The sequence below is a fragment of the Mesorhizobium sp. B2-3-2 genome (genome assembly GCF_006442295.1).
GTDB lineage: Bacteria > Pseudomonadota > Alphaproteobacteria > Rhizobiales > Rhizobiaceae > Mesorhizobium.
In genome coordinates this window covers 52,856-167,554 of the sequence record NZ_VFWA01000010.1, presented here as the reverse complement: position 1 = coordinate 167,554, position 114,699 = coordinate 52,856, and the positions used below count along the sequence as shown (strand labels likewise).

The 114,699-nt window shown below is 64.8% G+C and carries 103 protein-coding genes and 1 pseudogene (2 of these 104 only partly in view); 68 read left to right on the top strand and 36 right to left on the bottom strand.

The window, feature by feature from the left end; genetic code table 11:
- Positions 1–325: the end of a carbohydrate ABC transporter permease gene (locus FJ964_RS21890; protein ID WP_140552328.1), read on the top strand. 497 nt of this gene lie to the left of the window's left edge; only the last 325 of its 822 coding nucleotides appear in the window; its start codon lies off the left edge, out of view; it ends in the stop codon at positions 323–325.
- 34 nt (positions 326–359) lie between these two features.
- Complete coding sequence (gene ugpC / locus FJ964_RS21885; protein WP_140552327.1) at positions 360–1,424, top strand: sn-glycerol-3-phosphate ABC transporter ATP-binding protein UgpC; 1,065 nt, start codon at positions 360–362, stop codon at positions 1,422–1,424.
- 63 nt (positions 1,425–1,487) lie between these two features.
- Here the strand turns inward: ugpC and FJ964_RS21880 are convergent, their stop codons facing one another.
- From FJ964_RS21880 to FJ964_RS21865, 4 genes are all read right to left on the bottom strand, one after another.
- Complete coding sequence (locus tag FJ964_RS21880) at positions 1,488–1,793, bottom strand: hypothetical protein (protein WP_140552326.1); 306 nt, start codon at positions 1,791–1,793, stop codon at positions 1,488–1,490.
- Positions 1,794–2,021: 228 nt separating this feature from the next.
- Entirely contained in the window at positions 2,022–2,687 is a 666-nt protein-coding gene (locus tag FJ964_RS21875) for a GntR family transcriptional regulator (protein ID WP_140552325.1), read from the bottom strand.
- Between the two features lie 292 nt (positions 2,688–2,979).
- Positions 2,980–4,011, bottom strand: coding sequence for a hydroxyacid dehydrogenase (locus FJ964_RS21870; RefSeq protein WP_140552324.1), 1,032 nt, complete (start codon positions 4,009–4,011; stop codon positions 2,980–2,982).
- Positions 4,012–4,329: 318 nt separating this feature from the next.
- A complete protein-coding gene (locus FJ964_RS21865) occupies positions 4,330–5,832 on the bottom strand; it encodes a formyl transferase (RefSeq protein WP_140552323.1) in 1,503 nt (500 codons plus the stop codon).
- Between the two features lie 274 nt (positions 5,833–6,106).
- On the opposite strand from FJ964_RS21865, the gene FJ964_RS21860 reads away from it, so the two are divergent.
- Both FJ964_RS21860 and FJ964_RS21855 read left to right on the top strand, forming a co-directional pair.
- On the top strand, positions 6,107–8,239 hold the full coding sequence (locus FJ964_RS21860; RefSeq protein ID WP_140552322.1) for an exopolysaccharide transport family protein: 2,133 nt from the start codon (positions 6,107–6,109) through the stop codon (positions 8,237–8,239).
- Between the two features lies 1 nt (position 8,240).
- Positions 8,241–9,611: a VpsF family polysaccharide biosynthesis protein gene (locus tag FJ964_RS21855; protein WP_140552321.1), complete on the top strand. Its 1,371-nt coding sequence runs from the start codon at positions 8,241–8,243 to the stop codon at positions 9,609–9,611.
- A gap of 107 nt (positions 9,612–9,718) precedes the next feature.
- Here the strand turns inward: FJ964_RS21855 and FJ964_RS21850 are convergent, their stop codons facing one another.
- Positions 9,719–10,609, bottom strand: coding sequence for a LysR family transcriptional regulator (locus FJ964_RS21850; protein WP_140552320.1), 891 nt, complete (start codon positions 10,607–10,609; stop codon positions 9,719–9,721).
- A gap of 103 nt (positions 10,610–10,712) precedes the next feature.
- Here FJ964_RS21850 and FJ964_RS21845 point away from each other — a divergent pair, with 103 nt between their 5' ends.
- Positions 10,713–11,582 (top strand): NmrA/HSCARG family protein, encoded by an 870-nt coding sequence (locus FJ964_RS21845; protein ID WP_140552319.1) that lies wholly within the window; start codon positions 10,713–10,715, stop codon positions 11,580–11,582.
- A 21-nt stretch (positions 11,583–11,603) separates the two neighbouring features.
- Here the strand turns inward: FJ964_RS21845 and FJ964_RS21840 are convergent, their stop codons facing one another.
- Positions 11,604–12,863: a cellulase family glycosylhydrolase gene (locus tag FJ964_RS21840; protein ID WP_140552318.1), complete on the bottom strand. Its 1,260-nt coding sequence runs from the start codon at positions 12,861–12,863 to the stop codon at positions 11,604–11,606.
- Entirely contained in the window at positions 12,860–14,020 is a 1,161-nt protein-coding gene (locus FJ964_RS21835; protein ID WP_140552317.1) for a DUF1972 domain-containing protein, read from the bottom strand. The genes FJ964_RS21840 and FJ964_RS21835 overlap by 4 nt, the downstream gene beginning before the upstream one ends.
- A 294-nt stretch (positions 14,021–14,314) precedes the next feature.
- On the opposite strand from FJ964_RS21835, the gene FJ964_RS21830 reads away from it, so the two are divergent.
- The 4 genes from FJ964_RS21830 (at position 14,315) to FJ964_RS21815 (ending at position 19,316) form a co-directional block, all read left to right on the top strand.
- The gene (locus FJ964_RS21830; protein ID WP_140552316.1) at positions 14,315–15,484 is read left to right on the top strand and encodes a glycosyltransferase family 4 protein; all 1,170 of its coding nucleotides are present in this window, start codon (positions 14,315–14,317) and stop codon (positions 15,482–15,484) included.
- Complete coding sequence (locus FJ964_RS21825; RefSeq protein WP_181172566.1) at positions 15,481–16,782, top strand: hypothetical protein; 1,302 nt, start codon at positions 15,481–15,483, stop codon at positions 16,780–16,782. Before FJ964_RS21830 ends, FJ964_RS21825 begins: the two co-directional genes overlap by 4 nt.
- Positions 16,783–17,264: 482 nt before the next feature.
- Positions 17,265–18,476, top strand: coding sequence for a GNAT family N-acetyltransferase (locus FJ964_RS21820; RefSeq protein ID WP_140552315.1), 1,212 nt, complete (start codon positions 17,265–17,267; stop codon positions 18,474–18,476).
- A gap of 303 nt (positions 18,477–18,779) precedes the next feature.
- A complete protein-coding gene (locus FJ964_RS21815; protein WP_224713336.1) occupies positions 18,780–19,316 on the top strand; it encodes a class I SAM-dependent methyltransferase in 537 nt (178 codons plus the stop codon).
- Between the two features lie 12 nt (positions 19,317–19,328).
- On the opposite strand, the gene FJ964_RS31400 is transcribed toward FJ964_RS21815, so the two are convergent.
- Complete coding sequence (locus FJ964_RS31400) at positions 19,329–20,051, bottom strand: hypothetical protein (RefSeq protein WP_224713335.1); 723 nt, start codon at positions 20,049–20,051, stop codon at positions 19,329–19,331.
- A 573-nt stretch (positions 20,052–20,624) separates the two neighbouring features.
- On the bottom strand, positions 20,625–21,890 hold the full coding sequence (locus tag FJ964_RS21805; RefSeq protein WP_140552314.1) for an NAD(P)/FAD-dependent oxidoreductase: 1,266 nt from the start codon (positions 21,888–21,890) through the stop codon (positions 20,625–20,627).
- Between the two features lie 341 nt (positions 21,891–22,231).
- On the opposite strand from FJ964_RS21805, the gene FJ964_RS21800 reads away from it, so the two are divergent.
- The 11 genes from FJ964_RS21800 to FJ964_RS21745 all read left to right on the top strand — a co-directional run bounded on the left by FJ964_RS21800 (position 22,232) and on the right by FJ964_RS21745 (position 35,142).
- Positions 22,232–22,456: a hypothetical protein gene (locus tag FJ964_RS21800; RefSeq protein ID WP_140499061.1), complete on the top strand. Its 225-nt coding sequence runs from the start codon at positions 22,232–22,234 to the stop codon at positions 22,454–22,456.
- A gap of 241 nt (positions 22,457–22,697) precedes the next feature.
- Positions 22,698–25,190 (top strand): DNA ligase D, encoded by a 2,493-nt coding sequence (gene ligD / locus FJ964_RS21790; RefSeq protein WP_140552313.1) that lies wholly within the window; start codon positions 22,698–22,700, stop codon positions 25,188–25,190.
- Positions 25,191–25,457: 267 nt separating this feature from the next.
- Positions 25,458–26,366, top strand: coding sequence for a Ku protein (locus tag FJ964_RS21785; protein WP_140552312.1), 909 nt, complete (start codon positions 25,458–25,460; stop codon positions 26,364–26,366).
- Positions 26,363–27,469: a tetratricopeptide repeat protein gene (locus tag FJ964_RS21780; RefSeq protein ID WP_140552311.1), complete on the top strand. Its 1,107-nt coding sequence runs from the start codon at positions 26,363–26,365 to the stop codon at positions 27,467–27,469. Before FJ964_RS21785 ends, FJ964_RS21780 begins: the two co-directional genes overlap by 4 nt.
- Positions 27,470–27,658: 189 nt before the next feature.
- Positions 27,659–28,300, top strand: coding sequence for an alpha/beta family hydrolase (locus FJ964_RS21775; protein WP_140552310.1), 642 nt, complete (start codon positions 27,659–27,661; stop codon positions 28,298–28,300).
- A 7-nt stretch (positions 28,301–28,307) separates the two neighbouring features.
- Positions 28,308–29,078, top strand: a complete 771-nt coding sequence (locus tag FJ964_RS21770; RefSeq protein ID WP_140552309.1) for an exodeoxyribonuclease III — start codon at positions 28,308–28,310, stop codon at positions 29,076–29,078.
- A gap of 359 nt (positions 29,079–29,437) precedes the next feature.
- The gene (locus FJ964_RS21765; protein WP_140552308.1) at positions 29,438–30,634 is read left to right on the top strand and encodes an amidohydrolase family protein; all 1,197 of its coding nucleotides are present in this window, start codon (positions 29,438–29,440) and stop codon (positions 30,632–30,634) included.
- A 244-nt stretch (positions 30,635–30,878) separates the two neighbouring features.
- Complete coding sequence (locus FJ964_RS21760; RefSeq protein ID WP_140552307.1) at positions 30,879–32,300, top strand: hypothetical protein; 1,422 nt, start codon at positions 30,879–30,881, stop codon at positions 32,298–32,300.
- A 167-nt stretch (positions 32,301–32,467) separates the two neighbouring features.
- On the top strand, positions 32,468–33,118 hold the full coding sequence (locus FJ964_RS21755) for a hypothetical protein (RefSeq protein WP_140552306.1): 651 nt from the start codon (positions 32,468–32,470) through the stop codon (positions 33,116–33,118).
- Complete coding sequence (locus FJ964_RS21750) at positions 33,115–34,146, top strand: hypothetical protein (RefSeq protein ID WP_140552305.1); 1,032 nt, start codon at positions 33,115–33,117, stop codon at positions 34,144–34,146. Before FJ964_RS21755 ends, FJ964_RS21750 begins: the two co-directional genes overlap by 4 nt.
- A 33-nt stretch (positions 34,147–34,179) precedes the next feature.
- Positions 34,180–35,142, top strand: a complete 963-nt coding sequence (locus FJ964_RS21745) for an OmpA family protein (protein ID WP_181172565.1) — start codon at positions 34,180–34,182, stop codon at positions 35,140–35,142.
- 152 nt (positions 35,143–35,294) lie between these two features.
- On the opposite strand, the pseudogene FJ964_RS31790 reads toward FJ964_RS21745, so the two are convergent.
- A pseudogene (locus FJ964_RS31790) lies at positions 35,295–36,034 on the bottom strand (sulfotransferase family protein).
- A 385-nt stretch (positions 36,035–36,419) separates the two neighbouring features.
- A complete protein-coding gene (yghU, locus tag FJ964_RS21735) occupies positions 36,420–37,286 on the bottom strand; it encodes a glutathione-dependent disulfide-bond oxidoreductase (RefSeq protein ID WP_140552303.1) in 867 nt (288 codons plus the stop codon).
- A gap of 237 nt (positions 37,287–37,523) precedes the next feature.
- Here yghU and FJ964_RS21730 point away from each other — a divergent pair, with 237 nt between their 5' ends.
- Both FJ964_RS21730 and FJ964_RS21725 read left to right on the top strand, forming a co-directional pair.
- Positions 37,524–38,429 (top strand): S1C family serine protease, encoded by a 906-nt coding sequence (locus FJ964_RS21730; RefSeq protein WP_140552302.1) that lies wholly within the window; start codon positions 37,524–37,526, stop codon positions 38,427–38,429.
- Between the two features lie 13 nt (positions 38,430–38,442).
- Positions 38,443–39,384 (top strand): LysR family transcriptional regulator, encoded by a 942-nt coding sequence (locus FJ964_RS21725; protein WP_140552301.1) that lies wholly within the window; start codon positions 38,443–38,445, stop codon positions 39,382–39,384.
- On the opposite strand, the gene FJ964_RS21720 is transcribed toward FJ964_RS21725, so the two are convergent.
- On the bottom strand, positions 39,335–40,063 hold the full coding sequence (locus tag FJ964_RS21720; RefSeq protein ID WP_140552300.1) for an SDR family oxidoreductase: 729 nt from the start codon (positions 40,061–40,063) through the stop codon (positions 39,335–39,337). The genes FJ964_RS21725 and FJ964_RS21720 overlap by 50 nt on opposite strands.
- Before the next feature lie 56 nt (positions 40,064–40,119).
- Here FJ964_RS21720 and FJ964_RS21715 point away from each other — a divergent pair, with 56 nt between their 5' ends.
- Together FJ964_RS21715 and FJ964_RS21710 are read left to right on the top strand one after the other, a co-directional pair.
- Positions 40,120–40,323: a hypothetical protein gene (locus FJ964_RS21715; protein WP_140552299.1), complete on the top strand. Its 204-nt coding sequence runs from the start codon at positions 40,120–40,122 to the stop codon at positions 40,321–40,323.
- 290 nt (positions 40,324–40,613) lie between these two features.
- Positions 40,614–42,236, top strand: coding sequence for an ABC-F family ATP-binding cassette domain-containing protein (locus FJ964_RS21710; RefSeq protein ID WP_140552298.1), 1,623 nt, complete (start codon positions 40,614–40,616; stop codon positions 42,234–42,236).
- A gap of 8 nt (positions 42,237–42,244) precedes the next feature.
- Here FJ964_RS21710 and gcvA read toward each other — a convergent pair whose 3' ends face one another.
- The gene (gene gcvA, locus FJ964_RS21705; protein WP_140552297.1) at positions 42,245–43,156 is read right to left on the bottom strand and encodes a transcriptional regulator GcvA; all 912 of its coding nucleotides are present in this window, start codon (positions 43,154–43,156) and stop codon (positions 42,245–42,247) included.
- A 111-nt stretch (positions 43,157–43,267) separates the two neighbouring features.
- Between gcvA and FJ964_RS21700 the strand changes: the two genes are divergently transcribed.
- Positions 43,268–43,753 (top strand): VOC family protein, encoded by a 486-nt coding sequence (locus FJ964_RS21700; RefSeq protein WP_140552296.1) that lies wholly within the window; start codon positions 43,268–43,270, stop codon positions 43,751–43,753.
- A gap of 33 nt (positions 43,754–43,786) precedes the next feature.
- Complete coding sequence (locus FJ964_RS21695) at positions 43,787–44,518, top strand: SDR family oxidoreductase (RefSeq protein WP_140552295.1); 732 nt, start codon at positions 43,787–43,789, stop codon at positions 44,516–44,518.
- Between the two features lie 25 nt (positions 44,519–44,543).
- On the opposite strand, the gene FJ964_RS21690 is transcribed toward FJ964_RS21695, so the two are convergent.
- Positions 44,544–45,074 carry a DUF1629 domain-containing protein gene (locus FJ964_RS21690; protein ID WP_140552294.1) on the bottom strand — a complete coding sequence of 177 codons (531 nt, stop codon included), beginning with the start codon at positions 45,072–45,074 and terminating at the stop codon, positions 44,544–44,546.
- A gap of 173 nt (positions 45,075–45,247) precedes the next feature.
- On the opposite strand from FJ964_RS21690, the gene FJ964_RS21685 reads away from it, so the two are divergent.
- The 14 genes from FJ964_RS21685 (at position 45,248) to FJ964_RS21620 (ending at position 56,370) form a co-directional block, all read left to right on the top strand.
- Positions 45,248–46,375: a KamA family radical SAM protein gene (locus FJ964_RS21685; RefSeq protein ID WP_140552293.1), complete on the top strand. Its 1,128-nt coding sequence runs from the start codon at positions 45,248–45,250 to the stop codon at positions 46,373–46,375.
- 96 nt (positions 46,376–46,471) lie between these two features.
- Positions 46,472–47,539 (top strand): helix-turn-helix domain-containing protein, encoded by a 1,068-nt coding sequence (locus tag FJ964_RS21680; protein WP_140552292.1) that lies wholly within the window; start codon positions 46,472–46,474, stop codon positions 47,537–47,539.
- 241 nt (positions 47,540–47,780) lie between these two features.
- Positions 47,781–48,743: an AraC family transcriptional regulator gene (locus tag FJ964_RS21675; protein WP_140552291.1), complete on the top strand. Its 963-nt coding sequence runs from the start codon at positions 47,781–47,783 to the stop codon at positions 48,741–48,743.
- A 136-nt stretch (positions 48,744–48,879) separates the two neighbouring features.
- The gene (locus FJ964_RS21670; protein ID WP_140552290.1) at positions 48,880–49,251 is read left to right on the top strand and encodes a hypothetical protein; all 372 of its coding nucleotides are present in this window, start codon (positions 48,880–48,882) and stop codon (positions 49,249–49,251) included.
- Between the two features lie 287 nt (positions 49,252–49,538).
- Complete coding sequence (locus FJ964_RS21665) at positions 49,539–49,784, top strand: DUF680 domain-containing protein (protein WP_140552289.1); 246 nt, start codon at positions 49,539–49,541, stop codon at positions 49,782–49,784.
- A 105-nt stretch (positions 49,785–49,889) separates the two neighbouring features.
- Positions 49,890–50,861: an MBL fold metallo-hydrolase gene (locus tag FJ964_RS21660; RefSeq protein WP_140552288.1), complete on the top strand. Its 972-nt coding sequence runs from the start codon at positions 49,890–49,892 to the stop codon at positions 50,859–50,861.
- Between the two features lie 79 nt (positions 50,862–50,940).
- Positions 50,941–51,390, top strand: coding sequence for a tetratricopeptide repeat protein (locus tag FJ964_RS21655; protein ID WP_224658190.1), 450 nt, complete (start codon positions 50,941–50,943; stop codon positions 51,388–51,390).
- Positions 51,391–51,605: 215 nt separating this feature from the next.
- Positions 51,606–52,127: a DoxX family protein gene (locus FJ964_RS21650; RefSeq protein ID WP_140552286.1), complete on the top strand. Its 522-nt coding sequence runs from the start codon at positions 51,606–51,608 to the stop codon at positions 52,125–52,127.
- A 111-nt stretch (positions 52,128–52,238) separates the two neighbouring features.
- Positions 52,239–52,835: a BA14K family protein gene (locus tag FJ964_RS21645; protein ID WP_140552285.1), complete on the top strand. Its 597-nt coding sequence runs from the start codon at positions 52,239–52,241 to the stop codon at positions 52,833–52,835.
- Between the two features lie 278 nt (positions 52,836–53,113).
- Entirely contained in the window at positions 53,114–53,365 is a 252-nt protein-coding gene (locus FJ964_RS21640) for a hypothetical protein (RefSeq protein ID WP_140552284.1), read from the top strand.
- Positions 53,366–53,555: 190 nt separating this feature from the next.
- On the top strand, positions 53,556–53,888 hold the full coding sequence (locus tag FJ964_RS21635) for a DUF2934 domain-containing protein (protein WP_140552283.1): 333 nt from the start codon (positions 53,556–53,558) through the stop codon (positions 53,886–53,888).
- Complete coding sequence (locus FJ964_RS21630; RefSeq protein WP_023677295.1) at positions 53,885–54,034, top strand: hypothetical protein; 150 nt, start codon at positions 53,885–53,887, stop codon at positions 54,032–54,034. Before FJ964_RS21635 ends, FJ964_RS21630 begins: the two co-directional genes overlap by 4 nt.
- Before the next feature lie 360 nt (positions 54,035–54,394).
- Positions 54,395–55,552 (top strand): sulfite oxidase, encoded by a 1,158-nt coding sequence (locus tag FJ964_RS21625; RefSeq protein WP_140552282.1) that lies wholly within the window; start codon positions 54,395–54,397, stop codon positions 55,550–55,552.
- Between the two features lie 464 nt (positions 55,553–56,016).
- Positions 56,017–56,370, top strand: a complete 354-nt coding sequence (locus tag FJ964_RS21620) for a hypothetical protein (RefSeq protein ID WP_140552352.1) — start codon at positions 56,017–56,019, stop codon at positions 56,368–56,370.
- A gap of 184 nt (positions 56,371–56,554) precedes the next feature.
- Here the strand turns inward: FJ964_RS21620 and FJ964_RS21615 are convergent, their stop codons facing one another.
- Together FJ964_RS21615 and FJ964_RS21610 are read right to left on the bottom strand one after the other, a co-directional pair.
- Complete coding sequence (locus FJ964_RS21615; protein ID WP_140552281.1) at positions 56,555–58,612, bottom strand: TRAP transporter permease; 2,058 nt, start codon at positions 58,610–58,612, stop codon at positions 56,555–56,557.
- 86 nt (positions 58,613–58,698) lie between these two features.
- Positions 58,699–59,688 carry a TAXI family TRAP transporter solute-binding subunit gene (locus FJ964_RS21610; RefSeq protein ID WP_140552280.1) on the bottom strand — a complete coding sequence of 330 codons (990 nt, stop codon included), beginning with the start codon at positions 59,686–59,688 and terminating at the stop codon, positions 58,699–58,701.
- 339 nt (positions 59,689–60,027) lie between these two features.
- Here FJ964_RS21610 and minC point away from each other — a divergent pair, with 339 nt between their 5' ends.
- The 4 genes from minC to FJ964_RS21590 all read left to right on the top strand — a co-directional run bounded on the left by minC (position 60,028) and on the right by FJ964_RS21590 (position 63,939).
- Positions 60,028–60,873, top strand: a complete 846-nt coding sequence (gene minC, locus FJ964_RS21605) for a septum site-determining protein MinC (RefSeq protein ID WP_140552279.1) — start codon at positions 60,028–60,030, stop codon at positions 60,871–60,873.
- A gap of 176 nt (positions 60,874–61,049) precedes the next feature.
- The gene (gene minD, locus FJ964_RS21600; protein ID WP_140500139.1) at positions 61,050–61,865 is read left to right on the top strand and encodes a septum site-determining protein MinD; all 816 of its coding nucleotides are present in this window, start codon (positions 61,050–61,052) and stop codon (positions 61,863–61,865) included.
- Positions 61,862–62,134: a cell division topological specificity factor MinE gene (gene minE, locus FJ964_RS21595; protein WP_140500137.1), complete on the top strand. Its 273-nt coding sequence runs from the start codon at positions 61,862–61,864 to the stop codon at positions 62,132–62,134. The genes minD and minE overlap by 4 nt, the downstream gene beginning before the upstream one ends.
- Before the next feature lie 338 nt (positions 62,135–62,472).
- Positions 62,473–63,939 (top strand): hypothetical protein, encoded by a 1,467-nt coding sequence (locus FJ964_RS21590; protein WP_140552278.1) that lies wholly within the window; start codon positions 62,473–62,475, stop codon positions 63,937–63,939.
- Positions 63,940–64,211: 272 nt separating this feature from the next.
- Here the strand turns inward: FJ964_RS21590 and FJ964_RS21585 are convergent, their stop codons facing one another.
- The gene (locus FJ964_RS21585; RefSeq protein ID WP_140552277.1) at positions 64,212–64,748 is read right to left on the bottom strand and encodes a DUF6428 family protein; all 537 of its coding nucleotides are present in this window, start codon (positions 64,746–64,748) and stop codon (positions 64,212–64,214) included.
- 42 nt (positions 64,749–64,790) lie between these two features.
- On the opposite strand from FJ964_RS21585, the gene FJ964_RS21580 reads away from it, so the two are divergent.
- The 4 genes from FJ964_RS21580 to FJ964_RS21565 all read left to right on the top strand — a co-directional run bounded on the left by FJ964_RS21580 (position 64,791) and on the right by FJ964_RS21565 (position 67,907).
- Positions 64,791–65,144 carry a metalloregulator ArsR/SmtB family transcription factor gene (locus FJ964_RS21580; RefSeq protein WP_140552276.1) on the top strand — a complete coding sequence of 118 codons (354 nt, stop codon included), beginning with the start codon at positions 64,791–64,793 and terminating at the stop codon, positions 65,142–65,144.
- A 118-nt stretch (positions 65,145–65,262) separates the two neighbouring features.
- Complete coding sequence (arsC, locus tag FJ964_RS21575) at positions 65,263–65,676, top strand: arsenate reductase (glutaredoxin) (RefSeq protein WP_140552275.1); 414 nt, start codon at positions 65,263–65,265, stop codon at positions 65,674–65,676.
- Positions 65,657–66,895 (top strand): arsenite efflux MFS transporter ArsK, encoded by a 1,239-nt coding sequence (gene arsK / locus FJ964_RS21570; protein ID WP_140552274.1) that lies wholly within the window; start codon positions 65,657–65,659, stop codon positions 66,893–66,895. The genes arsC and arsK overlap by 20 nt, the downstream gene beginning before the upstream one ends.
- A gap of 130 nt (positions 66,896–67,025) precedes the next feature.
- On the top strand, positions 67,026–67,907 hold the full coding sequence (locus FJ964_RS21565; protein WP_140552273.1) for a DMT family transporter: 882 nt from the start codon (positions 67,026–67,028) through the stop codon (positions 67,905–67,907).
- Positions 67,908–67,959: 52 nt separating this feature from the next.
- On the opposite strand, the gene FJ964_RS21560 is transcribed toward FJ964_RS21565, so the two are convergent.
- Positions 67,960–72,522, bottom strand: coding sequence for an autotransporter domain-containing protein (locus tag FJ964_RS21560; protein WP_140552272.1), 4,563 nt, complete (start codon positions 72,520–72,522; stop codon positions 67,960–67,962).
- 221 nt (positions 72,523–72,743) lie between these two features.
- Entirely contained in the window at positions 72,744–73,598 is an 855-nt protein-coding gene (locus FJ964_RS21555) for a helix-turn-helix domain-containing protein (RefSeq protein ID WP_224624480.1), read from the bottom strand.
- A 391-nt stretch (positions 73,599–73,989) separates the two neighbouring features.
- Between FJ964_RS21555 and FJ964_RS21550 the strand changes: the two genes are divergently transcribed.
- Positions 73,990–75,039, top strand: a complete 1,050-nt coding sequence (locus FJ964_RS21550; protein ID WP_224624337.1) for a helix-turn-helix transcriptional regulator — start codon at positions 73,990–73,992, stop codon at positions 75,037–75,039.
- On the opposite strand, the gene FJ964_RS21545 is transcribed toward FJ964_RS21550, so the two are convergent.
- Entirely contained in the window at positions 75,036–75,410 is a 375-nt protein-coding gene (locus FJ964_RS21545; protein ID WP_140552269.1) for a hypothetical protein, read from the bottom strand. The genes FJ964_RS21550 and FJ964_RS21545 overlap by 4 nt on opposite strands.
- Before the next feature lie 63 nt (positions 75,411–75,473).
- On the opposite strand from FJ964_RS21545, the gene FJ964_RS21540 reads away from it, so the two are divergent.
- Positions 75,474–76,268 (top strand): membrane-anchored protein, encoded by a 795-nt coding sequence (locus FJ964_RS21540; protein WP_181172564.1) that lies wholly within the window; start codon positions 75,474–75,476, stop codon positions 76,266–76,268.
- Positions 76,269–76,688: 420 nt separating this feature from the next.
- Here the strand turns inward: FJ964_RS21540 and FJ964_RS21535 are convergent, their stop codons facing one another.
- Genes FJ964_RS21535 through FJ964_RS21525 form a run of 3 tightly spaced genes read right to left on the bottom strand, consistent with a single transcriptional unit; the run spans position 76,689 to position 80,442 of the window.
- Complete coding sequence (locus FJ964_RS21535) at positions 76,689–78,986, bottom strand: xanthine dehydrogenase family protein molybdopterin-binding subunit (protein ID WP_140552268.1); 2,298 nt, start codon at positions 78,984–78,986, stop codon at positions 76,689–76,691.
- A complete protein-coding gene (locus FJ964_RS21530) occupies positions 78,983–79,966 on the bottom strand; it encodes a xanthine dehydrogenase family protein subunit M (protein ID WP_140552267.1) in 984 nt (327 codons plus the stop codon). The genes FJ964_RS21535 and FJ964_RS21530 overlap by 4 nt, the downstream gene beginning before the upstream one ends.
- The gene (locus tag FJ964_RS21525; protein ID WP_140552266.1) at positions 79,963–80,442 is read right to left on the bottom strand and encodes a (2Fe-2S)-binding protein; all 480 of its coding nucleotides are present in this window, start codon (positions 80,440–80,442) and stop codon (positions 79,963–79,965) included. Before FJ964_RS21525 ends, FJ964_RS21530 begins: the two co-directional genes overlap by 4 nt.
- A 305-nt stretch (positions 80,443–80,747) precedes the next feature.
- Here FJ964_RS21525 and FJ964_RS21520 point away from each other — a divergent pair, with 305 nt between their 5' ends.
- Together FJ964_RS21520 and FJ964_RS21515 are read left to right on the top strand one after the other, a co-directional pair.
- Positions 80,748–81,362 carry a TetR/AcrR family transcriptional regulator gene (locus FJ964_RS21520; protein ID WP_140552265.1) on the top strand — a complete coding sequence of 205 codons (615 nt, stop codon included), beginning with the start codon at positions 80,748–80,750 and terminating at the stop codon, positions 81,360–81,362.
- 54 nt (positions 81,363–81,416) lie between these two features.
- Positions 81,417–82,415 (top strand): bestrophin family ion channel, encoded by a 999-nt coding sequence (locus FJ964_RS21515; RefSeq protein WP_140552264.1) that lies wholly within the window; start codon positions 81,417–81,419, stop codon positions 82,413–82,415.
- An 85-nt stretch (positions 82,416–82,500) separates the two neighbouring features.
- Here the strand turns inward: FJ964_RS21515 and FJ964_RS31705 are convergent, their stop codons facing one another.
- The 3 genes from FJ964_RS31705 to FJ964_RS21505 all read right to left on the bottom strand — a co-directional run bounded on the left by FJ964_RS31705 (position 82,501) and on the right by FJ964_RS21505 (position 83,855).
- Positions 82,501–82,629: a hypothetical protein gene (locus tag FJ964_RS31705; RefSeq protein WP_263493784.1), complete on the bottom strand. Its 129-nt coding sequence runs from the start codon at positions 82,627–82,629 to the stop codon at positions 82,501–82,503.
- Between the two features lie 32 nt (positions 82,630–82,661).
- Entirely contained in the window at positions 82,662–82,982 is a 321-nt protein-coding gene (locus FJ964_RS21510) for a hypothetical protein (RefSeq protein ID WP_140552263.1), read from the bottom strand.
- 120 nt (positions 82,983–83,102) lie between these two features.
- Positions 83,103–83,855 carry a DUF899 domain-containing protein gene (locus FJ964_RS21505; protein ID WP_140552262.1) on the bottom strand — a complete coding sequence of 251 codons (753 nt, stop codon included), beginning with the start codon at positions 83,853–83,855 and terminating at the stop codon, positions 83,103–83,105.
- Between the two features lie 107 nt (positions 83,856–83,962).
- Here FJ964_RS21505 and FJ964_RS21500 point away from each other — a divergent pair, with 107 nt between their 5' ends.
- The 3 genes from FJ964_RS21500 (at position 83,963) to FJ964_RS21490 (ending at position 86,843) form a co-directional block, all read left to right on the top strand.
- The gene (locus tag FJ964_RS21500; RefSeq protein ID WP_140552261.1) at positions 83,963–85,183 is read left to right on the top strand and encodes a helix-turn-helix domain-containing protein; all 1,221 of its coding nucleotides are present in this window, start codon (positions 83,963–83,965) and stop codon (positions 85,181–85,183) included.
- Between the two features lie 36 nt (positions 85,184–85,219).
- Positions 85,220–85,852 (top strand): PQQ-binding-like beta-propeller repeat protein, encoded by a 633-nt coding sequence (locus tag FJ964_RS21495; RefSeq protein ID WP_140552260.1) that lies wholly within the window; start codon positions 85,220–85,222, stop codon positions 85,850–85,852.
- A 160-nt stretch (positions 85,853–86,012) separates the two neighbouring features.
- Entirely contained in the window at positions 86,013–86,843 is an 831-nt protein-coding gene (locus FJ964_RS21490; protein WP_140552259.1) for an aldo/keto reductase, read from the top strand.
- A 180-nt stretch (positions 86,844–87,023) separates the two neighbouring features.
- On the opposite strand, the gene FJ964_RS21480 is transcribed toward FJ964_RS21490, so the two are convergent.
- Together FJ964_RS21480 and FJ964_RS21470 are read right to left on the bottom strand one after the other, a co-directional pair.
- The gene (locus FJ964_RS21480) at positions 87,024–87,395 is read right to left on the bottom strand and encodes a DUF559 domain-containing protein (protein ID WP_140552350.1); all 372 of its coding nucleotides are present in this window, start codon (positions 87,393–87,395) and stop codon (positions 87,024–87,026) included.
- Positions 87,396–87,646: 251 nt separating this feature from the next.
- Positions 87,647–87,952, bottom strand: a complete 306-nt coding sequence (locus FJ964_RS21470; protein ID WP_140500102.1) for a hypothetical protein — start codon at positions 87,950–87,952, stop codon at positions 87,647–87,649.
- Between the two features lie 222 nt (positions 87,953–88,174).
- On the opposite strand from FJ964_RS21470, the gene FJ964_RS21465 reads away from it, so the two are divergent.
- From FJ964_RS21465 to FJ964_RS21410, 12 genes are all read left to right on the top strand, one after another.
- Positions 88,175–88,816 (top strand): glutathione S-transferase family protein, encoded by a 642-nt coding sequence (locus tag FJ964_RS21465; protein ID WP_140552349.1) that lies wholly within the window; start codon positions 88,175–88,177, stop codon positions 88,814–88,816.
- Between the two features lie 254 nt (positions 88,817–89,070).
- Positions 89,071–90,594 (top strand): ATP-binding protein, encoded by a 1,524-nt coding sequence (locus FJ964_RS21460; RefSeq protein ID WP_140552258.1) that lies wholly within the window; start codon positions 89,071–89,073, stop codon positions 90,592–90,594.
- Between the two features lie 134 nt (positions 90,595–90,728).
- The gene (locus tag FJ964_RS21455) at positions 90,729–92,501 is read left to right on the top strand and encodes an N-6 DNA methylase (RefSeq protein WP_224713333.1); all 1,773 of its coding nucleotides are present in this window, start codon (positions 90,729–90,731) and stop codon (positions 92,499–92,501) included.
- Positions 92,498–93,583, top strand: coding sequence for a BsuBI/PstI family type II restriction endonuclease (locus FJ964_RS21450; RefSeq protein WP_140552256.1), 1,086 nt, complete (start codon positions 92,498–92,500; stop codon positions 93,581–93,583). The genes FJ964_RS21455 and FJ964_RS21450 overlap by 4 nt, the downstream gene beginning before the upstream one ends.
- Positions 93,584–93,775: 192 nt before the next feature.
- The gene (locus FJ964_RS21445; RefSeq protein ID WP_140552255.1) at positions 93,776–93,976 is read left to right on the top strand and encodes a hypothetical protein; all 201 of its coding nucleotides are present in this window, start codon (positions 93,776–93,778) and stop codon (positions 93,974–93,976) included.
- A 352-nt stretch (positions 93,977–94,328) separates the two neighbouring features.
- The gene (locus tag FJ964_RS21440) at positions 94,329–95,273 is read left to right on the top strand and encodes an AraC family transcriptional regulator (protein WP_140552254.1); all 945 of its coding nucleotides are present in this window, start codon (positions 94,329–94,331) and stop codon (positions 95,271–95,273) included.
- A 174-nt stretch (positions 95,274–95,447) separates the two neighbouring features.
- Complete coding sequence (locus FJ964_RS21435; RefSeq protein ID WP_140552253.1) at positions 95,448–95,966, top strand: AraC family transcriptional regulator; 519 nt, start codon at positions 95,448–95,450, stop codon at positions 95,964–95,966.
- Between the two features lie 194 nt (positions 95,967–96,160).
- Positions 96,161–101,011: a YadA-like family protein gene (locus FJ964_RS21430; RefSeq protein ID WP_140552252.1), complete on the top strand. Its 4,851-nt coding sequence runs from the start codon at positions 96,161–96,163 to the stop codon at positions 101,009–101,011.
- A gap of 7 nt (positions 101,012–101,018) precedes the next feature.
- Complete coding sequence (locus FJ964_RS21425; protein WP_140552251.1) at positions 101,019–101,606, top strand: invasion associated locus B family protein; 588 nt, start codon at positions 101,019–101,021, stop codon at positions 101,604–101,606.
- A gap of 13 nt (positions 101,607–101,619) precedes the next feature.
- Entirely contained in the window at positions 101,620–102,306 is a 687-nt protein-coding gene (locus FJ964_RS21420) for a hypothetical protein (protein WP_140552250.1), read from the top strand.
- Positions 102,307–102,355: 49 nt separating this feature from the next.
- Complete coding sequence (locus FJ964_RS21415; protein WP_140552249.1) at positions 102,356–102,823, top strand: DUF4189 domain-containing protein; 468 nt, start codon at positions 102,356–102,358, stop codon at positions 102,821–102,823.
- 201 nt (positions 102,824–103,024) lie between these two features.
- A complete protein-coding gene (locus FJ964_RS21410) occupies positions 103,025–103,516 on the top strand; it encodes an invasion associated locus B family protein (RefSeq protein WP_224713340.1) in 492 nt (163 codons plus the stop codon).
- Positions 103,517–103,534: 18 nt separating this feature from the next.
- On the opposite strand, the gene FJ964_RS21405 is transcribed toward FJ964_RS21410, so the two are convergent.
- A complete protein-coding gene (locus FJ964_RS21405) occupies positions 103,535–105,520 on the bottom strand; it encodes an ABC transporter ATP-binding protein/permease (RefSeq protein WP_140552247.1) in 1,986 nt (661 codons plus the stop codon).
- Between the two features lie 293 nt (positions 105,521–105,813).
- Here FJ964_RS21405 and FJ964_RS21400 point away from each other — a divergent pair, with 293 nt between their 5' ends.
- Positions 105,814–106,254: a hypothetical protein gene (locus tag FJ964_RS21400; protein WP_140552246.1), complete on the top strand. Its 441-nt coding sequence runs from the start codon at positions 105,814–105,816 to the stop codon at positions 106,252–106,254.
- Positions 106,255–106,302: 48 nt separating this feature from the next.
- Here FJ964_RS21400 and FJ964_RS21395 read toward each other — a convergent pair whose 3' ends face one another.
- The 7 genes from FJ964_RS21395 to FJ964_RS21360 form a co-directional block, all read right to left on the bottom strand.
- Positions 106,303–107,283: an ABC transporter permease gene (locus tag FJ964_RS21395; protein ID WP_140552245.1), complete on the bottom strand. Its 981-nt coding sequence runs from the start codon at positions 107,281–107,283 to the stop codon at positions 106,303–106,305.
- 244 nt (positions 107,284–107,527) lie between these two features.
- Complete coding sequence (locus FJ964_RS21385; RefSeq protein WP_140552244.1) at positions 107,528–108,502, bottom strand: ABC transporter permease; 975 nt, start codon at positions 108,500–108,502, stop codon at positions 107,528–107,530.
- Positions 108,499–110,049 carry a sugar ABC transporter ATP-binding protein gene (locus FJ964_RS21380; protein WP_140552243.1) on the bottom strand — a complete coding sequence of 517 codons (1,551 nt, stop codon included), beginning with the start codon at positions 110,047–110,049 and terminating at the stop codon, positions 108,499–108,501. The genes FJ964_RS21385 and FJ964_RS21380 overlap by 4 nt, the downstream gene beginning before the upstream one ends.
- Before the next feature lie 291 nt (positions 110,050–110,340).
- A complete protein-coding gene (locus tag FJ964_RS21375) occupies positions 110,341–111,390 on the bottom strand; it encodes an ABC transporter substrate-binding protein (RefSeq protein ID WP_140552242.1) in 1,050 nt (349 codons plus the stop codon).
- A gap of 110 nt (positions 111,391–111,500) precedes the next feature.
- Complete coding sequence (locus tag FJ964_RS21370; protein ID WP_140552241.1) at positions 111,501–112,415, bottom strand: sugar phosphate isomerase/epimerase; 915 nt, start codon at positions 112,413–112,415, stop codon at positions 111,501–111,503.
- Between the two features lie 38 nt (positions 112,416–112,453).
- On the bottom strand, positions 112,454–113,989 hold the full coding sequence (locus FJ964_RS21365; RefSeq protein WP_140552240.1) for a mannitol dehydrogenase family protein: 1,536 nt from the start codon (positions 113,987–113,989) through the stop codon (positions 112,454–112,456).
- Positions 113,986–114,699, bottom strand: partial view of an SDR family oxidoreductase gene (locus FJ964_RS21360; protein ID WP_140552239.1) — the 3' portion only. The gene runs 69 nt beyond the window's last position; the window shows 714 of its 783 coding nt (coding positions 70–783); its start codon lies beyond the right edge, outside the window; the stop codon is at positions 113,986–113,988. The genes FJ964_RS21365 and FJ964_RS21360 overlap by 4 nt, the downstream gene beginning before the upstream one ends.

The following is a 114,699-nucleotide window of genomic DNA, read 5'->3' as shown; positions in this document are numbered from 1 at the left end:
GGAGGCCGCCAGCATGGACGGCGCCTCCTCTTGGCAGGTATTCCGGCTGGTCGCGCTGCCCATCGCCAGGCCGGGCATCGTGGTGGCCTTCATCCTGTCCATCATCTTCTCCTGGAACAATTTCGTCTTCGGCGTGGTGCTGGCCAGCCGAGAGACGCGGACCCTGCCGGTCGCGGTCTACAACATGCTCTCCTACGAGCAGGTGAGTTGGGGGCCGCTGGCCGCCGCCGCACTGGTGGTGACGCTGCCGGTGCTGGTGCTGACCATGTTCGCGCAAAGGCAGATCGTCGCCGGGCTGACCGCCGGCGCGGTCAAGGGCGGCTGACGCCGACGACACTCTTTCCAGGTGAGGACATGAAATGGCAGCGGTGACGATCAACAATGTGCAGAAGGCATTCGGAGCGACCAGGATCATTCATGACGTCAGCGTCGACATCGCCGACGGCGAGTTCGTCATCCTGGTCGGGCCTTCGGGCTGCGGAAAGTCGACGCTGCTGCGCATGATCGCGGGGCTGGAGACGATTTCGAGTGGCAGGATCGCCATCGGCGAGCGGGTCGTCAACGATCTCAGGGCGCGCGATCGCAACATCGCCATGGTGTTCCAGAACTACGCGCTCTACCCGCATATGACGGTGGCCGACAATATGGGCTTCGCGCTCAAGATCAAGAAAGCCGATCCGGCCGATACCGCCGGCCGCGTCAACAGGGCGGCGAGTATCCTCGGCCTGGAAAAGCTGCTCGACCGCTTCCCGCGCCAGCTTTCGGGCGGCCAACGCCAGCGTGTCGCCATGGGGCGCGCCATCGTGCGCGACCCGCAGGTCTTCCTGTTCGACGAGCCGCTCTCCAACCTGGACGCCAAGCTGCGCGTGCAGATGCGCGGCGAGATCAAGGCGCTGCACCAACGGCTGGGCACCACCACCATCTATGTCACGCATGACCAGATCGAGGCGATGACCATGGCCGACAAGATCGTGGTGCTGCATGATGGCCTGGTCGAGCAGGTCGGCGCGCCGCTCGACCTCTACGACCGGCCGGCCAATCTCTTCGTCGCCGGCTTCATCGGGTCGCCCGCCATGAATTTCATTCGCGGCCGCATCGAGGAAGGCATCTTCCGCAGCGCAGGCGGGCTGACCCTGCCGCTGCCGGCGCCGCTTCACCCGGCGCAGATCCCGGGCGGGGAGTTGGTCTACGGCATCCGCCCCGAACACATCCGCGCCGGCAGCGACGGCATCCCTGGCAGCGTCACGTTGCTGGAAGCGACCGGCTCGGAGATATTCGCCAAGGTCGACTGCGGCGGCGAGGAGATAGACTGCCTTTTCCGCGAGCGGCTGGCGCTCAAGCAGGGGCAGCCGGTGCGCATCCAGGTCGACCGCGCCTGCGCGCATCTGTTCGACGCCGAAACCGGCCGGCGCATCGGCGCATGACAACAGCCCCGCAGGCCGGGGCTGTCTCAGGATACGGGCTATAAAAGCCTGCTCGCCGCCGGTCTATTTGCTGCCGCCATTCGCCTTGACGCTGCTGCAGAACTCCGGATGGCTGTTGGCGGCGTTGGCGTCCTTGGCCTCATCCTCGCAGGCCGTCATCATCATCTTCTGGTCTTCCGGAGTGAGCGCTTTCCACACCTTCGCGAACTCGTCACCACTGCGCATCTTCTTCATGCTGGAGTCGGTGTAGAACGGCTGCATCTTGGCCGGATCGTCGAGTGCCGACGTGCCCTTGTTCGCGGCGGCGAGGGCCGAGCCCGCGAGCATCGAAAGTGTCATCGCGCCGACGCAGATCATCTTGATGTTCATGATAGGATCCTTCCCTGTTGCTCTTCGACCGTCGAAGCAACGATCGTCAAAGAAACGGAAGGTTCGGAGGAAAGTTCCGGTTCGCCGTGCCCGCCCACGGCCGGTCTGAAGAAATATATTCTTCCACGCCCGCGAAACTTTCCGCTTTTTTCTTCGTTTGGCTGCATCGTTAGATTTGCAGCGACCGGACTCGCTCATCCGCTGCCGCTGCCTTCTGTCGGCCCGGTTTCAGCCGGCGTCGCCGCTCTCGATCTCCTGGAGATAGAACGCCTTGCTGGGCTGCAAATGGTCGACGCAGAGCTGCGCCAGCACCCAATTGTCCCGGCGCTTGAGCGCCTCGATCATCATTGCGTGGTGCTGGCGCGAGATGTCGAGCTTTTCCCTGTCGGCCAGCGAATTGGCCCGCACCGGCAGGCTGAGGCGCATGTAGTGCTCGATCGAGGCCACCAGATAGGCATTGCCGCAGGCCGAGAACATGGTGAGATGGAAACGGTCATTGGCCTCGTGGATGCCGCGCAGATAGCCGCTCTCGACATGGCCGTTATAGATGCGGAGGATCTGCGTCAGCTCTTCGATCAGCGCGTCGCTCGCGGGAAGGCGGATCATCAGCGCCGCCTGGCGCTGCAGCATCTCGCGCACCTCGTAGATCTGCCGCACCTCGTCGGGCGACAGCCGCCGCACCATGGCGCCCTTGTTGCGCTCGCGCGTGACGACGCCTAGCCTTTCGAGCTGATAGAGCGCCTGTCGGATGGTATGGCGCGACACCGGGAAGCGGGCGAGCAGCACGTCCTCGACAAGGCGCGCGCCGGGCGCCAGCCTGCCGAAGATGATGTCTTCCTCCAGCGCGTGGACGATATCGGCTTCCTTGCCGCCATAATCGATCGTGTTGAGCATCGCGCTCCGTCGCGTTTTCGACAGCCTCATGGCAAGGGCCGCTCTTGCCGCCTTGCCATGGCGAAAAAAGAAAACCGGACCGCTTGGCCGGCCGGACCGATTGGCCCTGGGCCCGCCGGCTGCGCCGTTACCGCCGACGCCCCCTGCCGTTTGCCGAGCCTCAGCTTTTCACAGGCGTTGCGCGTCGATTTCTCCCCGATGGGCCGGTCGAGGGTCGTCGCTGGCCATGCTTTTGTCAAGCGACGCGAAGGCGATGCGAAGGCCCGCCGATTTGCGCGGACCCAGCCACCCGTCAATTCCTGTCCACCGGCTTGGAGCGCATGCGCGAGACCGTTTCGCGCTCGGCGCGCTTGGAACGCAGCGGCGGCAGGCCGCGATCGATCAGGTCCATGTCCTCCAGCACCATGTCGCCCATGCGCTTGAAGGCGATATCGAGCGCGCCGGCGCGGTGAGCCGAGCGCAGGAAGCCGGGTAAGGCGCGCACCGGGTGATCCCGCGCCAGCGGTTCTTCGGGGAAGACGTCGCTGGCGGCGAGGATATGGCCGCTCTTCACCGCCGCCATCAAAGCGATGAAGTCGACCACGCCGGCGCGGCTGAGCAGGATGAAGGCCGCGCCTTTGCGCATCCTGGCAAAGGCGTCGGCGCCGAGGAAGCCCTGGTTCTCGCTGGTCACCGAGGCGACGACGAAGACGAAGTCGCTGGCGGACAGCACCTCGTCCATCGAGGACGGCTCGACGCCATTGTCGATCAGGATCGACGGCGGCAGCCAGGGATCGAAGACTTTTGTCCTGGTGCGGAAACCCGACAGCAGCCGGTTCAGCGCGCGGCCGAGATCGCCGAAGCCGATGATGCCGACATCGGCGCCTGACAACAGCCGCGCCGTCCGGTTGCCGTCGCCGCCCCACAATTCCTCGCCCTTGCGGAAGGCAAGGTCGGCATCGACGATGCCGCGGGCGAGGTTGAGCGCCATGGCAAGGCCGAGCTCGGCCACCGGCTCGGCGAAGACCAGGCCCGTTGTGACGACATGGATGCCGCGCGCGAACAGCGTCTCATAGGGCATATTGTCGATGAGGTTGCTCTCGACATTGAAGACGCAGCGCAGCGCCTTCATCTTCTCCAGCGTCTCGGCCGCGATCGGCGGCTGGCCGACGATGTAGCGGGCCTCGGCCAGCACATCGGCCGGCAGTTTCGCCACGCCGTCCGGCGTCGTCTCGACGATGCGATATTTCGCCTTGAAGCGCGCCAGCTGCGGCGGCGTGAAGATGAGGTCGAGCGTGCGCGGTTCGGGCGCGCTGATGACCAGCGGCAAGGCGCTGTCGGACATGGCGAATTCCTCCCGGCGCGATCGTTTTGGCGCCCTTCTGGATGCAATCTATCCCGGATTAAACGACTTACAACATGCATACAGAGGAGGAGATCTCGCGGCAAGAAAGGCGGGATTGCGGCTAGGGCGAGGGCGGTTCTTCCACAAGGGCCCAAAAAGGGGAAAGGGAATGCGCTTCTGGCGCCGCAACCAACCTTCGCGCCATACGTTGATCCATGCCGGACCGATTCCGGCTTACTCCAGAGCCTCACCCCGCCGGCCTTGACTGGCGGGGGCTTTTGCCGGAGGGGCCGTATCGAGCTTATGCGCAGGCCGTCGTCAGCGCCTGCCGTTCCTTTGCTTCCAGCGCGGTGCAATCGCGGAACCGTCGATGAATTCAAGGCCGCCCGCCTCGTTGAGCGTGTGCAGCTTGCGTCCGCTCCATAGCGCGCCGGGCGTCAAGATGGTCTCGACAACCTGGCTCATGCCGTCCAAATCGAGGTGAACAATGCGTGCGATGCCGAGCGCTGCGCCATAACTCCTGCGGCAGTCCTGCACGGGGCGCAGCAATTGGCCGTCGCGTTCGACCATGCGGCCCGCCGGCCGCGCCGAGGCGATGTCGATCAGCACGGGGTTCTTGGGGTGCGGCGTCCACGGCCCGCGAAAGTCCGGCGCCGACCACAGATGCAGCGCATCGGAAAACGCGCCGCCGCCGTCCCTGACGGTGGCGAACAGCCACCATCGTCCACCATGCTCGACCAGGGTGGCGTCGCTGGCGATGATATCTGAGAGCAGCGTCGCTTCCTTGACCCAGCCACCAGGGAAGGCGGTGGCGCGGTAGAGGTCGACCGTGCGGTTGGCGCAGCTCTCCGGCACCATCCAGACTTCGCCGTCGCGCTCGAAGACGAACGGATAGGACAGGTGGTAGGGCAGGTCGAGCACCGGTTCCGGGCGGCCAATCGGCCCCGACGGGCCGAACGGCACGGCGGAAATGATGGCCCGGCCCAGACGGTGGATATAGTCCTCGACGAACAGGGTCACCTTGCCCTGATAGAGGATCGGGAACGGGTCGGCATAGAAGCGGCTGCCGTCGTCGGGCAGCACCTGCCAGCCCGTTGCCGGATGGGCGCGCAGGTCGAGCAGATCCTGCCCCTGCGTTTGCCGCCAGCCGACCTTCCAGTGCGGGGCGTTGTAGCAGAGATGGTAGATCTTCTGGACGACGCGCCGCGCCAGCGCCTTGCCGGCCCTGATGCCAAGCTTGGCGGCGGACGGCATGGCGGGCGCGGCGTTGCCGTGCGCCGGCTCCGGCAGGACGGGGAGAGAGTGCCGCGCCGCGCCCGTCATTGCCGCCAGGATCAGGCTCGCGGTGCGCGCCAGCATGTCCTGGAACGAGGCAAGCGCGATGCCGCCATATTCGGTGCCCAGGCGACCTTCGGCGATGTTCGTGCCGTTTTCCGCGATGCGGGCAGTCGGCGTGCGCCCATCGAGGATTGGTGCCAGCAGGGCTGCTTCGCCGGCGGCGCCGTCATAGGTCACGCGCCAGACGCGTGTTCCTTCGCGCTGCACGTCGCCGCAGAGGTCGATCACCAGATCGAGCGCCGCCGGCGGCGCCCGATAGGGCGCGAGCGCCGAAAGCGGCAGGCGTTTGGCCAGCCCGTTCGCGGGCAGACCATGGATGGCCGTCTCCAGCTGAAACAGCGCCGCGGCGCTGATTGGTATGGCGCCGTCGGCCGGCCTGAGATCGACGAACACCTCGACATGCGTCAGCGCCGCGAGACGCTCCAGCAGCGTCAGGTGAAAGGCACGCGGGAATTCGCTGTCCAGGCGCAGGCTCACCTGCATGTCGCATCCTCATCGTTGTGATGTTTGATATTGGGCCGGTGTTCGATCTTGGACGCGGGAAAGGGCCGGACTGGTGACGCATTGCCCCATTGCATGTCGTTTCCCCGCTGCCCGCGCCGTGTCAACACCCCCCGTGCCACTCCTAGGCAAACTCCGTGCCAAAAATCACAAGAGCTCTCAATATAATTAACAGTGTTTTAACAGTTGGAAGCATAGCTAAGACAAAGCCGCAATTTGATCTTTGCAGGCGCATGGAGTGTTGTCGGAGCGACCCTTGCAATCATCCCTGCTCTCGTTGCCGCAACAATACGCTCCGGAGGCGATGCAATACGCGCCCGAGGCGGTTCCGACGGCGCCGTCCTACCCGGCCTCGACCGTCGAGCTGGGCGACCTGAGGCGCATATTGGTGCGCCGCCGTTTCCTCATCTTTGCCATCACCGCGCTGCTGACCATCGGCGCATTGCTCTATGGGCTTTTGACGCCGGCGCTCTACAGCTCGGCGGCGGAAATCATCATCGATCCGCAAGACCTGCAGGTGGTCAGCAACGACGTCAATCCGAGCCAGGTGCCGCCCGACGGCGGCATAACGCGTGTGGAAAGCCAGGTCAGCGTCGTCCAGTCGACGGGGGTGCTGCTCAGGGCCATCAAGGCGACCAACCTGACCGAGGATCCTGAATTCAACGGGCAGGGCATGCTGGGACGCTTACTCGGCGGATTGCTGGGTTCGGGGTCGGGCGAGGCCGACAAGGCGGCCAAGACGCTCGATGCGCTGCGTGCACGCCTGGCGGTGCGGCGAGCGGACAAGGTGCTGGTCATCGAGGTGATCATCACCACCAAGAATGCCGAGAAGTCGGCGATGCTGGCCAATGCGATCGCGCAGGCCTATCTGGCCGATCAGGCGAGCTCACGCGCGCGGATGGCCAAGGACGCTTCGGATGCCATCGCCGCGCGGCTGGATGAGCAGCGCAAGCGCGTCCAGCAGGCCGAGAATGCCGTCGAGGCCTACAGGTCCGCCAATAACATGGTGATGGCGGCAGGCAATCTGGTCAGCGACCAGGAACTGACCGAGCTCAATACGCAGCTTTCGGCGGCGCAAAGCCGCACCGCGGCCCTGAAGGCGCAGGTCGACCAGTTGCGCAGGTCGGGCGGTGCGCCGGACGCGACCTCGGAAGCGATGCGCTCCTCGGTGATTTCGAGCCTCAGGGCGCAGGAGGCGACGCTTGTCGACAAGGTATCGCAGTTCGGCACGGAACTTGGGCCACGCCATCCCTCGATGATCGCGGCGCAGCAGCAGCTGCGTGACACGCGTGCGCTGATCGCGCGAGAGCTCGGCCGCATCGGGGCGGCTGCCGAGACCGACTACGAGCGGGCGCTGGCCAACCAGCAGGCGCTGGAGGCCAAGGTCGCCGGCATGAAGGCCAAGTCGCTCGATACGGACCAGGCTTCGGTCAGGCTACGCGAGTTGCAGCGCGATCTCGAGGCCGTCCGCTCCGTCTATGCCAACTATCTGCAGCGTGTGCAGGAGACGCGCGAGCAGATCAATGTCGACAGCACTAATGCGCGGATCATCTCCAGCGCCATGCCGGCCCTGAAGAAGAGCTGGCCGCCGCTGTCGCTGCTTGTCCTGGGCGCACTCTTCGGCGGCCTGGGGCTCGGCACCGGCCTGGCGCTGATCGCGGAATATTCCTCGCCCACGGTGCTTTCCAGCGCGCAGATGCAATCGGCCATCGACGCGCCGGTGCTTGGCGTGGTGCCGGCAAAATCGGGCAACGCCCGTCGCTGGTGGCCTTTCGGCGGCACGGCCGCCGCGGCGAGCCAGAAGACGGACGCGGTTGTGGGGCTCGCGCTGAGGCGCATGTTCTCGTCGGGCCGGCGTCCGCCGGACTGGCCGCTGGTGCCGTCCATACTGGTGACGTCGCCGCCCGAGGACGCCGCGCATCGCGGCAGGGTGGCGCGCTTGCTGGCCAATGCCGCGGCCGCCCGGGGCGGCCGTATCCTGTTCATCGATACCAATGCCGGCGGCGGCCAGAAAGATCAGCAGCCGGGCGTGCTCGACGTGCTGCGCGGCGAATACGGCATCGAGGCGTTGAGCCAGTATACGCCCGGCAGCAATGTCGCGCTTTTGGGCAGGGGCCGGTCAAAGGCCGTCTTCCAGGAAGCGCAGGGCGTCTATTTTGCCCAGCAGATGTTGGCCCAGGCGGGCCGCAACTTCGAACTCGTCGTCATCGATGGCGGCGCGCTGGCCGACAATCTCAATGCCTCGCCGCTGGTAGCGATGGCCGACGAAATCCTGCTCGTCGCCACGCTGAACTCGACGCCGATGCGCGAAGTCGCGGCGGCCTCGCAGGCCATTTCCGTCATGGGGCGGTTGCCGACCGGCGCCTTGCTGGTCGACGAGGCGGCCTGACATGGCCGCAGTCCGGCCCGCCAGCCCGGCAGCCGGCTGGGCCGCGCCGGGTCAAGCCGCCGCCGCGTCCCGCGCCGGCGGTTCCGTCGACTGGGTGACCCGCTTCGGCCTGGTGGTCACGGTGGCGGTGCTGTTTGCCGTTTCCGGCGGCATGCTATGGCTGGTGGGCTACAATTACGACGGCCTGCTTGGCAGTCCGGCCACCAAGATCCATCCGTCGACCTATCTCCTGGTGATGGTGTTTGCCTGGCGTTCATGCACGTTCGGCAATCCGGTCGGCTATATGGCTGCCGTTGCCGACCGGCGGCCGGCCAGCGCGCTGATGGCGGTCATCTCGATCGTGCTCCTGGTGGTGGTCGTCGTCAGGCATCGCCCGGGCATGGCGGGCATGGTCGATACGTTCGTGGCGGCGGCGCTGCTGGTGCTGATGCTGGCCGAGGACGACGAACGGACCTTCGCGCGGCTCCAGACGGTCGTTCACGCGGTGATGTCGGCGAATGCGCTGCTGGCGCTGTTCGAGTTCGCGACCAAGACGCTGGTGTTTCCCTATAGGCTCGACGGCGAGGTGTTCACCGACCTGCGCTCGACTGCGCTTCAGGGCCATCCGCTGGCCAATGCCACGATCACCGCGGTCTATGTGCTGGCGCTGCTCTCCGGCTCACGGTCGCTGTCGATGCCGCTGCGGCTTGCGCTGATCGGCCTGCAAACCGCGGCGCTGGTCGCCTTCGGCGGACGCTCGGCGATGGTGACGACGCTCGTGCTCGGCGGCATCTATCTGCTTTTCAGCGGCGTGGCCTATCTGCGGCATGGACGCGTCAGCCTGCTGGGCGCGGCCCTTGCGGTCCTGCTCGCCACGCTGCTGCCGGTGGCGGTCGCCCTTCTCTTTTCCTACGGCTTCTTCGACGCGCTGCTGGAACGCTTCGTGTCCGACAGCGGCAGCGCCAATGCCCGCGTCGAAATGTTCGACCTCTTCAAGAATCTGGGGCTGGGCGACCTGATCGTGGGGCCTGATATCGATCTGATCGAAAGCATGCGCCGCATCAACGGCCTGGAACAAGGCATCGAGAACCCGATCATACGCATGGTGCTCTATCAAGGCGCCTTCTTTACCCTGCTTATGCTGTTCGGCTTCGTGCTGTTCATGCATGAGGTGGCACGCCGCTGCCATCCCGGCATCTGGCTGCCCATGCTGGGTTGGCTGATCCTGCTCAACACCTCCGAGACCCTGGCCTCCAAGACGACGCTATTGACCAAATTCGTGGTGCTGGCGCTGGTGCTCTACCGGCCGGCGCGGGCGGTGGCGCGGCAAAAGGCGCAGCCAGTGCGCGCAATTGGAGACGACCAGCGAAGAGCGCAGCCTCTCCGCCGTTAGCGGCTGATCCCCTTGGTTTCGCCAAGACGGCCGGCATGTGACATGGGGCTCGGCCAGGACGCCGGAAAGCGCTTAAGGCTTTCCACGCCCGAAAGCGGGTACGGTCGTCACCTGCCAATATAGGCGGCCAGTTCGTCGGGCGTCCCGTTTGGGAAGGCCTGTTTTAGAAAGTCCATGAACGCCGACACTCGCGCGCTGAGCAGCCGTCGAGAGGGGTAGAGCGTCCATAGTGCGACCTCGGGGCCGTCGATGTCCCCCCAACTTACCAGTGTGCCGTCAGCCAGGTCGTGGCTCACCAATGAAATGGGAAGACGTGCCGCACCGACGCCGGCCCGCACCGCGTCCCGGACCATGATGAGTGTGGACAAAGCGAGGACCGGCTCGATCCTGATCGTTGACCGGCCACCTTGTGTCTTCACGTGCCATGTTTGCCGATCGCCTGCCCCGCGCGCAACGCCAGGAGCGGCCAGTCCGCCGGTCGGGCGAGGAAGGTCGGGTCTCGCCACGACGACCAGACGGTCGCGGACAAACGCCCGTCCGACCAGGCTTTCATCGGGATCCGGATTGACCCGGATTACCAGGTCGTAGCCTTCCTCGATCATGTCCACGGGCCGGTCCTCGGTCGTGACCTCCAGCCTCACCTCAGGATATTTGAGGGCGAACCCCGCAGCGATCCTCCCCATTGCGGTCTGCGAAAAATGCAAAGGCGCGCTGATCCGCAGTCTCCCCCTCGGCCTCTGACCGCCCGAGGCAATGGCCGAAGCCGTCTCGTCCAGTTCGGCGAGCAACGCTCCCGTCCGCTCGAAGAGCGCCCGTCCTTCTTCGGTGAGCTTCAGGTTACGCGCACCCCGTTCAAACAGGCGCAGGTCAAGGCTGCTTTCCAGTTCTCCAACGCGCCGGGACAAGGTTGCCTTGGGCCGGCCGGTGGCCCTTGCCGCTTTGCCGAAGCCGCCATGACGGGCGACGAGATTGAAATCGGCGAGGGCAAGAAGGTCCATGGGTGTTCCACCAGTGAGACGACGTGTCTAAAATTTCCGCCTGTTGGACAATTAGTGAGCCACACACATTGGAGGTGTCAAGCAATCCAACAGGAGAAATTTCATGACCATTCTCGTTACCGGGGCCACGGGCAACATTGGCCGCCAAGTCGTCGAACAGCTCGTCAAGCGCGACGCCGATGTACGTGCTCTCGTCCGCGATCCGTCGAAAGCCAACTTCCCGGCAGGCGTCTCCGTCGTGCAAGGCGACTTTCTCGATGTCGATTCCCTGCGCAAAGCCATGTCTGGCGTCTCCACTCTGTTCCTCTTGAACGCCGTGGTACCGGACGAATTCACGCAAGCTTTGATCGCGCTCAACGTCGCCCGATCTGCCGGCATCGAGCGGATCGTCTATTTGTCGGTGATCCACGCTGACGTCTACGTGAACGTGCCCCATTTCGCGGGCAAGTTCGGCGTCGAGCGCATGATCGAGCAGATGGACTTCAAGGCTACGATCTTGCGCCCGGCCTACTTCATTCAGAACGATCTGATGATCAAAGACGTCATCACCGGCTACGGCACCTACCCAATGCCGATCGGCGCCAAGGGCCTCGCCATGATCGACGTGCGTGATATCGCCGAGATCGCCGCCCTTGAGCTGCTGCGCCGCGAACAGTCCGCGGAGCCGCTTGCGCTCGACCGGATCAACCTCGTCGGCCCAGAGACGCTGACCGGGACGGATATTGCCGCAATCTGGTCGGACGTGCTCGCCCGCCCGATCAACTACGGCGGCGACAATGCCGAAGGCTTCGAGCAAAATCTCAGGCAGTTCTTGCCCGCCTGGATGGCCTACGACATGCGCCTGATGGGCGAGCGCTTCTTCACCGACGGGATGCTGCCTGCGGCCGGCGACGTCGAGCGCCTGACTGAGTTGCTCGGACGCCCACTGCACCCATATCGCGACTTCGCCGCGGAAATCGCTGCGTCCGCCTGACAGGCTATCGGGATGCGCTGTCTAGCCCGGCATCGTCAGACCAAGCGCCTCCACTATGTCGGGGTCCAGCGCGCGCGTTGTGTCGTCCATCATGCCCATGCCGTCGAAGAGGGCCCAGAAGGCCCAGGCAAAGCCGAACGACTCGGCGCTTTGCCTGACGTCGGCGATGTAGCGGGCGCGGTCGGGATTGGGCGCGGCGACATAGCGGGCGTCGGTGCGCAGTGCGCCGAACTCGCCCATGACAATGCGTTCGGGCGCGATGTCATGGCTATCGGCCCAATCGCGCGCCTGGCTAAGATATTTGTCGATGAACCAGCGGTCGGGCCGGGCGTCAAAATAGACCTTCAGCACGCGCTCGGTTTCCGTGTAGGCGGCTTTCTTGTCCGCTTCGGAGGTTTCGGTGTCCTCAGCCATGCGTGCCCGCACCGAAGCCAGCGTCGCCTCGAGCGACCCGGCCGAGGCGGGCCACGGCACGTTGTTGAGCGAGCGGTAGACGGGTTCGTCCATCCAGGGCGCGCCCTGGTGGCTGAACAGATAGGGCTCGTAGAAATGGAAGGTGAACAGGATCGGTTCGAAGGGCGAGAGCGGCGCCGGATCGAGCGCGGTCAGCCCGCTCACCATAGAGCCGCAGCCACCGGTCACGATCAGCGGCAGGGTAGCGGACGATGCCCTGGCTTCGGTCAGGAGCGCGAGCTGGACCTGCGACCAGACGTTGGACTCGCAGGATTGCTGCGGCTCGTTCACCGGCTCCAGCGCGACCTTGCCCGATGGAAACCGCCCCAGCCGGCCGGCAAGCTCGCCGATCAGCGTTCGATAGAGATCGAAGGCGGGCGCGGCGGTGCTGGAGACCATGCGGTCCGGATTCCAATAGTGGGCGGCGCTATTGGCCTGCACGTTGACGATGATGCCGAGGTCGGCGTCGAGGGCGGCGGTGACGGCCCGATCGAGCATCACCAGCAAACGGCCGCGCGTGCCGGCATCGCCGGCCAGGAACGGGCCGGGATCGACCGGCAGGCGGATGAAATCGAGACCCGTCGCGCGCAGCCGGCGCAGATCGGCCGCCGTCGGGACCGGCCGCTGCTGGAATGGAGGCCAGTCGTAGTCGGTACGGGGTGCGGGGAATTCACGCGTCAGCGAGAACCAGGGGAAGGCGTTGACGCCGCGCCGGAAGCGCCATTCGCCGGTGGCGGCCAGGCTGGACGACACGGGAGGAAGCGGCGCGAACAACGCCGCCGTGGACAGCGCCGCTCCGAGAAGCCGCCGGCGCGACCACGTCGTCATGCGTGCGAAGGATGGTCGACCGGGACGGCCTCGCCGGCGACGACGCCGAGCAGCCGGAAGGCTTCATTCTCATAGGCCAGCAGCACGTCTTCCCAGCGGAAGGCTTCGCGGGCGCGCGTCCTGGCGGCCTCACCGCAACTCTCGACCAGGGCGTTGTCTTCGATGGCCCGATCGATCCGGCCGGCGCAAGTGCCGGTATCGGTGAAATAGAGGGCGGCGGCGCCCGCGGTCCACCTGTTGTAGGGATTGTCGTGGGCGATCACCATGTTGCCGGCAGCCAGCGCCTCGACCAATGACGGGTTGGTGCCGCCGACAGTGTGGCCATGCATATAGGCGCGCGCGTGATAGCGCAGGGCCTTCACTGTCGCCTGGTCATAGATGGCCCCGGGCAGAACCACCGAGCCGTTCGCGGCCTTGCGAATGGCGGCGTGATAGGGGATTTCATCCGAGAGCGTTCCAAGCACCACCAGCTTCATGTCGCGCTTTTTGCTGCAAAAGGCTTCGACGATCGGCAGGATATTGTTATCGGGCTCGATGCGCGCGATCGAGATCAGGTACTTTCCAGGTTCGAGCCCGAGCGCCCTGACCGGTGCCTCCGGCGCCGTCGTCACGGGATCGCCGCCATAGGGGATGGTGACGATCGCGCTGCGCGGCCGGCGTGTCGCCAGATGATCGGCGATGACAGGATGATCGGCGACGAGGCGATGCGAGGTCCAGGCGCCGATCCATTCGTTGAGCCAGAACCAGCTTCGCGCCGCCAGGCCCCATTTGGGGCGGCGCCATTCGATGCCGTCCATATTGGTCATGATCTTGCGCCGCATCAGCCTGAGCCAAGTCAGGAAAAGCGCGCCATTGTAACCCAGGACGAGGCACACGCCGGGCCGCCGCACGGCGTCGCGCACGCATTGCCAGTCGAATTCCAGCGTCGCGCGCGGACCTTTCGAGGCGACCTGGATGTGGATGAGTTCGATGCCGCGCCAGGTTTCGCTGCGCACCCTTTGCTCGACCCGCTCGACTTCGTCCTGGCAGTAGACGCCGACCCTCCAGCCGCGTCCGGCGAGGAAAAGCGCCAGCTTTTCGGCGAAGGTTTCAAAACCGCCATGAGCCGCGGGTATGCCGCGCGTTCCCAGGATCAGGATGGAGGGCTTTGATGTCATGGCCGACGGGACTTTCCGGAATGTTCATTGCACCAGAACCCACCCTGCAACTTCCAGCCGGGCAAGAGTGGGAGCAACTGTCGCAGAACGTCGTAAAAAATTCTTACCAAACGCCGGGGTTGTTTCATTATCGGTCAACTTTCCGGGCGTATCCGTACCGAAACGAGGCGTTGCGGGGATTCCTCGGCCAAACGGCCTGGGAAAGCGGACCGGGCATGATCCTTGCTCCTGGGCTTCGGCAGCCATCTGCCTCGCGCGATGCAGGATGGGGTGTGAACCTGGCGGGATATTAAGATGCGGATTTCCTGCGTTCATCAGGGCTACGAACTCTATGGCTCCGACCGAAGCTTCGCGGAGAGCGTCGCAGCCCTGCGCGCCGCCTTTCCGTCCGCCGACATCGAAGTCGTGCTGCCGCGCAGCGGGCCGATCGTGCAGATCCTCGAACCGCATGCCAGCCGGATCGTCTTCGAGCCGCTCTGGGTGTTGCGGCGCCAAGCCATCCTGCGCCTCGCGACCGTCGAGATGGCGCGCCTGCCGCTGGCCCTGTGGCGGGCATGGCGACGTCTGAGGCAATGCGACCTGGTCTATGTCAACACCTCGATCGTGGCCGACTATGCGCTGGCCGCCCGCCTGCTGCCTCACAAGGCTGTCCTGCATATCCACGAGATCCCCGAAGGTTTCATGCGCACGATCCTGGTCGCTTTGATGCGCTGGAGCCATGCCGATCTGATCTTCAATTCACGCGCCACGCGCGCCGCCTTCGGCATTGCCGGCCGTTCACGCACGCATGTGGTCTATAATGGCGTTGCCGGCCCGCCGGCGGCCGAGCCGATGCGCTATGACGGCAGCCGGCCGTTGCGGGTGCTGCTGCTCGGCCGCATCAACAGGATCAAGGGCCAGGAAGTGCTGCTCGAGGCGGTCGCCTCGATGCCGCCGGAATTGCGCTCGCGCATCGACGTGCGGCTGGTGGGTGGCGCTTTCGAAAGCACCGAGCGCGAACTGGCCTTGGCCGAGCTGGTGAACACCATGGGATTGGCCGATCGCGTCAGCGTGCTGCCGTTCATACCGGACCCCTCGCAACACTACCGCTGGGCCGACATCGTCACCGTTCCGTCGCGGCGCCCGGAATCGCTGGGCCGCGTCGCAATCGAGGCGATGGCCTATGGCCGGCCGCCACTGGTATCGGCGATCGGCGGGCTGGTCGAGGTGGTCAGCGACGGGGAGACCGGCTGGCATGTTCCGCCTAACAACGCCGCCGCCCTTGCCGCGAAATTGCAAGAGATCATCCTGCGGCCCGAGGCCTGGCGCGGTTTTGTTGCCGCCGGCCGCGCGCGCTACGAGACCGTCTTCAGCGAACCGGTCGCAGTTGCGGCGATCGCCGCGATCGCCGCCGACAAACTGAAAGTGACGATAGCGAGGCCGGGCAGGCCGGCAACCGCCCGCGAGGCGGAGACCCGGCCGTGAAATTCCCGGTCCATCTGGTGCGGCGCCTCGTGCTGATGATCGGCGGCGAGGCGATGCAGAGCGGCTTTCACTTTGCCCTCAACATCGCGCTGCTGCACATATTGTCGGCGCAAGGTTACGGTCTCTTCGCCATCGGCATGGTGATGGGCGGCGTCGGCCTGTCGTACATCCGATCGCTCACCGCCGTCCCCGCCTCGATATGGATGGGCAAGAGCACCAACAGCGCCGGCGTCGATGCCCATGACGTGGCCTTCGGGACCGCGGCGCTGGTGGTGTCGCTGCTGATGGCGGTCGGCACGGCGATCCTGATGCATCTGCTGGGCGATCCGAGCGGCATCGCCGCCGGCTGCTTCGTCGGCGCATGGTCGCTGCGCAGCCACATGCGCACGGCATTGTTCGCTCGGCGCCAGCAGGTGATCGTCTCCATCAGCGACGCCGCTTTCACGATCACCGGCACAATCCTGACCGGACTGACCATGTGGTTGGCGAAGGACGCGCTGCAAACCGTGTTCTATGCGCTTGCGGCAGCAAATCTGCTCGGCATCGTCGTCCTGGTTCGGCTGGCGCGCCGCACACCTCGCATCAGCTTCCGCATGCCGACGCGCCGCCGCTATACAAGGCTTTGGCCGCAGCTGCGCTGGTCGGCGTTCAGCGCGACCACCACAAACATCCAGGGTCAATGCCTGGCCCTGCTGGTCGCGGGCATTGCCGGACCCGCCGCTTACGCACCGCTGGCGGCGGTCCTCGTGCTGTTTGCCCCACTGCGCATCGTCAGCCTTGCTCTCTTCAACATGACGCAGCCGGAGTTGGCGAAGCTGATGCGCAACAACGAAACAAGCCGTGTCTGGGCGCAAGCGAAGATCTGGTCGCTGGTCATGGGGATCGGTGGCCTCGTCTATGGATGTGCCATCCTATTCGTCCTGCCGATGATAAAATCCCAGGCCCTCCAGGATGCCTCGGTCGGATTCATCGGACTTTTCGTGATCGCGAATTTCATCCCGGTCATGCTTTATGTCATGCCTCGCATCATCCTTGAAATCCTCGGCGATTTCCGGACCGTCGCGTTCATCACGACTGGTGGCGCAATCGTCGGGCTGGCGCTGATCGCAATCCTGCTGGCAATCGCGCCTCCGCCGTGGTCGCTGTTGGGTTCCGCGGTTTCCGAAATCTTCGTCCTTGCCGCATCATGGTATTTCGCGCGTCACCGCATATGGAACATCGAGCACCCGGACCAGCAGCGCGACAGCTGGTTGGGCGGGTGGCGGCGGTCGGTCCCGTTCGCCCCGGTAAAACGGTAGCAGAGACCGGTGGCAGGCGAGGCAGTGAAAGTGTAACGAACGCGCTGCCCGAGGAGGCCTGCCGTTTGTCGTCGGCGTGGTCTCCACGATGACCCAACATGGCACGACTGATCGGTGCAATTTCTGATTGTTCATCAACGCACCGTTCATGCTTTGATGCTAGCGGTCGACCTGAGCGCAAGTGCCCAACGTCTCACCGGGTCCCATGGCAGGTCGACGAGCTGGGCACGCGGGCAAAGGTTCGACTATTTCGGCCGTCGGCCGATAGGCGAAAGCAACGAACATAATGGGCGCCAAAGGTCTGGTCCTGACCGAACTTTGCCGTGGTTTACGATGCGGGGGTATCGCAAGCGCTGCCATTAGTCCGCAACCGTGGCTTTCGTGCGCTCCAACGCACGGCTGCCCGAGGCGGTCCTGAGTTGGCGGGATTTACACTGCTTGCGTGGACGATGTTTATGGCCGGCCGGGAGGACAGGAGAAGCATGTGGCAAGCCACGGGAACGGCTCCCAACACGGATCTATCCGACGGGTTATTGTCCCCGACTGCCGCCAGCGCCGGTACAGCCGCGCTCTTCAAAGCCCGGCTGCACACCAGCCTCGACGCTTTAAAGCCGCTCTGGCTGCGATTTCAGGCCGATGGCGTGTGCACCGCGCATCAGCATTATGCTTGGGTCGAGGGGATCGCCAAACGGCTGATGCCCAAAGGTGCGGAACTGCTTGTCGTCGAGGTCAACGATGCCGCCACGGGCGCGCCGGTCATGCTTTTGCCGCTGATGCGGCGCCGGGCGCTGGGCCACTCCGTGATCGAATGGCTGAGCTGCGGCGTCTGCGATTATTCGGCACCGCTGCTGGCGGATGACCGGGCGTGGACCAGGCAAGGCGCCGACGCCGCATGGGCGGCAGTCCGCGCCGTGCTGCCACCGGCGGATCGCATCCATATCTCGGGAATCCCGCAACAGATCCAACGAGTCGCCAATCCTCTAGCGCTGCTTTCGGCGGCGCACGATTCCCTCCAGATCACCTCCGGCCTAATCCTGCACGGCGAACCGGAAACGCTTATCAAGCGCATCTGCAGGCCCTCCTTCGCCAAGAACTTTCACAAGCATTGCCGCCGCCTCGAAAAGCGCGGCGGCCTGAGCCTGGTCGAGGCCGACACGCCGGCGCTGACGGAAACGCTCTTTGACACGCTCCTTGAACTGCGACTGAAGCGGTTTCGCGAGCTCGGCCGTTTCGACCTTTTGACGCAGGAGCCCGTCGTCGACTTCTACCGAGATGCCGCGCTGCATGGCCGTTCCGACGGCTCGGTGCGCATCTTCGGATTGCGCGGAGGGGAAGCCTGGCTCGCCGTCATCTATGTATTGGTCAGGAAAGGCACGCTCCATACCCTGTTGCTCGGGATCGACCAGAATGCCGTTGCCCCGCCGGGACTGACGACATTTGGCAAGCTGATGATGTGGGGGCGCGGGCATGGGTTCGACTATTTCGACCTTTCGGTCGGCAGTCAGGGTTATAAGGAGCATATCGGCGCCACCAGTTCGGTCCTGGCCGAACTGTGCCAGTCGATGACACTGCGGGGATGGGGCGCCACCGCCTATATTTCGCTGCGCTGCCGGATAGAGCTTTTCATTCGCTCCAAACCGCGGCTGCTCAAGGCCGGCCAAGGCCTGGTGCGCGGCCTGCGCCGCTTGCGCTGACAGGCAGCCGAGCTGATCCGCAATGAACCGTGAAACGCACAGCATCGATTTGCAGGACAGATCGAGGGGACGCATCGCGAGGGCGCTGCGGTTCGTCCGGCAGCAAGGAATCCTCGAACCGTTCCGGCTCGTGCGACGGCATGGACTCGGCGAAAGCGGCCGCTTCGTCGCACGCAACATCCGCCATCTCGTTGCCGACCGGCTGGCGCGCCAGTGGGATCGCGACAATGGCGTTGACACGGCGGGTTCGATCGGGCTCGACGCGCTCGATGTCGTCGGACCGCACCGGGACCAGGGCAATGAATGCGTCTGCACGTCGCCCAGATCCTTCGCCTTCATCATGGACAGGCTGACGGACGATCTCGCAGACTACACCTTCATCGATATCGGTCGGGCAAGTCGCGCACGCTCCTGTTGGCGTCGCACTACCCGTTCGCCGCGATTGTCGGTGTGGAGTTCGCGCGGGAGCTCGTCGCAATCGCCCGGCGCAACATCGAGCGATACAAGAGCCCGGCCCAGAAATGCCGCGAGATTGCGGTCATCGAAGCGGATGCCGCGACGTATGAGTTCCCGCCGACGCCGCTGCTGGTCTATTTCTACAATCCCTTTTCCAGGGATGTGTTCGAAATCGTGCTGGGCAATCTCATGTCGTCGCTGGAACGGCACAAGCGGCCCTGCCTCGTCGTTTACGGCAGTTCGAGCCACAGGGCCATCGGCTGGGCGAAGCCCGCCATCCGCGCTGCCGGGTCTTTCCAGCAACGCGTGACGCCGCCCATGCCGCGTTTTCTCGACGCGGTGCGGACCATCGATTACGCGATCTTCGACTACCGGCCATCATAAAGAGCGATTTTGTCAGCGCCGGCGGCCGGACGGGTTCAGCAGCCGTTTCGTCAGCACCCGCCATGCCGTCAGCGGCAGTTCGATCAGCCCCGGCAGCAGATCGTTTGAGGCGAACGCCGCCCAGGATCGAACCGTCGCGAAGGAGTTGAGATAGGCCGCGATGCCGAGGCTACCGCGCCACATCAGCGTCACGGACGAAACAGCGTCGCGGGCCAGATACATCCATGCCGTTCTCGGGCGAGCGGTGGCGGCTGCGGCGGCCCGGCCGTTCACTGTCTCCCACAGCATCGCTCCCAGGTCGACGCCGGCGGGCGCGCAAAGTCCGAACCAGGACCAGGGGCGCGGATTGACGTCGAGAAGCTTGAGCGTGCCGTCGCGACAATCGTGCTTGAATTCGACCTCGACCAGGCCGCTATGGCCGATCGACGACAGCAATATGCGCGCGGCGGCGACGGCGCGGGGCTCGTCGACGATCTCGACGAAGGTGCTGGTATAGCCGAAGTCGACCGGATATTGCCGCGAGCGGCGCGCCGTGAACTCCGCGATCGGCTTGCCCTCGTTCCAGAGCGCGGCGTAAGAAAATTGGCTTTCTCCCCCGCCCGGCACGCGCTCCTGCACGACGACGTTTTGGCCGCCGATCTGTTCGGCCGCGTCGCGATAGGCGGCGAGAAACGAGGCCCTGTCGTCGGCCTGGACGACCTTGGCCCTGGCGATGCGGGTGTTGCCGCCACCCATGTGAGGCTTGAGAACGACCGGAAAAAACCATGTCCAGGGACGAGGCCTGCGCCATGGATGCGATGTCATAGGTCCTTGGAATGGACAGCCGCAACTCGGTTGCCCGCCTGTAGAGGAACGGCTTGTCGCAGACCCACTGCAACACATCCCAGGAGGGCAGCACGATCCTGTAGAGCGCCGACAGGGCGGCGAGGTTTTCCGAGACCAGGCGAACCTCTGGATCGGCGGCCGGGATCAGGAGGCATCCCTCCAGACGGTGTTTACGCGCCGCTTCCAGCAGAAACGGCAGCGCCCGCTCATCGTTCGGGCCGGGCCAGCGGATGGTGGCTCCGACAAATCGCGACCAGCCCGGCAGCGGCGAATCATTGGTAATGTAGGTGAGGGGCACTTTTTGGGCGCCGAGGCTGCGCGCCAGGGCAAGCGTGCCGTGCGCGCCACCAAGAAACACTGCGCCTGACGGTGCCAAGCCTCCACCCTCACATGTTGTCCGGCACGGCCGGTTGCCCAGCTCTTCCGCTTTGAGAGGCGAGAGCCCCGCCCGATCGCGCTGATACATGGCGCGGCCGGCGACGCTCAACGGGGCTTCGTGCCGGCGGGAGCCGAGGCTTCGCCCAGTCTCAAAGTAGAGCGCCGTGCGTTCTGGCCCTTGTGTCTCGCGGCGCGTATGAAACGGGTGACGGCCCGCGCCGCATACGGGGTGGCGGCGGTGAAACGCATCAACGGGCCAAAACTCGCGACCGCGCTGGCGCCGACGAAATGCAGCCCGGGAATGTTCGATTCCAGTCCCGCGGAAAGGATCGGCGATCCGTCGTGGCAGGCGATTGCGTCGAGGAAGTCGGGGGCGAAGAGCCCAAGCTTGCTGATATCTATGCGGTAGCCGGTCGCGAGCAGGACGTGATCGTAAGCGGTCGAGCCGTTCTCGAACCGCAAGTCTATTCCGGAGTTGCTGGCGGAGGCGCCGACGATCACGCGGCCGGCCTTGACCTTGATGCCGCCGAAGTCCGGCAGCAGCCAGCCCGACGCGCCGGCCCTGAGGCCACGCGCATTGACCCAGCGTAGCGCCGCCGCCGGCAAGCCATGCACGAGACCCGGCGCCTCGATCAGCCATGACAACGGGAAGGGACCGACGCGCGAGGGCGACGCCAGGAGTTCCTCGGCGGCGCCTAGCACATTGCGGCCCCGCCTGCTGGACGGCGCGCCCAGCCAATGGATGTCGCCCCGGCAGACGAGTTCGACGTCGGCTCCCGCCTTTCTCAGTAGGACGGCGGATTCGCAGGCGCTTTGTCCGCGTCCGACGACGGCGACATGCTTGCCGGCAAAGGCTTCGAATCCGGTGTGCGCGCTGGTGTGGCTGACCAATTCGGAAGGCAGGCCACTGAAGGCGGCGGGCACCAGTTCCTGGTTCTTCAGGCCCATGGCGACGATGACGCGCCCGGCGCGAACCGCATCGCCGTCGGCAAGGATCAGCCGGAATCCCGCATTGGTCCGTTCGACACGGCTCACCATGCGCGTGTCGAGATCCGGAATCGCCTGAGCCTGAACCCACATTCCATAGTCGACGAAATCTTGCCGCAGCAATGGCTCGCGCAATTGGACGCGCTGGCCGCTGGCGTAGGAATCGAGGGACAGCGGGCCGTTCGGGTTGCCGATAAAGGTTGCGCGCCAGGGCGAGCGAAGCCGCATGCCCCGCGGCATGTTTTCGCGCCAAAAGCCCATCGGGCTGCCAAAGGCAAGCACGTCTACACCAGCTGCCCTGAGCGCCGTGGCGACGCCAAGTCCGAAAGGTCCGGCGCCGACAACAGCCACTTCACAGTCATTGCTTCGCACGGAAGCGGTCATGAACCTTGTTCTCCTGGATGGCCGCGCCATCCCCGCGCCGCTCTGACGCATCGGCGCCGCGGCCGGAGCTCGCCCTATTCCTAGGCGCGCCGAGGTTAACAATGCGGAAAGCAGAAGCGCCGCGCCGCCTCGGCGCGTATGCCAAACAGGGTCTCATATTGTTCCAGCCCGCAGGTTCGCCGACCTAACCGATCCGATGCCGTCGGCTATGCTTGCGTCTTGCAGGGAGCCGCCGCGGCGAGGAAATTGACACCTGCGCCGCTCTCCGCCATCCTTGGGGCCAGTCGCCGGACCGCGAAGAGCGGTCGAGTTCCGTGTCAGGGCGACCGAGGGCGAAGCGCATGTCCAGTGCCGTGAACAGCCAGAACTCCAAGCGCGCCGCGGTGCGCAAGGCGCTCGACCGCCACAAGGTCTACATCACCGCGCAGAGTTTTTCAGGCGGCACCTATAGAGCGCGCGTGCTGGTCGATGGCGAGGCCTACTGGGTCGACGAATTCCGCTTGAGCCAGCTGCGGCAGGGCCTGTCGCCCGCGGAGCTCGAACTGACGCCGGCTGCCGACGATTGAGTGTGGTGAAAGATCGCGAGTGGTGCAAAGGTAGCGCCCTACGGCGCCCCCCTCTGTCCTGCCGGACATCTCCCCCACTTGGGGGGAGATCAGCTCTCATCGTGGCTTTCGCCAATTGTCTGCATTGCAGGACTGAATGGGGAGCTGAAACTGCCGATCTCCCCCCTTGTGGGGGAGATGTCCGGCAGGACAGAGGGGGGCGCGACGGAACGCGGCCTTCGCAATTGGCTGGCTCGCGGCCATGACAACCCCCGCCAAACTCAAAACCTATCGCGCCAAGCGCGAATTCACCAAAACGCCGGAACCGGCCGGCGGGCTAATCTTAGGCGACGGCAATCGCTTCGTCGTCCACAAACACCATGCCACGGCGGATCACTACGACCTGCGCCTGGAGGTTGACGGCGTGCTGAAGAGCTGGGCGGTGCCGCGCGGGCCCTCGCTCAATCCGGCCGACAAAAGGCTGGCTGTCGAGACCGAGGACCATCCGCTCGAATATATCGACTTCGAAGGCGTCATCCCCGAGGGCGAGTATGGCGGCGGGCCGATGATTGTCTGGGATGCCGGCACCTGGGCGCCGATGGAGGATGCCGAAAAGAGTCTTCGCACCGGCGCCTTCAAGTTCCGGCTGGCCGGCCAGAAGCTCAATGGCGGCTGGATGCTGACCAAGCTGAAGCCGAAGCCCGGCGAGGATGAAAGCAAGAAGAACTGGCTTCTGTTCAAGGAGCGCGACCTCGCCTCCAATCCCACGCTTGATATCCTCGAAGCGCGGCCGGAGAGCGTGAAGTCCGGCCGCCGTATCGAGGAGCTGGTGGCGCCGCCGCCGCCGGCCAAGGCTGCGCCAAGGCCCGGCACGCTGAAGCCCGGCGCCTTGCCCGGCGCGGTCAAGGCCTCGCCCGCCGCCCGCATAGAGCCGCAGCTGGCGACACAGGTGCCGAAACCGCCGGGCGGTGACGATCCTGGCGACTGCACCGGCGAGATCTGGCTGCACGAGATCAAATTCGACGGCTACCGCACCATGGCGCATCTGACCGATGGCGAGGTCAGGCTGATCACTCGCGGCGGCATCGACTGGACAAAACGCTATGGCGATCTGCCGCATGCCTTCGCCAAGCTGCCGTGCCGCGAGGCCATTATCGACGGCGAGATCGTCGTGCTCGACGGCAAGGGCATTTCGCGTTTCGCGCTGCTGCAGGACGCGCTGGCCGAGGGCGCCGGCAGCAAGCTGCATTTCTACGCCTTCGATCTCCTCCATCTCGATGGTTGGGATCTGCGCAAGGCGCCGCTGGAGAGGCGCAAGGCGCTGCTGGCCGAACTGCTCGCCGGCCTCGGCGCCAATTCCGCGATCCAGTTCTCCGACCATGTCGAGGGCTCCGGGCAGGGGCTGTACGACCAGGCGACGGAGCTCGGCCTGGAAGGCGTCGTCTCCAAGCGCGCCACCGCGACCTACCAGAGCGGCCGCACCAAGAGCTGGACCAAGTGCAAGGCGCTCGAGAAGGACGATTTCGTCATCGCCGGCTACACGACCTCGCAAGCGGCGGAAGGGCTGGCCGCACTCGGCATGGCCGAATGGCAGGAAGGCGAGCTGCACTATCGCGGCAAGGTCGGCACCGGTTTCGATGCCGAGACCGCGGCCGACCTGCTCGCCCGGCTGGAGCCGCTGACAGCGGGCGCCACGGCGCCGGAAGGCGTGCCGCGCGAAATCATGCGCGAGATGCACTGGGTGAAGCCGCTGTTTTCGGCGCGCATCCATTACGCCAACCGCACGGCGGACAATTCGTTGCGCCATGGCGTGTTTCGCGGCCTCAGGGATGTCGGCCTGTCGACGCCGGTCTCGGCCAAGCGCAATCGGCTGATCGCGGAGGCCGACCTCGCCACCATCTGGGTGACCAATCCGGAGCGGCGGCTGTTCGGCAAGACCGGGCCGACCAAGCTCGATATCGCCGTCTACTACGCGCTGGTCGGCGATTTCATGCTGCCGCACATACTGGGCCGCCCGGTGTCGCTGGTGCGCTGCCCGACCGGCCTGCCGAAGGACTGCTTCTTCCAGCGCCACGCCTTCACCGGCATGCCGCCCTCCGTGGTGACGTTCCAGGCGACCAATTCCGAGGGCGAGACCAAATCTTATCTCTCGGTCGAGGGCGCAAAGGGCTATCTGGCGCTGGCGCAGTTCGGCGTCGTCGAGTTCCACACCTGGGGCACGCACCGCACCAGCCTCGACAGGCCGGACCAGATCGTCTTCGACCTCGATCCGGGCGAGGGGATTGCCTGGCGCGAAGTGGTCGAGGCCGCCGTCCACATCAAGGGCGAGCTGGAGGGGCTGGGGCTGGTGCCTTTCGCAAAAACCTCCGGCGGCAACGGCATCCACATCACCGTGCCGGTGACGCCCAGGCAGAACTGGAAGAAGCTGCACCAGGCGACCAGCGCCATCTCAATGCATCTGGCGTCCACCGCGCCCGACACATTCACCACCACCATGGGGAAGGACAACCGCAAGAAACGCATCTTCATCGACTATCACCGCAACGCGCGCGGCCACACCTCGGCCGCCCCCTATTCGCTGCGCGCCCGCACCAACCTGCCGGCCTCGACGCCGGTGAGCTGGAGCGATCTGGAGGCGATCGACGCGCCGCAGGATCTGAACTACTCGTCGCTGCCGGGGTTGTTGGAGACGTCGGGCGATCCGTGGGCGGAGATTGACGAGTTTGCGCGGGATTTGCCAGCCTTGAAGACCTAGGGCGAAGCAAGAGCGAAGCGACGCGCGCAGACCCCAGGATCACGAAGCCTCGCGGCATTCGGCCAGTCACCTGCGCCTTGCGCGCCATCGACGCTTCCGACAATTTGAATTATTCTGTCCCAACGACCTCAAAGGCACAGCGGAAGATTTCGTCAGGGATTTGCCTGTATCATGCGGGGTCGGTGTAGGATTTGCGCAGCCTCGTTCGTCCTGTGGACGAACAGCGCTGCACCGGTGTGACAGTGCATGGCCGCGTAGGAGTTCATCATGGCGCCCAGGGCAAGTTGGAAAGGTTACCTCAAGCTCAGTCTGGTGAGCTGTCCAGTGCGGCTATACCCCGCTACCAGCGCCAGCGAGCGCATCTCGTTCAACCAGTTGCACAAGAAGACCCACAACCGCATCAACATGAAGCCGGTCGATCCGGAACTCGGACTGGTCGAGCGTTCGGACCTGGTCAAGGGCTACGAGTACGAGGACAAGCAGTACATCATCATCGACGACAGCGACCTCGACGCGGTGCGCATCGAATCCAACCACACGATGAACATCGAGGCCTTCGTCGACGAGGACGAGGTCGACGTCATCTACCAGGACGCGCCCTACTACATGGCGCCGGACGGCGCGATGGCGGAGGAGACTTTCGCCGTGCTGCGCGAAGCGATGCGCAAATCCGGCAAGCTGGCGATCGCGCGGCTGGTCCTGTCCAGCCGCGAGCGAGTGGTGACGATCGGCGCGCGCGAAAACGGCATGTTCGTGTGCACGTTGAGGAATCCAAACGAAGTGCGCGGCACGGCTGAATATTTCGGCAACATCCCGGCCGGCAACCCAGACCCGGAAATGCTCGAACTGGCCGAAGCGCTGATCAAGCAGAAGGAAACCACCTTCGATCCGAAGAACTACGAGGATCGCTACGAGATCGCGCTGATGGCGATGATCCGCGAGAAGCTTAAAGGGCACAAGCCGATCATCGCGGCGGCACCCGAGCGCGGCAACGTCATCAATTTGATGGATGCGCTGAAGGCGAGCCTGTCGCAGTCGCAGTCGAAGCCGCCGGCCAAGTCGAAGAGCAAGGCCGACGAGAAGCCCGCCGCCAAGGCCAAGGCGGCCGCGGGTGGCGCTGCTGAGAATCCGCTGAAAGCCAACCTGCTGAAGGCGGTCGGCAAGAGCAAGAAGTGACGGCACCAGCCGGCGCCATATTCGGCACGATCGGTGCGCTGGCGGCCTTTCCGCTCAGGCTGGCGGCGCGCGAGGTCGCGCGCCAGCATGGCGAACTCAGGCGCGGCGTCACCCGGCGCACCACGCATGTCGTGTTCGGTCGCGCTCTGCTGGTCAAGGCCGGGCTCACAAAGACCGGCGATGTCGAGATCGAACGCCGCGTCGCCGCCGAGCGCGGCGCCGGGCGTGCATTGCTCAGCGAGAACGGTTTTCTGCGCCTGCTCGGACTGATGAAGGCGCCCGAGGCCTCCTCGCTGTCGCGGCAATCGCTGATCGATCAGTCGCGGCTGCCCGGCGCCGACCTCGATCTCTTGTCGCTGTTCGATGCCTTCGAACATGACTCGGAACCCTATTCCTTCCGCGACCTGATCCTGGCACGCAAATATGCCGGGCTGGTCGCCGGTGGCGCGACATGGGGCGCTATCGCGCGCTCGGTGCACCGTTCCGGCCCGGTGGCTTCGCTCACCGCCAAGTCGCTCGCGGTCGGCTCGGCATTCGGGCGGCCCGATGCGATCTATCTGGATGGCGGCGAGAGCGAGCTCGACGGGCAATTGCTGTTCGATCTCGGCGCCTCCGACGACGATCCGCTGGAAGAGCTCTTCGCCGATGCTGAAGCGGCGGAGCAGGGCGGCGACCATGACGGTGCCGCCGCGCTCTACCAGCGCTGCCTTGCCATCGATCCAGGCGACCCGATCGCCGCCTTCAACCGCGCCAACTGCCTGCGCGCCGGCGGCCATCCGGCGGAAGCGGCCCATGACTATGCGCGCGCGATCAAGCTCGATCCGGCTTTCGTCGAGGCCTGGTTCAACCTCGCCGGGCTGATGAGCGAGGAGGGCAAGACGGCGTCGGCGCGAAGGCACTTGCGCAAGGCGATCGCGCTCGACAGCAATTACGCCGATCCGGTGTTTAACCTCGCCCGGCTCGAATTCGATGCCGGCGAACTGCTCGAGGCGCGGCGGCTGTGGGCGCGCTATCTGGAGCTCGATTCCGAATCCGAATGGGCCGGCGTAGCGGCCAGGGGCGTGCAGTTCGTGGATATGCAACTGGCGAAGTCGGCGGGGTGAGGCTCTTTCCTTCTCCCCTTGTGGGAGAAGGTGGATCGGCGCGCAGCGCCGAGACGGTTGAGGGGTGCGTGACGGAATGAGGCGTTTGCGTTCCCTGGAACACCCCTCATCCGACCTCGCTTCGCGAGGCCACCTTCTCCCACAAGGGGAGAAGGGGTCACCAATGCCGAGCCACGGGAGTCCTATTCCATGACCAGCTTCCTCTTCGACGGCGACGACACCGCCCCGGTCACCATCCTGCTTGCCCATGGCGCCGGCGCGTCGATGGATTCTCCCTCGATGACCGCCACCGCCAAGGCGCTGGCGGCCGTGGGCTTTCAGGTCGCGCGGTTCGAGTTCCACTATATGGCGGCCCGCCGCTACGGCCACCGCAAGCCGCCGCCGCGCGCCGAGACGGTGAACCCGGAATACATCAAGGCGATCGCCGACCTCAGGGCGAGGGGCGTGACCGGGACGTTGATCATCGGCGGCAAGTCGATGGGCGGGCGCGTCGCCTCGATGGTGGCGGACAAGATGTTCGCCAAGGGCGAAATCTCGGGCCTGCTTTGCCTCGGCTATCCCTTCCATCCGCCCGGCAAGCCCGAGCAGTTGCGGACCAAGCATCTGGCAGGGCTGACGACGCCGACGCTGATCTTCCAGGGCACGCGCGACGAGTTCGGCACGCCCGACGAGGTGGCCGGTTATGGGCTCTCCGACAGCATTGAGGTGATCTGGCTCAGGGATGGCGACCACGATCTGAAGCCGCGCAAGAGCATTTCGGGGTTTTCGACGGCCGATCATCTGAAGACGCTAGCGGAGACGGTGAAGGCTTGGGGCAAGGTCGTCTCTTGACCCGCCGATGAAAATCGCCTCCTTCAACATCAACAACGTCAACAGCCGGCTGAAGAATCTGCTGACCTGGCTGGCGGCGGCAAGCCCCGATGTGGTCTGCCTTCAGGAATTGAAGGCGCGCGATATGCAGTTTCCGCGCACTGCCCTGGCCGATGCCGGCTACGGCGCGGTGTGGAAGGGGGAGCCGACCTGGAACGGCGTTGCCATACTGGCGCGGGGCGCCGAGCCGGTGCTGACGCGCGACGTGCTGCCCGGCGACGATGCGGACAGGCAGAGCCGGTACATCGAGGCGGCGGTGAACGGCATCGTCATCGGCTGCCTGTACGCGCCGAACGGCAACCCGCAGCCGGGGCCGAAATTTCAGTACAAACTCGCCTGGCACGCGCGGCTGGCCGCACATGCCGAACAGTTGCTCGATACCGGGCTGCCGGTGGTGCTGGCGGGCGACTACAACATCGTGCCCGAGCCGCGCGATATCTATGCCACGCGCTCCTACGACGATAACGCGCTTGTACAGCCGGAAAGCCGGGCAGCCTTTGCGGCGCTCATCGAGCAAGGCTGGACGGACGCACTGCGCAAGGTCTACCCCAAAGAGACGCTCTACACCTTCTGGGATTACCGGCGGAACCGCTGGCCGCGCGATGCGGGTTTGCGGCTCGATCACATCCTCCTGTCGAAGAAGCTCGCCCCCAAGCTCAAGGCTGCCGGCATCGACCGAGACGTGCGCGGTGAGGACGGCGCCAGCGACCACGCGCCGGTGTGGGTGGAGTTGGGATGAGGGCGGCCGTTGACGGCGCGAAATGACAGATTTCTTGCGGTCTCCCGCCTCTGTCCTGCCCTGTAGTCGGCTTCAGCCCGCCATTTCGACAGCGATACGGCCGGCTTCGCTGCCGACGCTACGGTGCCGACGGCGGCCCGCTACCAGCCGGCGGTGATGCGAAGGCGCTGTTCCCCGGGGCGCCGGAGTCAACGAGCCAGGAAGCAGGCCTGTCGTGCCGATTCAAGATGTGCGACTATGGCCTTGTTCGGGCCGGATCTTCGCGGTCCCTTGGAAACTGTTTCCACCTGTTGCGGCGTTGACGCCAGCCATGCGCTCATGGTGGATGATGTCGACAGCAGCGAAGGATCTTCCCAATCTTGAACACCACCATTTTCCGAAACGCAAAGCTGAACAGCAGCGCGCTGGTCGACCTTGCCGTCGCCGGCGGTCGCTTCAGCGCTGTCGCGCCGGCTGGTGGCGAAGTGGCCGCCGACGCTACCATCATCGATCTCGGCGGCGTGCTCGTGGTGCCGGGTTTCGTCGAGGGCCATATCCATCTCGACACCTCCTTTTACGGCGATGCGTGGCGCCCGCATATTCCCTGCAGTGACGGTTTCGATGTGCGCGAGCGCGTTGCCTTCCAGGCGCGTAACCTCGCGGCGGCGGCGCCCATGGCAGAGCGGGCGAAGAACCAGCTCGAACTCTGTATCGGCAACGGCAGCCTTGCCCTGCGCAGCCACGTCATGGTCGATGGCTCGGTCGGGCTGAGGCATATGGAGACGATCCTGGCCGTGCGTGAGACCTATCGCGAGCGCATCGACATCCAGATCGTCGCCTTCCCGCAAAGCGGAATCCTGTCGTCGCCGGGCACGCCGGAACTGCTCGACGAGGCGCTCAGGCTCGGCTGCGATCTCGTTGGCGGGCTCGACCCGGCAAGCTTCGACCGCGACGTGAAGAGCCATCTCGACGTGGTGTTCGGGCTGGCGCAAAAGCATGGCGCTGGCGTCGATATCCATCTGCATGACGGCGGCAGCCTCGGCTTGTTCCAGATCGAGGAGATCGCCGCGCGCACCAAGGCGCTCGGCATGCAAGGCCGTGTCTGCGTCAGCCACGCCTATGCCTTGGGCGATATCGGCCCCGAGGCATTGGCCAAGGCCGGCGAAATGCTCGCCGGATCGGGCGTCGCCATCATGACCAACGCACCCGGCAACCACGCCTTCCCGCCGGTGGCGGCGCTGCGCGCGGCCGGCGTCACCGTATTCGGCGGCTCCGACAACATCCGCGATTCCTGGTGGCCCTATGGTGATGGCGACATGCTCAACCGCGCCAACATGATCGGCTACCGCTCCGGCTTCTATCAGGACGGCGAGTTGGAAGCGGCCTTCGACGTGGTGAGCTATGCCGGGGCCAAGGCGCTCGGACTTGAAGGTTACGGAATTGCCGTCGGCGCCAGGGCGGATTTCGTGACGCTGAGGGCCGAGCATGTGCCCGAGGCAGTGGTGGCGGTGCCGAAGGAGCGCACGGTATATCGTGGAGGGAGGGAAATCGCGAAGGATGGGAAGCTCGCTGGGTAGGGCAAGAGCTTCGCCGTGCGATCGAGACTGCGGCGTTTGGTCAACAACAGCGACCATGCAGTATACGGTGTGAAGTACAATACGGCTCCCTAGCAATAGACAGTCATTCCGGCGGAGTTGCAGATGCTGTGCGTCCGCGAGAGATATTTCAGGTCGAATTTCGATTTGGGCGAAACTCGTTGAAGAATCCGAAGCTTACCGCTAGCCTCGATCCGGGTGGTCGGAAGAGTGTACGTGGGGTGGAATGTTCGGGTCACTGGAAAAGCTCAAGCAACGGCTGCTGCGGCCGCCGCATGCCTATAGGCCGACGACAGAGTCATTCCCCGACATCGACGTCCAGCGCATTGCAACGGATATGCGGCTTGCGGAGAAAGGCGAGAAGCGGGGCAGGGAGAATCTGCCTCAAAGCGATGACCTACCTTACGATGCCGTTGAAAACGATATCATCGAATTGGTTGGAGCCGCCCAAAAACAATCCCACGATCACTTGGAGAACCAACTTGCGGGGTTCAGGCAGCGTCTCATCGACCTCGACTTTGAATCGCGCTTTGCCAATATAAAGGCGGCATCCACGGCTGGTCTCTCCGACTTGAAAGCCGAATTGCAGATGGGGATCGATGATCTGCATGGGCTGCGGCGCGATCTGAAGGAGGCAGAGTCCTGGCATCGTGATTTCAAGGATCAGAACGGGCTTCGCCGGCCCTGCAAGAAAACCACGGCCATCGGTACCACGTTGAAATGGCTCTTTGTGGTGGCGCTGGTGATGGCAGAGCTCGTCATCAATGGCGAACTGCTTGCAAAGCGAAACGAGCTCGGGCTGGTCGGCGGCATCGTCGAGGCGCTGATCTTCGCGATTCTCAATGTCGGCGTCGCGCTGATGTTCGCCCTCTATGGCGTGCGCGAGATCGCGCATCGGTCGATTCTCCGTAAATTTGTCGGCATTCTCGCCATCGCCGCCTATATCGGCGCTGCGAGTGCCATCAATCTGGGTCTGGCGCATTACCGCGAGGTTGCCGGAACGATCGCGACCAATGGCGACGAGGTGATGCGACGCTTGCTAAGCGCGCCATTCGCGTTGAACGAATTTCGCTCCTGGATACTCTTCTTCCTCGGTGTGATGTTTTCGCTCTTTGCCCTGATCGACGGGCTCAGCATGCGTGACACTTATCCAGGCTACGCCACGGTTGATCACCGGCTTGACGAGGCGCGGGCAAATTATCGAAACAAGCGGCAAGGCCTGATCGGCGAGCTTTCCGATGTTCGCAGTGGTTACGAGGATGAACTCGCCGATGCGCGCGCCGATCTCAGCAAGCAGCGGACAGAACACGATGCGATCGTGGCGCATCGCTCTCGGTTGGTTGGGCTGTTCGACGCCCACCAAGCTCAGCTTGAACGTGCCGCAAACAGCCTGTTCCGAATCTACAGGGACGCCAATATCGCGGCACGCACGACACCCGCGCCGGAGCGCTTTTCGCGGCCATACCAACTCGGCCGGATCGGCGTTCAGTATTTCCGCGACGGGGAATGGAACAGCGACGAATTGCAAGCTTCCATCAAGGATGCGCAAGGCGACCTCGACAAGATGCTGGTTGGCCTGGGTGAACAGTTCGAGGCGGCGTTGAAGCAGTATCGCGAGCTGGATGTGTTGGTGCCTGAAGCCCAATGAGCGGTCGACGGTCCCGGCGCTCGCCTTCCAACCTTCTCAACTGGGGCTGGATCATTCTGTTCGCGCTCGGCCTCGTTGCCGCGGCAGTGGGCTTTACCTACGTCTATGTCTCGGCGCGCTCGCAACTCGTCGAACTTGACGATCGGCTTTGCCCGGTTGTCGGAGCTGTGTCGCAAACCATCATCCTGATCGATACCACGGATGCAATCGCCGACGTCACCAAACTGAACATCCAGACCCTATTGCGCGATACCGCCTCCGGCATCCAGCGCGGTGGCTTGCTCGAGATCAGAGCCCTTACGGCTGCGGCACCCTATACGAAAGAACTCTTCTCGCTGTGCAACCCCGGCAATGGCGGCGACCTCAGTGCTTTCACCGGCAATGCGGCGCTGGCGCGAGAGCGTTGGCAAGCGGGATTCGGCCAGCCGCTGCTGGTTGCGCTTGAGAAAGCGGTCGAGGCAAACAAGGCCGACAGCTCGCCGATCATGGCCGGCATTCAGTCGATAGCCGTCAGCCATCTGGTCGCCCAGAAAGCGCGTGCGATCCCCTCGCGGCTGATTGTCGTTTCGGACATGTTCGAGAACACCGAATTCTTCTCCCACTACCGGGGCGCCACAGATTTCGATGCCTTCAAAAAATCGCCCGCGGCAAACCGGTTCGCTACGGATCTCGCTGGCAGCGATGTGTCGATCTGGCTCATACGCCGGGCGAAGTCGCCCGTCGACAGCGTCGCGTTGATGGCATTCTGGCAGCAGTGGATTGATTACAATCACGGCGTTTTCAGCTCCGCCAAGTCGTTGCAAGGGGTTGAAGGGTGAGACGGCCCCGCGCGGCCAGCCGGCAGTTGGACGCTGCGGCGCCAATAGTCTTTATCGTCTTTACCGGCCTGGGTGCCGCCTACATCGTCGCGGCCAAATCGCTTTCGGTCTCGGCATTCGTCGTTACCTTTGTGCCGATCGCGCTGATGATCGGCTACGCGGCGATGATCATGATCGCGCGCGGGCTCCGGCTGCGCGACGATCAAACCGGCGACAACTTCTACTATATGGGCTTCATCTTCACGCTCACCAGCCTCGCCGTTTCGCTTTACCAATATGGGGGCGGTGGCGCGGTCGACGAGATCGTGCGCAATTTCGGCATCGCGGTTTCCTCCACCATCGCCGGCATTGCATTTCGCATCGTCTTCAATCAGCTCCGGCGCGACCCCATGGAGGTGGAACGCGTGTCACGTCTCGAGCTTGCAGAAGCGTCCCGCAAGGTGCGCCGGGAACTCGATGGCATCCTGAGCGAGATGAACCATTTCCAACGCTCCAACCAGCAGATGCTGCAAGAAGGCTATCACGACATACGAACGCAAGTGGAAACCTCGGCGAAGTCCCTGGTCCAGTCGCTGGACCTACTCGCCAAAGAGGCTTCCGAGCACATCAGGGTATCCTCGCTGGCGATCCAGAATGGAATAGACACCAAGGAGCTGCGGGGCGGCATCGACCAGACAGCCAAGGCAGTTCACGATATCAACGCCATCCTGACCAGCGCCAGTACTCAGATTGCGGCCGCGACGCAGTCGGTCGCCGACAAGCTCGGTAGCATGTCGACACCCGACAAGGTCATCGAGGTCCGGCTGGAGCCGGTCGTGGCCGGTTTGCAGCGGGCGATCGAAACCGCCATGAGCGATTTCTCTTCCCGTCTTGGCGATGTGGCGGAGCTTCGGCGCGGGCTGGAACAGTCCACGGCGGAAGCGCTTCGAGCCAGCGCTGTGCTCGACAAACTTGCGGCGACATTTGAGGGTTATGATCGAGCGCCGACGCGGCAGGGTCTATTCAGACGGCTCTGGCGTGGCGGCTAAAGCGCGTTGCATGGTCAGTGTGGAACGATGTCGATGAAGATGCCTTCCTCGCTTATCGCCGAAGGGGAACGCGGCCATCGCCGAGGCGTAGTGCTTGGGCTCACGATGGCCGAGCTTCTCCTCCTTCTGCTTTTCTGTCTCCTGCTGGTATCGGCCAGCATCGCACAGCGAAAAGATGAGAGGATCGCCGAGCTGCAGGCCTCCGCGAACCTGGACATCACGGTGGGCCAGCTTGCCGACATGCGTGCCGAACTGGCGCGCCTGCAGGCGCTGTTTCCAAAAGCGGCGCTTCCTTTGCCGCCAGCCAACTGGACCGAGCTCGTGGCGGCCAAAGCGGTGATTGACGGGCTTGCGGAAAAGGGCATCGATGCCGCGCCGACGTCAGACCCGACGCTGCGGAAATTGCTGCTCGAAATCAGCGAAGCCAAAGCCGCTGACCCCCGTCTGCTGGACCGACTTGAAAAGACGCTGTCGGCCTCCAACGACAGGAGCGCAGACGCTGAATCGTCGATGCAGTGGCCGCCGATGATAACGTTGAGCGACGACGGCTATACATTTGAACGTGGCAGCGCTGCTCTCACCGACGCGTTCCGGGCTCGTTTGCAGACCAAGGTGACAGACGACGTGCTGTCTTTGCTGACACGCTACAAAGTCGATGTCGTCGAGATCGTCGGTCACACGGATGAGCAGAAAATCAATCCGGCCAAACCGTCCAACCTCGACGCGGCCGCGATCTCGGCGATGAACGGAGCCAGCGCTATCAGCGATTTGACGCCGGCCGACAATGCGGGGCTGGGGCTCTCGCGCGCGATCGCGGTAGCGAACGCATTGATCCAGACGGGACGGCTGGGCAGTGTCAAGATCATTCCCTTGTCAGCGGCACAGCTCGTAATGCCGGGAGACATTATCGCCGACGGCAGCCACGGTGGCGATATCCGGGAGCGCCGGCGCATTGAAATTCGGGTACGACGGTCCTCGGACGGCGGCACCAATTAACACGGTGATCGCGCGATTCAGCCTGCTTGGTGGTATCGACAACGACGCCCTTGTTTTTGACCGCAGCGCTTTTTGGTAATCGTCGTGGCCTGGATCGCAAAGCCGCGTCGCTTCGCCCCTGCTGCACCGAGGGATCGACGAACGGCGCCCAACTACCCCAGCCACCACCACAGCGCCGCGATCACCGCCATAACCGCCGCCACGCTTAGCCCCAGCATGATGTAGGAGCCCTTGATGATGTCGGCGATTATCTTCTTGATGGTCTCGCGGTCGTTGAGATTGGGGAAGGGCTCGTTCGGTTGCGCCACGTCGAGGAAGTGGCAGAGCGGGGCCCAGCCTTCGCTGACCTTGAACACCAGCAGCCTTTCCGGCGGCACCGCCGCCTTCACTTCCTCGACATAGGCGTTGTAGCGCGCCACGGCCTTGGCGCGGTTGCCCATGACGCCGGCTAGCGTGCGGCCCCAGATCAGCTTGCGTGACATGTCGCCGAATTTCCGGCCGAACGGCGTCAGCCATTCCAGGACTTGAACTGCCAGACATTCTCGGTGAAGTAGATCGTGTCGATGGTGCTCTCATACCAGGCTTCCGCGCCGCGCGGGTGCAAGGTGAGCAGCACCTTGGCATCGGGATAGGCGGCCATCAGTTCGCGCCACACGCAGCAGCCGGGATTGTCGACCGTTGCCTTGTAATTGCCGAACACCCGGCTCCAGTCCTGCTGCGTGCCGGGCGGGCTGTTGGCCACCTTGCGCCAGAAATCGAGATGGCCCTTGTTGGCCTTGTTCAGGATCACTTCCTGCATGTGATAGCAGGGCAGGCCGAGCCTGTTCAGCGCGGCGAAGGTCGACCATGTGCCGGTGCGGCCGAAACCGGCCCCGATCAGTGTGAGCGTCATCTGTTCCCCCGACCCAACCAAAGCGGCGTGCCCGCGCCCGAAAAGGACGTTGGCGCCGCTGCAACCCAAGCATGCCCTACGCGGCATAGACACCGCGACGCAGGATCGATTTGCTCGCATATATCGATCTGCTGGCAACACGTTGCGCCTCGGCCGGCATTTGCGCAACAGATTTTCTAGGTGACCTGTGGGAGGGGACCGCTATCGCTATTGACGTTGGGCGACGACAGAAGGAGACGCATTGCCGTCCTGAGCGGCGCCCGAGCGGATCCGCGCTGATCGAACTTGGCGCGATGGCCCACGCCTCCTTCCAGGTGAGACGCCGTCATCGATGCTTTCGCAAATCAAACGGGGAGCGGGCAGCGGCGCTGCCCGCTCTCGCACTTCATTCGGCCGCCAGCTTGTCCTGCGTGTTCGTGTCGAAGTCGCTGGCATCATGGCGTTCGTGCAACTGCATCGCGGGTTCGCCGAAGGCGCGGTTGACCATGCGTCCACGCTTGACCGCAGGGCGCTCGTCGATCGCCTTCGCCCAGCGCTGCACGTTCTTGTAGTCCTGCACCGAAAGGAACTCGCCGGAATCATTGTACATGCGGCCGAGCGCCAGTCCGCCATACCAAGGCCAGACCGCCATGTCGGCGATCGAGTAGCCGGCGCCGGAAAGATATTCGGTCTCGGCCAGGCGGCGGTCGAGCACGTCAAGCTGGCGCTTGGTTTCCATGGCGAAGCGGTCGATGGCGTATTCGATCTTGGTCGGCGCGTACGCATAGAAATGGCCGAAGCCGCCGCCGAGATAAGGGGCCGAGCCCATCTGCCAGAACAGCCAGGACAGGGTCTCGGCGCGCGCCGGCTGGCCGGTCGGCAGGAACTCGCCGAACTTCTCGGCGAGATAGGTGAGGATCGAACCGGACTCGAAGACGCGGATGGGCGTGGCGCCGCTTCGGTCCATCAGTGCTGGGATCTTGGAGTTCGGATTGACCTCGACGAAGCCGCTGCCGAACTGGTCGCCATCGTTGATCCTGATCAGCCAGGCGTCGTATTCGGCGCCCTTGTGGCCAAGCGCCAGCAATTCCTCCAGCATGATCGTCACCTTGACGCCGTTCGGCGTCGCCAGCGAATAGAGCTGCAACGGGTGCTTGCCTACCGGCAGCACCTTGTCATGCGTCGGGCCCGCGATCGGGCGGTTGATGCTGGCGAAGGCGCCGCCGCTCGGCTTGTTCCAGGTCCATACTTTCGGCGGAGTGTATTCGGTCATCGCAGGGCCTCGTAGTGTGGGGGAGAGACAGGTTGGAAACGGGACTGGGCAGTTGCACCTACAGCTAGGGCTGCAAACGGGAAAGTTCAACTTGCGTTGAACTATTGTCAATGACCATGCCGCTCATCTTCCCTTCGGGCTTCGAAAGGATGGAGGGGAGGCCCCCAACCCCTTGCGGCTTGGTTCGCGTGCCATACCTATAGGAACGTGACCCCCAAGCCCGTCCAGGACAAGAGTATGCCCATCAATCCCAACAGACGCTCAGTCGTGGCGGTGCGCGCCACCATTCCAGACGATGCCTTCACTGCCGGGGCATTGGGCACGCTGCGCGAAGGCAGCGGCGTCGTCATTCGCGACAATGGGCTGGTGCTGACCATCGGCTATCTCATCACCGAGGCGGAAGAGGTATGGCTTACGACCCATGACGGCCGCGTCGTGCCGGCGCATGCGCTGGCCTACGACCAGGAATCGGGCTTTGGCCTGGTGCAGGCGCTGGCGCCGCTTGGCCTGCCTGCGGTGGCGCTGGGCGACGCCGGCAGGGCCAGGATCGGGGACAGCGTGGTGCTCGCCGACGGCATCGGCCAGTCGGTTCAGGCCAGGATCGTCACCAAGCAGGAATTCGCCGGCTATTGGGAATATCTGCTCGAGGAAGCGATCTTCATCGCGCCGGCGCATCCTTCCTGGGGCGGCGCGGCGCTGTTCGATGCAAAGGGCGCGCTGCTCGGCGTCGGGTCGCTGCGCCTGCAGATGAGCCGCAACGGCGAGGTCGCCGATATCAACATGGTGGTGCCGATCGACCTGTTGCCGCCGATCCTCGACGATCTCCTGACGCGCGGCCAGGTGGCGCGGCCGCCACGGCCATGGCTCGGCGCCCTCTCGGCCGAAAGCGACGGGCGGGTGGTGGTGATGAGCGTGACCGAAGGCGGCCCAGCCGCCAAGGCGGGCCTGCGCGAGGGCGACGTCATCTCCGATATACGCGACGGCGCCGTCGACGGGCTGGCCGATTTCTATCGCAAGCTGTGGGACAGCGGTTCGGCCGGCGCCGAGATCCCAATGCGGGTCCTGCGCGACGGCCGCGAAACCTGGCTGCGCGTCAAATCCGCCGATCGCGGCAGTTTCCTGAAGAAGCCGCAGTTGCAGTGATATCAGCCGCCTGATGCATCCCAGATTGCTCAAGACATTCCTGGCGGTGGCGCGTAGCCGCAACATCACGCGTGCCGCACGAGAAGTCCATCTGGCGCAGTCGAGCGTCAGCGACCAGATCCAGACGCTCGAGGCTGACCTCGGGACCGCGCTGTTCGTGCGCTCGCGCATTGGTCTGGACCTCACGCCAGCGGGCCGAACCTTGCAGCCTTACGCGGAAGAGTTGCTGATGCTGGCTGACGAGGCGCGCGCCGCCGTTCAGGCAGGTGCTGGGCAGGTAAGCGGCTCGCTGACGATCGGCGCTCTGGAGACGATCGCTTCAACCAGGCTTGCACAATGGCTCGCGCGGTTTCAGGCCAGCCATCCCGACATTGCCTTTCGCTTGACGGTCGCCGGCAGCGGTGAACTGCTGCGCAAGCTCGGCGACGGCGAAATCGATGTGGCCTTCTGCTTTGACCGCGGCGATGCCTTCAGGCGCGATGAACCGCTGGCGAGGCGAACCGTATCGGCTGAACCCCTGGTGCTGGTCGGCCCTCCAGGGCAGGGCCAAGTGCGGGAGGAACTCGCCGGGCTTGCCGCGATGAATTTTGTCGCCACCGAGCCCGGATGCGTCTACCGGCACATGTTCGATACCGCCTTCACCGAGGCAGGCCTCGCGGCGCCAAAGCCGGCGTGCGAAGTCGGCAGCATCGGCACCATCGCCGGCCTGGTGGCGGCGGGTGCCGGTTTTGCGCTGGTGCCGCATATGGCCGTGGCCGAGGCGCTGGAGCGGGGCGAACTCATTGAAATGCAGTGGCCAGGCGCGGCCCGCACGGTTGCGCTCGCCATGATCTGGCGGCGCAGGCGCGTGCAGCCGCCAGCCCTGAAGTTGCTGCTGACGGCCGCAGGCGGGAGCTTCGCGCCGGTCAAATCAGCCGATGCCCGCCCTCGACATGCAGCGTTGTCCCCGTCGTAAAACCATTGCGCATCAGGAAGCCGATGGCCGAGGCGATGTCGTCGGGCCGGCCGACCCGACCGGCGGGCAGCCGCTCTGCCATGGCATTGAGCATCTCGTCTTTCCGATCCCCGGCAACATAAGCCCAGATCGAGGTGTCGACCCAGCCCGGCGACACAGCATTGACACGGATCGGCGCCAGTTCGACCGCCAGCGCCCGCACCAACCCTTCCAGCGCCGCGTTGACGGCGGCTACGACCGAGCCGCGCGCCGCCGGCCTGTAGGCGGCAATACCCGAGGTGAAGGTGATGGAGCCCGTGGATGATAGCCGGGGCGCACCATGCTTGGCGAGCAGCAGCGGTCCGTAGAGCTTGCTTTCCACCACCCTTTGCGCAGCCTTGAGATCCAGCGCGGGCAACAGCTGATAGGCACCCTCGATGTCGGCGGCGGTGCTGACGATATGGCCGAGCTGGCCGATCCGCTCGAACAGGGCGGCGACCTCGTCCTCGCGGGTAATGTCGGCCACAATGGTGTCCAGCGTGGCTGGGTTGCCCAGCGTCTCGCGGGCATGGTGCAGCTTGTCCGCGCTGCGCCCTGCGATGATCACGTCGGCGCCGGCATCAAGGCAATGCCGCGCCAGTGCCAGGCCCATGCCGGAGCCGCCGCCGACGATGAGGGTTTTTGTGTTGGAAATGTCCATGTCCGCAGCCCCTGTCTTGATATCGATGGCAGGGAATTGACAGACAGGTCTAGGCAATGGAAACGGAAGAAGCCGATAGCGTCATCGGAATATCCGATGGATGGGTCATAACGGAAAGCCGCGATGGCGCTGCCGCCAAAGAAAAGCCGCCATGCTTTTTGCGCGTGGCGGCCTTTTTGCGCGTGGCGGCCTTTTTGCGGGAGGACGTCAGGAAGAGAAGCGATCTCAAGATGCCGCTCTATCTCCTTGTCCGGGCTTGAGAAGATCAAGCCGCAGCCTTGGGCTTCCTGACGGCGTGCTTCCTGGCGATGTGCTTGCGGGTGTGCTTGCGGTGTTTCTTGGGATGCTCGACGTGCTTGTGCGCGGCTGTCTCCACCTGGTTCTTCGCCGCGGTGGCCGCCGTCGAGGGAATGCTTATGGCAGCGCCGCTTCTCCCTTCTCCGCCGTGGGAAAGGGTCGCTGCGTCCGATGCGGCGCTTCCGCCTCTTTCCCCGCCGCTGTCATTCGCGTATGGGCCGGGACAATTCCCTCACATCATCCCGGACCACTCATGATCAGACTGGAAAGTATCAGCAAGCAGAACGGCCGTCAGCTTGTCTTCATCGAGGCCTCGGCCGCCTTGCAGAAGGGCGAGAAGGTCGGGCTCGTCGGCCCCAACGGCGCCGGCAAGACGACGCTGTTTCGCATGATCACCGGCCAGGAACAGCCCGACGAGGGCCAGGTGCAGGTCGATCGCGGCGTCACCATCGGCTATTTCAGCCAGGATGTCGGGGACATGGATGGCCGCAGCGCGGTGGCCGAAGTGATGAACGGCGCCGGGCCGGTGAGCGAAGTGGCGGCCGAGATGGCGGCGCTGGAAGCAGCTATGGCCGATCCCGACCAGGCGGACCGGATGGACGAGATCATCGAACGCTATGGCGAGGCGCAGCACCGCTTCGAGGAACTCGACGGCTATGCGCTCGACGGCCGGGCGCGGGAAGTGCTCGACGGTCTCGGTTTCTCGCAGGAGATGATGGACGGCGACGTCGGAAAACTCTCCGGCGGCTGGAAGATGCGCGTGGCGCTGGCGCGCATTCTGCTGATGCGGCCCGACGCCATGCTGCTCGACGAGCCGAGCAACCATCTCGACCTGGAAAGCCTGATCTGGCTCGAGCAGTTCCTGAAAAATTATGACGGCGCGCTCCTGATGACCTCGCATGACCGCGAGTTCATGAACCGAATCGTCAACAAGGTGGTGGAGATCGACGGTGGTTCGCTCACCGCCTATTCCGGCAATTACGAATTCTACCAGCAGCAGCGCGCGATCGCGGACAAGCAGCAGCAGGCGCAGTTCGAGCGCCAGCAGGCGATGCTGGCCAAGGAGATCGCCTTTATCGAACGTTTCAAGGCCCGCGCATCGCATGCGGCCCAGGTACAGAGCCGGGTGAAGAAGCTCGACAAGATCGATCGCGTCGAGCCGCCCAAGCGCCGCCAGACGGTGAATTTCGAGTTCCAGCCGGCGCCGCGCTGCGGCGAGGACGTCGTGACGTTGAAGAACGTCCACAAGGCCTATGGCAGCCGTTCGATCTATGAAGGGCTCGACTTCCAGGTCCGCCGCCGCGAGCGCTGGTGCATCATGGGCGTCAATGGCGCCGGCAAGTCGACGCTGTTGAAATTGGTGGCCGGCACGTCCGATCCCGACCAGGGCTCGGTGGCGCGCGGTCCGAGCGTCAAGATGGGCTATTTCGCCCAGCATGCCATGGAACTGCTCGAAGGCGAGCGCACCGTGTTCCAGACGCTGGAGGACAATTTTCCGCAGGCCGGCCAGGCTCCGCTTCGGGCACTCGCCGGCTGCTTCGGTTTTTCCGGTGACGAGATCGAGAAGAAGTGCCGGGTGCTTTCGGGCGGCGAAAAGGCGCGGCTGGTGATGGCGCTGATGCTGTTCGATCCGCCCAACCTCCTGGTGCTGGATGAGCCGACCAACCATCTCGACATCGCCACCAAGCAGATGCTGATCGAGGCGCTGTCGCAGTATGAGGGCACCATGCTGTTCGTCTCGCACGACCGCCATTTCCTGGCGGCGCTGTCCAATCGCGTGCTGGAACTGACGCCGGAAGGCATCCACACCTATGGTGGTGGCTACACCGAATATGTCGAGCGCACCGGGCAGGAGGCACCGGGACTGAGAAGCTAGCGCAGAGGCTACTCTCCGGAAACGGCCGTGGCACCCTGCGCCGTCATTTCCGAAAAGAGCCAATCGCGAAAAGCCTTCACCTTGCGCCGGCGGACCGCGTCCGGAGGGTAGACCAGGTAGAAGCTGGAAACCGATTTCAGCGCGTGGCCGAAAGGGCGGACAAGCCTTCCGGTGGCGAGGTCGGCCGCGACGAGCATGGTCCGGCCAAGCACCACGCCTTCGCCTTGCACGGCCGACTCGACCGCGAAAGTGGCGGAATCGAAGGTAATCCCGCTCCGCGGATCCACGCCTTCCACTCCCGCGCTGGACAGCCAGGCCGCCCAGCCGATCGGGAAACCATCATGGATCAGCGTGTGGTGCCTGAGATCGTCGGGCTTCTCCAGGGGCCAGGCGCCCTGCATGAGCCTCGGGCTGCACACCGGAAACACCTCCTCGCCGGTGAGGAATTCCGATGTGAGCCCGGGATAGTTTCCCGCGCCATAGCGGATGGCGACGTCGATGCCGTCGCCAAGGAAATTGGTCAACCTGCCGGTCGTCGAAATCCTGACGTCGATGTCGCCATGCGCGCGATGAAAGCGATAGAGCCGCGGCACCAGCCATTTTCCCGCGAAGCCGTCGGAGGTGGAGACGTTCAATGTCGAGGCCGAATGGGCGGCCGTCGCCGATTGGGTGGCGGCCGCAAGCTGGTCGAGCATCTCGTGGACCGCCCTCGCATAGGGTCCGCCGACGGCGGTGAGGCGCACCGAGCGCGTCGCGCGCTCGAACAGAAGCACGCCGAGCTGTTCCTCAAGGTGCTTGATCGCCCGGCTGACGGCGCCGTGCGTGACGTTGAGCTCGTCGGCTGCCCTGGAGAAATTCAAATACCGCGCGGCGGCCTCGAAGGCCGGCAGCGCGTTGAGTGGGGGAAGTCTGCGGATCATGGCCAATCTGTGAGATATGATCACAAATCCTTGCCAAAGTTTGGATTGTCTGTCCAGCACATGCTGGACAGAATGCTCGCAGGATTTGTGATCAAACCTCACGAGAGCAGCATGGCGACCGTTCACCCCTTCCTCTGGTTCAATCTCAACGCCGAAGAGGCGCGCGACTTCTATCTGTCTGTATTCAAGAATGGCCGGGCGCTTGAGGCGATCGAGTTCACCGACTTCGTCGGCGGCACGAACAAAACGGTGTCACACGCGATCTTCGACTTCGAGCTCGAGGGCCAGCGTTTCACCGCGCTCAATGCCGGCTCGATGCCGCCCTTCAACGAGCGGATCTCGCTCTACATCGAGACCAAGGACCAGGCCGAGACAGATTATTACTGGAACGCGCTGACGGCGGGCGGCGGCGCGGAAAAGCCTTGCGGCTGGCTGAGGGACAAATTCGGCGTCTACTGGCAGGTGATCCCCGAAGCGGCCCTGCGCCTGATGAACGACCCGGACCGCGACAAGGCCGGCCGGGCGCGGCAGGCGATGTACAAGATGAGCAAGATCATCGTGGCCGATATCGAGGCGGCCCACGCCGGCAAGGCGTAAATCCAGCAGTCCATCTTGAAGACGGAGGTTCCCATGGCATCGCTCAAGGGCAAGAGAATTATTGTCGTCGGAGGCAGTTCCGGCATAGGGCTCGGCGTAGCGGCGGCCGCGCTGGAGCGCGGCGCGGAGCTGGTGATCGTCGGCCGCTCGGGCGAAAAGCTCAAGGCCGCGGAACGGACGCTCGGCCCGGGCGGTCGCGTGCGAGGCCTTTCCGCTGATATGACTGATGAGGCGGACATTGCCCGGATATTCGACGAAACCGGTGCCTTCGACCACCTCGTCTCGACGGCCGGCACGCCGCCGCCCAACGACCCGATCGGCCAGACCGACATGGACTTCGTGCGGCGCTTCGTCGACAACAAGCTGATCGGCGCCGTGATGCTCGCCAAACATGGCGTGCGCACGCTGAAAGCCGGAGGGTCCATGACCTTCACCTCAGGCATCAACAAGGACCGCCCGCCGGTTCCCGGCGGCTCGGTGGTGTCCGCGATCGCCGGTTCGTTCAGCTATTTCGCCCGGGCGCTGGCGCTGGAGTTGGCCCCGACGCGCGTCAACATCGTGTCGCCGGGATGGGTCGACACGCCGATGTGGGACGAACTCGTCGGTGAGGCGAAATCCGGTTTTTTCGCCGGCATGGCCGAGCGCCTGCCCGCGAGGAAGGTCGCTACGCCCGCCGACGTCGCCCCTGCCTATCTCTACCTCATGGAAAGCGAATTCACGACCGGCGAGACGATCCGCATCGATGGCGGACAGAACCTGATCTAGTTGGCATCGCAGGGGTCATCAAACGTCACCCATCGATGCGGCGCCACCTGGGTTTGAACGATACCGTCCGCAGTCCGGCGTTGCGCACGCGATTGACGAATGTGTCGTTGACGAACACCGGGGACGCGCGCATCGGCAGCTTGAAAATTTCGGCGGTGTCGATCTTGTCCGCGTCGAATTCGTATCGCTCGATCGCGAGAATGGCGCCGTCATCAAAATAGACGATTCCGGACCGCTCCTCGTCCAGCGCATCGATCACGGTGGTCACGTTGAACAGCCAGACCTCTTCCCCGCGCAACGGGATCAGCTGTCCATAGGGCAGCAGATATGCCTTCAGCGCATCGACGGCAGGCTTGCGCAAAAGCGGGGCATGCTCGCCAAGCCAGGGGAAGTCCGAATAGTGGGGGTCGCCCTCCGATACGCGGCGCATGACCGGTGGGTCCCAGTTCTCGAGGGGTGTTCCGTCAAGGGAGGAGAAGACCTCGTAGTAGGCCTCGTCGAGAGGAAGCACCCATTCCTGGCCCTCGACAACCGCGAATTCGTAAATGGTCGTCATGGCCGGCGTTCCCAAGTTCAGCCCTGCTTCCGCTTCTGCGAGTTCCATCGGGGTCTTCTCCGCGGCATTTTCGAGAGCGCAGACCCTCCTTGCTACACGGAGAAGGCGGGCGCAAGGCGGTTGACCCGGCAGGCCATCCGGCCGATAGGTCCGCCAAAGACCTCGAGAACCCCATGACCACACAGCTCCACGATGCGACGACGGCCGAAGCTGAGTCCGCTTCCGATGTCGACGTCACCTGGCAGGACGACGTCCGCGCCGGCGTGCGCCATGTGCGCGATCTGGCCGTGCTGCCGCTGTCGCCGGGCGAACGCGCGGCGGCCCAGGAAGCAGCCTCCCGCCACAAGGTGCGTATCCCCAAATCCTATCTCGAGCTGATCGACTGGGAAGACCCCGCCGATCCTATCCGGGCGCAGGTCATCCCGTCTCCCGACGAGCTGGTGACCGGCGAAGGCGAGCTCGACGACCCGATCGGCGACCACGCCTTCAGCCCGGTGCCCAGGCTGACGCATCGCCATGCCGACCGGGTGCTGCTGTTTCCAACCTATCAATGCGCGGTCTATTGCCGCTTCTGCTTCCGCAAGGAGTCCCTGACCTCGATCGGACGCGGCTATACGCGCGAAGCCCTGGAGCCGGCGCTCGCCTATATCGCTTCCCACCCCGAGATCCGCGAGGTGATCCTGACTGGCGGCGATCCGCTCTCGCTGCCTGACAAGGCGCTCAGCGAAATCCGCGCCCGCATCGAGGCGATCGCGCATGTGCGGCTGATGCGCATCCACACCCGCGTGCCGGTCTCGCTGCCTTCACGCATCACGCCAGGGCTGATCGCTGCCTTGCAAGGCCGGCTGATGATCACGGTCGTCACCCATTTCAACCATCCGCGCGAGATCACCGATGCGACCGAGGCGGCCTGCCGTGGCTTGCGGCAAGCCGGTTTCGTGCTGCTCAACCAGAGCGTCCTGCTCAAGGGCGTCAACGACACTGTCGAGGTGCAGGAAGAACTCTGCCGCGAGTTGATGTACCGCCTGGGGGTAAAGCCCTACTATCTCCACCATGGCGACCTTGCGCGCGGCATGGCGCACCGCCGCACCACGATCGCCGAAGGCCAGGCGCTGGTGGCCGCGCTGCGCGCGCGCCTGTCCGGCATCTGCAATCCGGTCTACGTGCTCGACCTGCCCGACGGTGGCGGCAAGGTGCCGATCGGGCCGGATTACGTGGAAGACTGCGACGGCGGCAACTGGCGCATTCGTGGGCAGGATGGAGAGGTCAGGGAATACACCGAAGTGTTGAGCCAGCTCTGAGCCGACATTTCCGGCGGGCGGCCGTGCAATCAGGCGTTGTCGCGCCCCGGCATAAATGCATATTGTGAGCGGTTCGCGGATTGCGGGGCATGGCGGGTGGCAGCAGCAGACAGCAGTCAAAGCGTTGTGCCGCAAAGGCAATTCGTCGACACCGGGGTTCAGCGCTGCGTGCTGGACACGGTGGGCCTTGCGCCCCGGCAAGCCGTTGCGTTGTGGCAGGAGAATATCGGCCTGCTCTACGACGTTCGCCCGCGCAACGCCGGCGATGACCGGTTTCATTTCCACGCCGATGCCTTTCATTTCGGCGAGATCGTCCTCACCTCGTATGGATGCATCGCGCAAAGCTTCGACCGCTCGCGCGCCCGGATCGGCCGCGACGGCCTCGATCACATCACTGTGCAGGTCTGCCTGCGCGGAAGCCATGGACGGCGCGATGGCGCATCGGATGAAAAGGCATCATCCGGGGACCTGATCGTGGCCGACCTGGCGCAGGCCCAGTCGACGGGCACCTCCGATTTCGACAGCCTCAACCTGACCATGCCGCGCCGCCTGCTGGCGCCATTTTTGAAGGCGCCGGACGAGCACAATATGCGCGTCATTTCCGGCAACGCGCCGTTGGCGGCGCTGTTGCGCGGGCATCTTGTGGGCCTCTACGGGGCCGCGCCCGCAATGAGCCGTCAGGACGCCGAGGCGGTGATCGGGCCGACGCTGGAACTCGCCGCCGCGGCCGTGAATTCGGCCGTGGCGGAGGAGAACGCCGCTTCGGTCCACCTGGCGCTTACCGGCGAGATCCGTCGCCACATCGACGCGCATATCCGCAGCCGGCACCTCACCGCCGAGGCCATCGCTGCCATGTTCGGCATCTCCATGCGCAAGCTCTATTACCTCTTCGAGCCTCATGGCGGTCTTTCCAGATATATCCAGGAGGAGAGGCTGCGCCGCTGCCGCGCCGAGCTCGCCGATCCCGGCCGCCGGCACGAAAGCATTGCCGAGATCGCCGGTCGCTATGGTTTCGGTCACCGCAAGAGCTTCGTGCGCGCCTTCCGCCGCTCCTTCGACATGACCCCGCGGGAGATGCGCGCGCATGCCGCCCAAGGGCGCAGCCAGTCCCTCGGCCATGGCGAGAACCGCACCATGTGGCACTGGATCCGCGAACTGCGATAGAGGGCGGCGTGCCAGCCGAAAGGCAAAATGAATCAATGGACAAGCGGCGTCCGATCAGCAGGTATGTGAAGAGCCTTCCCGTGCTTTCCGAGGCGATTTCCCCGATCGGTTGCACCAGCGGCCACATTCCTTGCGCCTCGTGCCACATTTGCGCGGAGCTTCCACATAAGTCTTGAAATGCCGCCGTTGCCCGCACGAAAAAGCGTTCGCTGTGAGGTTCTAAACGGGGGATCGAACGCCGGTGGCGACCGAGGACAATGTCATCGTCCTGTCGACAGACGAGTTTTCGGACCGCGACCGCGAAGCCGCCGTGCGCGAGTTTTATGGCCGCATCTGCATGCGGCTGGACCTTGCGCCCCTTGAACGCGGCGAGTTGCGGCTGAGGGCCTCCACCACCATCCTGCCAGGGGTGAGCGTGGCCCACGGGCAGGTCGCGCCCATGGCCTGGGAACGCACGGCCGCGCTCCAGCAGGACGCCAATGACGACGTGGTGGTGTCCTGGATCGCGGGTGGGTGGCGTTTCGATACGGCAGGGCACGAGGCGGTTGAGACCTCGCCCGGTGCGCCCTGCATCATGCCGATGGACCGGAGCTGGCGAGCGAGGGCGCCGAACGGCGACTGGACGATCTGCGCCCGATTTGCCCGATCGATGCTCACTCCTCTCCTTCGCCATGTCGGCGATCTCAGGCCGGATGCCATCAACCCCGGCACGCCTGAAGCGCGGCTTCTGCTGGCCTATATCGAGGCGGTGGGGCGTGGGGCGATCAGCCCCGGTCTGGCACCGCTGGCCGCCCAGCACATTGCCGATCTCTTCGCCGCGGCAGTCGGCGCCAACCGCGAGGTCGACGAGGTGGTCGCCGGTCGCGGCGTTCGCGCGGCCCGTATGCATGCCATCAAGCGTTACATCGAAGAGAACCTGCACCGAGCGCGGCTCTCAGCAGAGACGGCGGGCCGGGGGCTGGGGCTCAGCCCGCGCTACATCAGGCGCCTTTTCGCCGAAGAGGGGCACGGCTTTTCCGACTATGTCATGCAAAGACGGCTGGAGCGGGTCCACCGACAGCTCGCCAGCCCGCTTTTTTCGGCAAGGCCGATCGCCGACCTCGCTTTCGAGGCGGGGCTGGTCGAACCCTCGACCTTCTACCGGCAATTCCGGTCCCGCTATCGCATGACCCCATCGGAGGTGCGCGCCGGCCGCGCGCCATGAGACGCATGCGGCCGCGCCGCTCACGCATGGCAAGCCGGTCACCTGTTCCGTCGGTGCCACTTGCCTGTGCCGCCAGTGCGACACGCCTTTGTCCCGGCGCGGGCATGGTCGCGCCGGCGGACGCGGGTGCAACGGCATGCGCGGGAGCGGGGGTGGGCGGCCAGGCCTCCGTGACATCGGAAAGCTGGCCCTGGAGATAAAAATGCGTGCGGCGAAAAGATTGATACTGGGCATTACGGTTTTCTGCGCAATTCTTCCGACCGAGGTCTTCGCGGCCTACAAATGCATGAACCCGGCAATCTGCAGGGCGGTCTGCGGCAGCGAAACATGCGGCAAGATCGCCGCGCGCGATCCCGACATGAAGGCACTGGACCTGTCCAAGGGGGCGGCCGGGCAGATCGCCGCTTCCAGCAGCGGGTCTTCGTCCGGGACCAGCTCCAGAAAAACCTACACCTGTTCGAATCCGGCGATCTGCATCGCGGTCTGCGGCAAGAAGACCTGTCCGTAACCAGCACGGGCTCGGCGTATCATTGGAGGCGCCGGCGCGCTGCGCCGGCGCCTTTCGTGCGTGCACGCGGTTGGCGTGCCGGAAGGCAGCGGCATTCCCAGCCTGGTTCCTCTCGCTGATATTCGTGGGCGAGGAACACCAGTCCTGTGGCCGCCGAGCCCCTGATTTTCTCCCTCAAAAAAATCTCATCGCGCCCGGGAATAAAGCGCGGGGCTGCAGGGTCTTCACTGTAGCGGGGCCAAATCTGACGGCCCGCGCCGAGGAAACGAAACAAGGACCTAGCCAAAATGACCAAGCTCGCACTCAGCGTGGCTGCCATGATGCTTGCCTCGAGCGCTGCCTTCGCCGGCAGCGATCATGGCGCCAACAACGCCAATCAGCCGGTCGCTCCGGTCGACACCAATGCCACCGGCTCTATCCCCTACACGGCACGCCCCAATGGCGTCGACACCAGGATAAAGACGGGGCCGAGCCAGGGGTCGGTGCAGGACATCATCACCAGGCACAACAACGACAGCCTCTGGGGTCGCTGAAGTCATGGAGCGGAGTCGGACCCTGGGTACCGGCCTCTCTCCGTCGTTCCTTCCAGGACTTTGGCCATTCGCGGCTTTAGCCACCACCTCGAACAGGAGATCACCATGTTCACCATGACACGCCGCACAGTGCTTGGCACCGCCGCCGCTGCTGCCGCCTTCGGCCTTGCCGGCAAGCTTGAATTCATCGGTCCGGCCTTCGCGCAAGCTCCGGTGGAGCCCACCGTCGGCTTCTACAGATACAAGGTCGGCGATATCGAGATCACCGCCATCTATGACGGCATCTGGCGCAAGCCGCACGACCCGGCCTTCATCAAGGATGTCTCGGTCGAGGACACCAAGGCAGCACTCGCCAAAGCGGGGCTGACCACCGACTTCATGCCCATCCCGCTCACTGTCGTCGTGCTCAAGATGGGCGGCAAGCTGATCATGATGGATGCCGGCTCGGGCGTCGGCCAGTGGCAGGCCAATGCCACGCATCTGCCGGCCAACATGGCCGCGGCCGGCATCGACTACAAGGCGATCGACACCGTCATGATCTCGCATTTCCACCCCGACCATGTCTGGGGCCTGATGGAAAAGGGCACCAGCGCGCCGGTGTTCCCCAATGCCGAGCTCATCGTCAACGCCACCGAATACAAGTGGTGGACCGACCCAAGCCGGCTGGCCAAGCTGCCCGAGGGCCGCAAGCCGGCGGGCAAGCGCATCGCCGAGAACTTTCCGAAATGGAAGAACTGGAAGCTGGTCGAGGACGGCGCCGAGGTCACGCCTGGAATCCAGATCATCGCCGCGCCCGGCCACACACCAGGCCATTCTGTCTACCTGGCCAACTCCGGCAAGGAGCAGATCATGATCTCGGCCGACACCATGTATGTGCCGGCGCTGCTGGCGCCGCATCCGGAGTGGCAGGGCGCTTACGACCAGGACGGACCGACGGCAATCGCCACGCGCCACAAGATCATCGACCGGGTGATATCGGACAATATCCGCATTTCCGGGTCGCACTTCCCGTTCCCGGGCACCGGCACCTTCGTCAAGGACGGCAAGGCATACGGATTTACTCCGGTCCAGATCTGAGCACGAGCTTCCAACGCAAGCGAGAAAGACAATGAAACGATCCCTTTTGAGCAGAAATGCCCTGTCGGGCAGACATGCAATGTTCGGCCTGCTCGGCGCCATTGCCGTGCTGACCGTGCTTCCCGTCGCGACAATCATGCCGGCCTATGCGGTCGACGACATCGAAGGCGCCGACGCGCCGGATCTCACCGCCATCAAGGCCAAGATCGATGCCAAGGACTATTCCGGCGCATTGGCCGAGCTGCGCGATCTGGCGCAGGACACGCAGCAGGCGGACGTCTACAACCTGCTCGGCTTCACCCTGCGCAAGACCGGTGATTACGAGACCGCGCTCACCTACTACACCAAGGCGCTGGAGCTGAAGCCCGACCACAGGGCCGCCCGCGAATATCTGGGCGAGCTTTATGTCGAGACCGGCGAGATGGACAAGGCCAAGGAGCAACTGGCCTCCCTGCGGAAGCTGTGCCCGGCCGGGTGCGACGAGCTTTCCGACCTGCGGCAGGCCATCGACACCAAGGTGACGAAGTAGGACCTTTCCTCTCTCACGGGATGGGAGAGCTGGCTCGGCGAAGCCGAAACTGAGTGGCGGCATTGGCACCGAGCTCGCCCCTTCGTCCACCACCGTTGGGCGCTCGTGGCTGGCGCGCTTTGCCGGAGCCGGCATCCTCTCCCTCGCGCCGGCTCCGGCCTTTTCAACATCAGGCGCTTGGCGCCTGCCCGTGCCAAAAAGATCGGAGGCTGACCATGACATTGACCGAACGCTCCGCGAAGCTCCAGGATCTTGCCGCTAAATGCCATGTCGGGGACGTGGGCCTGCTTGCCGGCCGCCTGCTTCTGTCCCTCATCTTCTTGCATGAGGGCGCAACGCTGGCCACCCATTTCGACGCCGCCGCCAGAGCGATGGCAGCGCTTGGTGTCAACCTGCCGCTGTTTGTCGCCACCGTCGCGTTGCAATTGGGGGCAGGGCTCTCCATCGCGTCAGGCCTGCTGACGCGGCTTGGCGCCATCGCGCTCGGCCTGTTCTGTTTGGCAACGGCCATGCTGTTCCACACCAATTTCGGCAGCCAGAACGAACTGCTGCATTTCGAAAAGGACCTGGCGATATCGGGCGGCATGTTCGTGCTGGCCGTTGCCGGCGCCGGCACGGTCTCGCTGGACCGGCTGTTGGCGCTCCATCTGCGGCAGCGCCAGCGCGGCGAGGAGATGCCGGCGGCGCTGCCCCCAGCGGAGAACCAATTGCCAGTGGACGTGAAGCCGCCGGTTTGAACGGCGCCGCCCTCGCACGCCCCCAGCGGAGCGCCGCGCCTATTTCCCGCGCTTTGCTGGAACCAGCCTTGACCCCCTGCATTGCTTTAGCAGGGGCTCAAGGAGCGCGGCGTGAAAGCATTGTTGGGACTGACCTGCGGTTTCGTTTTGACCCTTGCGGTGTTCGGTAGCGGCCTGGCCTTCGCCGTCTGGCTAATCACCGCGAGCCCGCCGCGCCAGGCACCGGCCACCGTCAGCATGGCGGAGCTTTGGACCAAAACGGCGCGGCCGGTGGACAAAGCGGCGCAGAATCTCGAGCGCTTGCCGGCCGAGCAGCTCGCGCCCGCTAATATCGAGCCCAAGCGCCAGGTCGGGGAGACCGACCCCACCGCCACCGGCGCCATCGCGCCCGCCACGGCCGAACTGCCGCAGCCGCATATCGCTTGGTGCGCGAGCCGCTACCGCTCCTACCGGCCGCAGGACAACAGCTACATGTCCTATAGCGGGCAGCAGCGCCCCTGCATCTCGCCCTATCTCGACGCCGACCGTGCCGCGCCGTCCGCCGCCGAGGCCAGCTACGTCGAGGAAAACGGCACCGGGCGGGGCGCCTATGCGGCCGCCGGGGATGACGACCATGTCGCCTCCTGCTTCAGCCGCTACCGCTCCTACCGCCCGGAAGACAACAGCTACCAGCCCTATTCCGGCGGGCCGAGGCGGCAATGCCAATAGCGGGCATTGCGCTTTCCGGCTGCATTCCACGCAAAATTCCACTCCGGCAAGGGTTTTTACCACGCCGCCTACCACGCCCGCACAAACACCACGCCCTTATCAAGCCGCCAACAGCGCAACAACGGACCGAGACGGTCGTGCGCTGAACGACCTGTCACTGCAAGATCCAGTGGGATCGCGGTTGGCCGGTTTCGCCTGAAACAACAAACACGGTCCCATGAACGCGGGCGGGCGGCGCGTTGGGGCCAAATGTCAACTTCAAAAAGATGGAAACCGAAATGAAGAAGATTGTATTGACCGTTGTCTCGTTGTTGTTCGGCTCCGGCATGGCTTTTGCCGGCAGCGACCACTTTGGCTCCGACTTCATCCCTGCCGCAAGCAGCTATCCAACCACCCATGCGATGATGTCGGGCGGTGCCAAGACGGCTGTCCCGAGCGTCACAAACAGCATCGCTGACAGCGCAATGGGGGCAAACTCGAACTCCGACATGCCTGCACAGGGCTATGGTCAGGGCATCTGGGGACGCTGACAACAAAGCCGGCCGCCACGGCCGGCAGCCAGGCGGCGGGCGGCCCCGCCGCCTGGATTATTTTGCACAGCGTCGGGCTCTGCCCTGCATCGTCCCATCCTCCAGCGACCCAGCGCGGCGATAGCGCAAATTCTTTGGATCGTTCGGACGCGGGCGGCGTTCAGATGCTACCCAACGGAGGATTTGAGAAATGGGCGACGACCAACGGCATGGGAAAATCCAGGAGCGCGCCTATCGGATCTGGGAGCGCGAAGGCGGCGGCGACCCCGAGCAGCACTGGCACCGGGCCGAGGCCGAGATTGACAGGGAGCTGTCGATGGCGGCAGGCAATGCGCCGCCGCGCGAGATCGCCAGCACCGACGTGCTTACGGTCGAGGAACTGGCCATGCGCACCGGCATATCAGGCAAGCAGGCACAGGACCTGATCGACAGGCTGGGCAACGACCGCGCCGCGATCGAACAGGCAGCACTCGGGCTGAAGGGCAAGCGGCGGCGAAATCCCGGTCAGGGAGAGGCCAAATGATCCGCAAACTCAAGGACGGAAAATACCGGCTTTATTCGCGCAAGAAGGATGAGAAGACGGGCAAGCGACGGAACCTGGGGACTTTCGATACGCGTGAGGCAGCGGAGAAGCACGAGCGGGAGGTGCAGTATTTCAAGCGCCATTGAGGAAATCGACTCGTTGGTCCTTTATTCTCGGCGTTGTCCCTGCCGCTCACAAAATCCAACCCACCAATTGTAGGCGGCATTGGATTTTGGAACACGAGGCAGATCCCAATCGTGATGCGAAGATGCGGCCCTTGCCCTCGCCACGAGGACAGATAGGGCATATAGTTGAAGATCGCCGGATCGGACCTGACAAGCCGGCGATTGAGAGCGGAGACGTCGCTACGGCGCGCTTCTAACTCGGGTTGGTTCACACGCTCTCATAATTGCCCGCCGCGGCCGGCCTCTGCTTTGCGCGATCCCGGTCGCTATTGCATCTATCACTGAAGGAGAACTGAGCTTTTCACTGGAGGAGAAGTCGTCATGCATTACCTTCCCAGACGTGAATTCATCGTTCAAGGCGGGGCAGCCCTCGTAGCGTTGGCGTCCTTTCAATCGCGGATTGCCTCTGCCTTTCCAAGCCGGGCCGGCGAGGAAGTCATCAAATGGCTGGATCAGCTGCCGCCGAACCCGGTTCCGCAAATCATCAAAAATCAGCTGGTGTGGGAGGATCTCGATTCCTGGGTGACGCCCAACGACAAGTTCTTTTCAATCGCGCATTTCGACCGGCCGGTGATCGACGAAAGCACCTGGAAACTCGAAATCGGCGGCTCCGTCAAAAAGCCGACAACCCTGACGCTCGCCGACATCAAGGCTCGACCACGCCAGGAAGTCACCTTCACGGTCGAATGTTCGGGCAATACCGGTCTGCCGTTTTTCAATGGCGGCATTGGCAATGCGCGCTGGGCGGGCACGCCGCTCGCGCCGATCCTCAAGGAGGCCGGAGTCCTCGACACTGGTATCGAGGTCGTCTTCTGGGGCACCGATAAAGGGGAAATCAAGCGGGCCGACGACTTCAAGTTCACGCAGAATTTTGCGCGCAGCATGTCGCTTGCCGACGCCATGGATCCCAAAAACATCCTTTGCTACGAGATGAATGGGTCCCCCTTGCCTCCTGACAACGGCTTCCCGCTGCGGCTGATTGCGCCGGGATGGTACGGGATCGCGAACGTCAAATGGATCAAGCGCATAGACGTGAACGATCAGCGCTTCGAGAACCGGTTCATGGGACGCGATTATGTCACGCTGCGCGAGGAAGACCACAACGGCGAGACAGTATGGGTGGAAACTTCGGTCGGGCGGGCGCGGCTGAAATCGGCACCGGCCCGGGTCACTCATATCGGCGATGACTACCGGATCGTCGGGGCCGCCTGGGGCGCACCGGTCGACCGGGTCGAGGTGAAGATCGATGACGGGCCATGGATGCCGGCGGCCATCGACGAAACCGACAAGGCGGACTTTGCCTGGAAACTATGGTCCGTCGACTGGCCCAAGCCTTCCGCCGGAGAGCACACCGTCACCTCGCGCGCGGTTGATACCGAAGGGCAGGTCCAACCTGCAATGGACGATCCCATCATTGCCAAGAAGCATACCTATTGGGAAAGCAACGGTCAGGTGACGCGACGTATCAACATTCACTGACTGGCGGGCAGTCGTATCGAACGGTCTGAGAGCAATGTGGCCCCATGTCTTTGGCATGGGGGCACCCACATCCGACCAGGCGCCGGCCTGAAGCTGGCCAGAGACGATGCGATGACGACTCCATCGCAGCGCCAAGAGCGGTGTTTAGCGACCTGCGCGGACGCGGAGAAAACTTGAACGGCTGGCGTTCCTCGCCCTTCGCCGAGCCCGGTGGCCGTCACCGAGCTCGACTTCATGCGCGACGAGGACGGCGCCATGCCGTGACCCAATGGACCAACTGAAAGGAATGCCGGAGCATCGCGACTGAAGGGCCCGACCGTGGCCCCTTTCGAAAGGAGAGTGAGATGATCCGAAAGTGCCCGGTCATGGGCAATTCGCCGTGCCTGAGGGTGGTAGTGTTTAGTGACTTCGGCCAACCGGGAGTCTAGGCTGGCATGCGTTTCCGTCAGCACGAAGACCGTCACATGCCCCGCTTTCTTGCCGTCTACACCATGAAGCCCGAAGACCTTGCCCGCTTTCGCAGCCTGCCCAAGCCCGAGCAAGATGCGATTGATGCCGTCGGCCTACAGCAGTGGACGGATTGGGAGGAGAGAAATGCGGCATCTTTCCCCGATCGCGGCGGCATGGTCGGCAGGACGACGCGCGTTACCAAGGATGGCATCGCGGACGCCGTGAACCCTTTCTGCGGCTACATTGTCGTCGAGGCCGATACAATCGATGCCGCCGCCCGCCTGTTCGAGAACCACCCGCATTTCACAGTCTTCCCGGGAGACGGCGTGGACATCATGCCTTTCGTCACGAACCCCTCAATGACTTGAAACTTCGGCTGCCGTCTTCTGATGTTGAAAGCCGTCTGTCAGCTCTCGGGGAACATTCCCCCGCGGAAGGGATCCTGGCGGTTCGCGTCAGGTTCAGGCTGAAAGCAAGCTGACTTCCTGAAGTCCCCCCAACGTTCCCGGCCCCTTTTGAATTCTTGGGGAGGGATCGTTGGGGCGGCGCTGATCAAGCTGGTCGCGCCTCTTCGACGTTGCGCGCGCTCCAATGGCGCGAGATGACGGGAATGATAAGCACCAGGCCGAGTAGGGACGAATAGAGTTCGGGCGCCACCAGAAGCAGGGCGGCCAGCACCAGCAACACGTTTTCCCATGGCCGGGTGCGCACGAGCAGGTAGCGCGAGAGGGCGGCGCCCAGGCAGGTGATGCCGAGCGCGCAGCCAAAGAAGGCCAGGAGGAAGTTCGGCCAGGTGAAATCTTTCGTCACCAGCAGAAGCGATGGCGAGAAGACAAAGACAAAGGGCACCAGCGCCTTGCCGAGCCCGAGCCGAAAGGCAGTGTTGCCGGTCTTGAATGGATCAGCTCCCGCCATGCCGGCGGCAGCGTAGGCAGCCAGCGCAACCGGCGGCGTGATGTCAGCCAGCAGGCCATAATAGAAGACGAAGAAGTGGGCGACGATCGGCTCGGTGCCGAGCATCACCAGTGCCGGTGCGGCAATCGTCACCATGATGATGTAGTTCGCTGTCGTCGGGATGCCGCAACCCATCAGGATGCAGACCACGCCGGTCATGATCAGCGTGAACAAAAGGGTCAGCCCGTGCGTCGAGAAGATCGCCTCGGGGACAAAGGTGCCGAACAGCAGCGACAGATGGCCTGCCGTCGATGTTACGATGTAGGACAGCTTGAAGCCGACGCCGGTCAGGGTGACGACGCCGACGACGATGCCGACCGTGGCGGCGGCGGCGCCAACGGCGAGCGCATACTTGGCGCCGTCGCGCAGGCACACCACGATGTCGGCGACAGACATGCGTCGGCGCGGGTTAAACAGGCCGACCAGGATGCACAGGGTAATGCCCCAGAAGGCAGCCATGTAGGGCGTATAACCCGCAAGAAGCACGCCGATCAGGACGACGAGTGGGATGATGGTCGGCCAGTCCCGTTTCAATGCCTCGACCACGTCCGGCATCTCGTCCGGGCGCAGACCGCGCAAGCCGGTGCGCTTGGCCTCGAAATGCACCTGCATGAACACGCCGAAGAAGTGCATGAAGGCCGGCACTATCGCTGCCAGAATGATGGTCGTGTAGGGCAGTTCGAGGAACTCGATCATCAGGAAGGCGGCGGCTCCCATGATCGGCGGCGTCACCTGCCCGCCGGTGGAGGAGGCCGCCTCCACCGCGGCGGCGAAATGCTTCTTGTAGCCGAGCCGGATCATCGCCGGGATGGTCAGCGAGCCGACGGTGACGGTGTTGGCGACCGACGAGCCGGAAATCATGCCAAACAGGGCCGAGCCGAAGATCGATACCTTGGCCGGACCGCCGGCGTAGCGGCCGGCGACCCATGCCGCGCAATCGAGAAAGAGCTGGCCGAGACCGATGCGGGTGGCGAAGACGCCAAACAGGACGAAGTGGAAAACGTAGGTGGCGACGACGCCGAGCGCGATGCCGTAGATGCCTTGCGTCGTCAGGTAAAGGTGGTCGACGAGCTGGGAGACGGACGCGCCGGGATGCACCAGGATGCTCGGCATATAGGGGCCGAACAGCGCATAAGCCATGAAGAGGATGGCGATGATGGGCAGCGGGATGCCGACGGACCGGCGCGTCGCCTCCAGCAGGAGCAGAATGAGAATCAGGCCGAGCACGACGTCCGTCGTCGTGGGATTGCCGACGCGGAAGGCAAGATCGTCGAGCGGGATCATCGGCACGTGCAGGACCGCAACCACCGCGGCAAGCGCCAGCAACCAGTCGAAAACCGGTATGCCGAGCGGCCGCAGAAGGCTGGATTGGGCGGACTGGTCGTAGCCCTTCTTCACCAGAGGGAAGACGAGGAAGATCAGCGACAGCACCATCGACAGGTGGATGCCCCGGTGCAGCATCTCCTGCAGCAAGCCGAAGCCAGCCGTGTAATAGTGAAACAGCGACAAGGCCACCAGAAGGAAGCCGACCAGCCAGCCGGCGGCGCGGGTCAGCGGCCGGAACCGGATCTCGGAGTCGAATTTCTCCTCCAGTTCGCGAGCCTTTTCCTCGTCGAACTCCATGCCGGAAAGCCTGATCTTGTCGTCGTCGCTCATAGCCGGTTCCGTATCCTGAATCCCCAGACGAAGGAGGCGGAAAGCACGCCTTCCGCCTCGTTATCGCCAGTCTGTCGGGTGGCCGCTTATTTCAGGGCGCCAACTTCCTTGTAGAATTTCTCCGCGCCCGGATGGAACGGAATGCCGGCGCTGGTGACCGCGTTCTGGAGCGTGATCAGCTTGCCCTTGGCATGACCAGCCTGCAGCGCCTTCTGGGTCTCGTCGCTGTAGAGCGACTTGACGATCTTGTAGATGAGGTCATCACTCTGCTTGGCGCTGGTCACCCATTGCGCGGCGACCGAAATGGTCTTGGTCTCGCCGACATTCTTGTAGGTGCCCGCCGGCACGATGTCGGTCGAGAAGAACTTCTGTTCGGACAGGAGCTTGTCGGCCTCGGGGCCGGTGATCGGCACCAGCGTGATGTTGTTGGTGCTGGCAAGCTCGACGATGGCACCGGTCGGATAGCCGCCGACGAAGAAATAGGCGTCCATGGCGCCGTCCTGCAGGCGCTCGCCTGCCGGGCCGGGCTTGAGATATTCGGGCTTTACGTCCTTCTCGGTTAGGCCGTAGGCGCCGAGCACCAGGCGCGCATCAACGATGGTGCCGGAACCCGGCTCGTCGAGGGAGACGCGCTTGCCCTTCAGATCCGCCACCGTCTTGATGCCGGCGTCAGCGCGCGCGACCAGATGGATGGTTTCGGGATAGAGCGTCGCAATGAGGCGCAGATCCTCTACCTTGGGCTTGCCCTCGTAGAGGCCGGTGCCCGAATGCGCCCAGTAGGCGACGTCGGATTGCGTGAAGCCCGATTCGGAAGCGCCCGACTGGATGGCGCTGATGTTGGCCACCGAACCGTTGGAGGACGTGGCGCTGGCAACCAGGCCCTCGACGCCGGCCGGCCCCGTTGCCGAGATCGCGTTGGCGATCAGCCCGCCCACCGGATAGTAGGTGCCGGACGTGCCGCCGGTGCCGATACGGAAAAAAGCCTGCTGCGCGCGCGCCGGCGAAAACCCTGCCGCGGCCAGCGCCAAAGTACCCGCGCAGACGGAAAAGACGCGACGATTGATCGAAACAGTCATACTACCTCCCGGTCAAAGGTCGGCAGGATGTTGCATCAACCCAAGGATTGTCAACCTGCGCGCGCGCCTTTCGGGAGGGGATCGGTCGTCGCTGGCGGTGGCCCCCGCTGTTGCCGTCCTTGGTGCATTTTGAGATCTAGCTTGTCGATTGATCGGCGGTAATCCGCTTGCTGATGCGGCGCTATCAGCACATTCCGCGTGTTGTCAGCCGGCATCCGCAACCGGCGGTTAGCCGACCCTCCAATTTCTGGCGGCTTCCAAGGTGCCAGCCGTCTTTATTAACCATTTGTTAACCATTCGGCCGGCACCCTTTAACCATTGAGTAAGGATTCGCCAGCCGTGACCTTTGCCGCTCCCCTGGAGACCAAATCCATTCGCTTTCGCGCCCGTTCGTTCGTCGCGTTCACGCTGACGCCGGAGGCGCCGATCGGTGCTTGGCTGGAGGGGCTGGATCATTGGATCGGCAATTCGCCGGGTTATTTCTCCGGTCGGCCGGTGGTGCTCGATCTCAATGCGCTGAAGCCCGGGTCCGACGAGATCGCGGCGCTGGTCGCCTCGCTCGGCGCGCGTGGCATCCGGGTCTATGCCATCGAGCTCGAAGGGGCCTCGCTCGGGCCCGAGCTGCCGCCGCTGCTGACCGGCGCCAAGGAGGCCACTTCAGATGGCCTGCTGGCGCAGCCCGGCCGCAACGGCAAGGCAGGCGTCGCGGAGGAGGCCCGCAAAACGGAAGCGGAGTCTTCGGAACGCGGCAAGGAAACGGGCAGGCCCGACGAGGGCAAGGCCGAGGCTGGAAAGGTCAAGGCGGCCAAGCCGGTCAAGACAGAACAGGAAGCCGGTGCGGCGGAGCCGGTGCCGGCCGGAACGCTCATGGTCAAGTCGCCCCTCCGTTCGGGTCAATCGATCTTTCATCCGCATGGCGATGTCATCGTGCTTGGATCGGTCGCTTCCGGTTCCGAGATCATCGCGGCGGGCTCGATCCATGTCTACGGCACGCTGCGCGGCCGCGCCATTGCGGGCTCGGAAGGCAATATTTCGGCGCGCATCTTCTGCCGCAGGAACGAGGCCGAACTGCTCGCCATCGACGGCTGGTACACCACGGCGGAGGACATGGAAGGCGCCTCGCGCGGCAAGCCGGTGCAGGCCTTCCTCGAAGACGGCGTGCTGCGCGTCGTGCCGCTGAACTAGGGCGCCGGGATGAAAACGCCGAACCAGTTCTCGTCTTGCTCGATCGCGGACAGGACGCCGCCTAGCCCCGCAAGGTTGGGACCGGTTTCGCGTGGGATGATGGCAGGTTCCAACAATAGCCGTGCGACGCACGGAGCAATAACAAACGACAACATCAGGCGACGGAGGCTTTTTTCATGGGCAAGGTAGTGGTGGTCACCTCAGGCAAGGGAGGTGTCGGCAAGACGACCTCGACGGCCGCATTGGGGGCCGCGGTCGCCAGGACCGGCAAGAAAGTGGCGCTGGTCGATTTCGACGTCGGTCTGCGCAATCTCGACCTGATCATGGGCGCCGAGCGGCGCGTGGTGTTCGACCTCGTCAATGTCATCCAGGGCACGGCCAAGCTGTCGCAGGCGCTGATCCGCGACAAGCGCGTCGACACGCTGTTCCTGCTGCCGGCCTCGCAAACGCGCGACAAGGACGCGCTGACCGAAGAAGGCGTCGGCGAGGTGATCGAGAAGCTGCGCTCGGTGTTCGACTATGTGTTCTGCGACAGTCCGGCCGGCATCGAACGCGGCGCGCAGCTCGCCATGCGCTTCGCCGACGAGGCAGTCATCGTCACCAATCCGGAAGTGTCGTCGGTGCGCGATTCCGACCGCATCATCGGCCTGCTCGACGCCCGCACCATGCGCGCCGAGCAGGGCGAGCAAATCGCCAAGCACGTGCTGGTGACGCGTTACGATGCCGGCCGCGCGGCTCGCGGCGAGATGCTGTCAATCGACGACGTGCTGGAAATCCTGTCGGTGCCGCTGCTCGGCATCATCCCGGAGAGCCAGGATGTGCTCAGGGCCTCCAATCTCGGTTCGCCGGTGACGCTGAGCGATCCGCTGAACGCCGCCGCCAAGGCCTATATCGAAGCGGCGCGGCGGCTGGAAGGCGAAGACCTGCCGGTCGTGGTTCCCTTCGAGCGCAAGGGCTTCCTCGACAGGCTGCTCGGAAGGAGGGCGGCATGAACATTCTCGACCTCTTCAAGCGGCGCTCCAGCGCGCCCGTGGCGCGTGAGCGGCTGCAGGTGCTGCTCGCCTACGAACGCCGCAGCCGTGGCCAGCCCGACCTCGTCTCGGTGCTGCGCGAGGAGATCATGGCCGTCATCGCCAAGCACGTGCAGATCGACCAGGACTATCTGCAAATCTCGATGGACCGCGGCGAGACCATGTCGACGCTGGAAATCGACATCCAGATCCCCAACAAAAGCGCCGTGCCGCTGGCCATGGCGGGCTGACTTTTACCCCCCTTGTGGGGAGGGTCGCTGCAAGCAGCGGGCGGAGTTGGCGCGGCGCTCCAGGACGAGCATCCTCCAGCGCCAGCGCCCTCGGTCCTACCTTCCACGCGGGGAAGTAGGAGCCAGGAATTTCCGCATTCAGATTTCACCCAGAGATTGGGTGCGTCAATTCTGCAAAAAGACGGCCTCGGCACTGGTCGCCCGCCGCATCCCAACCCCAAATGTTCAACTTTACGCTCCCCCTAATGGGGGGCTTCCCCTGCGCAATCAGTGGATGTAAGCATACATATTAGCCAATTATTAAATACTGAATGGGGTATGCGTAAAGGGCATTCGTTATGAATTTCAAGGGTCTGATCAAGCGTGCCGAAGACGTAGATGATGCACTCCAGGAGCTGCAGGCCGATCTTGCGGACGCTCTGGATGCCAGCCTCGATACCGAATATGACGCGCCGCCAGACAGCGGCTATGTCCCGGATTCCGCGCCAGGAGCCGAGGCCTCGGCACCCGAGGCCAATGCGGCAGATGCGGATGGTGCGGATAATCCGGACGGCGCGGGCAACGCCGACGCCACCGAAACCGCGCCACGACTGACGCCCCATACCCAGACCCGGATGGCGGCATTGAGTGCCTTCGAAGGGATGTTCCATGATGCCAGGGATTATCTGGATGAGATCAACGGCAAACTGTCGGAGATCGCGACCTCGCACCATTTGACGCGCGAATTCCTCAACATCCTCCACACCGACATTCTTCGCGCCAACGAGTTGGAGCTCGCAAACGGCGACCTGATCGCGGAACAAAGAACGCTGTCGGAAAAGCTGCACGACACGGCAAGAAAGCTGCGCGAGCGTGAAAGCGCCTGCGAATTGCTGCAACAGCGCGAGACAGGCCTGGTCCAGGACAGGGAGGCGCTTCGCGCAGCGCTCGCAGCGGCCAGGCTGGAACTTGCCGAGACGGCCAATGCGAGCGCAAAACGCGACGCGGAGTTCGGCGACATCGCCAAGCGGCTGACGGCCAGGGCGGTCGAGGCCAACAGGCGCCTGCGCGAGAGCAAGATGCTGCGGGAAAAACATGTCAGCCTGTCGATCGAGCTCGACAAGGCGCTGAAGCGGGAAACCCAGACGCGCCACAGGCTCGACGAGCTCTCGACGATCCATGCCAGCGAAGCAGCGCGGCTTACCGAACTGCTGGCCGCGCTCGGCAAGAGCGAAAAGGAGGAGATAAGGCTCCAGAAGTCACTCGAGACTGCCCAGGCAAAGCTATCGGAAATGACCGAAGCGGCCAGCATGATGGAAGGCGACAGGCAAGCTGAACTGGCGCGCAGCCAGACGGAAATGCGCGGATTGCGTTCCGAGATCCAGGACCTGCAATCACGGCTGGAGCGGGCCTCGCACGAGAACAGCGAGGCCGCAGCCGAGATCGCCAGGCTCAAGACCGACTTGAATGACACCCTGGCCGAAAAGAAAATCGCCGATCAAAAGTTGTCCTCGCTCACCGACGAGAACGAAAACGACAAGACGAGCCTTTCGAAAGCGAACGCCAATCTTTCGCAGCTTGCGCTGCAACAAGCATCGGAACAGATACAGCTGGATGTCCAGAGGCAGGAATGCGAGGACCTCAAAGCTGAAATCGTGTCGCTCAATGCGCGGATCAAGGAATTGCTGCCTTACGAGCGGCTCCACAAGGCCACCAACGGCAGATCGCGCGAGGCCGACGTGGTCGACATCGCCACCGTGGTGGCGGAGAAAGCCCGTGGAACGGGCAGGCGGCGCATCCGCAGGAATCTCCGCGCCACGCCGTAGCTCATTTCGCCCGGCATGGCCTCAGGTTCCGCTGCTGGCAGCGTCCCGCGCTCGCTGCCTTTCACGATGCGGGCTGCCGGCCAAAAGCCTCAACGCGATCACTCGGCCTCGAACGCCACCGCAGCGGAGGAACTCGAGCAGCGCCACCCGGCGCCGCGCTGCCGCTCACGGAAACGGCGAACCGCTCTAACTCTTTGATTTGACGCAATTCCCAAGGGAAAGCGCTACGCGCTTTTCCCGGGAAAACCGTGCACGTTTTTCCTGGAATTGCTTTAGCCGCAGCAAGGTTGCGGTCCGGCCGAAGGTCCGCAACAGGCCTTGGCTTTCCTCTCTTCCTCCAGCCAGCGGTCACGTGGCTTGCAGCTTGCCGGCCGCGGCGAAAGCTCGACATGCACCGCATCACCGTCGAGCCGGGGAAGCGCGGCGCGGTAGAGCTGCATCGGGCGCACGCCGTCGCTGACTTCGAAAGTGAGCTTGGCGGAATGGTCGAGGCCGACATGCTCCGTCACCTTGCGGATGATCGCCGAGAATTTCCCGGCCGGCATATGCGTGCGGTCCTCCTCGACGTCCCAGAGCTGCACGAAGATCTCGGCCCAGGATTCCGGGTTTGCACCGCAGTCCAGCGCAGCGAACTGGCCGGCCTTCACTTCGGTGACGTGATAGCCGGGCCGCACCGGCCGGCCGTCGTAGAAGAACACCAGCCGCCGGTCCTCGTAGCCCGTCAGAAACTCCAGCAAGCCAGCGATGGTGATGTCGCCGGGATCAACGACGTCAGCGGGTTCAAATTCCCGATTGTCAGAAACGAGCATGTGCGGTAATCCTTGTTTCAACATTTTTAGGATTGTTGAAATATGGATGAACGTCAAGCCCTTTCCGCCTTCGCGGCGCTTTCTCAAGAAACGCGCCTGCGCATCCTGCGGCATCTGGTGATTGCCGGTCCGGACGGGATTGCCGCCGGCGCCATCGCCGAAAAGGTCGAGGTCTCGGCCTCGAATGTGAGCTTCCACCTGAAGGAGCTCGAGCGGGCAGGGCTGGTCAGCGTGCGGCGCGATTCGCGCTCGATGGTCTACAGCGCCGAATATGACGCGTTGAGCGGCCTCATCCGTTTCCTGATGGAGGATTGCTGCTCCGGCCGGCCGGAAATCTGCGCGCCGGCGCTGGCTCCAGTTTGCTGCGCCGCCGATGTGAAGGGACCGGTTCAGTGATCGCCGCGATAAAAGGCTCGGCGACCATCCCGATCGCGCCGAAGTCGCAGTATGATCTGGCTACATGGCTGCTGCGGCAGCAATCCCAAATCCAACCCCTTGCCGTCGAGGCCAAGCCATGACCGTCACGATCTACCACAATCCCGACTGCGGCACCTCTCGCAACACGCTTGCCATGATCCAGGCGAGCGGCGAGAAGCCTGACATCATCGAGTATCTGAAACACCCGCCCAGCCGGGACCGTCTGCGCCAACTGATTGCCGCGATGGCAATTCCGGCGCGCGCCTTGCTGCGCGAAAAGGGTACGCCCTATGCCGAACTCGGCCTGGCCGATCCCAAATGGACCGACGACCAGCTGATCGATGCCATGCTGCGGCATCCGATCCTGATCAACCGGCCGATCGTCGAAACGCCCAAGGGGACGCGGCTGTGCCGTCCGTCCGAGCTCGTGCTCGATCTGCTCGACCACCCGGTGACCCGCTTCACCAAGGAAGACGGCGAGGTGGTGATGCATGACCGTGGCAGCAAGTGATCGAAGCCTTGCCGATCTCGAAGTCGCGGAGCGGTCGCCGCTGGCCGCCATTGCCGCCCTCGGCGTCACCCAGATCGTCGGCTACGGCACGCTGTATTACAGCTTCAGCATTCTCGCCGCCGACATGGCGAAGGATCTGGGCTGGCCGACCGAATGGATTTTCGGCGCGCTCTCGGCGGCCCTGCTGGTTGGCGGCCTGACGGCACCCTGGCTTGGAAACTGGATCGACCGCTTCGGCGCCGGCAGGATCATGACCGCCGGCTCGATCCTTGCCGCGGCTGCGCTCGCCGCCTGTGCCTACGCGCCGGCGGCCGGGGCCTTCGTGGCGGCGCTGATCGTGCTGGAAGTGGCATCGAACCTGGTCCAGTACGGCGCCGCTTTCGCGCTGCTTGTGCAGATAAGACCGCGCGCGGCGCAACGCAGCATCACCTATCTCACCCTCATTGCCGGCTTCGCATCGACCGTGTTCTGGCCGATCACCTCGGCCCTGCACGCGCAGATGTCATGGCGAAGCGTCTATCTCGTCTTCGCGGGGCTGAACCTGCTCGTCTGCCTGCCGCTGCACGCCTGGCTCTCGCATGGGCTGGCCAAGAGCAGGCGTGCGGCGACCGAGCCGCCACGGCATGTCCAGGGCTCGCTTCCCGCTTCGGCGCGGCCGCTCGGCTTCGCGCTGATGGTCATCGCCTTCTCGCTGCAGAACCTGCTTGGCGCCGCTGTCCTGGTGCATATGGTGCCGCTGCTTTCCGGACTTGGCCTGGGGGCGACCGCCGCCATCGTCGGAACGCTGTTCGGGCCGTCACAGGTGTTGAGCCGCTTCATCAACATGATCTTCGGCATCAACCTTCCGCCATTGACGCTGGCCATCATCTCGGCTGGCCTGATGACGAGCGGGGTCGTCGTGCTGGACTGCACGGCGCCTTCCGTCGCTGGCGCGATGATCTTCGCCGTCGTGTTCGGCATGGGCAACGGGCTCTTCAGCATCGTTATAGGCGCCCTGCCGCTGACATTGTTCGGCAGTGCGGACTATGGCCGGTTGCAGGGGCGCGTCACATCGGCCCGGCTGCTCGTTTCGGCCGTCGCGCCGTTTGCGCTCGCCTTTGCCATCGTCCATGTCGGCATTGCCTGGTCGCTGGGGGCAATGGCGTTTCTGGGCGGCATCGCACTGTTGGTCCTGACAGCGATCACGAGACTGCCGAACGCGCGCAACGGCCGCGTCTGAGAGCGGCCGGCTCGTGCGTGGCCTTTCTTGCCCCATCGAGATGCCGGCCCTGCCTCACGACGAGCGGGCCGGTTCGCCCTATCTCCCATGACGCAGCGTTTGCCTGATGGCGCATGGAGGACGGGATCAAGTGACATCGACGCCGGTTGCCAGTCGTGAAGCGGCGCCTTTGCCCGTGATGGCGCTGCTGGGCGCCATGGTGTCGATCCAGATCGGCGCCACCTTCGCCAAGACGCTGTTTCCGGTGATCGGCGCGCAGGGCACGACGACGCTGAGGCTGGTCGTCGGCGCGCTGATGCTGATCGCCGTGCTGCGGCCCTGGCAAATGCGGCCTTCGCGCGCCACCATGCCGTGGCTGGTCGCCTATGGGGTAACGCTGTGCGCGCTAAACCTCCTGTTCTACGCCGCGCTCGCCACTATACCGCTCGGCGTCGCGGTGGCGCTGGAGTTTTCAGGACCGCTGCTGGTGGCGACGCTGACCTCGCGGCGCGCGGGCGACTTTGCCTGGATCGCACTGGCGGTCGCCGGCATCGTGCTGTTGTCACCCTTCATCCGTTCGCTCCAGCCGCTCGATCCGACCGGGGTGATGCTGGCCTTGGCGGCCGGCGGTTTCTGGGCGCTCTACATCGTGCTGGCGCAGAAGGCGGGCGCGGAGCTCGGCACCCGCACCACCGCCTACGGCATGGCGATAGCCGCCGTGCTGGTGCTGCCTTTCGGCGTGGCGCAGGCGGGAACGGGCCTGCTCGCGCCGTCGATCCTGGTCAGTGCCTTGCTCGTCGGCCTGTTCTCGAGCGCGCTGCCGTTCTTTCTGGAGATGGTGGCGCTGACCCGGATGCCGGCCCGCATCTATGGCACGCTGACCTGCCTGGAACCAGGGCTCGGCGCGCTGGCCGGCTTCCTGTTCCTGCACGAGAGCCTGACCGCGCCGCAACTGGCCGGCATCGCCGCCGTCATCGTCGCGGCCGCCGGCACCGCACTGACGTCGAAGCCGCCCGTGCCGTCGCCGGAGTAGGGGCTGGTCAACGTACAGGTTCGTGCTGCAAACCCGGTTTCGCCATCGTCGTTTAGAACTTCACGCCCAGATCGACCTTCGCGCCCTGGTCGACCGTGCCGCTGCCGAACTGGCCGGTATAAGACAGGCCAAGCGTTGCGTTGGCGGCGAGGTGCATATCGAACCCGGCCTCGATCACTGCGGCATCCCTGGCGATCGGCACGCCGGCGATGGTGAATTGATCGCCCCCGGCGAAGGCGAAGGCGGAGGTCGGCGTGACATCGCCGAAGGCGTGACGCCAGCCGAGCGTGCCGCGGGCGGTGGCGTCGATGCCGCCAAGCGCGAAGTCGGTCGCGCCGCGAAGGCCGAGCGTGGTGAAGCTGGCGTCGCTGTTTGTGCTGGCGCTGGTCAACGCCGCGGCACCACCCGTTTCGGTGAAGCCATCGGTGTGCACGCTGACATAGGCGAGGTTGGCGAAGGGCTCGAAATGGAAGCGACCGGCATCCGCCTTGTAAGCGAGTTCGCCGAACACTTGCGCGGTGCCGGCATCGTAGTCGGCTGATAGTTGATCGGCAAAGCCGTTGAAAGCAACCGAGCGCCTGGTCGAGATACTGCTCCAGCTATAGGCCGCGCCGCTGCGGAAGGCGATGGCACCCCAGTTGGTGCCGCCATAGAGGCCGAGATGATAGCTGTCACCCTTGCCTGATGAATCGCGGTCGTCGGCATCAAAGGAGGAATGGCCGTAGCCGCCGATGAGGCCGACACGCCAGCCGCCGACCAAAGTATCGGCGCCGGCCAGGAAACCGCCGGTCGAGCGATCGAAGGCGGCGGCATTGCCGTCGCTGTCGGTGTTGCTCCACGAACCGAACACCTGGCCCCAGACGGCGAAGCGGTCGGTATCGGCCGCCACCATTTCCGGTCCATCCTCGCCATAGGCCATGACCGGCAGCGCCGCAGCGCCGCCATCGCCAAAGGCGGCAGCGATGCGATTGCTGGCCGCGTCGCGGACGAGGCGGCTGTCTTCAAGCAGCATGCCCTTGGCCGAGGCATGGATTTCCCCGGAAAGCTGGTCGAAGGCGTCCTGGGCGGCTGCTTCGCTCGGCAAAGCAAATATGGCATCGAACAGCGGATTGCCGCTGCCAAGACTTTCAGCACCACCGCCGGTCGCGATCTGGTTTGGCGTCAGGCCGACCTCGGCGAAGGATTTTGCCTGCGTCGCGTCAAGATAGACATGCGTCGGGTCGTAACTCGCGGAAAGGCCGGTGAACGGGCCTAGGCCGCTGATCGTGTAGGTGCCGGTGACGCCCATGTCTGCCTGCAGCACGGTGTAATGCATGCCCGCCACGTAAGGTGCTGCGTCGGTCTTGATCACGTCGAGGATCGCGCCGGCGGCGATGGTCGCCGTGCCCGTCGCGTGGATGAGATCGGACTGGCCGGTCGAGGTCAGCTCGACCTGGTAGATCGAGCCCGCCGCCTGGTCGAGATTGCCGGCGACGTTGAGCGTGCCGATCGAATTGCCGGGTGCGATGATGCCGCCCGACCGCGCCATGACACCGCCCACCGTGCCGTTGCCGCCCAAAATGCCGCCGAAGATCGTCACCAGCGAGTTGGCCAGCGAACCATTTACGGCCAGCCGTCCGCCATCCACATTGGTGGCGCCGGTGAAGCCGCTCGAATCGGCGGTAAGGTTCGTCGCGCCGGCGATCTGGTTGATCGTGCCTGCGCCACCGATCGCCGACGCGAAGGTGTAGTTCGTATCGGTGTGGTTGAAGTTGATCGCACCCGCGCCCGGTCCGAACTGGACGCTAGCCGCATTGAGCGTGCCCGCGGCGACCGCTGGCGATCCGCTCGCCGCACCGATGTTGAGCGTGCCGACGGAACCCGCCATGGCGGCGATGTTGATCACGCCGCCGCTCGACACCGCGCCGCCATTGGCAATCGTCAGCGTGCCTGTTCCACCAGCGCCGACACCGAGATCTCCGCTGCTGGCCCATGTCGAGCCTGTGCCGCTGACTATTGCCGTGCCCACCGCCCCGCCGTCAAAGCCCAGATACCCCGCAGCGCTGGAGACGATACCTCCGTTTGAGATCGCCAGCGTGCCGGTGCCGTCTTCGCCGACGGTCAGGTCCGAACTGTTTGCCCAAATCGAGCCGGCACCGTCGACCGCTACCGTGCCTACCGAACCTGCGGCGTAGCCAACCAAGCCCAAGCCATTGCTGACCACGCCGCCGTTCGAAACCGTCACCGTGCCCGTGCCATAGCCTCCGACATAGAGGTCCCCGCTGTTCGTCCACTTCGATCCCGCGCCGTCAACCGCAGCCGTGCCGGTCGAACCGGCAACAAAGCCGATATAGCCCCAGCCATTGCTGACCGTGCCGCTGTTCGAGATCGTCAGAGTACCCGTGCTGAAACCGCCTACGAACAGGTCCGAGCTGTTGTTCCAGGCCGAACCCGCACCATTGACCGTTACCGTGCCGGTCGAGCCCGACAATGTGCCCACATAGCCTGTGGTATCGCTGACCTTGCCGCCGTTCGAGATATTCAGCGTGCCGGTGCCCTGATCGCCGACGAACAGGTTGGAACTGTTTGTCCAGGTCGATCCCGCGCCGTCAACCGTCACCGTGCCGGCGGAACCTGAATCGAGACCGACGAAGCCCAGGTCACTGCTGACCGCGCCGCCGTTGAGGATGTTCAGTTCGCCGGTGCCGGCGAAGCCGACGATAAGGGCTACGCTGGCCCAGGTCGAGCCTGCACCGTCGACCGTTGCCGTGCCGGTGGAGCCCGCAACGTTGGCCAAAATGCCGTTCTGATTGCTGACCGTGGCCTTGTTCGAGACCGTCAGCGTACCTGTGCCCTGATCGCCAACGATCAGGTCCGAACTGTTTGTCCAACTCGATCCCGCGCCGTCGACCGCTACCGTGCCGATCGAGGCGGCACCGTAGCCGACAAAGCCCGCGTCGCTGCTGACTGCGCCGCCGCTCGAGATCGACAGCGTACCCGTGCCGAGCCCGCCGAGATACAGGTTTCCGCTGCTGTTCCATGCCGCGCCCGTTCCATCGACGGACACGGCGCCGGTCGAGCTCGCAGAGTTGCCAACATAGGCCCAGGCATTGCTGACGACGCCGCCATTGGCGATAGCCAGAGTGCCGGTGCCGAAATCGCCCACAGTCAGGTTGGAGCTGTTGGTCCAGGTCGAGCCGGCATTTTCGACGAACACGCTGCCGGTCGAACCTGCCTTCGCGCCAATGACCGCCGCGCTGTTCTTGACGACCCCGCCGCTGGAGATCGCCAGAGTGCCGGTGCCGAAATCGCCCACAGCCAGGTTGGAGCTGTTGTTCCAGGTCGATCCGGCGCCATCGACGAACGCGAAACCGGTCGAACCTGCCTTCGCGCCGATATTCCCCGAGGCGTTGCTGACCACGCCGCCGCTTCCAACCAAGAGCGTGCCGCTGCCGCTATCGCCAACGAATAGATCCGAGCTGTTGGTCCAGGTCGAGCCGGAACCGGTGACCGTCGCGAAGCCGACAGAGCCCGTCAGCGCGCCGATCGTGCCGATCGCGCTGCTGACCGTGCCGCCGCCCAAGACCGTCAGCGCACCCTGGCCTTGGTCGCCGATGAACAGGTCGGAAGTGTTTGTCCAGGACGATCCGGTACCGTCGACCGCCACCATGCCGGTGGAGCCCGCGGCATAGCCCGCATATCCCACTGAACTGGTGACTTTGCCGCCATTCGTTATCGTCAGCGTGCCGAAACCCGCGTTGCCGACCGCGAGCGCGGCGTTGGCCCAGATGGAGCCAGCACCATCGATGGTTGCCGTGCCAGTGGAACCCGCCAGGTTGCCCAAAATGCCGCTCAGGTTGCTGACTTTGCCGCCGCTCGAAACCGTCAGCGTACCGGTGCCCTGATCGCCGATGAACAGGTGGGAAGCGTTTGTCCAGGTCGAGCCCACGCCGTCGACCGTGACCGTACCGTTGGAGCCCGCATGCCAACCTATGGTGCCCGTGGCATTGTTGACCGCGCCGCCATTGGTGATGTCCAGCGTGCCGTCGCCGAACTCAGCATTATAGAGATCGCCGCTGTTGGTCCATGTCGAACCGGGCCCGTTTACGGTCACCGTTCCGGTGCCCTTGCCGTAGCCCACATGACCCACGGTGTCGCTCACGACGCCGCCGTTCGAGATCGTCAAGGTGCCGCTGCTGTTGGTGCCCAAGGCAAGGAAAAGGTCCGAACTGTTGTTCCAGGCGGAGCCTGCTCCAACCACGCTTACCTCGCCGCTTGCGTCCGAAGCGTAGCCGAGATAGCCGGCGGTCCCGGCAAGTATGCCGCCATTCGTAATCGTCAGCGAGCCTGTGTAGCTTGCGATAGTGCCGACAAACAGAGTGTGCGCCGCTGCATTCGCCGCATCGATGACGGCCGGATTCGGGAACGTCGCATCGAGATAAACGTCATCGCCCGACGTCGGAACGGCGGCGGGGTTCCAGTTTCCGGCGGTAAACCAATCCGTGGAGGCCGCACCGGTCCAGATCTCGGCCGCCGTCGCGGCCATCGGCTGGCCGAGCCCGACCAGCGCCGTCGACGTCAGCGCCAGATATTTCCACGCGTTAGCCTTACGGCCACCAAAACCATTCTGCGGCATCCAAACCCCTGACATGACAGTCGTTTCACCCTGAGGCTGACATGTCATTGGAGCCCGGGCTTGTCTTGGGCAGGGCCGCACTGGAATTGGACTGGAGTGAAAAGCCGTGCCTTTTGCGCGCACTGTGGCAGTTCTGCGCCATCATCGCGCAGGCGCCGCTCCACCGGCCGCTCAAAGAGAGAATCGAACTCCCGCCGGCCGGCCACAGAAGATGCCGCAACTTATCTGGCGCTCGTCGGAGTGTAGCCGAAACGGCGACGGAAGCAGCGATTGAAATACGATACATCGCTGAACCCGCTCGTCATCGCGATATCGCTGACCCGCATGTCGCTGTGTCCCAGTGAGAGCATCCTGTGGGCGCTCTGCAGCCGCAGCTCGAGAACGCGCTCGGAGAAGCTCACTCCCGTTTCCTGAAGGAGATCGTGGACGTAGCGCGCCGACAGGCCGAGCTTTTGCGCGACACCTTGAGCGGAAATGCCGGGGTCGGCGAAATCCTCGGCGATGCTTGCCAGGATCGCCTCCAGCCTGGCGGCACGCAGGCCGCGAAGGCCGGCCAATTCGGCAGCCCGACCTTTCGCCCCGGTCACAAGGCCGATCAGGTCCACGATCGTGTCCGTTGCATGGGCTATGAGATCGGCCGAGGCGAGCGGGCTGCCGCTTTCAAGAAGCTGGCAATAGCGCTTGAGAAGATCGAGGGCTTCGTTGTCGGCACCGATCTTCAACCCCAGCCTGTCGTCGATCTGTGGGAAGGCGCGCATGAGGACCGCGCGGGGGACGACCACATTGGTCCAGATATTGCGGTCGGCACCGGTCATTTTCAGCGCTTCCGAAGCCGTGACGAGGACGGCTTCTCCCCGACCGACAGCATATTCGCGGCCGACCTGTGCGCCGGACAAGAGGGTGTCGGCGTTGTTGATCAGCAGCAAATAGCCATCATTGTCGTCCTCGGCGATGTTGCTCGCCTTCCTTGTCGCCTGCTTGATCGTTCCGGACATCTGTCCGAGAACCAGTGAACCGACAGCCGTGGCTTCGATTGAGGCCTCGAAGGGCAGGTTTTCCGATATGCCGTACTCCACCGACCATATTTCCGCGACGTGGATGTCCTGCCACAGGGAAAATCGCTCGCGTTCGTTAAGATGCGGTGGCAACCGAGCCGATGAAAACACCGTCTTTCGCGACAATGGAAAACCTCGATAAAGTATCCGCGCTTAAAAAATACCGATCGCCATACTTTCCCTCGGCAGAATAACCGGCAACAGTGGCGGCTGGCATCAAGCAATCGAGTTGAATCTTAATCGAGATCAGCCAGGAGTGGCGTCATCCAAAAGTATGACGCCACAAAATTCTCCGAGGCGAGATCGCAGTGTGTCTGGAGGCGTGGTGGAGAGGCTGAGCAGCGAAGTTCTTGGTTCCATTATCGGCGATATTTACGATTGCGTTTTGAACCCGGAAGGCTGGGCCGGCGTCATGACCCGGATCACGACCGCCATGGATGCGGCCTATACAACCATCGCGCTTGCCAGCACCGCCGACAATCATGGCCGCTTCGCCGCTCAATCGCCTTGGGATCCCGTGCAAATGCGCGTGCTCCAGGATTATGACTTTGACGCAATTCCAGGTCTGAAGACGGCGGTCGTCGGCGATGTCGACACGCCCGTCGCGACGCTGTCGTTGATGAGCGAAGCCGAACTCGGGCAGACGGCATTTTTTCAGAATTGGGCCAAACCGCAGGGATTGCGCGAAGCCTGCATCACCAAATTCGTCCACACATCGGACCGGATCGGGCTCATGGGTTGCACCACATGGGCCGACAGGGGGACCATATCCGCCGAAGACCAACATTTCCTGGCGTTGCTCTCGCCGCATCTGCGCCGTGCTTCCCTGATCGGAGACCTGCTCGACCAGGCTCGCGTTACCGCCAGCCTTTACCGCCAGGCGCTCGACAATCTCGCAGTGCCTGTCGTGCTTGCCGGCGCCAACGGGGCAATCCTCCATGCCAATGGCGCTGCCGAACGGATGTTGTCGGCGCAAGGTCCGATTCTTTCCAGGAATGGCTTGCTTCAGGCGCAGAATCCGGCGGTGGCCCGAGCCCTGCTCGAAGCGATCGCCAGCGCGGCGAGCGCGGATGCTTCGCTTGGCGCCCGCGGCATAGGACTGCCGATCTCGGCCTCGGGCCGCCCACCCGCCGTTGCCTATGTGCTGCCGCTGACCGAAGGAACCGCGCGCGCGGCTTTCCGGCCGGCATGCGCGGCTGTCTTCATATCGACCACTACGTCGGCTTCTCCTCTGCCGGAGGCCGTCCTGACCACGCTGTTCGACCTTACGCCCGCGGAGGCGCGGGTCCTGCTGCGGATCGGCAGCGGATTGTCGGCGTCGAAGAGCGCTTTGTCGCTCGGCATCGGCGAAAACACCTTGAAGACACACCTCAATCGAATCTTCGCCAAAACCGGGACGAGACGCCAAGCCGATCTCGTCAAGCTCGTCTCGGACATAGGCACGCCCCTGGCAGCGCATTAAGCGCGTCGAAGCTCATGGGGAACCAGGATTTTTCGCGGCGGCGGTGGCTTTTGCGGAGTATGGCCTTCATGCCCATCGTGTGGGTGGCGCATCGATAAGCCCATGTGGCGGGCATGACGATGACAATGAGGCTTGCCAGCTTTTGGGTCGGTGATGTGGGTGTCCTCGGGGTTGAGGCTCGTGTCTTTGATCTTAAAATGAGCAGCGATGTCGTGCTGCGTCATCCCAAGATCAATCAGGAATTTGATCTTTGCCGCCATCTCCCCGGCACAAGCCGCTTGGCCCGCTCCTGATTTCAGGCTGATCGGATTACAATTTCTCTCGGCCGCCGGAACGCCTTTCTTTTTGACTTCCGGGGAATTGGAAGCCATACGCAAAGGGTGATGCAGCGTGGTTTCTACGCTTCATGGATTTTCAACAGGATTGGCGAGTCGATGAGCTATTCCACGATCAGACGAACGATCAAGGAAGCACTCGTCTACAGATTTTCCCGCCCTCAGCCCCTGCGTCATCCAATGCAGTTCGTGGGCCCGGTGCTCGTCGTCGGTTCCGCCCCTGGATCGAACCGGCCCAAGGGATTCGACGAGAGCTTTTCGGTTCTCACCGTCAACGGTTCACAGTCGGTGGCGAAGAAATGGGGCATCGCCAAGCCTGATGCGACCTTTCTTCAGTTCGCCCAGGTCGAAGGCAAGAACCAGAATGCCGTGGCCGTACGGCGCCTCCTCAATGGCGAAGAGACCGGCATTCTGCATGTACTCCGCTGGCAGTGGGACGAGCAGCGCCTGCGCGATGGCCTTGCGGCATTCCACTACCGCTACGATCAGCTCCGGCTGGTTAACAAGTACCAGCGCATGGCCCTGCACGAAGCGGTCATGGGCACTCGCCACAGCGAGTTGGACAATGCGGGAAAGTTTTCGAACGGCATCACCGCTGTACTCTACGCGTTCAACAGCGGCGCGTCGGCTGTCGTCATCTCCGGCATCAATCCCAGCTCGACCGGCCATGACTACAACGAGCTCGGCTTGAGGAGGCTTCATAGCGACATGGACCACTCGATCTTGCTGAAGCTTCACAGCCGTGGTGCTAAAATCTTCACGGCCGATCCTGAAGTGGCGGTTTCGACCGGGCTGCCGCTCTGGCAGGGCAACGCCATGTGCGGCGGAAAGGATGTCGGGCTGACCTGTACGCCGGATATCTCGGCTACGGGCCGGCAGACGCCCGAGCGGTAATTGGCCGGGCGCGGTCCGATTGGCGGTTGGACGCTATTTCAAAAAGCCTGATGATTGGGTGGAAAGCGAAACTGTCCAGAAGCCCCGCAAGATGTTGATTTGGCTCACTTGATGTATGCCGCTTTCGGCAGTCATTGAGCGCCTGCTTGGGATCGCAGCGATGGTGGCCACGATCAATCATTCGCCGTTGTCAAGGCGTTTGGCGGCAAGACGAATGGTTCATGTGTGGCCCCTGCCGTGCCGTTAATGTGGCCGACGAGGGTTGTGCATCGGGTTCGCCTGCGCCGCAAAAGCGTGGCGAGCGACCATGCGTGACCGTCCTTGAGGGTGAGGGGCATGTCGGTAGGCGGGGGCTGACACTGAGTTGGCGAGGCGGTCGAACTGCCAATCCCCTGCGCAGGAGATTGGCAGCTCCAAACCTCAGATCAACTTCTCCAGCGTGATCGGCAAGTCGCGTACGCGCTTGCCGGTGGCGTGGAACACCGCGTTGGCGATCGCAGGCGCCACACCGACGATGGGCAGTTCGCCGACGCCCTTGCCGCCGAGTATCGAGGAGTGCGGGTCGGGAATGCCGACCGAGATCACCTCGATGTCCGGGATGTCGGCATTGGTCGGCACCAGATAGTCGGCGAGGTTGTTGTTGACGATGCGGCCGTGGCGGCGGTCGATGATGCCTTCTTCCAGCAACGCCTGGCCGATCCCCATGATGATGCCGCCCTTCCATTGGCTTTCCGCCAGCTTCGGATTGTAGAGCCGTCCCGAATCCAGCGCCGACACGACGCGCGAGACGCGCACCGTGCCGAAATCCTCGTCGACGCGCACCTCGATGAAATGCGCGCACCAGGAGTGACGGGAATAGTCGCCTTCCGTGTGCGGCAGCGCCATGGCGATGGTGGTGTAGTTCTTGTAGCGGTCCTCGGCGCTCGAGTTGGCCGGCATGGTATCGCCTGTCGCCTCGATGCGGTCGCGGCCGACGCTTTTGAGGAGCTCGGCGATCGACACGTCGGGGCCGTCGCCGCGCGGCGAGGCGATGCGGCCATTGGCTACGACCAGCGTGTTGGCCTGCAGCGCATGGAAGGGCGAGCGCGGGTCGCTGATCGCCAGGCCGACAAGCTGGTCGAGCGCCGAGGTAGCGGCCTTGTAGACGGCACCGGTCATGACGCCGGCCAGGCGCGAGCCGCCTGCGACGCCGGCGCGGGGAAAGCGGGAATCGCCCAGCTTCACCACGACGTCGTCGGCCGGCACGCCGACCGTCTCGGCCGCCGTCTGCGCCAGGATGGTGTAGGTGCCCTGGCCCATGTCGATCGAGGAGCTTTCGACCTCGACCGAGCCGTCGGCCAGGATGCGCACGATCGCCTCGCCATAGGCGCGCCGCACCGGGTAGGTGCCGGCGGCCACGCCCCAGCCGATCAGCTGGCTGCCGTCGCGCATCGAACGCGGCTCCGGTGTGCGTCTGGCCCAGCCGAAGCGCTCGGCGCCTGTGGCAAAAGCCTCGCGCAACTGTCTGGTGGACCAGGCTTTTTTCACTTCCGGATCCTGCTCGGCATAGTTCCGCAGCCGGATCTCCAACGGGTCGATGCCGACTTCGTAGGCGAGCTCGTCGATGGCGCTTTCGATGCCGAAGGCCGAAGGATTTTCGCCCGGCGCGCGCATGGCGCCCGGCACCACGGAATTTACCCGCACGACGTTCTGCCGGGACGAAAAGTTCGGCGTCGCGTACATGATCGAGGTAACCGAGGCCAACGGCTCGACCCACATGCCTTCGATCGACGTCTCGTTGACGCCCCGATGCACGATCGACTGGATCTTTCCTTCCGCGTCGGCGCCGAGCGCCACCGTCTGGCGCGTCGCGGCGCGGCCGCCATAACCGGTGAAGGTCTGCGGGCGCGTCATCACCAGGCGCACCGGCCGGCCGAGCATTTTTGCGGCACTCGCGGCAACCGCGCCGTGGCCGAGCGCCAGCGCCTTGGACCCGAAGCCGCCGCCAATATAGGGCGAGACCAGCCGCACATTCTCGAACGGCACATCGAACCATTCGGCATAGGTGCGCGCCATTCCGTCGAGCCACTGGCTCGGCTCCCAGACAGTGAGCCGGTCGCCCTCCCAGCGGGCGATCAGGCCGTGCGGCTCCATCGGCGCCTGATATTCGCGCGGCGTGTTGTAGGCGGCGCAGATCCGGACGGGAGCGGACGCAAAGGCAGCCTGCGCGTCGCCCCATTCCTTGGTCATGGCCTCGATCGGAATGCCGTCGCCAGCTTTGGCATCGTTGAGGTCGACGATGGCCGGCGTCTCGTCATAGTCGACCTTGACCAGGGCCGCTGCCGCGACCGCCTGCTCGAAGGTTTCCGCGACCACGGCGGCGACATGCTGGCCCGAAAAAGTGATGTCACGCGCCAGCGGGCAATAGGGCTTGTCGGGCGGGGGCGTGCCGAACCAGTCCGATGCGGTTTTCAAGGCGATGATGGTGTCCGGCGTCAGCACTCGCAGCACGCCGGGCGCCGCCTCAGCCTGCGCCGTATCGATGGCGCGCACCTTGCCGGACGCGATCGTGCTGTCGACCAGTACGGCATAGGCCAGGCCTTCGAGCTGCTGTTCGACGGCGTATTTGGCCGCGCCGGTGATCTTGGCCGGGCCGTCGACGCGCGACAGCCGGCCTCCGACGGCTTGTGCCAGCACGCCGTCGGAGGCGTCGCCATGTCTTGCGATTTGAACGGTCATGCCGCTTCTCCCAGTTTGAGGATCGCTCTGGCCACCACGCGCGGCGCGAGCTCGATCTTGTAGTGGTTGGCGCCGTGGTCGACGGCGCCCTCGACGGCGAGCAGGCTGGCCGCGCGGACAGCCTCAGGCTCCAGCACCTTGCCTTTCAGCGCCTCTTCCACGGCGCGCGCCCGCCAGGGCTTGGTGGCAACGCCGCCGAGCGCGACGCGCAGGTCGCGGACGGTGCGCCCGTCGGCCTCGAGTTCGAGGCCGACGGCGGCACTGGCGGCGGCGAACTCGTAAGACTGCCGGTCGCGGACCTTCACGTAGGTCGAGCGGCGGGCGGCGGCGGATCCGGGGATTTCGATGGCGGTGATCATCTCGCCCGGTTCGATCGCGTGTTCCTTCTGAGGCGTGGTGCCGGGCAGCAGGAAAAAGTCGTCGACCAAGACGCGGCGTTCGCCGAGATGGACCACCGCATCGAAGGCGACCAGCGCGGTGACGAGGTCGCCGGGATACGTGGCGATGCAGGACTCGCTGGTGCCGAGCACCGCATGACCCCTGGTGACGCCGCCGATCGCCGAACAGCCGCTGCCGGGCTCGCGCTTGTTGCAGGCGGCAAAATTCGAGGGATCGCGGAAATAGGGGCAGCGTGTGCGCTGCATCAGATTGCCGCCGACGGTCGCCATGTTGCGGAGCTGCGCCGAAGCCGCCTGCCACAACGCCTCCGAGACGGCGGGAAAGCCACCCTTGATGCCGGCATGGTCGGCGACATGGCTCATCCTGGCGAGCGCGCCGATAACGGCGCCGCGCTCGTCGATCTCGATGGTATCGAGCCCCTTGAGATGGGTGATGTCCACCAAGCTATCGGGCTCGGCGACGCCGCATTTGGCGAGGTCGATCAGCGTCGTGCCGCCGGCCAGCAGCATGGCGCCGGGCAGGGCGGCCGCCTGGCGTGCGGCGTCGACCGAGGTGGCGCGAAGATAGGAAAAATCCCTCATGACGCGGCCTCCAGCGCTGCCTGGCGCACGGCGGCGACGATGTGCGGATAGGCGCCGCAGCGGCAGAGATTGCCGGCCATGTATTCGCGGATCTCGTCATCGGAGCCGGCATGGCCTTCGCGGATGCAGGCGACTGCCGACATGATCTGCCCCGATGTGCAATAGCCGCACTGGAAGGCGTCCTGGTCGAGGAAGGCAGCCTGCACGGGATGCAGTTCGCCCTCCCGTGCAAGCCCCTCTATGGTGGTGACGGTGCGGCCTTCGGCCTGTGCCGCCAGCGTCAGGCAAGCCAGCACGCGCTCGCCGTCGACATGCACGGTGCAGGCGCCGCACTGGCCGTGGTCGCAGCCCTTCTTGGTGCCTGTCAGGCCGAGGCGGTCGCGCAAGGCGTCGAGCAGCGTGACGCGCGGTTCGAGGTCCAGCGTGTGCGGCTGGCCGTTGATATCGAGATGGACGGGGATTGTGGTGTTCGTCATGGGCGTCTGGCTCCAGTTGCTTGACGCTGAGGGAAATGAAGTGGTGTCGGGGCGAGGAAGGGCAAGGCCGGAGGTGGAGCAGCGGAGTGCGCGATCTTCCTCGCAAGAGGTGAGATTGGCAGCCTTGCGGTCACGGCCACTCTCCAGCGAATATCGGCTTTGGCTTGCAAGCTTTCAGCACGTGACATACCGGTTCCCTTGATTATATGATAAAGGTGCTCCACTAAAGCGGAGGCGCCTCCGTTTATTACGTGGGGGCTGACCCGATGGGGTTCAAGCCCCATATTTCGACAGTGGAGAAAAAATTGGCCGCAGAGCCGTCCGCCATCCCCGACCAGAAGACCGCAGAGGCCAAGCCGCTGCGCGCCGACGCGCAGCGCAACCGCGACCGGCTGGTCGAGGTGGCGGCCTCGGTCTTCGCCGAGCGCGGGATCGACGCCTCGCTGGAGGAGATCGCGCGCCGCGCGGGCGTCGGCATCGGCACGCTCTACCGGCATTTCCCGACACGCGAGCACCTGGTCGAGGTGGTCTACCGCCGCGAGGTGGAAGGGCTGTGCGCGGCCGCCGGCGAACTGGCGGCAAAGCATCCGTCCGACGTCGCGCTGGAAGAATGGATGCGGCGCTTCGTCGACTATATCGCCACCAAGCGAGGGCTTGCGACCAGCCTGCGCATCCTGTTGACGGCGAATGCCAATCTCTATTCCGACACGTCGGGTCGGGTCTCGGCGGCGTTGCGGCAATTGGTCGAGGCGGCGGTGGCCGACGGCACCATCCGCGGCGATGTCGACGCGTCCGACGTGCTGCATGCGCTGGGCGGCATCTATTCGGCACCCGACACCCCGGATTGGCGCGATCGCTCGCGCCGGCTGGTCCGGCTGCTGATGGACGGATTGCGGTTCGGCGCCGCCAAGGCTAGGTGAGCGACTGGAGACTGGCTGCGGCTAGCGGGCACGTCCGCGATTTGGGGGCATCTTATGTATGTGGGCCGTTCCTACAAGGTGATGGATTTCGCGCTCTGGTCGCGGCGCAGCGTCATCTACATGGTGGTGGTGAGCGGACTGGCTGTCGCGGCCTACCGCCTTCCCGGCCTTGCCGGGTTCTCGGTGCCATGGTCTGTCGTGCTGGTGCTCGGCACCACGGTGTCACTGGTTGCGGGCTTCAAGAATTCCCAGGTGTTTACCCGCAGCGGTGAAGCGCTGCAGGCCTTTGCGCAAATCACGGCCAGCAGCCGGTTGTGGTCCAATTTCTGCAGGGACTTCACCGACGCCCCGACGGCGAAGCAACTCATCTATCGCCACATCGCCTGGATGACGGCGCTGCGTTTCGCGCTGCGGCGGCCGATGCCATGGGAATCCATGGCGCGGGCCGCCAATATCGAATATCGGCGGCGTTACCACGTCCAGGAGGATACGGGCTCGATTGCCGACGAATTGCGGCCGTTGCTGGCCGAGCAGACCGGGGACGTCCTGAAATCGCCCCGCCCGGCGATCGCCTTGCTCGAAATGCAATCGGTGCAGGTCAATGGCTTGTTCAAGGACGCCAAGATTCCTCCGCAGATCTATGGCGAACTGACAAAACTCATCCGCGACTTCCACGACCAGCAGGCGCGCTGCGACCGCATCAAGAACAATCCCTATCCCCGCCAATACGCCATCGTCAGTTCCATGTTCGTCATGATCTTCTGCACGCTGTTGCCGTTCGGCGTCGTGCCGGTCTTCGCCGAGATGGGCAAATTCGGCGGGGCGCTGGGCTCGATCGCGATCTGGCTGACGATCCCGTTCAGCACGCTGCTGGGCTGGGCATACATGTCGCTCGACCAGGTCGGCGAGAGCAGCGCCAACCCTTTCGAGGGCAACGCCAACGATGTGCCGATCTCGCAGATCTGCCGCGACATCGAGATCGAGATGCGGACCGGGCTCGGCGAGGTCGACCTTCCCGCGCCGTTGCTGCCTGTCAACGACATCGCGACGTAAAAGCCAGCACGCTTGGCGGCGATGAACAGGGCGAACGGCCGGCGTCATTCCGCCTGGGCGGCGCGCCGGCTCCGCTGTCGAAGCGTCAGGTCTTTTCGGGCGTGCACCAGGGGCAGCCCTTGGCGGATTGCGACGGCTCGTCGCCGCGCCGTGTCGGCTCCGCCTCGATCGGCTCCCGTGTGTCGGGACCGTGCGTCTCGGTCGTCCGTGTCATGGTCCTTCTCCTTGATGGGTTGCATCGGCGATTCAAACTGCTTGCGCAATGCTCTGTTTTTGCGGTGTTTTCTCCAAGCGCTTTGCTTTCTCCCGGCCCGCCTGCCTGTTGGAAATCATGCGCAGCCAGGGCGCCAGATGGAAGGCGCTCATCAGCAGGTACATGGCCGGCATGCCGGTGAGCGGCGAGGACGTGCCCATGCACAGCATCGCCGCATCGCCACCGAAGATGCCGGCCAGCAGCGCCATCAGGGCGAAGGTCGGCGCCGCGGCGAGGCCCAGCCAGTCGGCGATGCCGAGGCGGGCCGCGTCCTGATCGGGACAGGGGCGGGCGCCTGTATGGATGTCGCTCATGTCTTTCTCCTCGGTTGCGCATTGGCGCGAGCCCGGAAAGCTGCAGCAGTTCTGGGAAAGCTGCCGCCTTGCGAACAGCGTCCGGCCGCGCTTGCGCGGAGCCGGCGCTCTAGCCAGGCTCTACTGGGCGTCCTTGTTGCGGAACGCCGCCTCGCCGGCAGCAGACACTTCGTCCCATTTCTTGTCCGGCGCGGTGTCGGCGTCGTAATTGTCGCTCCAGTTCCACCATTTGTAGGTCGGGGTTTGCGGATAGCCTTCGGGCGAGTCCTCCCAGACCTCCTGGCGGCCGAGCGGCGTGGCGTCGAGGTAGCTCCAGACGGTGCCCATCGCCTCGTCGCCGCGGTTGTTGATCAGATAGGTGCGGAAGATGCGGTCTCCGTCGCGGATGAAGACGTTGTGGCCGTGCCATTCGTCGACGCCGAAGTCTTTGTCGAAGCTGTCGGTGATTGTGTACCAGGGCATTGCCCAGCCCATCCGTTTCTTCAGCCGCGCAATGTCGGCCTGCGGCGCGCGCGAGGCATAGGCCAGCGTGGTGTCGCGGGCGTTGAGATGGGCGAGGTTGGAGACCTGGTCGGCGCCCAGCGAGCAGCCGCGGCAGGCGTGATCGGGCCAGCCATACACACCCGGCTCGAAGAAGGCGCGGTAGACGATCAGCTGGCGGCGGCCCTCGAACAGGTCGAGCAGGCTCGCCTGTCCGTTGGGTCCTTCGAACGTGTAATCCTTCTCGACGGCCATCCACGGCATGCGGCGGCGCTCGGCGGCCAGCGCGTCCTTGGCGCGGAGCGTCGCCTTCTCCTTTACGAGCAACTGCTGGCGCGCCGCCTCCCATGCTTGCTGGGAAACGATCGGCGGTGTGTGCATCTGCTTGGTCATGGCTTTTGCCTCGCTGTTCCGGTTTGATGTGAGGGGACTGACATAGCGCCGGACAGCGAGATGGTGAGAGTTACAAGTGTGGCGGGATTCGCCATGGCGGGATTTTGATGGATTCGCTGATCACGGCAGCGGGGCTGTTGCTGGCGGCGGGTGACCCGCTCGGCGCGCTCGACCTTGTGGCGCTGCGCGAGGACGCGCCGGCGCTAGCGCTGCGCGGCATCGCAATGGCGCAGCTTGGCGATCTCGACCGGGCCAGGGCGCTGCTGCGGCGGGCGGGGCGCGCCTTCGGACCCAGGGAAGCGGTGGCGCGCGCCAGATGCGTCGTCGCCGAAGCCGAGATCGCGCTGGTTTCGCGCGACCTCGGCTGGCCGGCCAAGGCGCTCGATGCGGCGCGGGCGACGCTGGAAAGGCAAGGCGACCGGCTGAACGCCGCGCATGCGCGGCACCTGGAAGTGCGGTTCCTGTTGCTGATCGGCCGCCTCGACGAGGCCGAGAAGGTGCTGGCCGGGCTCGATGCGACGCCCTTTCCGCCGGCCTCGCGGGCCGCGCACGAGCTGGTCGTCGCCGGCATCGCCATGCGGCGCCTCAGGACGAAGACCGCGCGCGCGGCACTCGAGCGGGCACGGCACGCCGCATGGCGGTCCGGCATTCCGGGACTGATGGCCGAGGTCGACAGCGCGTTCCGGGCACTGGCAACGCCGGCGGCGCGGCTGATCGCGAACGGCCAGGAGCGTCCGCTGCTGCTCGGGGAGGTCGAGGCCTTGCAGGCATCGGAAGCGTTGGTGGTCGACGCTCTTCGTCATGTCGTGCGCAGGCAGGAGGCGCTGGCCTCGCTGGCGACGCGCCCGGTGCTGTTTGCGCTGGCGCGCGCATTGGCCGAGGCCTGGCCCGGGGACATGCCGCGCGCGGCGCTCATCGCCAGGGCGTTCGGCGGGAGGCACGCCGACGAATCGCATCGCGCCAGGCTGCGGGTCGAGATCGGCCGGCTGCGCGCAGAGCTGCGCGGTCTGGCTGACATCCAGGCGACCAAGCGCGGTTTTTCGCTGGCGCCGAAGCGGGGCGCAGAGGTGGTGGTGCTGGCGCGGCCGATCGAGGAGCGACATGCGGCGGTGCTCGCCTTCCTCGCCGACGGCGAAGCCTGGTCGAGCTCGGCACTGGCGCTGGCGCTCGCATCCAGCCAGCGCAGCGTACAGCGCGCGCTTGAACAGCTCGCCGAGACGGGCAAGGTGCAATGGTTCGGCCACGGCCGGGCGCGCCGCTGGATGACGCCGCGAGTGGCGGGTTTCACGACCACCTTGTTACTCCCGGCGCCGTTGCCGAACGGCTAGGAATGGATCATTCGATCAAAGGCGAGGATGAAGGACATGAAACATGCAGCGGCCGAGATCCTGCGCGAATACGGCCCCTTTGCGGGCGTGGACAGCGTGCATGGCGTGAGCTTCGACGGGCAGAACGTCTGGTTTGCCTCGGGCAAGGGGCTCACCGCCTTCGACCCTGAGAGCGGGCAGGCGGTGCGCTCGATCGATGTCGCCGCGCATGCCGGGACGGCTTATGACGGCCACTATCTCTACCAGCTCGCCAAGGACCGGATCCAGAAGATCGATCCCGGCACCGGCACGGTGCTGTCCACCATTCCGGCGCCCGGCGGCGGCGGCGATTCCGGCCTCACCTGGGCCGAGGGCACGTTGTGGGTGGGGCAGAACCGCCAGCGCAAGATCCACCAGATCGATCCCGAGACCGGGGCGGTCCTGCGCACCATCGAATCCAATCGCTTCGTCACCGGCGTGACCTGGGTCGATGGCGAGCTATGGCACGGCACCTGGGAAGGCGACCAGAGCGACGTGCGGCGCGTCGACCCGGAGACCGGAGACGTGCTGGAACGGCTCGACATGCCGCCCGGCAAAGGCGTATCGGGGCTCGAATCCGACGGCGGCGACCGCTTCTTCTGCGGCGGTGGCCCGGGCGGCATGGTGAGGACCGTGCGCCGGCCGAAATGAAAGCTGATCTTCGCGGTGAGCTCACGGGCCGGCGCCTGCGGACAAGCGACAGGAGCATCGCCTGTGTCGATCACACATTCGGCAATTTGTCCGCCGCCGGCTGGCCGTCGTCCGACGCCGGGCCTAGATAGGCTGGACCAGCTTTACAAAGGACCAGACCATGCCTGAACAGATTTCGTTGAACGACGGCTCGACCATTCCCCGGCTCGGCCTTGGCGTGTGGCAGGTCGATCCCGCTATCACCGCCAAGGTGGTGGGCTGGGGGATCAAGGCCGGCTACAGGCTGATCGACACCGCCGAAGGCTACCAGAACGAGAAGGGCGTGGGGGAGGCGATCCGGAGCGCGGGCGTGCCGAGAGGCGAGCTGTTCATCACCTCGAAGCTGCGCAACGGCGCGCACCAGCGCGATGCCGCATTGCGCGCCTTCGAGGATACGATGGACAAGCTCGGCATCGACCAGATCGACCTGTTCCTCATCCACTGGCCGGTGCCCAGCCAGGACAAATATGTCGAGGCCTGGCAGACATTGGTCGAGCTGCAGAAGGCTGGCCGGATCAAGTCGGTCGGCGTGTCGAATTTCAACCGGGATCACCTGGAGCGCATCATCGGCGAAACCGGCGTTACGCCCGCCGTCAACCAGATCGAGCTGCATCCGCGCTTCCAGCAGCGCGAGATCAGGGAGTTCCATGCCCGGCACAACATCCATACCGAAAGCTGGAGCCCGCTCGGCAGCGGCAGGCTGCTCGGCGACGCGACCATAGCAGGCATCGCCGCAAAGCACGGCAAGTCCGCGGCGCAGACGATGATCCGCTGGCATCTCCAGGAAGGGCTGATCGTCATCCCGAAATCGGTCCACCAGGACCGCATATCAGCCAATTTCGACGTCTTCGATTTCGAACTGGACGCGCAGGACCTGAAAGCCATCCGCGGCATGGATTCAGCCGACGGCCGCGTCGGGCCAAACCCTGCGACGGCGGCGTTCTTGTTCTGAGGTCACCAAGGTTTTTACTCTACGGCGCCCCCCTCTGTCCTGCCGGACATCTCCCCCACGAGGGGGGAGATTGGCTGTCGTGAATGCTTTCGCCAATTTTCAACTTTGAAAAATGTGGCGCTGGAGCCAAAGCTGCCGATCTCCCCCCTTGTGGGGGAGATGCCCGGCAGGGCCGGCGTCTCAGGGTGGCCCGCCCAGACCTGCCGCGATAACGATATGCTGGCAGACATTGTCTATGTCGCGGATGACATCGTCATTCCAGAAGCGCAAGACGATCCAGCCATCCTGTTCCAAGCGTTTGGTTCTGGCCTCGTCAGCATTTGCACGACCGGCGTCGCCGTGCTGCGAGCCATCGACCTCTGCAATCAACTTTTTCTCCGGGCAGGCGAAGTCTACGATGTAGCCGGCGATGGGGAATTGCCTGCGAAAGCCCAGGCCCATCAGCCTATGCGCACGAAGCTCATTCCAGAGCTTTAGTTCGGCATCGGTCATGATCCTGCGCATCGATTTCGCGTTAGCGCGGTGTCTTGGCGGCAAGGGTGTGTGTGGCATGGTGTGAGGTTGCTTGATGCTGAAGTAGGTCACCAAGGTTTTTACTCTACGGCGCCCCCCTCTGTCCTGCCGGACATCTCCCCCACGAGGGGGGAGATTGGCAGCTTTGACTTCAGCGCCACATTCTTCAACGTTGAAGATTGGCGAAAGCATTCGCGACAGCCGATCTCCCCCTTGTGGGGGAGATGCCCGGCAGGGCAGAGGGGGGCGCTGTCCCGCAGGCGTCTCAGGAGATCAGCAGCTTCAGCGCCTCAAATCCCGGAGCCATCAAGCTGCTGGGCGTCGTCGCCTTCCCAGGGCGAGGGCATGGAGGCGCGGGCGAGGTTGGCGGAGGGCATGGGCATCCAGCATTTCAGCTCCGGCTCGGCATATTCGACGATGCGGCCGGGCGAGGAGTCCGACGCGCGCCAGCCTTCTTCGCCGAACTGGTCGCCATCCGACCAATAGGCGAGGTCGACTTCCGCCGGCCCCTGCTCGGACGGCCGGACCGTGACGAGGATCCGGCTGCCGTCCTTGGGCGCGCTTGACATGTGGCGCCAGCGGTCGGGCTCATCCATCGCTCATCCTCCTCGAGATCCATTGCCGTGCTTCGAGAGGGATAGTCGCCTCGCGTCCGGAAGCGGTCAACCCGGACTTTTCGCAAAATCCGTCATTGCGGTCGCGACCGCATTGTCGGATTCGATCGGCTCTATCCGTCCTTGGCGTGCATGCCGCAACAAAGGAGCGAGGCGATGGCGAGTGACAAGGTCGGGCCGGAACCGCACGGGGCGGACGCGGGGATGAAACTGTTCTTCAGCCGCAACCCCAATCCGCGCCTGGGAGTCGCGGTGGCCCGTCACCTCGGTGCGAAGGTCGCGTTCGAATTCGCTTCGCCCATGGCGCCGGGGCAGGCGGAGCGGTTCCGTGCGCTCAATCCCAATCTTTCGTTGCCCTTGCTGGCCTGGCCGGGAGGGAGCCTCTGGGAAGCGGACGCCATCGCCTGCCGGCTTTCGCGCGACATGGGTTCGGATTTCTGGCGCACGGGCGACGACGAGCCCGAGATGATCCGTTGGCTGAGCTGGGGCAAGGAGGAGTTCGTCAGGGCCTGCGACATCGTTCATTTCGAGCGCGGCACCAAGCAGCGCTACGGCATCGGTCCGATCGACGCGGAAAAGGTCGCGGAAGGACTGGAGCAGTTCCACAGGACCGCGCCGATCCTGGAGGCGGCACTTGGCCGGCGGCCATGGCTGGCCGGGACTTCGGTCTCCTATGCCGATTTCCGCATGGCGACGTTCCTGCCCTTCAACGACGCCGCCCGCTTGCCGCTCGGCGATTATCCCGGGATCGAGCGCTGGTATCGCCGACTCGAAGAGATCGAGGCCTGGCGCGATCCGTTCCAGGGACTGGACGCGCCGGCATTGGCGCCGGTCCCCGGACTGTGATGCCCGCGTGAGACGACGCGGGAGCGGTCGACCAGGCTTCAGGGTTTGAATCGCGATTCCTCTTCAACTGGTTGTTTTCATGTGCATCCGAAACGATTGCGCGCTTGTCATGCAATCGTTCAGCCCGCCGGATGTTCGCATCAGGCAGGCAGCATTCGCACAACTGTGCGCAACGCCCAACTGCCGGCCATCGGCGCTCGACGCGTTGCAATCGGGTTGATAAGTCCCTCTGCGAAGGAGCGGCTGAGTCTGACATGACCGTTGCGATCGAGATGGGACAGACGACCGCGGGCGCGCCGGCGGCGCTGGACCTTGAGGAACTGCTGGCGACCCGGCTTTTGGTGCAGGGCAATTCGGGCTCCGGCAAATCTCATTTGTTGCGCCGGCTGCTGGAGCAGAGCGCGCCCTGGGTGCAGCAGACCATCATCGACCCCGAAGGCGACTTCGTGTCGCTGGGCGAACGCTTCGGCCATCTGGTGATCGATGCCGAGGAGCATACCGAGCGCGGGTTGCAGAGCGCAGGCGAGCGGGCGCGCATCCATCGCGTCTCCACGGTGCTCAACCTCGAGGGGCTCGACGCCGAGAACCAGATGCGGCGCGCCGCCGCCTTCCTCGGCGGTCTGTTCGAGGTCGCGCGCGACCATTGGTATCCGATGCTGGTGGTGGTGGACGAGGCGCAGCTTTTCGCGCCGGCGGTGGCCGGCGAGGTTTCCGACGAAGCGAGAAAGCTTTCGCTCGGCGCCATGACCAATCTGATGTGCCGCGGCCGCAAGCGCGGGCTTGCCGGCATCATCGCCACGCAGCGCCTGGCCAAGCTTGCCAAGAACGTCGCGGCGGAGGCTTCCAATTTCCTCATGGGCCGCACCTTCCTCGACATCGACATGGCGCGCGCGGCCGACCTGCTTGGCATGGAGCGGCGGCAGGCGGAGGCTTTTCGCGACCTGGAGCGCGGGCATTTCATGGCGCTGGGCCCGGCGCTGTCGCGCCGTCCGCTCGGCCTGCGCATCGGCCCGACGGATACCAGCCCGCGCAACGGCACGCCGCGGCTGATGCCGTTGCCGGAAGCGGCGTTGGAGGATGCCCGCGCGATCATCCTGGCGGCACCGCCGCCGGAGGCCGTGCGGCCGCAGCGGCGGGTGACGTCGCCGGACCTGCTCGACCAGTTGATGGCGGCGAAGTCGGCGGCGCTGGAGATCCGCCCCGAACCGGCGGAGCCGGCGCCCAGCGCGGCGGACCTGGCCGAGCGGCGCGAGCGGATGGACCGCATCCTGCGCGCCATCCTGGCCGAACCCGATGCGGGCTTCCGCGTCATCGGCGTGCTCTACCAGGAGTTCGTGGTGCGCTGCCGCATCGAGGGGCTGGCGTCGGTCGTGCCCGATCTGCAGGAGTTCCGCCGCATGCTGACGCGCGCCCGCGCCGGCGTCGGCTCCGATATGGCGCAGGGCGATGCGTGGCGCGACGTCTCCGTGCGTGCCTCGCTGCTGCCCGAGGACATGCAGGGCGTGTTCATGATGATCGCCCGCGCGGCCAAGGAGGGCTGGCCCTGCCCGAGCGACGCCGCGATCGCCCGCGCCTATGGCTCGCACTCCATGCGCCGCGCCCGGCGCCTGCTCACCTATATCGAGGAGCAGGGCCTGATCGTGTGCCAGCTCGACGGCACCGGCCGGCGCACCGTGACGCTGGTTGAACTCGCCTGGGCGACAGCGCCGGGCGATCCCAATGCGGCGCCGGGCGAGCCCAATGCCGAGGAGACGGAGCAGGGCAGCCTGGCGCTGTGAACGATGCATGCGCGGCATGGTTGCGGTTTTCCACTGGAACATAACGAGAACATGTGATACTCTATCGCATCGGTGAGTCTTGCGCGGTACGGTCGAGGGCGATGGGAAAAATTTCACAGATTCGCGGGTCGAAATTGGCTGCCGTCTTGCGCTCGGCGGCCGATGCATTGGCAGCGGCGCGCGCGGAGCTGTCGAAGGCTCGCGTTCTGGCGCGCGCATGGTGCGAGACGATCGACGAATGCGATCGCGAAACCTATGCGGTTTCGCTGACCCGGCGCGCGCTGGAGGCCTTGTCGGCGGCGCTCGGCATTTCCCCGGCGATCTGCCCCTCGCTCGCCTTCGATACGGAGGCGCTGGACGAGCCGGCCTCCGCGCTTGCGCACAGCATCGGGGAGACCGCCGCGCGACTGCCGATCCTCGAAGCGCTGCATCTCGTCACCAGCCTCTATCCGGTCCTGCTGCCGACCAGGGAGCGCGGTGAGCGCGGCGCCTTCTACACGCCGCCGGCCCTGGTCAACCGCCTGCTCGACCAGGCCGAGGAAGAGGGCCTCGACTGGCGCAGCGCCCGGGTTCTCGATCCCGCCGCCGGCGGTGGGACGTTTCTGTTTCATGCCGCGCACCGCATGATCGCGGCGCTCGGCGATTGCGAGCCCGCCTTCGCGCTCAGCCATGTCGGCACCAGGCTTGCCGGTTTCGAGCTCGACCCTCTCGCGGCGCGGCTGGCGCAAGGCGCCCTGGAGATCGCGCTCGCCGATATCGCGACCAGGGCCGGGCGGGCCGCCCCCGCCATGGTGACGGCCTGCGACACGCTTGAAGCCGATCCGGAACCCGTCTTCGACCTCGTCGTCGGCAATCCGCCCTATGGGCGGGTCTCGCTGCCGTCGCGATTGCGCGAGCGCTATGCGCGCGGGCTCTACGGGCACGCCAATCTCTACGGCGTTTTCACCGACGCCGCGCTGCGCTGGACCAAGCCTGGCGGCCTCATCGCCTTCCTGACGCCGACAAGCTTTCTCGGCGGCCAGTATTACTCGGCGCTGCGCAGCCTTCTGGCCAAGGAGGCGCCGCCCGTCGCGATCGACTTCGTGCATGCGCGGCGCGGCGTTTTCGAGGATGTGCTGCAAGAGACGCTGCTTGCCGTCTACGTCAACGGCGCCGAGCCGCGGCGCGCGCAGATCCACTACCTGACCGTCGCCTCCGAGACTGAGGCGGGGATTGCCCGCAACGGCACGATAGGCTTGCCATCCGACCGCACCATGCCTTGGCTTGCGCCGCGCACACCGGGGCACAGCCGGCTCATCGCCCGGGCCGAGACGATGACGCATCGCCTTGCCGACTGGGGTTATGGGGTTTCGACCGGCCCGCTGGTCTGGAACCGCTTCAAGGGTCAATTGCGCGATCGCGCCGGCGGCAAGGGGGTGCATCCGTTGATCTGGGCCGAAGCCGTGACCGCCGACGGCCAGTTCGCCTATCGCGCGCGCAAGAAGAACCATGCTCCCTATTTCAAGCTGGAGGCCGGCGACGGCTGGCTGCTTGTCGAGGAGCCCTGCATCCTCGTCCAGCGCACGACCGCCAAGGAACAGGCCCGGCGCCTGATCGCCGCCGAACTTGGCCAGGAATTCATCGATGCGCATGGCGGCGTCGTCGTCGAAAACCATCTCAACATGGTCCGCGCGACCGGCAGCGCGAAGGTGCCGGCAGCGGTCGTGGCGGCGCTTTTGAACAGCCGCGTCGTCGATGATCTTTTCCGCTGCATCAGCGGCAGCGTCGCCGTTTCCGCCTTCGAGATGGAAGCGCTGCCGCTGCCGCCGCCCAAGAGCACCAGCACGTTGGCGAAGCTCGTCGCAGCCGGTGCGACGCGCGAAAAAATCGAGGCGGAATGCAGCCGCCTCTACGGTGAGCCTGCATGATGGCACGGCCGCCCTATGCGACGCGCGATCTTGTCGCCGGGCGCCTGCCGCTGATCTTTCCGGAGGGCACGCCGAACCGCATCTATTGCATCCGCGAACTTGCCGCCAGCACCGTGTTTGCCGCTCTCTACATCGGCGCCGTCGAGGGTTCGGGGCGATTCCTGGGCCCCGTCCATGTCTACCGCATGACCCGCGAGCAGGCGGCGCTGGCGGACGATGCGGACCGGGATGCCTATGCCGCAACCGTCCTGCGCAAGAACGGCGCCGTCGCGGGATCGCGCTGGTACGCGGACAATACGCGCGAGCCCATCCGCGACGAGACGCTGCGCGACGGTCTGGTGGCGATCGGCGCGGTGCTGCGTCGCGAGGATCTGCCGACGACTTCGGGCCAGCCCCGCTATGCGCTGAGGGCGGCGTTTGCCGCCCTGTTCGACCCGGCGCTGGAAGGCGAGGCGCTGGAAACCGCCATCGCGGACTTCCAGGAAACGCATCTCAGCAAGGGCGCGCTGGCCCGCGTGACCATCATGCGCGCCGGCGCCGTCGCCAACACCGCCGGCATCCGCGTCACCTTTCCGAACGGCGACACGAGGCTTTTGGCGCCGGGACCGAGTTCGGTCATCGCGCAAGCCGTCATCGAGGTGTTCGCCAAACGGTTTCTCGCCGCGCCTGCCATGTTGTGGCTGAGCGAAAGCGGCAACAAGGTGGTCCTTCGCGACGACGCCATCGCCAGTGCGATCGGCCTCAAGATCGAGGCCGACAGGAACCTGCCCGACATCATCCTCGCCGATCTCGGCCGCAAGGAGCCCTTGATCCTGTTCGTGGAAGTGGTGGCGACCGATGGCGCCATCACGGATCGCCGGCGCGATGCCCTCCATGCCGTCACGGACGCAGCCGGTTTCGACCGAAAGCAGATCGCGTTCCTGACCGCCTATCAGGACCGCCAGTCAGCCGGCTTCAAGAAGACCGTCGCGCAGCTTGCCTGGGGTTCGTTCGCCTGGTTCGTCTCCGAACCCGGGCAACTCCTCGTGCTTCATGACGGCGCGGCCGACGGGTGTCCATTCGGCAGCTTGCCTTGGCAGTGATGAAATAACGCTTCCCCAGCGTCAATAGGACAGCCGGTCGATACACGGATTATCCGGTGTTGGGCGCCCTTGGCGGCCTAGCCTGCTATGTTTAATGTTGGACTTATTGTATAGGAATAAGGTCTGGCGAATAGCACTTCGTTTGTTGGGAACGAGTAGCATTTCGTTTGATGGCGAGGGGAGCGCCAAACGATGAAGTTCAACTTCGATGGACCTCCAGTGGATGAGTCCGAGGCTGACATCCCGCTCGCCTGCCAGCGCCAATTATTGCCTCTCGTGGGCGAAATCGTCGAGGCGGCGGTCGCGGCCGGCTGGGACAAGGATGATGTGCTTCTGGCTTTTGTGGAACTCGCGTGGGATCTTTACGAGAAAGGTCGCGGGGACGCGCAATAGACGGCCGTGAACGACTGGCTCCGCGCCGCGCCGTTGCGTGCCACTGATACCGAACAACGCTGTCGGAACACGGGGCCGACACAGCCGTGCATGTGAACTCTTCCTTCGTGAGGGATGCGTTGCCGCTTCCGCCGGCCGACGAATCCGTAGCGAAGAACCGTCAAGGCTCTTCGCTATTGACGGTAGAAATGCTGCTGAACTTCCTTCGACGGTCAATTCTTCTTTCTTATCTCGAATAAAGAATTTTCTTTGCGCGTGGAAGTTCTTTCCAATCCGAGGCGTGTACGTTACGTTGAGTCCGGGTTAGGGGAAGGGGATACCAAGCGGCGGTAAGCCGGCTGAGGCGACGTGTATGACACATGCGGACGGGGCTCGGGAAAGCGGCGATTCCCGGGGCGTCGATCAAGAGCGGACAGCTCGATACGTCCTGGATATCATTCCGGAAAGTGCTGGTCCCAGAAGAGCCACCGCCCGCGGCAGCGTCATCTATTCCGTCCGCAGCCCTGGATCTCAGAAATTCCTGGCCAGGGAGCATTCGACGGGGGTCGTGCTGAGGCCGGCACGCAAACTGAGAGCCTCGCTCGGCAGCGACAGGATCACGCAGTACGATGCGCCGGTCGGCTGTCTCGTCATCAACCCAGCGGGCGTCGACAGCAGGCTGGCCTGGTCGCAGACCAGGGAGAACGCTGTCGTTTCCATCTCTCCCGAAGCGCTGTCCGAGCTGGCGGCCCATGAACTCGACCTCCCGGACGTGGAACTCGAGCCGCCCGCGTTCGGCACGGTTGACCTGAGGGCGCTCAACATAGCGCAGATGATCACTGCCGAACTGACGGGCAGGCTGCCGCCCGACGAGCTTTACCTGGACTCGCTGCTGACGGTGTTCGGGGTTCATCTGCTGCGCACCTACACGGGCCGCAACAGGCAGGCCGCGTCGTCCAAAGGCGGGCTCTCGGCCGTTGGCGCCCGCCGCGTGCGAGAGTATCTCGACCAGAACTTCGTGCGAAAAGTCATGGTCGCCGAGCTCGCATCGGTCGCGGGGGTGTCACCAAATCATTTTATCGCAAGGTTCGCCAGGACGTTCGGCATGCCGCCGCATCGGTATCTGATCAACCTGCGCCTGGACCTTGCGGAAAAGCTGCTGGCCGGCGGCGAGTTGCCGATCGCGGAAATCGCCTACCTCGCCGGATTCTCGGATCAGAGCCATCTGGCCGCGACCATGAAGAAATACAGGGGAAGAACGCCGGGCGAGGCCGGAATGCTTCGCTCAGGACCTGAAGGCCCGACTATGGCAAAGTAGCAACACCTGCTGGCCGACCATCCAGGACCGGAATTTCCTACAAAGCTTCCGGAGTTTTTCAAAATACGTCCGTCACCATCTTATGCCCCAAGCTTTGCTGGAGTCATTGGAATGCCATTCAGTTCGCGCATTGTTTGCCGTCCGGCCGGATCGATCACATGAGCGGGGTTGGCAATGCGGGCGCGCTTCGATCAATCACGAATTGTTTTTCAGGGGAACGGGGAGGGAGGCCTCGGGTTGAAGTTCAACTGGGAAGTATCAGGAGGCCGAGAAATGCCGGGTGATGATGGTTTCCCCGGATCGGTTTCCGGAACCAATTCGGCGCGGCAGCCGCTGTTCAACGTGAAGGGTGGGCTTTCCGTCCGGAGCGCGCGCAAGGTGCAGGAGTTCCTGAACGAGAACTTCTCGCGCAAGCTGGCGCTTGCCGAAATGGCCGCTGTCTGCGGGTTTTCCTCCTATCACTTCGTGCGCGCCTTCTCCAAGACGTTCGGCATGCCGCCGCATCAGTATGTCCTCGATCTCAGGCTGGATTTCGCGGAAAGACTGCTTGCCGACAGCCGCATGACCATCGCCGACATCGCCCATCTCAGCGGTTTTTCAAGCCAGAGCCACTTCACTACGATGATGAAGAAACACCGGCAGATGACGCCGATGCAGGCGCGGGTGGCCAAGTTTAAGACCAAGGTTAGATGAAATCGCGCTCTCGTCATTATTTGATTACTTGGTTTTAAAGCAGTTGCTAAGGTAACGAGCCGTTAACCTCCGCCTATATGCTCGGATCTTTTCTCACAACACAGCAATTTCGTGAAATACCGCGAGCGGGAATCATGTCTTTCTGCTGTCGAGCGGAATTGTCACATTTCGTGCCGGCCAGCGGAGAGGGAACCATGACCGACAATCAGATTTCGGGCGGCCACATTTCGAGCGGCTCTTTTGTTCAGCGTCGTGCGGCGCATTTCGCCGGGCACTGGATCGCGAATGCAGATCCTCGCTCCCGTTCGGCCCGGCGCCGCCTGATGGCGGTGCTGCGTCTGGCTCATAGCGTGCTCGGCATGCGGCGCAAGCGCCTGGGACTGGGGATGCTGGGCGTCGGCGGGATGTCGGCGGCGGCCGCGATGCTGGGCGCCTTAGCGATCGGCATGGCTGTGACGCCGGCCCAGGCACAATACCAGGCTGGCGGCGGTTCGGCGACAGGGGGCAACGCCGTCGCCATCGGTAACGGCACCCAAGCGAATGGCAATAACAGCGTGGCGTTGGGCACCGCCAACAGTGCAACGGGCGATGCCGCGATCGCCATCGGCTATGCGATGAGCGTCAATGGCCTCAACTCCATAGGCATAGGTGTCTTCGCAGGCGCAAACGGCGTCAACGCACTCGCCCTGGGCGGGAATGCCCAGGCCACCGCGGACGGAGCAAGCTCCATTGGCGTCAACTCGGTTGCGGGCGCAGGAGCGGCGGCCTTTGGCCTGAACGCGCGTGCCGACGGAGTGGAGTCTACCGCGATCGGCTATGTCACTCGGGCGACCGGGCTGCGCGCGACGGCGCTCGGGCATGGGGCAACAGCATCCGGGCTGGATTCGTTTGCCCAAGGTAACAACGCCGTCGCAAGCAACCAGAATGCCATCGCCATCGGCTTCCAAGCGACCGCGACCGCAATCAACGCCGTCAATCTTGGTAACCGAACCGTTGCGGGAGGGGGCGCCCTTCAAGAGAGCGCTATCGCAATTGGCACGGACGTACTGGCGTCTCAGGTCGACGCCACTGCGATCGGACGCTCAAGCAAGGCAACGGGCACGAGCGCCATAGCGATGGGCGTCACAGCCGCGGCATCGGGCATCAACTCGGTCGCTCTCGGGGCCACCACAGTTGCGTCGGGAGCCTTCGGGATTGCCATGGGTAACCAAGCGCAGGCGCTCGCCAGCGGTGGTGCTGTTGCGATAGGCTCGGGTGCAATCGTAGCCAGCACCGCAACCTCAGGCGTCGCGCTCGGCAACAATGCAAACGCCGCCGCCAATTTATCCGTCGCGGTCGGCCCCGGCGCGAATGCCTCGGGAACTGGGGCCGTATCCATGGGATCTCTCTCAAAGGCCAGCGCCATCAATGCGGTCGCCTTGGGCGCTGGCGCGGCCGCGAGCCAGGCAAACACCCTGGCTTTAGGCGAATCCACCACTGCCAGCGGTGTGAACAGCACAGCGATCGGCGGTGGGGCGATCTCCAGCGGGGTTCAGGCAGTCTCTTTGGGCATCAACGCGAACGGAGGAGCCGAGAACGCAATTGCGATCGGAACGGCGGCCCAGGCCACGGGCGCCACTTCCTTCGCGGGCGGCTTTCAAGCCAATGCCTCGGCGATCAATTCCATGGCGCTTGGCACCAGCGCGCTTGCGAATAAGAACAACGCGATGGCGCTGGGTACGCTGGCCAATGCTACCGAGGATGGTGCTATCGCCATGGGCTCCTCCACCAAAGCGACGGCAACGCAGGCCGTGGCGCTTGGCGTTTCCGTCAACGCCACTGGCGCCGGCGCCACCGTCGTAGGCAGCGCGGGCTCCACTGCCTCCGGCGTCTACTCCATCGCCGTGGGCGCCACCAGCACCGCGAGCGGAACCAATGCCATCGCCATCGGCCCCTCGACAAACGCGACGGCTGACAACACCATCGCCATGGGCGCAAACACCAGGGCGGATTCCGCCGGAGCGGTCGCGATGGGCACCAATGCGGTGGCGACCGGCGGCAAGGCCGTCTCCATCGGGTCCGGCAACACCGCCTATGGCGACGGCGCGGTTTCCATCGGCGATCCGAGCTATGCCAGCGGCACCGGCGCCTTCACCGGCGGCGCCAACAACATCGCAAACAGCGACGGCACGGCGACCGCCACCGCGGCCAATATGGCCAACGGCGCCGTCGCCATCGGCAACAGCAACAAGGCGATCGGGCAGGGCTCGGTGGCGCTCGGCAACGGTTCCACGGCGGGCGCGGCCGGCCTCGCCGGCAATGTCGCGCTGGGCGACGGCGCGACGGCGGCGGCAAGCTCCGGCGACGTGGCGCTCGGCTCCGGCTCGGTGACCGCCACGGCGGTCGGCACGGCGAGCGGGGTGGTCAACGGCACCACCTATGCCTTCCAGGGCACCAACCCGCTCTCGACCGTCAGCATCGGCGCGCCCGGCGCCGAACGCACGCTCACCAACCTGGCGGCGGGGCGGATCAGTGCGCTCTCGACCGATGCCATCAATGGTTCGCAGCTCTTCGCCACCAACCAGGCGGTCGACGCCATCGGCGTCACGCTCAACAACATCAATGTCGGCGGCGGCATCAAATATTTCCACGCCAACTCGATCCTGGCGGATTCGCAGGCTCTTGGAGCCGATTCCGTCGCCGTCGGTCCCAATGCGGTGGCCAACAATGCCGGCGACGTGGCGATCGGCCTGAATTCGGCGTCGGGCGCGACGACCGCAGTCGGCGGCACGACGATCGGCGGCGTCAACTACACCTTCGCCGGCGGCACTCCAGCCGGCGCCTTCTCGGTCGGCTCGGCGGGCGCCGAGCGCCAGATCCAGAATGTCGCGGCCGGACAGTTGAACGGCGGTTCGACCGATGCCGTCAACGGCTCGCAGCTCTTCGCCACCAACCAGCAGGTGACGCAGAACACGACCGATATCGCCAATATCGGCACTGGCGTGACCGATCTCGGCAACACGATCAACAACATCGCCGGCGACACCTCGACCGCCTATACCGACGCCAACGGCATCGGCATCCGCTACGCCCGCACCAACGAAGCCGGCCTGGCGCAGACCGATTCCTTCGCACAGGGCGTCGGCTCCACGGCTGTCGGCTACCAGGCGACCGCAACCGGGGACAGCGCGCTGTCGCTTGGCCGCGGCACCCTGGCCAGCACCGACGGCAGCGTGGCGCTCGGTTCGGGTTCGGTCTCCGATCGCCCGATCGCTCCGGTTACCGGGCAACTGCCCGCCGGCCCATCCAACTTCATCGAGTACAACACCACCGACAAGACGCTGCTCGGCGCCGTGTCGGTCGGCAACGCTACATCCTACCGGCAGATCACCAACGTGGCCGACGGCACGCAGGATCACGACGCGGTGACGGTGCGCCAGCTCGCCGGCGCCATCGCCGCCGTATCGGCGACCTCGACCAAGTATTTCCATGCCAATTCGGTGGCGGCCGACTCGCTGGCGGTCGGCGCGGAATCGGTCGCGGTCGGTCCGACCACGGTCGTCAACGGCGATAACGGCATCGGCATCGGCAACGGCGCCGTCGTCGACCAGACAGCGCCCGGCGGAACGGCCATCGGCCAGAACGCGCATGTGATGCTGGCCGACGGCCTGGCGTTCGGCACCAATTCGCTCGCTTCCGGCATCCAGTCGGTGGCGCTCGGCGCCGGCGCCCAAAGCACCTTCATCAACAGCGTGGCGCTGGGCGCGCAGTCCATCACCTCGGTCGGCGCGCAGGCCGGCTACACGGCTTTTGCGCTGACCGCCCCGCAGACCTCGGTGGGCGAGGTGTCGATCGGCGGTGCCGGGGCCGAGCGCAAGCTCACCAATGTCGCGGCCGGCTCGGCCGACACCGACGGCGTCAACGTTTCGCAGTTGCGCGGCCTGGAGCAGAATGTCAGCAGCCTGTTCGGCGGCACCACCGTCCTCAATCCCGACGGCTCGGTCACCGGCCCGACCTACACCATCCAGGGCAACAATTACTCGACCGTCTATGACGGCCTCACGGCCGTCGACAACGCGCTGACCACCATCAACAATGGCGGCGGCATCAAGTACTTCCACGCCAATTCGACACTGGCCGACAGCATCGCCGGCGGCACCGACGCCGTGGCGATCGGACCTGAAAGCGTGGCCAGCGGCACCGACAGCCTGGCCGCCGGCCATGGCTCGACGGCCACCGGGCAGGGCGCGGTCGCGCTCGGCCAGGGCGCGCAGGCCAACAACGCCAACGACGTGGCGCTCGGCTCCGGCTCGGTGACGCAGACCGCCGTCGGCACGTCGAGCACCGTCATCAACGGCAAGACCTACGCTTTTGCCGGCACGACGCCGATCGGAACGGTCAGCGTCGGCGATGCTGGCGCGGAGAGGACGATCACCAATGTCGCTGCCGGACGGGTCGCAGCCGACAGCACCGACGCGATCAACGGTTCGCAGCTCTTCGCCTCCAACCAGGCGATCGAGGACCTGCAAACCGGCGTCGGAAATCTCAACCAGACGGCGGTGACCTACGACACCAATCCGGACGGCAGCAAGAAGAACAGCATCACGCTGCAAGGTGGAGACGTCAACGCGCCGGTCGTCATCTCCAATGTCGGCCCCGGTGTCGCCGGCACCGATGCGGTCAATGTCAACCAGCTGACCAAGGGCCTGGACACCGCCATCAGCACATCCAACACCTATACCGACAAGGTGGCGGCCACGACCCTGCAACAGGCCAACGACTATACCGACCAGAAACTCGGCCAGCTGAATTCGGACATCAGCGGCATCCGCGACGAAGCCCGGCAAGCGGCGGCAATCGGCCTTGCGGCTGCCTCGCTGCGCTATGACGACCGGCCCGGCAAGCTGAGCGTGGCGGTCGGCGGCGGCTTCTGGCGGGATGCGGGCGCCTTCGCCTTCGGCGCCGGCTACACCAGCGAGGACGGCCGTATCCGCGGCAATGTCTCGGGCACGGCGGCGGGCGGAAATGTCGGTGTCGGCGCCGGCCTGAGCCTTACGTTGAACTGAGGCGGGAATGAACGGGGCAACCAGCCATCATGCCCGGCTCTTCCTCCTGACCTGCCTGGCGGCTGCCGGCGGCCTCTCCCTGGCCGCCGGGTCGGCCGCCGCGCAAGCGACCGCGCCCTACAGGATCAAGCCGTCCGAGGTGGCGGTGCCGCCGGAGGTGAAGCTGGGCCAATACCAGCGCACCATCCGCCCCTTCGAGAACTGGACTCTGATCTGCGACGAGAACCTCAAGGCGCGCAAGAAAGTCTGCAACGTTTCGCAGGTGATCGAGGACGGGACTGGCAAGATGGCCTTCAGCTGGTCGCTCGCCGCCACGCAGGACGGCAAGCCCTACATGATCCTGCGCACCGCGCCGAACGCGAAGAGCGACGGCCTTGTGTCGGTGAAGTTCGACGGCCGCGACCCGATCGGCGTTCGCTTGAACGGCTGCAACGAAATGGTCTGCGTCGGCATGCTGCCGGTGGGGCCTATCATGCGCCAGCAGATAGTGCAGAAAGCGACGCCGGCGATCTCCTACCCGACCGTCGACGGCCAGACGATTACCGTGACCGCAACGCTCAAGGGACTGTCCGAGGCCCTTGCGCCAATCAAATAACCGAGGCAGCACCGTGAGCCAGCAAGACCCGTTCATCTCCCCAGCGCGCGGCCCGAGCGTGGAGCCGGACCGCAAGAGGATCGTCGAGCCCGATCGCAAGAGGGTCGCCGAGCCGCAGCGACGGTGGCCGCGCGTTCTCGGCTTCTCGCTGCTGGGTCTGGCCATGATCGGCATCGGCTTCGCCGCCGCCAACTATGCCGCGATCGCCGGCCTCGTCGGCACCCCGACTGCCGCCCAGGCCGGCACGACGCCGCCCGCATTGCCGGACTCGCCTTTCCTCGAACATGTCAAACAGGCCGGCGTGCAGGCCTGCTCGACGATCTTTCCGGTGCTCGGACAGGTCCTGACGACGGGCTCGAAATACAGCGTCAAATCCTTGTGGAACGACCAGGCCGCCGACAAGCACGCCGTGCAGGCCCTCGTCGGCATGGATTATGCGACGGAAAAATACAGCGGACCGGCCGCCGGCGTGGTTTTCGCATCGCCCACCGCTTCCGGCTGCGAAGGCGCGATGGTGCGGGTGGCGCCGTTCGCCAGCGCTTGCTCCGACATTCCCTCCATCCTTCCGCAAGGCAGCAAGATCACCGACCATCTCGGCCAGGTGGAAGTGTACGAGCTCGGCGGCAATTCGGGCGAAGCGCTTCTGCTGCCGACCGGCAACAGCTGCGTGGTGATCTCGATCGCGTCCGCGTCGAAGTGAGCTACGGGATAGGCGAATGGGCGAGGGCTCCTGGAAAGGATTGCAGACCATGAAATCGCGACGTCTGGCAGTTTTGTGCATGGCCCTGCTGTGGAGCGGGCAGGTTGTCTCGGCCGACCTTGTGGCGCCGCCGGAGCCGGAGCCGAAGGAGGAAAAGGGCATCTGGGGAGCGATCGCCTATTCCAGCGTCGATACCAAGCACGGCTTCTTCTGGGGCGCCGACAAGCGCCAGGAGGCGAAGGATGCCGCGATGAAATATTGCGAGAACGCCGGCGGCAAGGGCTGCACTGTTGTCACCGTATTCCGCAACCACCGCCATTGGACAGACGACGACGAGACGGGCTTTCCCTACAAGCACTGCGGCGCCCTGGCCGTGGCTAAGGAGAAGCAGAGCGACCGGCTGACGCCGTGGGGCGCGAACTCGGCCGAGACCCGCAGGGACGCGGAAGACCTCGCTTTGCATGCCTGCGAGGCGGCGGGAACCGAATGCAAGATCCGCGAGTGGGTCTGTACCTGAAGCGCGCCGGCCGAAACGGATTCGGGCGAGGTGCTTTGGAATTGCTTTTGCACCCTGCGTGAGGCAGATGACGGTGCCCTCGGATCCCGAAGATCGCACCGGTTTTCGGGGCCATGCGCGTAAAAACCCCGAAAGAGAAAGTCGCAATCGTTGTTTGACAGATTTGTTCTTCTGAAGGCGGCCGCACTCTGCGCGGCGGCCCTGGCCGCATCGAGTGCCTGTGCGCAACAGCAGCAGGCGGCCACGCTTCCAAACGGCGCGTCGTCGCTCCAGGAGACCTATCAGGACTGGAGCCTGGCCTGCACCATCCAGGACAATGCACGGTCCTGCTCGGTTTCGCAGGACCAGACGCAGAAGAACGGCCAGAGGCTGCTGGCGGTGGAGTTGCGCTCGGGGCCGAAGGGTGGATTGAGCGGAACCCTGCTTCTGCCTTTCGGCATCCTGTTCGATCCAGGCGTGACGATCCAGATCGACGACCAGCCGCCCCTCGGCCAGTTGCGGTTCCGCACCTGCCTGCCGAACGGATGCGTGGCGCAGTTTCCGATCGACCGGGCGCTGGTGCAGAAGCTGAAGGCGGGCGGCGTATTGACGCTCAACGTCATCACCGACGCCGAGACCAAGCTCAACTTCCCCGTCTCCCTGAAAGGCCTCGGCGCCGCCCTCGACCGCGTCGCGGCGCTGAGCGGCCGCTGAGGAGGGACGAAGTAGGCTTTACTCCAGCTCGCGCGGCCTTTGGGCCGGAGCGCCGGAGCCCCACAAGGCGCGCCCGAGCAAGTTTCGTCTGCCCTTGCGCGGCACAAGATCGATGTCGCTGACAAGCTTCGCGCCGCCCTCGCGCCGCTCCAGTGTGATCTTGCGGCTGTGGAAGGCCTCCAGCTCGGCGCGATGCGCGACGCTTATGATCGTCACCTTCGGCAATTCATGGATGACGGTCTCCATCATCTTGTCCTGGCTCTTCTCATCGAGGGCCGACGTCGCTTCGTCCAGCACGACGATATCGGGGTGGTGTAAGAGGAGGCGCGCGAAGGCGAGCCGCTGCTTTTCGCCACCGGACAGGGTCTGGTCCCAGGGCGCGTCCTCCTCGATCCGGCCGGTGAGATAATCGAGCCCCACTTTTTCCAGGGCGGCATTGATCTTCTCCAGCGTCCAATTGTCGGCGGCGGCCGGATAGGCGACCGCGCGGCGCAGCGTCCCGGAGGGGATGTAGGGACGTTGCGGTAACATGAACAGCCGCCTGCCGGGGTGGAAGTCGACGCTGCCGCCACCCCACGGCCACAGACCCGCGACGGCCCGCACCAGCGTGCTCTTGCCGGAACCGGATTCGCCGGCCACCAGCACCCGCTCGCCAGGCTCGATCTCGACCTCGGTTTCCTTGACCACGCCGGTGCCGTCGTCGAGCGACACCGAGAGATTGTCCAGGCTGAGCATCGCGCCGTCTTCGGTTTCGCCGTGCCTGATGCGTCCCAGCGCATCGCTGCGTTCAGCGCGCTCCAGCCCGTCGAGCGACATCATCAGCGAGGCGATACGCCGTGCCGAGGCGTTCCAGTCGGCGAGACGGGGATAGTTGTCGACCAGCCATCCGAACGCGCCCTGCACGATGGCGAAGGCGGAGGCGGCCTGCATGACCTGCCCGAGGCTCATGCTGCCTTCGAGAAATTTTGGCGCGCAAAGCAAGACCGGCACGACCGGCGCAAACAGGCTCGACCCCTGCGACACCAGGGCTGTGCGCATGTGCTGGCCTGTCAGCAGCGCCCATTGCCGGAGCACCGTGCCGAACGTCTTGTCGATGCCGCTGCGCTCCTCCTCCTCGCCCCCGAGCAAGGCGATGCTCTCGCCGTTTTCGCGCACGCGCGTCAGCGTGTAGCGGAAATCGGCTTCCGCCTGGTTCTTCTGCTCGGATAGCCGCACGAAATGGCGGCCGATGACCACCATCGAGGTGGAGGTGATGGCGGCGTAGATCACCGCGGTCACCACGAGGAAGCCGGGGATGGTGATGCTCCAACTTCCGACCGGCAAAGTCAGCGCCCCACCGATCGTCCACAGCACCACGATGAAGGTGGAGGCCGACAGAAACGCGTTGAGGACACCGGAAATGAAATCCACGGGCGACTCCGTCGCAATCCGCAAATCCTCCGCTATGCGGGCTTCAGGGTTCGTGTGGTCGCCGCTCACGAGGTTCAGCTGATAATAGCGGCCGCTTGCCAGCCAGCGCGCGATGATCGCGGTGGTCGACCAGGAACGCCAGCGGCGCTGGATCGTCATGCGAAGGTAGACTTGCGCAACGACAAGACTTGCGCTTCCAACCACGAGCGGCGGGAACACGGCACTGAGCACATAGACGGTGTGGGCGTCGCGCTGCTCGATGGCGTCGAAGATCGAGCGGTTCCAGATGTTGATCCCGTACTGGAAGCCGACATTGATGCATATCAGCAGCAACAGCCCGATTGTAAACGGCCAGGCCAGCTTGTCGCCGCGCGTGCTCCAGTAGCCGCGCGCGCTGATCCAGAAGCGCCTCAGCAGGTATCGCTTGCGCGCCTCCTCGGCCTCCTGCGGCGTCAGCTCCGGACCGGGTTCGATGGCCCCAGGCGGCGGCGCAGGTTCGCCCACGACCTCGGACGCAACTTCGACAGTCGAGGCCTTCTCCTGGTGCGACTTCCCTGCCTTGCGCCGCCTGGCGCCGTCGACCGATTTCGGCATGAGTTCAGCCTCGGATGTAACGGCGACAACGGCCTAAAAATCAAAAGGTTTCACGAGGCCCGCTCCAGATGGCGGCAAGGTTCTCCCGTGCTCCCATGCTCAATCCGCGACGCCGCCCGCGGCCGCTGGACAATTCACCCACTGGCCGCCCCGTTTCGTGACTGTCTCCTCACGGCCGGAGCGAGACCGTGTGCTTGGAACCAATGATGGGCGAGACTGTTTAGCCATGAACTTCGATGCGACGCCGACGTCCCGGCCCGGCCGGTAGGCGCAATCTTGAGGAGCGCTTCGTCATGAAGATTTCGTCCAGATTTCGTTCAGTCGCGATTGCCGTCATCACCGCCGCGGGCGTTGGCTTTGCCAGTGCCGCGCACGCCGACAGCGGAACGATCCGCTTCTCTGTCTACAAGGCGGCCTTCTTCATCGGTGGCTCCGGAGGCGAGGGCACGCTGACCTTCCATGGCCGCCGGTATCCGATCTCGGTCGGCGGCATCTCGGGCGGCCTCGCCTTCGGTGCCTCCAAGACCTATTTCCGGGGCACCGTGCGTCATATCAAGCGCGCGCGGGACGTGACCGGGGTGTACGGCGCAGCGGGCGGCGGCGGCGCGCTCGGCAAAGGCGCCCAGGTGATCGTCATGACGAACGACAAGGGCGCCCAGCTCGAGCTCACGGGCAGGCAGGTAGGGCTGCAAGTCAACGCCGATCTCAGCGGCATGAGCATCACGGTGAAGTGAGCGCGGTTACTGCGTTGGTGTTTCGAGGGATGGGCCGGCGGCCCCTCCCTACCGCTCCTCCACGATCCGCAGATAGGCCGCGGTCACGAACAGGACGATCAGGCCGAACAGGATCCTTCTTGCCCCCTCCGGCATCTGCAAAATCGTCAGCAGCGTCGTCAGCACGGTCAGGATCAAGGCACCGATGATGGTGCCGGTATAGCCGCCGCGGCCGCCGAAAATGGACGTGCCGCCGATGACGGCGGCGGCGACCGAGGGCAGCACCAGCGGTTCGGCAAGGGACAGGGATGGGGCCTTGATCAGGCCGATATAGAGCAGGCCGGTGATGCCGGCGAGCAGGCTGGAGAGGATGTAGAGTGCGGTGATGACCTGCCAGTAGCGCACGCCGGAGAGGCGGGTCGCGCGCTCATTGTCGCCGACGGCATAGAGCAGGCGGCCGAAACCGGTGCGGTTCAAGCCGAAGACGATCAGCACCGCGACCGGGATGAACAGAAGCAGCGCGTTGGGAAACCCCGCGGTCACGCCGGTGCCGAGCCAAGCGAGGAAATCAGGGATCTTGGCGCCCGAGGCGATCACCGTGCGTTGATAGACCTGCAGGAAGCCGGTGCCGATCAGGCTGGTGCCCAGCGTCATGATCAGCGGATGGACGCGGAAGACGCCGACGCCGATGCCGTTGACGAGGCCGATCAGCACCGCCGGCATCATCGCCAGGAGGAAGGCCACGGCCGGGTCCTGGTTGACGGCTTGGGTAGCCATGATGAAGGCGCTCATCGTCGCCACCGTGCCGACCGAGAGATCAATGCCGCCGGTCAGCATGGTCATGGTCTGGCAGCCGGCGAGGATCGCCAGGGGAATGGCGAATTTGATGGTGTTGGCGATCCAGCGCTCGTTGACGATGCCGGGGCGCAGGATCTGCAAAATCACAACCAGGACGACCAGCAGGATGATCAGCGGGATCAGCGGCCGGTCGGCCATGAAGCGTTTGACGCGGCGGCCGAAGGGGACGGGTGTGATCGCGGTGGTGCTCATGGGGCTGCTCGTGACTGCGATGGGGCGGGATTCTGCGAGGCTGGCGCCCTACGGCGCCCCCCTCTGGCCTGCCGGCCATCTCCCCCTCCAGGGGGGAGATCGGATCGCGCGACGGCTTTCGCAAATTGTCGGGGTTGCAAGAATGAGCGAGGCGCCGAAGCTGCCAATCTCCCCCCTTGAGGGGGAGATGTCCGGCAGGACAGAGGGGGGCGCCGTAGGGCGCTACGCGCCAAGTCATTCCCCCTCACGACTGCCGCCCCCGCATCGTAATGAACGCCCCGAACATCACCACGGCGACCATGATCAGGCCCTCGATGATGGCGGTGACGTTGGGGTCGATGGCAAGCAGGGTGAGGTCGGTGCGCACCAAGCGCAGCACGAAGACGGCGACGATGGGGCCGAGCAGGCCGCCCTTGCCGCCGCCCAGCGCCACGCCGCCCAGCACCACGGCCGCGACGCTGGCGAGCAGATAGGGGCCGGGGATGGGGGCGCCGATGCCGGTGCTCATGGTCAGCGCCAGGCCGCCCATGGCCGCGAACAGGCCCGACAGCGCATAGGCGATGATGCGGGTGCGCTTGACCGGCACGCCGCTGCGGAAAGCCGCCAGCTCGCTCGAGCCGATGGCGTAGATGGACAGGCCGAGGCGCGAGCGCCTCAGCGGTATCCAGACGATGCAGAGACAGATGATCAGCACCAGCAGCGCCTTCGGCAGCCAGGCGTCGATGTTCTGCGGCAGGCCCGGTATCGGCACGGTGCCTGAAATCATCGCCTTCAGCCATTCGGCGGCGGCCCCGCCCGGCGCGCCGAGCACCAGAAGGGCCGCCCCTTGCAGCACGAACAGCATGGCGAGCGTCACCACGATGTCGGGGACGCGGGTGACGACAATGAGCAGGCCGTTGAGCGCGCCAAGCACAAAACCCATGGCCAGCACGAAAGGCACCACGAACAGCGCGTATTCTTCCGAGGCGCCGGCCATCATCGAGGCGGCGGTGACGCTGGTCAGCGCCATCATGGCGGCGACCGACAGGTCGATGCCGCCGGCGATGACGACGACGGTCTGCGCGGCCACGGCAAAGGCGTAGGGCAAGACGGCCCGCGCCAGCGAGCCGAAATCGCCGCTGCCATAGCCGGGCTGGATCAGCTTGGTGATGACGAACAGCACGATGAGGAGAGCGAACAGGCCGGCGACCCAGCCCTGGCGGCGCAGGAGATGGCTCATGGCGTCGCCTCCGGTGCATCCGGGGCACTTGCTGTCGGGTCCGCCAAGATGCCGACATCGGCCTTGACGCCGCGCGGCAGGCCGTAGGCGGCGCGCATCAGTGCCGGCTCGTCCGCCTCCTCGACCGGGAAGATATCGACGACGCGGCCGCCGAAGATGACGATGACGCGATCGCAGACGCGCTGCACCTCTTCGAGTTCCGAGGTGTAGAACAGCACCGACTTGCCGTGGCCGGCGAGCTCGCGCAGCAATTTATAGATCTCCTGCTTGGTGCCGACATCGATGCCGCGCGTCGGGTCGAAGCACAGGATGGTGCGGGCGTCCGCCGCGATCCAGCGGGCGATGGTCACCTTCTGCTGGTTGCCGCCGGACAGGCGCTGCACCTCGCCTTGCGCTCGGGTGTCGATCTGGAGGCGCGCGATGGCGCTGGCCACCGTGGCGCGCTCCTTGCGCATGGCGATCGGCCCCCAGTTGCGCAAGGCGGCGCTGAAGGGCAGCGCGATGTTCTCGCGCACCGAGCGCTGCATGGCGAGGGCCTCGGAGCGGTCGCCCGGCACATAGGCGATGCCGGCGCGGATGGCGTCGATCGGATGGGTGAATTTCGCCGGCTTTCCGTCGACCTCGATCGTGCCGCCGGACGGTTTGATCGAGCCGGCAAGGGCGGCGAACAATTCATCCTGGCCCTGGCCTTCGAGCGCGACAACGCCGACGACCTCGCCATCGGCGAGATCGAAGGAGACGTCGTTGAGCTTGGTGCCGACGCGCAGGTTGTGCACGGCAAGACGCGGGCGGGCAGGGGCCGACGTGGCGGCCTGGCCGGCGGCGCGGGCGGCCACCTTGGTCTTCTCGATGCGGGCGCCGAGCATCAGCTCGACGATCTTTTCCTCCACGCCGGGCTCGATGTCGAGAACGCCGACGGTCGCGCCGTCGCGCAGCACGGTGGCGCGGTCGCAGAGCGCCGAGATCTCGACGAAGCGGTGCGAGATGAAGATCACGGCACGGCCGCTGTCGCCTTGGCGACGCACGACTTCCAGCACTTTTTCAGCGAGGTTGGCGGGGAGCGCCGCGGTCATCTCGTCGAGCAGCAGCACGTCGGGTTCGACGGCGAGCGCCCGCGCCAGGTCGAGCACGCGCAGTACCGCCAGCGGAATGTCGCGCGCGGTGTCGCGCAGGTCCAGGTCTGATACGCCGAGTTCGCGCACCCAGGCGCGGAACGGCTCGACAGGCGTGCCGGTCAGCCGCAGATTGGACAGTATGTCGAGATCGGGGATCAACGACGGTTCCTGGTAGACGGGCAGAAGGCCAGCGCGACGCGCGGCGGCGGGCGAGCGTATATCGCGCGCCTCGCCACGGATCAGGACGCGCCCGGCCGAGGCAGGAACCGCGCCGGTCAGGATCTTCACCAGCGTCGACTTGCCGGCGCCATTGGCGCCCATCAGGGCATGCACCTCGCCCGGCAGCACGGACAGCGACGCGTCGCGCAGCGCGGCAACCGCGCCGTAATTCTTGGCGACGCCGGAGGCGTCGAGGAGGGGGCTGGTGGTCAAATGGTTTGATTCTCGTTCAAGAAACTATCGCTGGCACTCTACGGCGCCCCCCTCTGTCCTGCCGGACATCTCCCCCACAAGGGGGGAGATTGGCAGTTCCGATGCCGGCCTTCCCTTCTCCCCTTGTGGGAGAAGGTGGCCTCGCGAAGCGAGGTCGGATGAGGGGTGCTCCAGGGAGCACTAACGTCTCACTCCGCTGGAACACCCCTCATCCGTCTCGGCGCTGCGCGCCGATCCACCTTCCCCCACAAGGGGGAAGGAAGAAGCACGCCCCGGCTCGTCAATCCTGTTTTACTCGCCCGGGCCCTTGCAAGCCACGATCTGGTCCTTGGTGTACGTCGTCCAGTCCGGGATCGAGATCGAGACCGGCCATTCCGGGCTGAGCGACGGATCGGCGGCGGCTTTCAGCTTGGCCTTGCCTTCCTCGGTGGCGTTTTCCCAGAGCTGCGGCTCGACCAGAACGGTCTGCTGCGCCGGCTTCTTGCCGTCGAGGATCTGGAGCGCGAGCGTCACGCCGGCGCCGCCGATCGAGCCGGGATTGGTCACGGCTGCCCCGACCAGGTCCTTGACCGAATTCAGTTGGCCGACGAAACCGGCATTGTCGGCGCCGACGACCGGCACCATCGGCGCCTGCGATTCCACCAGCGCGTCGACGATGACGTTGTCGATGCCCGAGGTCCACACGCCGTTGAAGGGCGTGCCGGTGGCGAGGAAGGACAGCATCTGCTGCTTGGCCTGGTCCTGCTGCCAGCCGGTGAACACTTCCTGCGCGACCTTCACGTCGGGGAATTCGGCCAGCGCCTTCTTGAAGCCCTTGTCGCGGTCGCTGTCGGCCGAGGCGCCGGCGGCGCCGCGCATATAAAACACCTCACCCTTGCCGCCCATCTGCTGGAACAGCCATTTGGCGCCGAGATAGGCATATTGTTCCTGGTTGTTGGAGATGATGTAGGCCGACGGTTCGGTGACCGCCTGGTCGACGGCGACGACAACGATGCCGGCCTTGGTGGCTTCCTCCAGCCCCGCCTTGATGCCGGCGGGATCAGCCGGATTGACGACGATGGCGTCGACCTTCGCGCTGATCAGGTTGCGGATGTCCTCGAGCTGCCCGGCGGCGTCGGTGTTGCGGTGGGCGATGTTGAGCTTGGTCACTTCGCCGGAGGCCAGCGCCTGCGCCTTCATGGCGCAGACCATCTCCTCGCGCCAGCCATTGCCCTGCACGGTGTTGGAGATGCCGATCGTGTATTTGCCCTCGGCGGACGAGACGCCCATCGAGGCCAGCAAGGCAGCGCCGGCAAGGAGCGGAACAATGGGCAGCGGCGCCATGGTCAGGTATTTCTTCATTTCAGATTTCCTCCACTTTGATTTTAATTTCAATTCCAAGTCGTTACACCGCGCCGCTCAGAAAGAGATTCAGGCGGCGTAATTCAAGTTTCCGTTTCAGTTTTCCGCCGTCATTTCACGAAGGGTCGCAACACGTCCCGCGCGAGCAGGAAACCGCGCTTGACCTTATCGTCGCTGCCCTCGAACCACCGGTCCTCGTGCTCGATGATGATCGGACCGTCATAGCCGGCACGATAAAGGCCGGAGAAGAAGCCGTTCCAGCCGACATCGCCCAGCCCCGGCATGCGCGGCACCTGCCAGCCTATGCCAGACGAAAGGATTCCGCGCTCGTACAAACCATCATGATCAATCATCAGGTCCTTGGCGTGGACATGCAGCATGTAGGGGCCGAATTCCCTGATGAAGCGGGCCTGGTCGATCATCTGCCAGACCAGGTGCGAAGGATCGAAATTCATCCCGACATCGCCGCCCCAGGTTTCGAGGATGCGGCGCCAGACCAGCGGCGAATAGGCGATGTTGTGGCCGCCCGGCCATTCGTCATGGCTGAAGATCATCGGGCAGTTCTCGAAGGCGAGCTTGACGCCGTGGTCGCGCGCATGGGCGACGATATCGGGCCAGACCTCGAGCGCGTGCTGCCAGTTGACGTCGACGGTCTTCGAGGCATCGCCGCCGCAGAAGGTGTTGACCAGGGGCACGCCCATATTCGCGGCCAGCACGATCACCTGCTTCAGGTGGTCGATCACCGTCTTGCGGTGGGCGGCATCGGGATGCAGCGGATTGGGATAGTAGCCGAGACCGGAAATGGTCAGCCCCTTGCCGGTTAGGTTTGCCGCGATGTCCCTGGCCTGCGCCGGCGAGGTCGCGGCGGCGTCGATATGGCTTGTACCGGCATAGCGGCGGCTGGCGCCCGAGGCTTTCGGCCAGCAGGCGATTTCCAGCGCCTCGAAGCCGGCCGAGCTTGCCCAGTCGGCGACCGCGTCGAGCGGCGTCTCCGCGAACGGTGCGGTGAGCAGTCCAAGCCTCATAATGCCTCCCCTGATCGTGAATTCACGACCGATTCCTACTATGCAGATCGTGCCGGCTGCTTCAACCGCTCATCTGCCGGTTGCGCGCATGCACGCCTGACGGTTGCCATCGGATCGTCCGACAACAGCCCGTCGAGCGCCGATGTGACGGCCTTGCGGAACATGTCATTGGCGGCGAGAGCGGGATCGAAGATGGCGTCGATCGCCAGGATGCCCGCGGCCAGCGCCGGGACATCGCGTCCGCTTGCCTCCGCTATGCCAGCGATCTTGCCGGCATAGGGGTCCGACACCGGCCAGCGCCGGCCGAACCGGGATGAGGCCTGGATCAGATAGGCCATCCAGCCGGCGACGGATACCGACAGCAGCGCAATGCTTTTTGCCTCGCCCAGCCGATCGCGGATCGGGTTGAGCAGGCGTTGAACGATCTTTTGCGAGCCGTCGGTGGCGATCTGGTGGTTGCGGTGGCGGATCGCGGTATTCTTCAGGCGGCCAAGGCTCTGCTCGACATAGGCTGATGGGTCCATGCCGGGCACCGGCTTCAACGTTGGCAGAGTCTCCTCGACGAGCATGCGGCGCACGAAGGCTGACAGCAGCGGGTCCGCCATCGCATCGGAAGTGTGTTCGAGGCCGGCCAGCACGCCGAGATAGCTGAGCGTCGTCTGGGCGCCGTTCAGCACACGCATCTTGAGATGCTCGAACGGCGTGACGTCGTCGACGAAGGTTGCCCCCACCAGGTCCCAGCGCGGCGTGCGGCCGGCGAATTTCTGCTCGATCACCCATTGCCGGAACGGCTCGCCTGCGACGACGGCTCCATCGTGATAGCCGAAAAGCTGCTCGACGCCGTCGAGATCGGCCTGCGTGCTCGCCGGCACGATACGGTCGACCATGGCGCTTGGGAAGGCGGCATTGGCCGCGATCCAGCCGGCAAGGCCGTTGCCGCGCCGTTCGGCAAAAGTCCGCACGACATTTTCCAGGATTGTGCCGTTGGCCGGGATGTTGTCGCAGGAGAGCAGCGTCAGCGGCCGGCCGTGCGTGGCCATGCGTTGCTCCAGCGCCCGCGCCAGAATGCCGGGCACGCTGCGCGGCGTCAGCGGGTTTGCGAGATCGTGGACGATGTCGGGATGGTCGAGGTCGAGCGCGCCGCTGGCCGGGACATGGCAGTAGCCCTTTTCGGTCACGGTCAGCGTCACGAATTCGATGTCCGGGGAGGAGAGCACTTCGAGCGCGGGCATAGCGCCCGCCTGGCTGTCGACAACGCGCACGATGCTGCCGATGACGCGGGCCTCGACATGGGAATCCTGGCGGATGAGCCTGGTGTAGAGCCCGTCCTGACGGCCGAGCGTATCGGCGAGCGCCGGCGGACGGATGTTGATGCCGACCACGCCCCAGCGGCCGAAGCTCCGCGCCAGGAGGTCGTCGGTGTATTCGGCCTGGTGGCAGCGGTGGAAGGCACCGACGCCGAGGTGCGCCATGCCGGCCTGGAGTAAGGCACGGTCATAGCCGGGCCTTTGCACCGTCGCCGGCAGGCGGCCGAACAGGGCCGGACCGAGCGTCTCGTGCGCGGCTGTGCTCACCGGTTGGCTCCGATCACCCACTGTTCCTGGTCGATCAGCGCGCCGGTCATCGGTCCCGCGGCGTCGGAGAGAAGGAAGACGGCGAGCCTGGCCACGTCCTCCGCCGAGAACAGCCGGCCGAAGGGCTGCGCGGCGTTGGCGGCATCGAGCCAGCCCGCGCCGTGGCCGAGCGTCTCGGCCTGCATGACGCGCTCGGCGGGCGTATCGGTCCAGCCGACATTGATGCCGTTGACGCGGATGCGGTCGAAGCGGTGGGCGTTGGCGGCGTTCCTGGTCAGCGTCGCCAGCGCGCCCTTGGTGGCGGAATAGACGGCGAGCTCGGGCGAACCGCAATGGGCGTTGATCGACAGGATGTTGACGATCGCGCCGCCCTGGCCCCGCTTCCGCATGTCGGCAATCGCCGCCTGCATGAGGAAGAAAGGGGCGCGGGCATTGACGGCGAACAGCGAGGCCCAGTCCTCGGGGGTAGCATCGAGGAAGGAGGCCCGGTCGGTCAGGCCGGCGGCATTGACGAGGCCGTCGATGCGGCCGAAGCGGTCGATGCAGGCTTGCGCAAGAAGGGCAGGGGCTGCCGGGTCGGAAAGCTCGGCGGCGACGAAGTGTGCCGGCGTGCCGGTTTGGGAAAGGTCCGCAGCGACGGCGTCGCCGCGCGTCCTGTCGCGGCCGGTGACCAGCAGGCCGCCGGCGCCGGCACGCGCCAGCGATTGGGC

Excerpts from the sequence above, each read along its gene's own strand:
- FJ964_RS21490 (WP_140552259.1), top strand. The coding sequence starts at position 86,013 with ATGCCTGAACAGATTTCGTTGAACGACGGCTCGACCATTCCCCGGCTC.
- FJ964_RS21635 (WP_140552283.1), top strand. The coding sequence starts at position 53,556 with ATGGGCGACGACCAACGGCATGGGAAAATCCAGGAGCGCGCCTATCGG.
- FJ964_RS21585 (WP_140552277.1), bottom strand. The coding sequence starts at position 64,748 with ATGCTCGTTTCTGACAATCGGGAATTTGAACCCGCTGACGTCGTTGAT.
- FJ964_RS21470 (WP_140500102.1), bottom strand. The coding sequence starts at position 87,952 with ATGGATGAGCCCGACCGCTGGCGCCACATGTCAAGCGCGCCCAAGGAC.
- FJ964_RS21545 (WP_140552269.1), bottom strand. The coding sequence starts at position 75,410 with ATGGCTTCCAATTCCCCGGAAGTCAAAAAGAAAGGCGTTCCGGCGGCC.
- FJ964_RS21370 (WP_140552241.1), bottom strand. The coding sequence starts at position 112,415 with ATGAGGCTTGGACTGCTCACCGCACCGTTCGCGGAGACGCCGCTCGAC.
- FJ964_RS21720 (WP_140552300.1), bottom strand. The coding sequence starts at position 40,063 with ATGGACATTTCCAACACAAAAACCCTCATCGTCGGCGGCGGCTCCGGC.
- FJ964_RS21650 (WP_140552286.1), top strand. The coding sequence starts at position 51,606 with ATGACATTGACCGAACGCTCCGCGAAGCTCCAGGATCTTGCCGCTAAA.
- yghU (WP_140552303.1), bottom strand. The coding sequence starts at position 37,286 with ATGACCGAATACACTCCGCCGAAAGTATGGACCTGGAACAAGCCGAGC.
- FJ964_RS21395 (WP_140552245.1), bottom strand. The coding sequence starts at position 107,283 with ATGAGCACCACCGCGATCACACCCGTCCCCTTCGGCCGCCGCGTCAAA.
- FJ964_RS21725 (WP_140552301.1), top strand. The coding sequence starts at position 38,443 with ATGCATCCCAGATTGCTCAAGACATTCCTGGCGGTGGCGCGTAGCCGC.
- FJ964_RS21480 (WP_140552350.1), bottom strand. The coding sequence starts at position 87,395 with ATGCCACACACACCCTTGCCGCCAAGACACCGCGCTAACGCGAAATCG.
- FJ964_RS21430 (WP_140552252.1), top strand. The coding sequence starts at position 96,161 with ATGACCGACAATCAGATTTCGGGCGGCCACATTTCGAGCGGCTCTTTT.
- FJ964_RS21535 (WP_140552268.1), bottom strand. The coding sequence starts at position 78,986 with ATGACCGTTCAAATCGCAAGACATGGCGACGCCTCCGACGGCGTGCTG.
- FJ964_RS21770 (WP_140552309.1), top strand. The coding sequence starts at position 28,308 with ATGAAAATCGCCTCCTTCAACATCAACAACGTCAACAGCCGGCTGAAG.
- FJ964_RS21385 (WP_140552244.1), bottom strand. The coding sequence starts at position 108,502 with ATGAGCCATCTCCTGCGCCGCCAGGGCTGGGTCGCCGGCCTGTTCGCT.
- FJ964_RS21730 (WP_140552302.1), top strand. The coding sequence starts at position 37,524 with ATGCCCATCAATCCCAACAGACGCTCAGTCGTGGCGGTGCGCGCCACC.
- FJ964_RS21550 (WP_224624337.1), top strand. The coding sequence starts at position 73,990 with ATGACCCGGATCACGACCGCCATGGATGCGGCCTATACAACCATCGCG.
- arsK (WP_140552274.1), top strand. The coding sequence starts at position 65,657 with ATGACCGTGGCAGCAAGTGATCGAAGCCTTGCCGATCTCGAAGTCGCG.
- arsC (WP_140552275.1), top strand. The coding sequence starts at position 65,263 with ATGACCGTCACGATCTACCACAATCCCGACTGCGGCACCTCTCGCAAC.
- FJ964_RS31705 (WP_263493784.1), bottom strand. The coding sequence starts at position 82,629 with ATGACACGGACGACCGAGACGCACGGTCCCGACACACGGGAGCCGATC.
- FJ964_RS21560 (WP_140552272.1), bottom strand. The coding sequence starts at position 72,522 with ATGCCGCAGAATGGTTTTGGTGGCCGTAAGGCTAACGCGTGGAAATAT.
- FJ964_RS21775 (WP_140552310.1), top strand. The coding sequence starts at position 27,659 with ATGACCAGCTTCCTCTTCGACGGCGACGACACCGCCCCGGTCACCATC.
- FJ964_RS21625 (WP_140552282.1), top strand. The coding sequence starts at position 54,395 with ATGCATTACCTTCCCAGACGTGAATTCATCGTTCAAGGCGGGGCAGCC.
- FJ964_RS21415 (WP_140552249.1), top strand. The coding sequence starts at position 102,356 with ATGAAATCGCGACGTCTGGCAGTTTTGTGCATGGCCCTGCTGTGGAGC.
- FJ964_RS21445 (WP_140552255.1), top strand. The coding sequence starts at position 93,776 with ATGAAGTTCAACTTCGATGGACCTCCAGTGGATGAGTCCGAGGCTGAC.
- gcvA (WP_140552297.1), bottom strand. The coding sequence starts at position 43,156 with ATGATCCGCAGACTTCCCCCACTCAACGCGCTGCCGGCCTTCGAGGCC.
- FJ964_RS21510 (WP_140552263.1), bottom strand. The coding sequence starts at position 82,982 with ATGAGCGACATCCATACAGGCGCCCGCCCCTGTCCCGATCAGGACGCG.
- FJ964_RS21865 (WP_140552323.1), bottom strand. The coding sequence starts at position 5,832 with ATGCAGGTGAGCCTGCGCCTGGACAGCGAATTCCCGCGTGCCTTTCAC.
- FJ964_RS21700 (WP_140552296.1), top strand. The coding sequence starts at position 43,268 with ATGGCGACCGTTCACCCCTTCCTCTGGTTCAATCTCAACGCCGAAGAG.
- FJ964_RS31400 (WP_224713335.1), bottom strand. The coding sequence starts at position 20,051 with ATGGGTGGCGGCAACACCCGCATCGCCAGGGCCAAGGTCGTCCAGGCC.
- FJ964_RS21440 (WP_140552254.1), top strand. The coding sequence starts at position 94,329 with ATGACACATGCGGACGGGGCTCGGGAAAGCGGCGATTCCCGGGGCGTC.
- FJ964_RS21450 (WP_140552256.1), top strand. The coding sequence starts at position 92,498 with ATGATGGCACGGCCGCCCTATGCGACGCGCGATCTTGTCGCCGGGCGC.
- FJ964_RS21785 (WP_140552312.1), top strand. The coding sequence starts at position 25,458 with ATGGCGCCCAGGGCAAGTTGGAAAGGTTACCTCAAGCTCAGTCTGGTG.
- FJ964_RS21870 (WP_140552324.1), bottom strand. The coding sequence starts at position 4,011 with ATGTCCGACAGCGCCTTGCCGCTGGTCATCAGCGCGCCCGAACCGCGC.
- FJ964_RS21880 (WP_140552326.1), bottom strand. The coding sequence starts at position 1,793 with ATGAACATCAAGATGATCTGCGTCGGCGCGATGACACTTTCGATGCTC.
- FJ964_RS21525 (WP_140552266.1), bottom strand. The coding sequence starts at position 80,442 with ATGACGAACACCACAATCCCCGTCCATCTCGATATCAACGGCCAGCCG.
- FJ964_RS21620 (WP_140552352.1), top strand. The coding sequence starts at position 56,017 with ATGCCCCGCTTTCTTGCCGTCTACACCATGAAGCCCGAAGACCTTGCC.
- FJ964_RS21495 (WP_140552260.1), top strand. The coding sequence starts at position 85,220 with ATGAAACATGCAGCGGCCGAGATCCTGCGCGAATACGGCCCCTTTGCG.
- FJ964_RS21875 (WP_140552325.1), bottom strand. The coding sequence starts at position 2,687 with ATGCTCAACACGATCGATTATGGCGGCAAGGAAGCCGATATCGTCCAC.
- minD (WP_140500139.1), top strand. The coding sequence starts at position 61,050 with ATGGGCAAGGTAGTGGTGGTCACCTCAGGCAAGGGAGGTGTCGGCAAG.
- FJ964_RS21670 (WP_140552290.1), top strand. The coding sequence starts at position 48,880 with ATGCGCGGGAGCGGGGGTGGGCGGCCAGGCCTCCGTGACATCGGAAAG.
- FJ964_RS21610 (WP_140552280.1), bottom strand. The coding sequence starts at position 59,688 with ATGACTGTTTCGATCAATCGTCGCGTCTTTTCCGTCTGCGCGGGTACT.
- FJ964_RS21840 (WP_140552318.1), bottom strand. The coding sequence starts at position 12,863 with ATGACGACGTGGTCGCGCCGGCGGCTTCTCGGAGCGGCGCTGTCCACG.
- FJ964_RS21540 (WP_181172564.1), top strand. The coding sequence starts at position 75,474 with ATGAGCTATTCCACGATCAGACGAACGATCAAGGAAGCACTCGTCTAC.
- FJ964_RS21855 (WP_140552321.1), top strand. The coding sequence starts at position 8,241 with ATGGCCGCAGTCCGGCCCGCCAGCCCGGCAGCCGGCTGGGCCGCGCCG.
- FJ964_RS21850 (WP_140552320.1), bottom strand. The coding sequence starts at position 10,609 with ATGGACCTTCTTGCCCTCGCCGATTTCAATCTCGTCGCCCGTCATGGC.
- FJ964_RS21515 (WP_140552264.1), top strand. The coding sequence starts at position 81,417 with ATGTATGTGGGCCGTTCCTACAAGGTGATGGATTTCGCGCTCTGGTCG.
- FJ964_RS21400 (WP_140552246.1), top strand. The coding sequence starts at position 105,814 with ATGAAGATTTCGTCCAGATTTCGTTCAGTCGCGATTGCCGTCATCACC.
- ligD (WP_140552313.1), top strand. The coding sequence starts at position 22,698 with ATGACAACCCCCGCCAAACTCAAAACCTATCGCGCCAAGCGCGAATTC.
- FJ964_RS21805 (WP_140552314.1), bottom strand. The coding sequence starts at position 21,890 with ATGACCGCTTCCGTGCGAAGCAATGACTGTGAAGTGGCTGTTGTCGGC.
- FJ964_RS21665 (WP_140552289.1), top strand. The coding sequence starts at position 49,539 with ATGACCAAGCTCGCACTCAGCGTGGCTGCCATGATGCTTGCCTCGAGC.
- FJ964_RS21815 (WP_224713336.1), top strand. The coding sequence starts at position 18,780 with ATGCGTCTGCACGTCGCCCAGATCCTTCGCCTTCATCATGGACAGGCT.
- FJ964_RS21465 (WP_140552349.1), top strand. The coding sequence starts at position 88,175 with ATGAAACTGTTCTTCAGCCGCAACCCCAATCCGCGCCTGGGAGTCGCG.
- FJ964_RS21660 (WP_140552288.1), top strand. The coding sequence starts at position 49,890 with ATGTTCACCATGACACGCCGCACAGTGCTTGGCACCGCCGCCGCTGCT.
- FJ964_RS21505 (WP_140552262.1), bottom strand. The coding sequence starts at position 83,855 with ATGACCAAGCAGATGCACACACCGCCGATCGTTTCCCAGCAAGCATGG.
- FJ964_RS21640 (WP_140552284.1), top strand. The coding sequence starts at position 53,114 with ATGAAGAAGATTGTATTGACCGTTGTCTCGTTGTTGTTCGGCTCCGGC.
- ugpC (WP_140552327.1), top strand. The coding sequence starts at position 360 with ATGGCAGCGGTGACGATCAACAATGTGCAGAAGGCATTCGGAGCGACC.
- FJ964_RS21615 (WP_140552281.1), bottom strand. The coding sequence starts at position 58,612 with ATGAGCGACGACGACAAGATCAGGCTTTCCGGCATGGAGTTCGACGAG.
- FJ964_RS21845 (WP_140552319.1), top strand. The coding sequence starts at position 10,713 with ATGACCATTCTCGTTACCGGGGCCACGGGCAACATTGGCCGCCAAGTC.
- FJ964_RS21685 (WP_140552293.1), top strand. The coding sequence starts at position 45,248 with ATGACCACACAGCTCCACGATGCGACGACGGCCGAAGCTGAGTCCGCT.
- FJ964_RS21835 (WP_140552317.1), bottom strand. The coding sequence starts at position 14,020 with ATGACATCAAAGCCCTCCATCCTGATCCTGGGAACGCGCGGCATACCC.
- FJ964_RS21435 (WP_140552253.1), top strand. The coding sequence starts at position 95,448 with ATGCGGGCGCGCTTCGATCAATCACGAATTGTTTTTCAGGGGAACGGG.
- FJ964_RS21500 (WP_140552261.1), top strand. The coding sequence starts at position 83,963 with ATGGATTCGCTGATCACGGCAGCGGGGCTGTTGCTGGCGGCGGGTGAC.
- FJ964_RS21425 (WP_140552251.1), top strand. The coding sequence starts at position 101,019 with ATGAACGGGGCAACCAGCCATCATGCCCGGCTCTTCCTCCTGACCTGC.
- FJ964_RS21695 (WP_140552295.1), top strand. The coding sequence starts at position 43,787 with ATGGCATCGCTCAAGGGCAAGAGAATTATTGTCGTCGGAGGCAGTTCC.
- FJ964_RS21460 (WP_140552258.1), top strand. The coding sequence starts at position 89,071 with ATGACCGTTGCGATCGAGATGGGACAGACGACCGCGGGCGCGCCGGCG.
- FJ964_RS21580 (WP_140552276.1), top strand. The coding sequence starts at position 64,791 with ATGGATGAACGTCAAGCCCTTTCCGCCTTCGCGGCGCTTTCTCAAGAA.
- FJ964_RS21690 (WP_140552294.1), bottom strand. The coding sequence starts at position 45,074 with ATGACGACCATTTACGAATTCGCGGTTGTCGAGGGCCAGGAATGGGTG.
- FJ964_RS21405 (WP_140552247.1), bottom strand. The coding sequence starts at position 105,520 with ATGCCGAAATCGGTCGACGGCGCCAGGCGGCGCAAGGCAGGGAAGTCG.
- FJ964_RS21590 (WP_140552278.1), top strand. The coding sequence starts at position 62,473 with ATGAATTTCAAGGGTCTGATCAAGCGTGCCGAAGACGTAGATGATGCA.
- FJ964_RS21760 (WP_140552307.1), top strand. The coding sequence starts at position 30,879 with ATGTTCGGGTCACTGGAAAAGCTCAAGCAACGGCTGCTGCGGCCGCCG.
- FJ964_RS21530 (WP_140552267.1), bottom strand. The coding sequence starts at position 79,966 with ATGAGGGATTTTTCCTATCTTCGCGCCACCTCGGTCGACGCCGCACGC.
- FJ964_RS21630 (WP_023677295.1), top strand. The coding sequence starts at position 53,885 with ATGATCCGCAAACTCAAGGACGGAAAATACCGGCTTTATTCGCGCAAG.
- FJ964_RS21820 (WP_140552315.1), top strand. The coding sequence starts at position 17,265 with ATGTGGCAAGCCACGGGAACGGCTCCCAACACGGATCTATCCGACGGG.
- FJ964_RS21800 (WP_140499061.1), top strand. The coding sequence starts at position 22,232 with ATGTCCAGTGCCGTGAACAGCCAGAACTCCAAGCGCGCCGCGGTGCGC.
- FJ964_RS21715 (WP_140552299.1), top strand. The coding sequence starts at position 40,120 with ATGGAAACGGAAGAAGCCGATAGCGTCATCGGAATATCCGATGGATGG.
- FJ964_RS21710 (WP_140552298.1), top strand. The coding sequence starts at position 40,614 with ATGATCAGACTGGAAAGTATCAGCAAGCAGAACGGCCGTCAGCTTGTC.
- FJ964_RS21375 (WP_140552242.1), bottom strand. The coding sequence starts at position 111,390 with ATGAAGAAATACCTGACCATGGCGCCGCTGCCCATTGTTCCGCTCCTT.
- FJ964_RS21745 (WP_181172565.1), top strand. The coding sequence starts at position 34,180 with ATGAAGATGCCTTCCTCGCTTATCGCCGAAGGGGAACGCGGCCATCGC.
- FJ964_RS21830 (WP_140552316.1), top strand. The coding sequence starts at position 14,315 with ATGCGGATTTCCTGCGTTCATCAGGGCTACGAACTCTATGGCTCCGAC.
- FJ964_RS21655 (WP_224658190.1), top strand. The coding sequence starts at position 50,941 with ATGTTCGGCCTGCTCGGCGCCATTGCCGTGCTGACCGTGCTTCCCGTC.
- minE (WP_140500137.1), top strand. The coding sequence starts at position 61,862 with ATGAACATTCTCGACCTCTTCAAGCGGCGCTCCAGCGCGCCCGTGGCG.